Origin of the sequence: Streptomyces sp. NBC_01497 (assembly GCF_036250695.1) — a bacterium.
Lineage (GTDB): Bacteria > Actinomycetota > Actinomycetes > Streptomycetales > Streptomycetaceae > Streptomyces.
On the sequence record NZ_CP109427.1, the window covers coordinates 7,651,655 to 7,766,997 of the forward strand.

Genomic DNA, 115,343 nt, shown 5'->3' on the forward strand with positions numbered 1-115,343 from the left:
CGCGCTGCGATAGCAGGCCGCCGGCCGTCTCGTCAAGCGCGGACTCACCGCAGGGCCGGCCACGGCGCCGCGCCTGGAACTGCGGCCCGTGCTCGACGCGTACGCCGGCGCGAGGGCCCGGCGCGCACACCCGGCGCGAGGGGCCGAGGCGCTGAAGCGGTTCGACACGGCCGGGAGCGGCGTACGTGCGCGTAATTCGACGAGGTGTGCGAGTCCGTACGCGAGAGGCGGGCCGAACTCGTCGTGCTGGAAGGGGACTTCGACACGACGGTCCGAATGGACCACGGCCGTCTGCTGCCCGCCGAGGACTCGCCAGGCGCCCGGTCCGAGGCGCGCGACGACATCGTGGACGATCTCGTCGGGTCCGCACCCGACGGCGGCGCCCGGGTGGTCCTCCTCCCTGGTGACGCCTTCGTCCAGCGCGGCCGGATCGCCGCCGTCCTGCGCTGCTGGCGCCCGTCGTAGGTCCCCGCCCGCCCGCCGTCCGGTGACCGCGTAGGCGTGTGACCGCGTGGCCGCCACGCGGACGACCGGCCCGGCGGCCTCGTGCATCCCTGCCGGCGCCGCCGCCGGCAGGCGCGCTCAGCGGGTGCCGACGGCGGCGCGGACCGCGCGCCGGGCGAGGGCGCAGTCGTCGTGCAGCCGGCGCAGCAGCAGGCGCTGCTCCTCGCCCGGCGCCAGCCCGCTCTGTGTCTGCGCAGCCGCCGCGCCCGCCGCGGGCGCCTCGCGCAGCGTGCGCTGCACGGCCGTCTCGTACATCCGGATCTCGCGGGTCAGCACCAGCATCAGATTGACGAGGAAGGCGTCGCGCGCGGCGGGCCCCGCCTGCTGTGCCAGCTTGCTGACCTCGCGGCGGGTGGCCGGATCGTCGCCGAGGACGGTCCACAGGGTGGCGAGGTCGTAGCCCGGCAGGTACCAGCCGGCGTGCTCCCAGTCGACCAGGACGGGCCCGGTCGGCGACAGCAGGACGTTCGACAGGAGGGCGTCGCCGTGGCAGAACTGACGGGCGGTGTGCCGGTCGGTGGCGATGCCGTGCAGCAGTTTCTGCAGGTCGCCCAGGTCGCGGTCGGTGAAAAGACCCAGCTCGTGGTACCGGGAGATCCGCGACGCGTAGTCGAGCGGGGCGTCGAACCGGCCGGCCGGCGGCTGCCACGCGTTGAGCCGCGTGATCGCGCCGAGCACCGTACGGACGTCCGCGCGCGAGGGCGCCTGCAACGGGTGCCGGGACAGTGCGGCCGGACGGCCGGGAATCCTCTCCAGGACCAGCGCGCCGCCCGCCGGGTCGGCCGCCACCAGGCGCGGTACGCGCACCGGGGGACGGTTCCTGACGAACGCGCGGTACGACGTTATTTCGTGGCGGAACCGCTCCACCCACAGGGGTGACTGGTCCAGCAGGCACTTGGCGACGACCGTCGCCCGGCCGGCCGATCCCACCAGCAGGACGGACCGGCCGCTGCGCCGCAGGACCTGCGCCGGGTGGAACTCGGGGCAGATCCGGTGCACCGACGTGACCGCCATCCGCAGCTGCGCGCCCTGCGGGCCGGACAGGTCCAGCCTTCCGCTGACCGGGGCCGCGCCCGCGCCTGCCGGACGCCGCCCCTGGGCGGGGCCGGCGTACGGTCCACCACCGGGCATGATGGCGCGCGGCGAGCGGTACGGGGCGGACACGGCGGACGATGCTGTGTACATGGGCGGGCCAGATCCCTTCGTGTTCCGACGAGTTGTGTGCGCCCCCCGCCCGGTAAATCCCTCGGCACCCTGGGGAGTACGGAGGGCCACCGGGGCGGGAGGGCGCTTTCCTACCTGACACCGGTGCGCGGGTGGCACACCATCTGGCGCACCATGGCGAACCCTGGCGAATAGTCACGACGCATCTGCCAGGGGGCTACTGTCAAGTCAGCCGAGAACCTGGGGGCTTGAAAAGTGAGTGGAGAACCCAACACCCGCCTGTCGGACCTGTTCGGCCTGGCCGGCTGGTCCAAGGGCGAGCTCGCGAGGCTGGTGAACAAGCAGGCGGCGGCCATGGGCCACCCCCAACTGTCCACCGACACCTCGCGGGTGCGGCGATGGATCGACATGGGGGAGACCCCGAGGGATCCGGTGCCGCGGGTGCTCGCGGCTCTGTTCACCGAGCGGCTCGGTCGTGTCGTGACCATCGAGGACCTCGGGTTCGTACGCACCGGGCGCTCGGCGAAGCGGCGGGACGCCGGGAAGACGGAGAAGAACCCGGACGAACTGCCCTGGGCGCCGGAGCAGACGGCAGCGGTCCTCACCGAATTCACGGGAATGGACCTCATGCTCAACCGACGCGGCTTGATGGGCGCGGGCGCCGCGCTCACCGGTGGCGCGGCGCTCAGCGGCGCCCTGCACGACTGGCTCCACACCGACCCCGTACTGACCGCGGACGCTCCCGTGACGGACGACCCCCTGGGCGCCGAGTCCGCGGGTTTCGACCGCTACGAGGCCGCCCCCGTCGGCTCGCAGGAGATCGACGCGCTGGAACGCTCCGTCGAGGTGTTCCGGGCCTGGGACGCCGCACGCGGCGGCGGCCTCCAGCGCAAGGCCGTGGTCGGCCAGCTCAACGAGGTGGGCGGCATGCTCGCCTACCGTCATCCGGACTCGATCCAGCGGCGCTTGTGGGGCGTCGCCGCCAACCTGGCGGTACTGGCCGGGTGGATGTCCCACGACGTGGGCCTCGAACCCACCGCGCAGAAGTACTTCGTCATCGCGACCCACGCGGCGCGTGAGGGCGGCGACCGGCCGCGGGCCGGTGAGGCACTGTCGCGGGCGGCCCGGCAGATGGTCCACCTGGGCCGTCCCGACGAGGCACTCGACCTGATGAAACTGGCCTCCTCCGGTTCGGGGGCGGGAACCCTGCCGAGGGCGCGGGCCATGCTGCGGACCATCGAGGCGTGGGCCGAGGCGGCGATGGGGGATGGCCGGGCGATGCGGCGCACACTCGGCGAGGCGGAGGAGCTGTTCGTCTCCGACCGGGCCGACGAGGAGCCGCCGACGTGGATGGACATGTTCGACGAGGCGGACCTCCACGGTATGCAGGCCCTCGCCTTCCGTACGCTCGCCGACCACGAGCCCGCCGCCGCGACCACGGCACGCCGGCATGCGAGCGAGGCGCTCGACCTCCGGGCGAAGGAGCGCAAAAGGTCCACGATCTTCGACTACCTGTCGATGGCGTCGGCCTGCTTCATCGGGGACGACCCGGAGGAGGCGGACCGCTACGCGCGCCTCGCGCTGGTGTCGATGGGGGAGACGTCCTCGCACCGCACCTGGGACCGGTTGCGCGAGATGTACCGGCTCACCGGCAGGTACGCGGGGTACGGGTCGATCGACGAGCTGCGCGACGAGATCGAGACCGCCCTGCCGAAGGGGCCGCAGCACCGGCGCCGCGCGAGCGTGTAGGCCCAGCGCCTGAAGGGGCTGTCGCCGTCGTGATCCCGTCGCGCGCGAGGTCCGGGGGTCAGGTGGTCGTGGCCACCAGGAGGCAGGCGTCGTCCGTGCGGGGGCCGTCGAACTCCGCCGCCACGACGGCAGCGCAGTCCTCCGCGGAGCCGGCCGCCGTCAGTTGGGGGGCGAGCGCGAGCAGCCGCGCGACCGCCCCGGTGGCGAGCGCCTCTGTGTGCAGCACCAGGACATCGCCCGGCAGCAGCCGGACGTCGGCCTGCTCGTACGAGGCCCCCGGGGTCGCGCCGAGCAGCACGCCGTCCGGCTGCGTCAGCGCGCGTCCGGTGCCGTCGCGGAACAGCAGCGGTGCCGGGTGTCCTGCCTGCGCCCAGGAGAACGTCCTCGTGCCGGGGCGGTAGCGGGAGCAGAGCGCGCTGCTGAGCGTCGGCTGCTCCTGCGCGTCGATGAGGCGGTCGAGGTGGCCGAGGAGCGGGCCGGGTTCGATCCCGGCCACGGAGATGCCTCGCAGCGCACCGCGCACCATGGCGAGGGAGGAGGTCGCCGTCACGCCGTGGCCCGTGAGGTCGCCGACGGCCAGGAGCGTGTCACCGCCCGGCAGTTCGAACACGTCGTACCAGTCGCCGCCGAGCGGCGGGCCCCCCGCGCCCTGCGGGCAGTACGCCGCGACGTCGAGCGCGGCGGGGCCGCCGCGCCGCAGCCGTACGGTACGGCGGGCGACAGGCTGCGCACCGCCGAGGAACGGGCCGGCGGCGCGCGCGGGTTCGCGGGTCCGCGCGGTGCCGGCGACGCGGGAGACCGAGTCCCGGGACGCCCTGACCGCGCGCTCGCCGCGCCGCAGGTCGCTGACGTCCCGCACGACGGCCCACATGGACGCCGTGCAGCCGCTGCCGTCGAGGACGGGCTCACCCATCATGTGCACCGTACGGACCTGGCCCGCGTGCCGGACGACGCGGAACTCGCCGTCGACGGGGCGGCCGTCGATCAGGCAGCCCGTCACCATGGAGGCGAGCAGCGCCCGGTCCTCCGCGAACACGAGTGAGGGGAGCTCGTCCAGCGACATGGGGCCGCTGGCGCGTGGCCGGTCAAGGATGTCGAACAGCTCGTCGGACCAGCTGACCTCGTCGGTCAGGAGGTTCCACTCCGCGCTGCCGACCCGGCCGGTGAGCGCCCCCGAAGTCGGGGCTGTCGCGTCGTCGGCCTCAGCCCCGGCCGGCGCGTCACTCGGGCGCCCGGCCCGCAGTTGGTCCAATTGGCCGCCCAGATCGTCCAGTTGGTGCACGGCAAGGTCGCACAGGGCGTGCTGCCAGCGCCGTAGCGTGTCGTCCTCGTCGGACGTCGCGTCCTGCCGCACCGCGTCCATCTCGCCGCGCAGGCGCCGGGTCTGCGTGATGAGCGCCTCCACCGCGCCACGCTCGGGCGAGGCGGGGCGGTCCGCGAAGAGGGGGGACGGCATCTGGGGACTCCGATTGCGGGCGCGGTCGTCGCGTCTGGCTATGGACCGTAACGACTCTCGCACAGCCACCTGTGCCCCGTAAGCCATTTGGCAACACTCGGTACGTGCATGCGACTGGCATATGTCAAGGGCGGTGGGGCGCCGGGGCGGCCTGCGATCGGCCCCTCGCCCGGCCTCCGGGTCGGCCTTCCGGTCGGCCTCCGGCAGGGCGCCCCTCAGTTCCCGGGCGCCCGCTCCTGCTCAAACGGCCTCCAGCGCGGCCTTCAGGTTGCGCAGGGTCGTCGCGATGTTCCGGCGCTGGAACGCGGCGAAGGTGTGACCGCTCGTCGCGATCCGGTCGAACGCGTTCGCCACCGGGTCGGGCCAGCGCCGCCGGTCGTCCGTCCACGTCTCGGTCACGAGGGTGCCGCCCGGCACACTCTCGAAGCGGTATTCCCAGGTGGCGATGGGCCCTCGCAGCCGTGGTGTGCGCAGTCCTATCGCCCCCACCCGGAAGGCGAACCGCTCACCGGGGTCCGCGGCCGACACCGTGCAGCGGGTGGTCCACGAGGCCGGGCCGCGCCGGTTGCGGCCGTCGAACACCATCCCCACCTCGGCGTCCCGCTGCCCTCCCCGCACCCGCGCGCCCAGGTTCTCCGGGCTCCAGTTCCCCATCTGCCAGACCCTGCTGACCTGTTCGTAGACCGCGAGCGGCGGCCTGGCGACGACGACGCTGTCCGAGACGGTGAGGGTGCGCGGCATGGGGCTCCGATCATGCTACCGACGAGTAGGTATGTGGGACGACCGTATCGCGCCCGTCGCGGGGCCCCGGCGGCCGGGCGCCACCCGGTCAGGATCCGGCGGGCCACCGGGCGCGCGGGGCGGGCCGCGGTGCCGAGCTGGCCCGCCGGGGCCACCCCGCCCGCCTGGTCGACCGCACGGGTGAGGGCCCGGCGCCCTCGGGCGTCGAGCGGTTCGCCGCGGACGTCGCCACCGTGGACGGCGCGCGGGCCGCAGTCGCCGGGGCGGCCGTCGTCCACCACTGCGTCAACGTCGCCCACCACCTCCAGGTCGAGGTGACGCCCCGCATCCAGCGCGCCGTGCTCACGGCGGCCGAGGCGGCGGGCGCCCGGCTGGTGGTGCTCGACACCGCTCTACCCGTACGGGGAGGCGCACGGCGGGGTGATGACCGAGGCCACCGAGTGGCGCGCCACCACCCGCAAGGGCCGGATACGCGCCGAGCTGGACGAGGCCCGTCTCGCCGCACACCGCGCGGGCCGTGTGTCCAGCGTGCTCGGCAGGTCCGCGGACTTCGTCGGGCCCGGCGTACTCAACTCCACCTTGGGGCGGTCTTCGTGCCCGCGCTGAGCGGCGGGGAGGTCCCGGTGCTCGGGGACACCGACCTGCCGCACAGCTGCACGAACGTGGCTGACGTGGCGGCGGCTCTCGCGACCCTCGCAGAGCGCCCGGAAGTAGACGGCCGGGTCTGGCACCTGCCGACCGCGCCCGCCGTGTCCACCCGGGAGATCCACCGGATGATCGAGGAGCGCACCGGTGTGCCGCGGAGGACGGTCCCGCTCGCCGGGCCCCGGCCGTTCGGGCCCTTCCACCGGCAGTTCATGGACGAGTACGCCGAGATGTTCCATCAGCACACCGAGCCGCAGATCCTTGACTCGTCGGCCTTCGAGGACCGCTTCGGCCTCCTGCCCACCCCGCTGGCGCGACCTTGGACGCCACCGTCGAGTGGTACCGCGCCCTCGTGAGCGGTGCGGCCGCTTGAGAGGATGGCCGGGTGACCGATACCGCCGCTGTCCTCCATCACGACGTCGCGGGCCCACAGGACGGGCCCCCGCTGATCCTCGGCCCCTCACTCGGCACCTCACTCGACGTCTGGGTGCCGCAACTCGCCGCCCTCAGCAGGGCGCACCGGGTGCTCAGGTACGACCTCCCGGGGCACGGCGGCTCCCCGACGGCCCTCCTGCCGCACCCGGAGCCGGGCGGTACGACGGTCGCCGACCTGGCCGCGCTGGTGCTCGACCTGGCCGACCGGTACGGCATCGGGGCCTTCCACTACGCGGGCATCTCGCTCGGGGGCGCGGTCGGTACCCATCTGGCCACGCGTCACCCGGAGCGGGTGGCGTCGCTGGCACTGGTGTGCACTTCCGCGCACTTCGGCGGCGCGGCGCCCTGGCGTGAACGGGCCGCGCTGGTAAGGGAGAAGGGGATGGGGCCGGTGCTCGCCACGGCCCCGGCGCGCTGGTTCGCCGACCCGGAGACCGCCAGCACGCCGCGCGGTGCCGCCCTGCTCGGCGACCACGCGGCGGCCGACCCGGCCGGTTATGCGGCATGCTGCGACGCGCTCGCCGCGTTCGACGCGCGGGACGCGCTGGCCTCGATCGCCGCGCCCACGCAGGTGGTTGCCGGGGCGGGCGACGTCGCGACGCCGGTGTCGCACGGCCGTGAACTGGCGGACTCGGTGCCGGGCGGCCGTCTCGACGTGGTGGAGGGCGGCCATCTGGCGTCCGTCGAGCGGCCCGCAGAGGTCGCCGCGCTCCTGGTGGCCCATCTTGACCGGGTCGGGAATCCGTGACACTGGTCCATACCAACTCCTTGACGCGCACATGAGAGATGCCTTAAATCAAGGGATGAAATAAGCGCCCGATGGCCGGCGCCCCCGGGGTGCCGGCCATCGGATGACTTCAGCATTGTCATGCACATGTCTTGACTGTCCCGCCCCCCACCAGAAGCGATGTGATGACCTGTGCGAACCCCCTGGATGCGAAGACTCGCACTCTCCGCCGCCGCTCTCCTGTGCGCCGCGGTCGCGGCGGTGCCCGCAGCCGCGACCGCCGCCCCTCTCACCCCCCGGGCGGCGGCCGCCCCCGCGGCCGGCACGTTCAGCGACGACTTCGACGGTCCCGCCGGGCAGGGCCCCGACGGCAGCAAGTGGACCACCGAGACCGGCGACAACGTCAGCAACCACGAGCGCGAGTACTACACACCGGGCAACGCCAACGCGAAGCTGGACGGGCAGGGCCACCTGGTCATCGAGGCGCGCAAGGAGAACCCCGGCAACTACCAGTGCTGGTACGGCCGGTGCGAGTACACCTCGGCCCGGCTCAACACCTCAGGCAAGTTCACCGCACAGTACGGGCACGTCGAGACCCGGATGAAGATCCCGCGCGGCCAGGGCATGTGGCCCGCGTTCTGGATGCTCGGCAGCGACATCGGCAACGTCGGCTGGCCCGCCAGCGGCGAGGTCGACATCATGGAGAACGTCGGCTTCGAACCCGGCAGTGTGCACGGCACCATCCACGGTCCCGGCTACTCCGGATCGGACGGCATCGGCGCGGGCTACACCCTCCCCGGCGGCCAGGCGTTCGCGGACGGCTTCCACACCTTCGCCGTGGACTGGTCGCCGAACTCCATCACCTGGTCCGTGGACGGCAACACCTACGAGACCCGCACCCCCGCCGACCTCGGCGGGAAGAGCTGGGCGTTCAACAAGCCGTTCTTCCTCATCCTCAACCTCGCGGTCGGCGGCTACTGGCCCGGCGACCCCGACGGCTCCACGCCCTTCCCCTCCCAGCTCGTCGTGGACTACGTCCACGTCACCACCGGCAGCACCCCGCCCGGCGGGGGAGACGGCGGCACGCACACCGTCACCGGCATCGGCGGCAAGTGCATGGACGTGGCGGCCGCGAGCAACGCCAACGGGACGCCCGTACAGCTCTACGACTGCAACGGCTCCGGCGCGCAGCAGTGGACGGCCGGCTCCGACGGCAGCCTGCGGGCCCTCGGCAAGTGCCTCGACGCGAAGGACGGCGGCACGGCCGACGGCACCCAGCTCCAACTGTGGGACTGCTCCGGCGCGGCCAACCAGAAGTTCACCCCCAACGCGGCGCGCGACATCACCAACCCGCAGGCGAACAAGTGCGTGGACGCCACCGGCCAGAGTTCGGCCAACGGCACCCGCCTGCAGCTGTGGACCTGCACGGGAACCGCGAACCAGAAATGGACGGTGAACTGATGAGCGCATCCCTGCGCCGCCGGGCCCTCCCGGCGGACGGGCCCGGCCGCCGCGGACACGGACGGCATGTCCTGCTCACCGCACTCCTCGGTGTCCTCGCGCTCGGCGCGTCGGTGACCGCTCTGCCGCAGTGGACGGCCACGGCGGCGCCCGCGCAGGCGGCGGCCGTGCCCACCGGCTGGCTGAACGTCGTCGGCAAGGGCAGCGGCAAGTGTGTCGACGCGGCCGCCGCGGCCACCGCGAACGGCACCGCGGTCCAGCAGTACGCCTGCAACGGAACCACCGCCCAGAACTGGCAGTTCACCGCCACCAGCGGCGGCTACTACCAGGTCGGCAACCGCAACGCGGCCGCGCAGGTCTGGGACGTCACCGACGTCTCCACCGCCGACAACGCGGCCGTCCAGCTGTGGAACTACAGCGGTGGCAACAACCAGCAGTGGCAGCCGGTCGCCGAGTCCGGCGGCTCGTACCACTTCGTCAACCGCAACAGCGGCAAGTGCCTCGACGTGCCCTCCGCGTCCACGGCGGACGGCGCCCGGCTCGGTCAGTTCACCTGCAACGGCACGGCGGCGCAGTCCTTCACGCTCGCACCGTCCGACCCGCCACCGCCCGCCGGCACCCCGGACCTCGGCCCGAACGTCACGGTCTTCGACCCCTCGATGTCCGCCTCCAGCATCCAGTCCAAGCTGACCTCCGTCTTCAAGCAGCAGGAGACGAACCAGTTCGGCAGCCAGCGCCAGGCGTTCCTGTTCCGGCCGGGCAACTACAGCGCCGATGTCAACGTCGGTTTCTACACGCAGGTTTCGGGCCTCGGTCTGAGCCCTGACGACGTCAACATCAACGGCGCCGTGCACGCGGAGGCGGACTGGTTCCCGCCCAACAACGCGACGCAGAACTTCTGGCGGGACGCGGAGAACCTCTCCGTGACCCCCACCGGCGGCACCGACCGCTGGGCCGTCTCGCAGGCCGCCCCGTACCGCCGTATGCACGTACGCGGCAACCTGGCACTCGACGACGGCGGCTGGGCCAGTGGCGGCTTCATGGCCGACAGCAAGATCGACGGCCAGGTCAGGTCGGGCACCCAGCAGCAGTGGCTCTCCCGCAACGACACCTGGGGCAGCTGGACCGGGTCCAACTGGAACATGGTCTTCGTGGGTGACCGCAACGCGCCCGCCAACTCCTTCCCCAACCCGCCCTACACCACGGTGAACCAGACACCGCAGGTGGCGGAGAAGCCCTTCCTCTACGTGGACGACGCCGACAACTGGAACGTCTTCGTGCCGGCCCAGCGCCAGAACGCCACCGGCACCACCTGGGAGAACGGCAACCCGCCCGGGACGTCGCTCCCGCTGAGCCAGTTCTTCGTCGTCAAGCCCGGCGCCACCGCGGCCGACATGAACAACGCCCTGGCCCAGGGCAAGAACCTCCTCGTGACGCCCGGCGTCTACCACCTGAACCAGACGCTGAACATCACCCGGCCCGACACCGTCGTCCTCGGCATGGGCCTCGCCACCCTCGTCCCCGACAACGGCATCGAGGCCGTCAAGGTCGCTGACGTCGACGGGGTGAAACTGGCCGGCCTGCTCATCGACGCCGGCACCGTCAACTCCGCCCGGCTGATGGAGATCGGCCCCGACGGGTCGAACGCGAGCCATGTGTCCGACCCGACCGAGCTGAGCGACGTGTTCTTCCGCATCGGCGGTGCGGGCGTCGGCAAGGCGACGACCAGTCTCGTCGTCAACAGCCACAACGTCATCGGCGACCACATGTGGCTGTGGCGCGCCGACCACGGCAGCGGCGTCGGCTGGAACAGCAACACGGCCGACACCGGACTCGTCGTCAACGGCACCGACGTCACCATGTACGGGCTGTTCGTCGAGCACTACAAGAAGGATCAGGTCGTCTGGAACGCCAACGGCGGCCGGACGTACTTCTTCCAGAACGAGATGCCCTACGACCCGCCGGACCAGGCGTCCTGGATGGACGGCGGCCAGCAGGGCTACGCCGCGTACAAGGTGGCGGACAGCGTCACCAGCCACGAGGCGTGGGGGCTCGGCAGCTACTGCTTCTTCAGCGCCAACCCCTCGGTCGCCGCGGAGCACTCCTTCGAGGTGCCGAACACCCCCGGGGTGAAGTTCCACGACATGGTGTCGGTGTCCCTCGGCGGTACGGGCACCATCCGGCACGTCATCAACGACCGGGGCGGGCCCGCCAACTCCGCCTCCAACGTGGCGAACCTGGTCAGCTACCCCTGACCCGGCCGCGTCGCGCGCGTCACCGTGAGGACGCCGGGCCCCGCACCGCGGGCCCGGCGTCCGCCGCCTCCACCTCCAGATACCGGCGGCGCCGCGGCCCCCGGTACAGCAGCGCCTCCCAGCCGTGCCGCTCCAGCACCCGCGCGCACCGCTTCAAGGCGGCCTCCTCGCCGAGCGCCGCACCGGAGCGCTCCGGGCCGAGCCATTCGACGAGGACCGTCCCGGGCCGCTCCCCGTCCCGTACGGCGTAGCCCGTAGCCGTACGCGCCCCCGAGACATCCACGGCCGACGGGTCGATCCCAGCGGCCTCCAGCACCAGGGCCACAGCCCGCACCGGCTGCGACCGCTCCCAGGGGGCGGGCACGCCCGCCGGATCGCCCGGGCCCTGATGCGTCAGGCGCCGGATCTGGAGGAGCCCCTGGTGTGCCACCGACACCTCGGCGGCCCGGCCGTTCCCCTCGCCGCCGCCCCCGGGCGCGGGCCCGTGGCCGGTCGCCGCCGTGAATCCGCCCGTTTCCGTTCCGTCGTCCGCCACACCGCATCCAAGCACGGACGGCGGCCGGAGGTCATTGCGTGACCTTGTCCCCCGTGGGGCCGACCGCGAACCAGGTGCCGCCCACGCCCTGGCCCTTCAGGTCGCCGGGCGCCGCGTCGGCGGCGAACCGGTAGACGGGCATCCCGCCGACGGTGACCTGGACCTGGCCGTCCTGCCGGCGGATCGCGCCCACGTCCTTCGCGTCCACTCCCGCGAGGTAGACCTTGCCGCCGTCCGTGACGGTCACCGGCGGCCACTGGGTGGCGCACGTGTCGTTGCAGGCGGACTGGCCCGAGCCCGCGGTGTCCTTGTCGAAGCGGTAGAGCGCCGCCTGGTTGATGTTGATCAGGTGCGGCTGGGCGAGTGGCGCCGAGGTGACGGCGGACAACTGCACCCACTGCGGGGGCTGTTCCTGGACGGCGGTGCCCACCACTGTGCCACCGGTGCCGTTCAGACCCGCCTGGGCGGCTGTGGTGCCGACCACCTGGAGAGCGGCGTTGCCCGAGGCCTGCCCGGCGGACGGCGGAGCGGCCGCAGTGCCCGACGCGGCCGGCGCGGACGCCGAGGAGGACGCCGCGGGACCGGACGCGTCGCTGATGGTGATGTTCTTGCCGCAGGCCGACAGCGCGGCCACGCCGCCGAGCACGAGAGCGGAGGCGACGAGGGCCCGGCGGACCTGCCCGCGGGCGGGGTTGATGCTGTGGAGAGTCACATCCCCTATACGGGACCGGGATCGAAATGGTTCACCGCCTCCGGATCGTCCCCGGTGAACGATCCGCGGCCCGTTTCCGTGTCTTCCAGAGAAACCGCAGGGCGCACGCGAGAGGGGGAGACACCCGTGGCAACCGACGTGTCCATCCCGGGGGACGACCTGGAGCAGGCGTCGAGGTCCCTGGGCGTCATCCAGGATCACATCGACATCGGCACAGGAAACTTCAATTTCGATCTGGCATTCGGCGGCAACGGCAGGATGCGGGACGGCGCAGGCAACTTCGAACGTGCCTGGAAGGACGGCAGGACCCAGTTGAAGGACCAGATCGACCAGATCAAAGAGGCGATGGACAAGGTCGTCGCCCAGTTCGGCCAGATGGACACCGACGCGGGCAACCAGCTCGACGCGGGCAACGGCGGCGGCTCGTGAGCGGCCCCGAGCGCTTCGCCCTCGACATCCCGCGCAGCTGGAAGGAGGTCGACCTGGCGGGCGGTGACCTCGCCGCCTCCCGGGCGGCCTCCCTCGCCGCCACCGACGACCCCCGGGCCAAGGCGGCGGTCAACGACATGTACCGGCAGGGCCGCGAGATCCTCCGCTCCGCTCGCAAGCACGGCGCCCTGTACTGCGCGGGTACCGCGACCATGTACGACGAGGGCCTGTTCATGGGCTACGTCATGGTCTTCGCGGTGGCCACGCCCGAGGGGTACGAGCTGACGCTGCCCGTGCTCTCCCAGCAGCTCGGCGTGGGCGTGGGCGGGAAGGTCCCGGCGGACCGGGTCATCGCCTCCGCGGTGGTGCCGGGGGTCGGCCGGGTGCCCAGGGTCACCGGCACCGAGGAGACCGACGTGGTCGCCGACGTGCGGATGAAGCTGCTGGTGATGCACACGATGATGCCCGTGCCCGGGCGCGAGCGGCAGTACCTGGTGGTCACCTGCGCCAGCCCCAACCTGCCGCTGAAGGACGAGCTCCACGACCTCTTCGACGCCGTCACCGGATCCTTCCGGTTCCTGACCGCCGACGGTCTCCCCGTCGACCTGACGGCGGCCGGACAGCCCGCCGGCTGACGGCCCCGGGCGCGGCCGCCGTCCGGGCCCCGGCCGGCGGATCCGCGCGGTGTACGGCCCGCGGTCGTACGCGCGCACGAGCGTGGGCCGTACACCAGGAGCCACTGATGTCACGACCGCCGCAGGGGCGGCCCCGGAGTCCGGGGCCGCCCCTGCGGTCTGCGCGTTCCTCGCTACCGCGGCAGCGAAGACGGCACCTGCACGGCCCGCAGTGTGCCGTCGCCCGGGTGCAGGATGCCCCGCCCCGGCACCGGTGCCTGCCCGATCAGCCCGCGCGTCAGCTTGGTCCCGATGACCTCTCCGTCGCCCAGGTTCTGCGGCGACAGCAGCATGCCGGTCCGGTTGCGCTTGACCTGACCGATCCAGCCGGCGAGTCCCAGCGACAGCGACTCGGCGTTGCCCGCCGCGAGCACTCCCCAGCCGTTGCCCGCGCCACCGCGCGCGAGCAGCGCCAGATCGGAGTCGATCTCCGCGCCCATCAGCAGTTCGGCGTCGTCGACGACGATCACCGCGTTGTCCTGGGGCACATCGCCGAGCACCGCCCGGAAGGCGTCGACCGCGACGTCGGCGTCGGTGATGACCGCCGCCACGCCCGGCCGGCCCTCCAGGGAGCGCAGCGGGGAGCGGCGCGGAGCGATCACGATCACCCCGGTGCCCGCGTCGAGCAGCGAGTACGCCGCCGTCAGCAGCGCCGTACTGCGGCCCGTGCGCGGTGGGCCCGCGATCACGAACGTCGGTGTGTCCGAGAGGTCGGGGCCGATGACCGACAGGGTGTCGCCGCCCACCGCGACGACCGGACGCATGGCGCCCGACGTCCTGGGCAGGGCCACGGCCTCCTCGTAGGTGATGCGGTCCGGGAGCACGTCGAGCCGCAGCGCCCGGCGCCCGTCCGGCACACTCTCCTCACGGACCGTCAGTTCCGCTCCGAGCGCGGTCAGCGCCTCGGCCTGCGCGGTTCCCGACAGGTCGGGCCCGAGCACCGCGATCTGCGTCTCGCTGAGGTCCTGCGTCCGCAGGCCCCGGCCCGGGGTGGGCTCGGTGAGGGCGGAGCGCGTCGGGATGCCGACCATCGTGTAGTCCTGGCGGTCGTTCATCTTGAGGACGATCTTGTCCTCGGTGGTACCGCCGAACCGGCTGTTGCCGAGGACGCGGTCGCCGGCGAGCACGAGGTGGATGCCCACACCGGCGCCGTCGCGCAGCAGGCGGATCATGCGTTCCAGGTAGCTGCCGTTGTCGAACGAGGAGAACTCGCGCTCGAACACCTCGAACCGGTCGACCAGCACCACGAGGTGCGGCAGCCGTTCCGCCGGCGCCGCGAACCGCCGCAGCTCCGCCAGGTCGGCGGTGCCCTTTGCACCCAACAGTCCCTGTCGGTAGGTGAGTTCGGCGCTCAGTCGGTCGAGGAGGCGGCCCAGCCGCTCCGTCTGGTTGCGGTCCACCACCGCGCCCGTGTGCGGCAGCGACTGGAGCGCGTTGAGCGCACCGTTGCCGCAGTCGACGCCGTACAGGTGCACATCGTCGGCGCCGTGGGCCTGCGCGAGAGCCGCCGCGAGCGTCCGCAGCGCCTGGGACCTGCCCGTACGCGGCGACCCGATGACATGCAGGTGGCCGGCGCGGTCGATGTCGAACACCAGGTCCGTACGGCTCTGCTGGGCGGGCAGGTCGACCATCCCGTACGCGACGGCGGGCAGCGCCGCCTCCCGCTCCCCGGACGGCTTGGGGGCCGGTGGCGGGGTCCACTCCAGCACCTCGGGCAGGGCCGGCAGCCAGGGGCTCGGCTGTCTCGGCACCTCCGCGAGGCGCGCCGCCTGCGACACGGCCGCGGTCAGTACCGCCAGGTCCGTCACCGCCTCCGTCGTGGCCGCGCCCGAACCGCCGCGCGCGCCGGCCCACACCGGTCCGCCGAGCTCCTGCCAGGAGACCGCGGTGGCCCGTACCGGCACCTCCGTCGTCGTGTCGGCGGCGCCGCCCGGACGCCGTCCGCCGACGCGGCCCGACTGGAAGGGCAGCAGCGCGGAGGGACCCAGCCGCGCGTAGGCGCGGCCCGGTGTGGAGGGGGAGATGTCGCCGGAGTCCGGCGCGTCGATGATGTCCCGGCTCTCCGAGGTGTCGGTGGTGCGCAGCGCGATGCGCAGATTGGTGTTGGCACGGATGTCCGGCGTCACCGCGCCGCCCGGACGCTGGGTCGCGAGCACCAGGTGGATGCCGAGCGAACGGCCCCGCTGGGCGATGTTGACCAGGCCGGAGATGAAGTCGGGCAGCTCGCGCGCCATCGATGCGAACTCGTCGATGACCAGCAGCAGCCGGGGCAGCGCGGGGGCCGCGTCGCCGCCGCGCTGCCGCTTGTCGAGGTAGTCCTCGATGTCCTTCGCCGCGTACTGCGCCAGCAGGGTCTCCCGGCGGCGCAGCTCGGCGCCGAGCGAGACCAGCGCCCGCTCCACGAGGTGCGTGTCGAGGTCGGTGACGAGGCCCACCGTGTGCGGCAGGTCCTCGCACTCCGCGAAGGCGCTGCCGCCCTTGTAGTCGACGAGCACGAACGTCATCTCGTCCGGACGGTTGACCACGGCGAGCGTCGCGACCAGCGTCTGCAGCAGCTCCGACTTGCCGGAACCCGTCGTGCCCGCGATCAGGGCGTGCGGCCCGTCCCGTACGAGGTCCACCGAGAACGGGCCGTCGTAGCCCGACCCGAGGACCGCGCGGGTGCTGCGGCCGCCGAGCGACCAGCCGCCGACGACGGCCTCCGCCGTGGGCGGCTCGATCGCGAGCAGGTCGAGCAGGCGCACCGCGCCGGGCAGTGCGCTCTCATCGCTGTCGCCCACTCCGCGCAGCGGTGCGAGCGCCCGCCCCACCAGCTCGTACCAGCCGGCCTCCGGCGAGTCGAGCCGTACGGTGTCGAGCGCGACGCCGCCGCCCGTACGCACCTTGGGGCCGGTGCTCTGTCCACCGCGGGTGAGGGTGTCCGTGGTGACGACGGCGCCGCACTCCTCGGGCAGCAGCCGCTCCTCGCGGTCCACGCAGATCGTGTACACACCCACGGACGGGCCGTCGCGCAGCAGTGCGATCACACCAGGCAGCGAACGGGCGCGGCGCGCCTGGTCCAGGACCACCAGCACGTCGGGGTATCCGTTCGCGCCGCCCCGGACGAGATCCGGGCCCGCCTGGAGCCGGGCGGAGACCAACTGCCCGAGCTCGCCGATGCGGCGGGCCAGCGAGTCGGCCGTCGAACCGATCAGCGCGTACGTGTCCTCGCCCTGGGGCCGGCAGTGCGGCAGCCACCGCGTCCACGACCAGTCACGTTCGCCCTCGGGCCCCGCCAGCACGACCAGCCGCAGATCGGCGGGACTGTGCAGGGAGGCGGCCTGAGCGGCCATCCAGGCCGCCATCCGGCCGGCGTCCCCGCCCGCCACACCCGCCACACCGGCCCGGCGCATCGGCACGGACACCGGCACCTGATGCAGCCAGGGCACCGTGGTACGCCGGTGCTCGTCCTGCTTGGGGTCCTCCACCGACACACCGGAGGGCAGATCCGCCGTGCCGACCCGCACCGACAGGAAGTCCGGGTCCGTGAAACGGCGTTCCCACAGCCGTTCCGAAGGCTGCGAGACCAGTTGCAGCAGGGACGCCGGATCCGGCAGCGAGAGGCGCAGATTGAGCTGCTCCTCCAGGACGGCGGCGTCCGCGTCGGCCCGTACCCGGGCCATCTTCTCCTCGTACTCCTTCATCTGCTCCTGGTACTTGAGCATGCCCTGCTTGCGGCTGCCGAACTGCGTGACCAGCGCGGCGATCGGCGACAGCAGGGCGATGAAGACGAACGACCAGTTCTTGGTGACGAAGATGGAGATCGCCGCACTGCCCGCGGGCAGCAGCAGGATCGGCAGCAGCGGGACGGGCCGCTTCTCCGGCCTGACCGGTTCCTGCGGCAGCCGGAACGTCGCGTTCTTCACACCGGGCACGAAGCGCGGCGGGCGGTTGAACTCCAGGCCGAGGCCGTCGGCCGCCGGCGTCAGGGGCGCCTTCGCTGACTGCCGGGATGTGAGCTCCAACAGGTTGTCGCCGACCGCGAGTTGGCTGCCCTCCCGCCAGGGCGTGCCGTCCGCCGCGGGCTTGCTGTCGAGGCGCGCCTGGCCGGCGCTGAGCAGTTCGGCGGTGCCGTCGAGCCGGACTCGTACCCGTGCGGCGAATTCCGGCGCCCCGGGGGCCAGCCGGATGCGGCACAGGTCCCCGCCGCCGATGTCGTAGTCGCCCGGGACAAGGCGGAAGACGGTACCCGCCCCGGTCCCGGAGACCACCCGCAGTTCGGTGCGGCCCTCGGGCTCGGGGTCGGTGGGCACCGGCGATCCGAGCCCGAGGTCCATGCCGTCCCGCACCCCGGCCATGTGCAGGGTGGTGTCGGGACCGACGGCCTCGGACCCCACGAACAGTGCGGGCGGCCCGCCCCGTTCCCCACCGGAGGCGACGTGGCCGACGGCGCGCGCCAGCTCCGCCGCGAGACGGCCCGCCTGCGCGGAGGGCTCGGTGTCGACGACGACTGTGGTGGACACCCCCTCGACGAGCGGGTCACGGACGCTGACGTTCAATCGCACGGCTATCGACCGTCTCTCTCGGTGGTGGGGAAGGGCGGGGGCGCTGGTGCCCCGAGGGCGCCGGCGCGGCGTCGTATCAGCCGCCGATCTTCGAGCCGAGCTGGTCGTCGGTCTGGGAGAAGGCCTCACCGACGGACTTGACGTACTGCCCGATGCCCTGGAGCGACTGGTTCACCTGGTCGAAGCCCTTGGCGAACTCGTCGAAGAAGGGGGAGAACTTCTGCTGCGCGGCCGGCGTGGTGTAGCCGTTGGAGAGCAGCTGCTGGATCTTGCCCTTGACCTCGTTCAGCTTGTCCGTCAGTTGGGAGAAGTCGTTGAGCAGCGCCTGCGAGGTGGAGGCGGTCTCGTCCGAGTTGACCTTGTAGTCGGGCATGTCATGGCTCCTTGCCGGGTTCTCTGTGCTCTCCGCCCCAGGTCAGGGGCGGAAGTCTGTCGGGGGCGCGGTGGCCGGTGCGGCCGTCAGCCGGTGGGGGACGGCGGCAGCGGGACGTCGGCCGGGTTCACACCGGCCGAGCTGTCCTCGCCCGTACCGCCGCCGCCCGCCGACGGGGTGGTGGGCGAGGAGAACGGTGTGGCGGGCGCGGTCGGTGTGGTCGGCGCGGTCGGGCTGTCCGGCGAGGCCGACGTCTTCGTGGGGATGGTCAGCGGCGCCGGCGTGGGCCGGCCGCCGACGGTGGGGGAGGGCGGCAGCGGGATGTCGGCCGGGTCGGTGTTCGCGTGGCCGGAGGTCGGCGACGTGGGAGAGGTCGGCAGCGGGATGTCCGCCGGGTCGGTGTTCGCGTGCCCGGAGGCCGGCGACGTGGGTGAGGTCGGCGAGGGCGGCAGCGGTACGTCGGCGGGGTCGGTGTTCGCGTGGCCCGGCGTCGGGGACGAGGGGGTGGAGGACGCGCCCGAAGCGGAGGAGGACGAGGACGGGCCGGACGTCTTCGGCTGGAACAGGCCGTCGAGCTTTCCCGAGGCGATCTTGGTGCCGTGGGAGCCCGTCTTGGGGATCAGGTTGCGGCCCTCGTCGTTGAGGGTGGCCAGCGGGTCCTCACCGGTCGCAGCCGAGACACCGACCTTGGCGCCGATCGAGGCGACTTCGGGAGCCAGTTCGCCCGCCGACTCCTTCGCCCGGCTCCCGATCGTGGAGGGGACTTCCGTCTGGGGGCCCTTGACGGGCGTGAGAGTGCCCTTGCCCTTGATGATGTTGCCGAGGCCGCCCGCCGACTTGATGCCGGCGAGGCCGCCGGCGGCAAGCCCGCCCGCAGCGGCGCCCGCGAGGACCCCCGCCGGAGTGATCTGTTCGCCGTTCGCTGCCTTCACACCGACCTCGGTGACGGCACCCTCGCCGAACTTGCCGATGGTGGTGACCACACCCTTGCCGATGGAGCTGTTGACGGCCGGGTTGTTGATGATCCCCTGCACCGTCTTCGCGTTCTTGATGGTGTTTCCGACGTTGGTGATCGAGCCGCCGACCTTGTCGGCCACACCGGCCAGCTTGCCGGCGAAACCGCCCAGCGTCTCGGCGCCCGTCGCGAGGCCGCGGCCCGCGGCACCGATGGCGGCACCGATCGGGACGATCGACACCAGTCCCGCCAGGAAGTCACCCAGCTTGAAGTTGCCGCTCCCGATGGCCACGACTTGGTTGAAGACGAACAACCCCGCGGCCAGCAGCGCCCCCGCGACCGGGAAGACCACCGACACGATCGCCACCAGCGCCGCCAGGATGATCTGGACGAACGGGAACTTCTTGAAGAAGTCGGCGATCTTCTGGAAGATGTTCCGCTCCGGGATCGCGTCGCTCGCGGCCTCGTCGATCTGCTGCGCGTACTTCGAGGCGGCGTCGTCCCGCAGCGACTTCGCGTCCGCCGCCATCTGCCGGGCCGCGCTCAGCTTGCCCTGCGCGGCGTCCTTGGCGTCCTGCTGCTGCTTGTTCTGCGTCTTCTGGTCGTCGGTGGCGTCCTGCGGCAGCGGGGCCACACTCGCTCCGGCCGCGCCCGACACCTGGAGCGCCTGGTCCATCGCCTGGTCGACCTGGTCCTGAGCCTGCTTCAGGACCGGGGCGTACGCCTTGAAGGCGTCGGCGGCGGCCTCGTACGAATCGACGGTGCGCTGCAGCTTGTCGGGCAGGTTGCCGATGGCCTTGTTGAGGCTGTCCATCGTCGAGCCCTTGCCCTGGCTGAGGTCGCCGCCCTTCTTGGTCAGGGTCAGCGCGACCCCCGCGTTGTCACCGATCTCGCGGTAGCGCGCCTCCAGCCGGCCCATCTCGTCGACGTCCCCGGGCGTCGGGTCGCTGCCCTGCCCCACGATGTCGAAGCCACTGGTGTGACGTCGAGTACCGATGGGTGTGCCGGCGTCCGCCATGGAGTCTCCCGATCGAGTGCTGTGCCGTCGAGCGCGTATCGCCCTCTTACACGGAGTGGGTCCCGGCAGTGTTCAGCGGAACCCGGTCTTCTTTCGTCGAACCGGGCGGTGCTCTCGTACGTGTGGGAGGAAGAGATGCGCCGGGACCCCCGCGCGACGCCGGAGCGGGATGTCCGGAGTGATGTGATGTGAGTGGGAGAGCATGAGGAATGACGCCGGTGCCCGGGAAGGTGTCCGCGGGCGGCTCACGGCCGCTGCCGCACACCGCCGGGGACGCACCGCACTGCGGGCCCTGTCTGTCGTACTGCTCGGCCTCGTCGCGGTGTTCGGCGTCGGTTCCCCCGCCGGGGCGGCCGACGGCGGTGACCTCGTCAAGGTGTTCGTGGTGAAGGACCCGGCGCAGAGCGGGGAACCGCTCGCCGACCTCCCGTCGATCGCCGCGTCCACGCTCGGCGACGCGGCGAGGGCCGGCGAGATCCTCCAGCTCAACAAGGGACTCGCCCAGCCGGACGGCGGCGCGCTCAACACCGTGACGGACCAGCTGCACCCGGGCTGGATCCTGCGGCTGCCCCAGGACGCGAGCGGCCCCGACGTGCAGTTGGCCAAGGACACGGGAGCGCAGGCCGGTTCGGGGCAGGGGGGCCGGAGCGGAGCCGCCACGCCCCCCGCGGCGGCAGAGCAGGACACCGCCGGCGGGCAGCCGCCCACCGTGGCGAAGCCGGAGTACCTGACACTTCCTCTGCCCGCGGCTCTCGGAGCGGCCGGTGCCGTACTGGCCGCCCTGGTCACGGCGGCCATCCTGGGACGCCGTCAGATCGGGCGTATGTCATACGGGTTGGGCCGCGCGGTGCGCAGGCTCGGTGACCCGGCCCGGCGCAGGCGGCGCCTTCAGGCGCGCCGGGCGCTCGCCGAACGCTTCGCCGCCGACACGGAGTCCGTACGGCGTGCCTACGGCACCCTCGACGAGTTCGGCGCCGCGGCGCGGCAGCCGGCGGCGCCGATCCACGCCCTGCGGGTGGACAGCCGCGGGGTGACGGTGTGGGTGACCCCCACGGAGAGCGTTCCCGACCCCTGGCGCAAGGTGGACGAGACCCGCTGGCGGCGCTCCGCCGGCGGCTCCGCCCCGTTCGGTGCGGGCCCCGCCCGCACCACGGCGGCCCAGGCGTCCGGCGACGCCCCCTGCCTCGTACGGGTGGGCTCGGACGACGAGGGCGAGCAGGTCTTCGTCGACCTCAGCAGGCTCGACGGCGTCCTCTCCGTGACCGGTGAGCACGCCGTGGCCCGCGACGTCGTACGCACGGTGCTGGGTGAGATCGCCCGCAGCCGGCCCGGCACCCCCGTGACGGTGCTGCGAGGGACCGACGGAGCGCCGCCCATCGAGGTGCCGGAGGGCCTGGAACAGCGCACCCGGGTGGAGGAGGGCCGCGGTGGTCCGCTTGCGGCGCCCACCGCGGCACTGCGGGCGGCGGCGGCACGGCGGCCGGTGCGCGGCGTGGTGGTCATGGCGGGCACCCCCACCGCCCGTGAGGCGGCCGAGCTGGAGTCGCTGTGCGGCCCCGGCGGTGCCGGCTGGACGGGTCTCGTCTGCGGCGAGGCCGAGGGCGCGCACTGGCGGTGGCACACCGACGCGGACGGCGGGGTGGACATCCCGGTGCTGGGTGTGCGGCTGACCGTGCCCGCGTGAGGCCGGTGGGGCATGCGGGCCTCGGGGGTCAGCGGTGTGTCCGCCTGTCCCGGGTCATTGCGTCAGGTCCTGCGGCGCGGGCGGTGGCCCGGGAGGCAGGAGCCGGGTCCTTCGGCCGGTACGGGGGCCCGGGAGGTGCGCCGCCCGCACGGGCGGCGGCGGGCGTCCGGGGATTCTCCGCCGGCGCGGCGGCCCGAGGGCCGTGCGCGACCCGAAGGCCGTGCGGGTGGGGCCGGGGTCAGTGCCTGCCGCGTGCCCGCAGGTTGCCCAGGGCGTAGTGCTGCCGCGACTTGACCGTGCCCACCGGCACACCGAGGATGCCGGCCGTCTCCTGCACGGTCCTGCCGCAGAGGTAGGTGTGCACCAGCACCTCGCGGTGTTCGGCGGACAGTTGCCGCAGCAGCCCGACCGCCTCCACCGAGGCGAGGACCGCGTCGGCGTGGTCGCGCTGCGTGACGTCCTGGTTGTCCGCGCCGACGGTCTCGTAGCGCGAGGCGGCGCTGCGCAGCCGGTCGATGACCAGGTTGCGGGTCACGGTCAGCAGCCAGCCCCGGACGGATCCCTCCGTGCTGTACAGCCGTTCCGTGTGGTGCCAGGCGCGGATGAGGGTCTCCTGGACGATGTCCTCCGCGAGGTGGCGGTCGCTCAGCAGTCGCTCCGCGTAGGAGAGCAGCGCCTTGGTGTGGTCGGACATGAGGACGTGCAGGAGCTGTTCCTGGCGTGCCTTGGAGGATGCGTCAGGAGCGGCGATCATTGTCATTTCTCTGTTTCCTGGGGGGAGGCGGTGCTCGTGCCACGCGCTGGGAGCGGTATCCGGCTCCCGGCGGCGGGGCAGGCGGACACAGTGTTCCGAGGAGTCGAGCGTAGAGAGGGGCCGGTGCCGAACCAGTGACGGAATTCTGAGTTCCGGCTGGTCGGTACGGCACTGGGCACCCCGGCGGGGGCGCCGCTGCCTCAGCGGGCCCGGGCCTCCGGGGCACAGCGGCCACCCGCCGGGGCGTTCCAGCCCCGGCGGGTGACGATGACCGGTGCTCAGTAACCGGTGCCGCTGCCCGCGGCGGGAGTGCTCGTGCCGGTGCCGCTGGTGCTGCCGGCACCGTCCTGCGCGGTGGACGAGCCGTCGCCCTTGGCCGCGGGGATCGTCTTCCCCCGGTCAATGGCGGTGATGTCCTGCTTGACGGCGAACCAGACGCCCGCGACGTTCTGGCCGTTCGTCTGACCGGGCATCGTGTCGGCCTTGAAGGTGTATCCGGGCCAGCAGTTGAACGACTCCTGACGGGTGCCGTTCGGTGTGGTGAACGTGAAGAGCGCCTTCTCCGGCAGACCGGCGGCCTTCGCGTCGGCGGCGCCCACCACGGCGGTCGGAGTCCACTGCGCCAGACAGTCCGCACCGCAGGCCGTCTTCATCGGCCAGGGGTGGTCCTTCGTGAACAGGTAGAGCGTCCTGCCGTCCTTGTCCTGGAGGACCTTGCCCAGCTTGGGGTCGTCGAGCACACCGAGTGCCGGGCGGGTCACGCCCGCCTTCCAGCCGTCGGGAGCCGAGGCATACCACACGCCACCCACACCCTGGCCCTTGGTGTCACCGGGCTTGGTGTCCTTCGCGTAGTAGTACAGCGGTTTGCCGGCGAGGGTGAGCTGCTTGGTCCCGTCCGTGCGGGTGAGCGAGCCGAGCAGGTCCTGGTTGAGCCCCTGGGACACGGTGACGTTGTCCGCGGGGACCGGCGGCCACAGCGTGGCGCAGTCGCCCGTACAGGCGGACGTGCCCGGTGTGGTGTCCTTGTCGAACACGTAGAGGGTCATGCCCCTGCCGTCCGCCACCACCGACTTCAGCTGCGGATCGTCCCGCACCGCGAGCTGGTCGGCAGCCGCGGCGGAGGGCGACGGCGCCACCGACGCCGCACCCGCCACCACGGAGGCGGCCGGACTCGCGGCGGCCTGCGCGGACTTCGCACCGCTCGTGCCGGACCCGCAGGCCGAGACGGTGATCAGCGTGGTGACCGCGGCGCCCAGCAGCAGAGCGGTGCGGGATTTCTTCGTCATCGTATTCCTGTTCCGGGGGTTTGCCTGGCAGCCGCCCCTGGGCGGTGCCTCCACCCCTATATACGAAGACGCGATGGTGTGGCGTTCACCTCGAAGTTCCGCACTTTGTCACGGATTTGTCCCGCCTCCGGATGGCCGATGGCCTCCAGGATCTCCAGCGCCTGCCGCCATGCGAGCGCGGCGCGCTGCGCCTGGCCCGACGCCTCGTGCGTGTCGCCGATGTGCACCAGTGTGTCGGCCTCCAGGTAGCTGTCGCGGATCTCCCGGTACACGTCGAGCGCGTACCCGAAGCACGCCAGCGCCTGCTGGTACTCACCCAGGTGATGGTGTGCGTATCCCAGGCTGTCCCAGGCGGCGGCCTCACCGTTGCGGTCGCCGAGGAGCTGATGGGAGGCGAGTGAGCGGCGGCAGGCGTCGAGCGCCTCCTCGTACTCGGCCAGCAGGATGTACGTCCAGCCGACCTCGTTGAGTGTGCTCGCCTCGCCGCTGCGCAGCCCCGTCGTGCGGTAGAGCGCGCACGCCAGCCGGTAGTGGTCGAGTGCGTCGACGTGCCGGCCCAGTGTGTTTGCCAGGAACGCGAGATGCCGGTGGGTGCGCCCCTGTCCAGCGGTGTCATCCGTCTCACCGAACAACTCCAGTGAGCGCAGGAGGTGTTCGCGCGACTCGTCGGCCCGGCCCAGCCTGCACGCGACGAGCCCGAGCGCGCGGTGCGCGTAGGCCTGGCCGCGGACGTCACCGAGCCGCTGCGCCGTCACCGCCGCCGCCGTCTGCGCGGAATTCTGCTCCTGCCACCGGCCGTTGCGGTCCAGATACCTCTCCAGCGTCGACGCGAGACGCCAGCAGTACGCGGCCCTGCCCCGCCGTGCGGCCTGCTCCACCGCCGCGAGCAGTACGGGCCGTTCCGCGTCCAGCCACTGGGCCGCCGCGTGCTGGTCGGTGAACACGGCCGGCCCGGCTCCCGGCAACGGGCGTTCCAGCGCGACCCGTTCGCGGTGCGGTGACAGCAGCCGGTCAGCGGCGTGGGCGCTGTGCAGGTAGTGGTCGTAGACCCGGCGGCTCGCCGCGGCGAGGTGGTCCGGGGACTCCAGCTCCCGGCCGAGTTCACTCGCGTACGCCCGCACGAGTTCGTGCGCGCAGAACCTGCCCGGCACGGCCTCGGACATGAGATGGGCACGAACGAGCTCCGCGAGCAGCGGGCGCACCTCGCGCACCGTATGCGCGGCCAGGCTCGCGGCGGCCTGCACCGAGATGTCGGGGCCCGGGTGCTGGGACACCAGCCGGAACAGCCGTGCCGCGGCGGGGGACAGGGTCCGGTACGACCATGAGAAGACGCAGCGTGCGTCCGCCAGTGGTTCCCCGCCCGCGAACGCGTCCAGACTGCCGTGGTACTCCCGCAGTTCGGCGGCGATGGAGGCCAGCGAGAACCCGGGGTTGACGGCGGCCCGCGCGCTCACGATGGCGAGCGCGAGCGGCAGCCGTCCGCACAACGCGATGATCTCGTCCACCGCGCGCGGCTCCAGCGTCACCCGGTCGGGGCCGAGCCGCCTGCTCAGCAGCTCCCGCGCGTCCGCCTCGGTCGGGAGGTTCAGTGCCAGCGACCTCGCACCGTCGCCTGCGATCAGTCCGTGCAGCTGGTTGCGGGAGGTGACGATCGCGAGGCAGCCGGGAGCCCCCGGCAGCAGCGGCCGTATGTGCTCCGAGTCGCGGGCGTTGTCCAGCACGACCAGCACCCGCCGGTCCGCGAGCAGGCTCCGGTACAGCGCCGTCTGCGCGTCGAGCCCGGAGGGCACCCGCTGCGCGGGCACACCGAACGCCTCCAGGAAGGACAGGAGCGCCTCGCCCGGGGTCATGGCCGCGCCCGCCGGGTGGAACCCGCGCAGGTTGACGTAGAGCTGACCGTCGGGGAAGCGGTCGGCTATCTCGTGCGCCCAGTGCACGGCCAGTGTGGTCTTGCCGACCCCGGCCATACCGCCGATCGCGCTGATCACGACCGCGTTGGGCTGCCCGGCGTCCTCGGGCAGCAGCGACCTGGAGCGTTCGAGTTCGGCCCGGCGGCCACTGAACACGGCCAGATCCGGGGGGAGTTGCGCGGGGCGTACCCGGGTGTCCGGCCTCTCGTCGCCGTGCGCGGGCGCCTGCGTCGCGTTGTCCGCGGCCGGGCCCGTCAGCTGATCTGCGGTGCCCGTACCGGTATCCGCACACGTTCCGGTGTCCGCCGCGTGGGGGCCCACGGCGTCCGGAGCGCCCGGCTGTTCGGGGGCAGGCGGCGCGTGGGCCCCGGGTTCACGGGCGGCCTGCGCGGGCGCGGCCGGTGCGGGGGCCACGGTCTGCCGCAGCACCTGCTGCTGCGCGGCGCGCAACTCCGGGCCGGGGTCGAGGCCGAGGTCGTCCGCGAGCCGGGTGCGGACCGTGCGGTGGACCTCCAGCGCCTCGGCCTGGTGACCGGTCGCTGCCAGCACGAGCATCAGCCGCGCCTGGAGCACCTCGTCGAGCGGGTGGTGCGCCGCGGCCTGCTTCAGCGTGATCAGCACCCGCTCGGGAACCCCGGGGCCGGCGGCGAGTGCGCACTCCGACGCCTCCTTGAGCGCGAACAGGTGCTCACGGTCCACGGCCGTGAACACCGGATGGGACCGGGCCTGCGACGCGATCCCCGAGGCGGTGGGCCCCCGCCACAGCCCGAGGGCCTCGATCAGCAGCTCCGTCGCCTTGCCCGGCTCCCCGTCGCGCGCGAGACGCTCCGCCTCGGCGCGCATCGCGCGAAACCTCAGCAGGTCCAGCGACTGCGGCTCGACCTCCAGCCGGTACCCGCCGGAACCGCGTACCAGGCACCGGGACGTACCCCGCGCGGGCAGCTCCGGCTCCAGCAGCCTGCGCAGTGCGCCCACATGCCGGTGGACGACGTTCACGGCGCTGTCCGGCGGGTTCTGGCCCCAGAGCACGTCGAGGATCTCGTGCACGGCGACCGGATGACCCGCCTGGGTCAGCAGCAGCGCGAGCAGGGCACGCTGCTTCGGCGGACCCAGTTCGAGTTCCGTCCCGCCGCGCCATGCCCTGACCGGTCCCAACACTGTGAAGCGCACAGTCAGCGAGTCTATGACCTGCCCGCACCCGGCCCGAACTCCGAGGCCGCCTTGCTCACAGGTCCGTCATACCTCCGATGTCCGCCGCGCCCGCCGTGTCCCGCCGCCGTGACGTACCCGCGCGTCTGCCCGGACGTCCCGCACTCCCGCCCGGGCCCAGCGCGCGGGGCGTGCGGCAGGACGGCGCCGTTCCGCCTCTCAGGAGGGGAACTTGTCCGGCGGCACATCGCTCGCCGTGGCGTTGCCGAACGCCGTAAGGGCCAGCGAGAACGTGAGCACGTCGTACTGCGTCCCACCGCTCACGGACCGGGTGTGGAACGACGCCTTGTCGTCGAACTTCTGGAACTGGCAGTCCCGCGTGAACGACGTCCTGCCCGCGTTCCAGTCGCTGCCGGTCGTGAAGTAGACCGTGTACGAGCCGTTCCTGACGCCCCCCACCGTCGTCTTGCCGTGCCCTCGCACGTAGATCATGAAGGAGACGGACGACCCCTTGTTCACCGAGATGACGGCGTCGCTTGCGGTGTTGTTGTCGATGGTGAGCCGGCCGAGGCCGGAGCGGCGGGAGTCCTTGACGAAATGGCCGTTGGCGAGCCTGCGGTGCAGGGCCTTCTCCGTTCTCGGCAGCGTGAGCGGCACCTTGTAGCCGAGCGCGGTCAGCGCCGTGCGCGCGTCCGTGACCGACCCGAGATAGTCGCCCGTGCCCATCTCGACCCGGGGCGAGGTCGCACACCGTCCGCCGTCGCCGCGCGCGCCGGTCAGGCCGTCCCCGAGGTCGCGCAGCGACTGAGCCAGCTGCGTGTTCCCGGCCACCGCGTCGTCGGGCGTCGACGCGGCGCTGACCGACTCGGCCGCGGTGGCCGAGGCGGCGGAGGCCGCGGTCAGCGCGCGCCGGAGGGCGCTGTCCTCCTTCGCGCGGTCGACGGCGCGCAGTGCCTTGTCGAGCGGTGCGAGTGTGGTCGCCAGCGTCGCGTCGTACCGCGCCGCCGAGACCGTCGGCGTCGGGCTGGGTACGGGGGAGGAGACGGGCGCCGGGCTCCCGCCGTCCGCGTCGTCGTGCCCGCCGCCCCCGTCGCAGGCCGCGAGGGGGATGGCCAGCGCGCACACCACGCCGGCCGACAGGACTCCGAGGGCCGTCGCGCCGCGACGGCCGCCCCCTCGGGTGCCGCCGCCCGCGCCGAAGCCGCGGCCGGTGCCCGCCCCCGTGTACCCGCCCGTGCCGTTCCGGTTCTGCTCGTGCGCACGCGTGACAGCCATCGTGATGCCCCCCGCTCCCCCGTACGGGCACCCCCCGGTGCCCTGTGCCCAAGGTTCTCCGCTGTGATTCCGCTGTCAAGACACACGGGCCGCTCCCGCCGGATCGCGGCCCCGGCCCGTCCTGCTGGCGATACGCTCCGCACGGTCGTACGGTTGAGGTGCGAACGACTACGCGACGTGACCGGACAGATCGGACGGGCGGACCGCACCATGGCGGAGAACGAAGGACTCGCGGCGCAGATGACGATCTGCAGCCATCTCGCGGACGTGGAACCGGTGAGCGCGGACAGCGACGACACCTGCCCCGACTGCGTGGCGATCGGCGATTCCTGGGTGCACCTGCGGGAGTGCCAGAACTGCGGGCACGTGGGCTGCTGCGACTCCTCCAAGAACAAGCACGCCACCGCGCACCACAACGCGACAGGACATCCGCTGATCCGCAGCTACGAGCCCGGTGAGGGCTGGTGGTGGTGTTACGACGACGGTGTGGCCTTCGAGGTCGAGGGCATGGGGCCGGTCCGCCCCATCTGACCTGGGGGAGAGTTCCCCCGGACCGTCCGGTGCCCGGCCCCGGGCGGACCCGCACCGCGAGGCGAAGTGCGGTGTGGCCGGGCTGATCCGGGTGGCGCACCGGCGCGGTGTGTTCCGCGGGCCCGGAGAGTTCGGTGCGGGTGGAGTGTCTCCCGGCCGGTGACATGCTTTCCGTGCCGTCATGTGCCCCGCCGCTGCCGTACCGGGCCCTGGCGTTCGCGTGACGGGCCGTGTCGTTCGCGCCCGTGACACGAAGGGGACGCCGGACCCGGGGCCGGGCGTCCAAGAGCCGTGGCAGCCGCCGCCCGGGTCAGGCGCGTGTCACCGTGAACAGCGCGCCGTCCGGGTCACGCAGCGTAGCGTCGCGCTCCTGCGCACCCTCGGTGGCCGGTGGCACCAGCGCGCCGCCGGCCGCGATGGCCGCGGCGACCGACTCGGCGACGTCCGGCACCCGGAAGTACACCCGCCAGCGCGGTCTCGCCCCGGGGTCGGCGGAGGCGGGAACGGCTCCACCGCCGATCCTGGCCACCGTCCGCCCGTCCTGCCGCAGCACCGCGTCCCCGTCCTCGTACGCCGGCGACAGCGCACTGCCCTCGTCCTTGGACCAGCCGAGCACCTCGTCGTAGAAACGGGTGGCGTGGGCCGCGTCGCGGGTGCGCAGCTCCAGCCACGCGGGCGCCGAGCCCTTCCCCACCGTCCAGTCGGACCGTACGGCGCCCTCCCAGATCCCGAAGGCCGCGCCGTCCGGGTCGGTGGCGAGCGCCGCGCGGCCGGTGTGGAAAGCGAGCGGACCGACGGCGACCGTCGCACCGCGCTCCCGGATCCGGGAGGCTGCCACGTCCACGTCGCTGACCGCGAAGTACGGCGTCCAGGTGGCGGCGACCTGCAACGACGACGCCAGACCGCCGATGCCCGCGACGGGGGAGCCATGGGAGAGCGCGACACAGAAGCCGTCGCCGAGGCTGGTGTCCCGGTAGGTCCAGCCCAGTACGTCGGAGTAGAAGCGCTGGGCCGTCGACAGGTCGCGGGAGAGCAGGGTCACCCAGCACGGCGCCCCCGCGACCGTGTTCGAAGGCGCCTTCTGATCCTGCTCCATGCGGCTCACTCCATCCGGCTCGACGTCGTCCCGACGCCCTACTCTGCCAGGTACCGGCGGTCGGCCCGGCGGTCGGGTACCCGCTCAGCGCACCAGCAGCTCCACGCCGCCGAGCACGGTCGCGGCGATCACGAGGCGCTCGAAGAGGGACTGGTTGAACCGGTCCGCGCAGATCCTGCCGAGGTACGCGCCCGGGAGGACGAACAGCACCAGCGCGGCGTCCAGCAGCAGCGAGTGAGCGTCGATCAGTCCGAGGCCCGCGCTGAAGGGCACCTTCGTCACGTTGACGATGAGGAAGAACCACGCCGCCGTACCCAGGAACTGCCACTTCCGGAACCCGGCCGAGATCAGGTAGAGCGACATGACCGGACCGCCGGCGTTGGCGACCATCGTCGTGAAGCCGCCCAGCACACCGTAGGAACGCGCCCTGAGCCGACCGCCCTTGACGCCCTCGCTGCGCCCGCGGACCACGCCCCCACGAGGCTCCCGCTGTTCGGCGGCGGGCCCCGCGCCGGCCTCCGCCTCCGCACGCTGCACGGTTTCGCGTGACGCCGGTGACGACCGGGACGCTCGTGGTTCCGGGGCCTTCGGCGTTCCGCCCGCCTCCGCCGCCTCGGCTGCCGCCGCCTGCGCCGGCTGAGCCTTCCGCGGATCCCGCGCCTGCGCCGGCTGCGACCGGGCGGCGGTCCTGCGGCGCCACATCGTGACGCCCGCCATCAGCAGCAGGATCGCCCCGATCGAGGTCCGGACCACGGTGTCGTCAGCCCACAGCAGGAACACCGTGCCGACCACGACCCCCGCGGCAACGGCCGGGAACAGCCGCAGCAGGGTGGGCCAGTGGGCGTGCCGGCGGTAGCTCAGCACCGCGATCACGTCCCCGACGATGAGCAGCGGCAGCAGGACGCCCGTCGACACACGCGCCGGAAGGACGGCCGCGAAGACGGCGAGCGAGACCGTGTTGGCGCCGCTGACGGCGGTCTTCGAGAAGCCGACGAGCGCGGTCGCGGCGGCGAGCGCGAGGAACTCCCCGATCGATATACCCATGGCGGACACCGATGTTATGCCCTGCCTCCGTCCTCGCCGCCTCCTCGGGTCGCCAGGAGCCGTTCGACCCGCCCCAGCGCGTCGCGCACGTGGGGCTGTGAGGTGAGCGCGCGGGCCTCGGCGGGGGTCAGCCAGCGCAGTCGCGCGTCCGCGTTCTCGGCCCGTACGCCCTCGGGCTCGGCGGTCGCGAACACGAAGCGCAGGTCCGCGTGTTCGTGTGCGGGCTCGGCGCGCTGCGCCGCGCCGGCGACGCGCGCCGCCACGGGCACCACGGCGACCTGGAGGAGTGAGGCGTCGGGCCAGGGCGTGAGATCGCGCAGCCCGGTCTCCTCCCGGGCCTCCCGCAGCGCGATCGCGAGCGGCGCGCTCTCACCCGCCTCGCCGTGCCCGCCCATCTGGGGCCAGGCCCGTTCACGGGTATGACCGCGCAACAGCACGCGACCGGTCGGCGGGTGGACGATCAGTGCGGACGCGGTGGCGTGCAGCGGCGTGGAACGCAGCCAGGGATCCGCGGCCGCCCCGGCGAGCGCGCGCGCCCTGGACAGGTCGACGGCCTCCACCGCGGTACGGGGGTGGTGTCCTGCGAGCACCTCGGCGAGTGGCGCGTCGATCATCGGCATGGGGTGAGGCTACGGTCGCGCCGCAGCGCCGGTCGCCTCTTTTTCGTTTCGGGTGCGGGGCGGCGGACCCAGCAGGAAGCAGCCCGCCGCGACGGTGGTGAGCGCGGCGGCGAGCCCCACCACGCCGGCCGTCGTCACCCGCAGCAGCAGTGCGCCCGCGATGGCGCCCGCGAGCATCGTCAGCACGGACGCAGCCTTGCGCAGCTGGCTCGCCCCGGTGCCCTGGCCGACGGCGCTGCCCGCCGCGAACCCGGCGAGCGCCTGGGTGATGACCGTCGTGGTCAGATCACGTGCGCCCATGATCCGCACGACCGCGGTCTGAGTGCCGAGGCAGACGGCGAGCACCGCGATCAGCACATAGCGGGGGACACCGCGGGTCCCGAGCAGGCCCGAGCCGAGGAGCGCGGCGAGCGCCGTGAACACGACGGCCTCCCCGGCGAACGTCGCTCCGGGCCACCGCCGGCCGGCCCCCGTGTCCGCCCCCGCCCGGCCGATCCGCCCGCCCAGCAGCGAACCGGTGACGAACGCGGCGATCGCCACCAGCGGCCCGGCCACCGACAGACCCGAGCCCGGCGCCACGGAGAAACCCAGCAGCAGCACGTTGCCCGTCATGTTGCCGACGAAGGCCCGGCCCAGCTGGAGATAGCAGAACGCGTCCACCAGCCCCGTCGCGAAGGTCAGGAGCAGGAGCCCGGGAACGGCCCACCGCCCCGTGACGGGCAGTCGATCGGACATGGACCCACCTGCCTTCCAGCGGTCTTGACCCGGCGTGCCAGAGTTCTCGCAGTTCCCGCGTATTCGATCACGTTCGAGCGCCGACGCAGTGCGGTCGGCGAAGCGGGCCGCCGCCGGCCGGTTTCGAGCCCGGGCCTGCGGCGGCCCGCCGACTCGGCGAAGCCAGCCGAAGGAGACAGCCGTGCGCCGCACGACCGGAGCGACACCTGACCGGATCACCGCCAACTGGGCCGGAAACATCGTCTTCCACGCCGCACACCTGCATACTCCCGCCACGGTCGACGAACTGCGGGAGACGGTGGCCGCGAGCGGCTGCCTGCGCGCCCTCGGCAGTGGCCACTCCTTCAACGCGCTCGCCGACACCACGGGGGACCTGGTGTCCGTCGCTGGCCTGCCCGCGACCGTGGACATCGATCCCGACGCCCGTACCGCCACCGTCTCCGGCGGCCTGCGGTTCGCGGGCTTCACCGACGCGCTGCACCGCGCGGGGCTCGCGCTGCACAACCTGGGATCACTCCCGCACATCTCCCTCGCGGGGGCATGCGCCACCGGAACCCACGGCTCGGGCGTCGGCAACGGCTCGCTCGCCACGGCCGTGCGGGCCCTCGAACTGGTCACCGCGGACGGATCGCTGCTCACCCTCGAACGCGGCGACGCGGACTTCGCGGGCGCGGTCGTCTCCCTCGGCTCGCTGGGCATCGTCACCCGCGCGACCCTTGACCTGGTGCCCGCCTTCGCGATGCGGCAGTGGGTGTACGAGGGGCTGCCGGGCGCGGTGCTGCGCGAGCGGCTCGACGAGATCCTCACGGCGGCGTACAGCGTCAGTCTGTTCACCCGCTGGCGCGCCGACGAGATCGACCAGGTGTGGCTCAAGCAGCGCACCGGGGACCCGGTGCCCGGCGCGGCGGGCGGCGAGGGCGCGGCCCCCGCGAGCTGGCTCGGGGCGCGCCTCGCCGACGGTGCGCGCCACCCCGTGCCCGGCATGGACCCGGTGCACTGCACGGTGCAGGGCGGCGAGTCCGGGCCCTGGCACGAGCGGCTGCCGCACTTCAGGCCCGAGTTCACGCCGAGCAACGGGGACGAGCTGCAGAGCGAGTACTTCGTGGCGCGCCAGGACGCCCTCGCCGCGTACGAGGCCCTGCGCACGGTCGCCGACCGCATCGCCCCCGTCCTCCAGATCGGCGAGATCCGCACGGTGGCCGCCACCGATCTCTGGCTCGACCCGGCGCACGGCCGCGACTCGGTCGCCTTCCACTTCACCTGGATCAAGGACCTGGAAGCGGTGGCCCCCGTGCTGGCCGCGATCGAGGAAGTGCTCGCGCCGTTCGCGGTGCGTCCCCACTGGGGCAAGGTGTTCGTCATGGGCGGTGAGCGGCTGCGGGAGCTGTATCCGCGTTTTGAGGATTTCCGGTCGCTGGCCGGGCGACTCGATCCGTCCGGTACCTTCCGCAACGAGCTGACCAGCCAGTTCTTCGGATGGGACCGTTCTGAGTGACACTCCTGGCCAGGCCGGAGTGTCACTTCTGAATCCAAACGTGTGATCTATCGTTCACGCACAGGGGTGGTTTTTCTGCGGTCCGGGTTCTTACGCTCACTCGTATGTTCCGGCCGCCCTCGCTCGGGGACGGCGCCGCGCGACGGCGTCCCCTGCTGTACACGTCCGCCGCCGTCGCCCTGCTCATGGCGGGCTGGGCGGCGGCCGACGGCGGCGACGCGGCGGACGCCGCCGACGGTCCCGGGCCCGTCCGAGCGGCTGCGCGACCGGCGCCGTCGCCGTCGGTTCCCCGGCAGGCCGCCGCCCACGGCACGCTGCCGGCGTCGCCGTACCAGCGGGGGCCCGCGTCGGTACTGCCCTCGCCCGTGGTGCCCGCGAGCGACCTCCCCGGAGCCGCGGTACCGCGCCCCGCACCGGCCGTGGCGGTGCGCGCGTCACTGTCGACCGCCACCGCGACCGCCGCATCCGAGAAACCGGCAGGGTCCGTGAACGAGTTGCCCATCACCCTCCACAAGGGGTCCAAGGCCGCACTCTCCGTTGCCGCGCTCGACCTCACCGACGGCCGCCGGGCCGGCTACGGCACCTCGGGGGAGCCCGCCTTCGACACCGCGAGCATCGTGAAGGTCGACGTGCTGGCCGCCCTGCTGCTCCAGGCCCAGGACGCCGGGCACGCCCTCAGCGCCGGCCACCGGGCCCTCGCTTCGGACATGATCAAATCAAGCGACAACAAGGCGACGGACCAGCTCTGGAACGCCATCGGCGGCACCGCGGGCCTCACCCGCGCCAACCACCGCCTCGGCCTCACCCACACCACGGCAGGCGCCGGCGGACTGTGGGGGCTCACCCAGACCACCGCGCACGACCAGCTGACCCTGCTGTCCGCGGTGTACGGCGCAGGACATTCACCGCTGAGTGCCGGATCCCGCACCTACGTCCGTTCCCTGATGGCGCAGGTCGAGAAGGACCAGCGGTGGGGCGTGTCCGCGGGCGGGGCCCTGACCGGGCTCAAGAACGGCTGGCTGCCGCGCAGTGCCACCGGCACCTGGGACATCAACAGCATCGGCCTCATCACCGTCGGCGGCCACCATGTCCTGCTGGCGACGCTCTCATCCGGGAACACCGGCATGAACGCCGGGATCTCCCTGGTCGAGAAGGGCGCGCGGGCAGCGGTGGCGGCACTCGGGCCGCACGGCGCTGCCTGACACCGAGGGCGGCCCACACCGCCTGTCGCGCCCGCCCGGTCCGGGGGCGGCGCCCCCGGACGTACGGTGGAGTGTCCCAGCCCCCGCCAGCACAGGAGTCCCGGTGGATCCGCTCTCCGACATCCTCTCGTCGTTGAACGTCCGCACCGGGTCCCTGTCCGGCATCGACGCGGGCGGGGACTGGGCGCTCGGATTCGGGGTGCACGAACACATCAAGATCGGCGTGGTGCTCTCCGGTGCTCTCTGGCTCGCCGTGGACGACGCGGACTGGGTCGAACTGCACGCCGGCGACTGCTACCTCCAGTCGGCCCGGGCGTCGTTTCGCATCGCGTCCGGCCCCGGTCTCGCGACGCTGCCGGGCAAAGCGGTCTTCGACGCCTCGGACAGCAGGATCGTCCCGGTCGGCGACGCCGCCGTGGCCGACCGCACCCGCGTCCTCGGCGGCAGCGTCACCTTCCTGGACACCACGGTCGCGCTCCTGATGGAGGGGCTGCCGCCGGTCGTGACCATCGAGGCGGGCACGGCCGAGGCGCTCGCCATGCGCCCCCTGCTCGAACTGCTGATGGCGGAGGCCGAGGCGGACGGGCGGCTCGGGACCGCCCTCATGGCGGAACGTCTCACGGAACTCCTCTTCGTCCAGGCGATCAGAGCGGTGGCCACCGACGGCGGGGGCCACCGCCTGGACGGCTGGCTGGGAGCGCTCGGTGACGAACGGATCGGCGCCGCCCTGGTCCTGATGCACCAGAACCCGGCGCGCGGCTGGACCGTCGCCGAACTCGGCGCCAGGGCCGGCATGTCCCGCGCCGCCTTCGCGTCCCGTTTCCGGGCCCTCGTGGGCATGCCGCCGCTCGACTACCTCCAGCGGTGGCGCATGCTGGCCGCCGGGCGGGAACTGCGTACCGGCACCCGCACCGTGGCGGCCCTCGCCGGACGCTGGGGCTACGGCTCCGAGAGCTCCTTCAGCAACGCCTTCAAGCGGGTGACCGGCGTCTCGCCCGGCCGCTACCGCGACGGCGCGCACGCCCCGGGCGTGCTGCCCCCCGACCGGGTCCCGCCGCGGTTCCGGGTGGAGGCCACCGGGCCGTCCTGAGCGGGGCGGGCGTTCGCACGGCGGCGGGTCCGCACCGGGACGGACGGTGCCGCGACGGCCCGCCCGCACCGAGCCGGATCGTCGTGCGAAGGCCCGTTCGCCTCCGGGCGGACCCCCCGTCATCCGCCGACACGCGCAGCCATCCGCCCCGGCCGGCGGGCTGGACGCACGCGCAAGTTCTCTGGACCCGCCGTCATGGCCCGAGCCCGCCCCGGCTCCGTAGCGTCGACAGCCGTGAGCCCCCGCGATCCTCTGCGGGGGCGGAAGGCGGTAGGACCATGAAGTACGCGTTGCTCGGCAGTACCGGCATCTTCGTCTCCCGCGTGTCGTTGGGGACCATGACCTTCGGCGGCAAGGGCATCCAGCCCTGGGACCGGATGGGCGCCCTCGACCAGAAGGCCGCGGACGAACTCGTCGGCATCGCCCTCGACAGCGGCGTCAACCTCTTCGACACGGCCGACATCTACGCGGCCGGTGAGAGCGAGGAGATCCTCGGCAAGGCGCTCGGCGCCCGCCGAGACGACATCGTCCTGGCGACGAAGGCGTACGCGCCGATGGGCAGCGGTCCCAACGACCAGGGCCTGACCCGGCTGCACCTGACCCGTGCCCTCGACGCCAGTCTGCGGCGCCTGGGCACCGACCACATCGACCTCTACCAGGTGCACAGCTTCGACCCGGTCACCCCGCTGGAGGAGACCCTCGGGGCGCTGGACGACGCCGTGCGCCAGGGCAAGATCCGCTACATCGGCGCCTCCAACTTCGCGGCCTGGCAGCTGATGAAGGCGCTCGGTGTGTCCGACCTCGGATCCCGGACGCGGTTCGCGTCACTGCAGGCCTACTACTCGCTCGTCGGACGAGACCTGGAGGACGAACTGCTGCCCGTCGTACGGGACCAGGGGCTCGGACTGCTCGTGTGGAGCCCGCTGGCCGGCGGGTTCCTGTCCGGCAAGTACACCCGCGAGGGGTCGAGTGACGCGGACGCGCGGCGCCTCAAGGGCGGCCTGCCGCCGGTGGACCCGGAGCGCGGGCACGACATCGTGGACGTGCTGCGGACCGTGGCGGCCCGGCACGACGCGCAGGTCGCCGCGACGGCACTCGCCTGGGTGATGGCCCAGCGGGGAGTGAGCAGTGTGATCGTCGGGGCGAAGAGGCCCGACCAGTTGCGGGCGAACCTCGCGGCGGTCGACATCGAACTGACCGAGCGGGATCTGCGGGAGCTGGACGCCGTGTCGGCGCCCGAGCCGACATACCCGAGCTGGATCGTCGGCGACCCGGCGGCCCGCTACCCGCGTGGCTGAGGCACGGGCTCCCCGAGGGCCGGACGGCGCCCGCCGGTAAGGCCGGGAGCCGGCCCCCGGGGCCCGGTGCGAGGGACGGGCCCGCGCCCGCCGCCGGGGCCCGCGCCCGCCCCCGGCGGTGTCCGGGGTCTGTCCGGACTCAGCGCTCCATGCGGTCGATCTGCCGGATCTTGTTGGTCACGTCGAGAGCTGCCACCTTGTACGACTCGGCGAGCGTCGGGTAGTTGAAGACCGCGTCCACGAGATAGTCGACGGTGCCACCGCAGCCCATCACGGACTGGCCGATGTGCACCAGCTCCGTGGCGCCGGTGCCGAAGCAGTGGACGCCCAGCAGCGAACGGTCCTCGGGCGACACCAGCAGCTTCAGCATGCCGTGCGCGTCCCCGATGATCTGCCCGCGCGCCAGCTCCCGGTAGCGCGCCACCCCGACCTCGAAAGGAACGCAGGCGTTCGTGAGTTGGTCTTCCGTGCGGCCGATGAAACTGATCTCGGGGATCGTGTAGATGCCGATCGGCTGCAACTCGTCCATCTCGTGGACCGGCTCGTCGAAGGCGTGGTACGCGGCGACGCGGCCCTGCTCCATCGAGGTCGCGGCGAGGGCCGGGAAACCGATGACGTCACCGACGGCGAAGATGTGCGGCACGCCCGTTCGGTACTGCTTGTCGACGGTGATCCGTCCGCGTTTGTCGGCGGTGAGCCCCGCCCGGTCGAGACCGAGTTCGTCCGTGAGGCCCTGGCGGCCCGCGGAGTACATCACGGCGTCCGCGGCTATCTTCTTGCCGCTCGCGAGAACCGTCAGCGCGCCCTGCTCGTGGCGCTCCACGGCGGCGACGGTCTCGCCGAACCGGAAGGTGACGCCGAGGTCGCGCAGCTCGTACTTGAGCGACTCGATCACCTCGCCGTCGCAGAAGTCGAGCATCGACGCCCGCTGCTCGACCACGGTGATCTTGGTGCCGAGCGCCGCGAACATCGAGGCGTACTCCATGCCGATCACACCGGCGCCGACGACGACCATGGAGCGGGGAACCCGGTCCATGTTGAGGATGCCGTCCGAGTCGATGATCGTACGGTCGTCGAACTCCACGCTGGCGGGGCGCGCGGGCCTGGTGCCGGTGGCGATCACGATGTTGTCCGCGCTGACCAGTTTCTCCTGGCCCTGCGCATCCTTCACAGCGAGTGTGTTGGCGTCCTCGAACCGCGCCACCCCGGTGATCAGGGTGACCTGGTTGCGGGAGAGCTGGCTGCGCACGACGTCGACCTCGCGCCGCATCACATGGTCCGTGCGGGCGGTGAGGTCGCCCACGGTGATGTCGTCCTTGACGCGGTAGCTACTGCCGTACATATCGCGCTGGTTGAGCCCGGTGAGGTACAGCACCGCCTCGCGCAGCGTCTTGGAGGGGACGGTTCCGGTGTGGATGGAGACGCCGCCGACCATCTGGGGCCGGTCGACCACGGCGACCCGGTGGCCCAGCTTCGCTGCGGCGATGGCGGCCTTCTGACCGCCGGGGCCCGATCCGATGACGAGCAATTCGAAGTCACGCACGACCCGAAGTCTGACATTCCCCCCGCCGTCCCGTAACCCCGGGGTTGGAGCGGTCCGGGCCGGGGGCACGCCGGTACGCGCACCGGCGCGGACCCGGGCCTTGCCGGGCCCCGGTGGACCGGCGGCCGTCGGCGCCGCGGGGCCCCTTGGCCGGACCACGCGCTCCGGAACTCCCGCGATCCCGGATGCCGCCCTCCCGCGCTCGACGACTTCGCGGCGGGCCCTGAAGAAGCGCAAGGAGGCCTGAACCCGTGCCCCGGGCCGGGCGCGGAGCGGCCTCAGGGCCCCGGCCGGTCGCTCCCCGCGAAGTACGCGCCCGGGGTACGGCCCGTCTCCTGCCGGAACGCGGCCACGAACGAACTGGGCGTCGCGTAGCCGACCTGCCGCGCCACCGCGGCGAGCGGCCGGTTCGCCGCCATGTGTTCGAGCCCCGCGCGCAGCCGCACCCGGGTCCGCCACCTCCCGAAGGACAGCCCTGTCTCCGCGCTGAAGAGGCGGGCGAGCGTGCGGGCGCCGGCTCCCACCTCCCGTCCCCAGTCCGCGAGCGCCCGCGGATCGGCCGGCGTGGCGATCAGCGACCGTGCCACCCGGCGGGCCCGCTCGTCGGCCGGCATCGGGACCTCGATCGTCGTCACCCGGACCGGCCGCAGCAGGTCGAACAGCACGGCCTCGGCCCTGCGGCGCGGTTCCTGGCCGAGATCGGGGTCGCCGAGATGTGCTGTCAGCTCCCGCAGCAGGGGGCCGACCGCGACGACCGTCGGACTGGTCCACCGCACAGGGCACCGTTCGGGCAGCAGGTAGATGCTGCGCATCAGCGCCGGGCGGGTGGCCGTCGTCGTGTGCGGGACACCGGCCGGGATCCACAGGGCGAGCGTGGGCGGCAGCACCCACTCGTGCTCCGCCACCTCCACACTCAGCACCCCGGCCGGCGCCCACACCAGTTGATGGACGTCGTGTTCGTGCTCACCGAAGCGCAAGCCCTTCGGCATGTCGAAGTTGACGACGCGCAAGGCGTCGCCGGCGGCGTACCGGGCGTGCGGGGCGCCGCCGTGGCGGGCCCCGGCACCCCGGCCCGGGTCGGGGTCCCGCCGGGCGGTGCGCTGCCCCGGGGAGCCCGGCCCGGCCGAGTCCGCAGGGGTCCGCCCGAATTCCGCCGGACCGTTCTCCGGCCCGATCCGGGCGGCGTCCCGCGGCGCGTCCCGGCGGGAAGCCGAGGGGGCTTCCCCCTGGGCGTCCCGCCGTCCGGCCGGCCGGGGTTCCCGCCGCGTTCCGGCCGGAGTCTCGTGTCCGTTCAGCGACATGGAGCGGCACTGTATCGCCTGTTCGCCAGCCCGTGCCGCCGATACCTCAGGGAATCGTGCCGGAACCGGAACCGGAACCGGAACCGGAACCGGCGCGGGCGGGGGACACCGGGCCACGACCGGGGGCCGCGACGCGGGCCGAGCCCGAGGCGGCACCGGCCTCCGGGCGCCGGCCGTCCCTGCCGCGGCAGCGCCCCCCGGCAGGGACGGCAGGCCCGGACGGGGACGGTGTGCCGCCCCTCGGCGCCTGACGGCGGTGCGGTGGGCGCACCGGCCCCGCCCGGGCAGCCCGTGCGCCGCTGTGACAGCCCCCACCCCGGGCCCGTCGCGGACGGGGATGTCGCTGGGCCGTGCGGGTGGCGACCGGTGGGTAGGTGTTACCGCGCGCGGCAGTGGGGGACTCGAAGGTGACGACCGCTGTCCCCACGACGGAGGAACAAACGTGACCGAGGTACCGACCATCACCCTCAACAACGGTGTCGGCATCCCTCAACTGGGCTTCGGGGTGTTCCAGATTCCCCCGAAGGACACGCGCGCGGCGGTCCTGACCGCTCTCGAAGTCGGTTATCGCCATATCGACACGGCTGAGATGTACGGCAATGAGAAGGAAGTCGGGCAGGCGGTCCGGGACTCCGGCATCGACCGCACCGAGATCTTCGTGACCAGCAAGCTGAACAACGGCTTCCACGAGCCCGAGGCGGCCGAGCGAGCGTTCCGCACGACGCTTCGGACGCTGGACATCGGTTACCTGGACGCGTTCCTCATCCACTGGCCGCTGCCGAAGGTCTTCGACTTCGTCGAGACCTGGCACGCGATGGAGGAGATGTACCGCTCGGGCGACGTGAACGTGATCGGTGTGTCCAACTTCCAGCCGCACCACCTGCGCCGCCTGCTGGAAGGTTCCACGATCGTCCCGGCCCTCAACCAGATCGAGGTCCACCCCTACCTGACGCAGGACGACGTCCGCTCGTTCAACGCCGAGCACGAGATCGCGACCGAGGCGTGGTCGCCGATCGCGCAGGGTCTGGTCCTCGGCGACCCGGTGATCACCGCGATCGGCGAGCGGCTCGGGAAGACGCCCGCACAGGTGACGCTGCGCTGGCACATCGACCGGGGAGACATCGTCTTCCCGAAGTCGACGACCCCGTCCCGGATCAAGGAGAACTTCGACCTGTTCGACTTCGCCCTGAGCGAGGAGGACATGGCGCAGATCTCGGCGCTGAACAGGAACGAGCGGACGGGCTTCGACCCGGACAAGAACAACGCGACGTCCTGAGGGTACGTCCGGCCGCCCCGAGCAGGCTGTCACCGCAGGCAGGGCGGCTGGACGGCCGACGCGATCCGGGTCCGGCGCCGCCCGGCGCGAGCCCTGGCGGCGGTGGAGGCCGGCCAACCGGTCGGCCCTCCACCGGTTCTCCGCGCGAAAGCTGCGACAACGCCTCCATGGGGAAGCCCCGACAACGCCCCGATGGGGAAGGCGCGTTACTCCCGTGCACTTCTCTTGACACGTGCAAATCCCCGATGCGCCGTGAAGGTGGACGGGGGCGCAGGCGGGGACGGCCTTGATACCGCGGTGCGCTTCGCCGTGGTCGTCCCCGAGGTGCCTGACCGGTGAGGGCGTGCAGTCCTCCCGTCAGCCGTCCCAGGGACCTCTGTTCCGGCGGGCTCGACACCCTGGGAGGGGCGCGGCGGCCGCCCGCGTCACGGAGGGGGAACCCCGGCACCGGGGGAGCGGCGGGGGCACGCCGCACGCGCATTCTGCTTCGGATGACTTCCTTGGTGGCCGACTCCGGAAGTCCTTCGGGGGTTGACTTGAGCACGCGTCTTGTGGTGTCCGGTCAGCGGAGCGGACGCGCTACCGGTGTCGTTGCGCATGACGCCGTGCGTGGCCCATCCGTAGCCGGCTGGGAGATCCGGATCCGGACCCGGCCTGTGGCAGCGGACGTGCCCAGTTTCCGTCCACGGTTTGCGGGCTGGTGGGTCGCTGCGGTCAGCCGCGCACCGCAGCCAGGCACTCGTCGTACAGGTCCATGATGTCGCTCTTGCCGTCGTTGACGACCCATTCCATCGATGCGGCATCCAGGCAGGCGAACGACGTCGCGATCACCGCGCGGGCCTTCGCGCCTACGTTGCCGGTAGTCGCGTCCATGCGGGTCTCGATGAGCGGCAGCAGGTCCTCCTGGAACCGCAGTCGCTTTTCGAGCCAACCGGCGCGCAGCGAGGCGGTGTTGTGCAGGAGACGGAACCGCTCCAGGGTCTGTTCGCGGCTGTCGTGCAGGGTCAGTACGGCAGCAACCCCTGCGCGCAGGGCCTCCCAGACGCCGACCTCGGCCGGCAGTTCGCTGATCGTGTCTGTCAGGACCTGCCCGAAGCGGTCCTGGTTGTCGCCGAGAAGGTCCTCCTTGGCGCCGAAGTAGCGGAAGAGGGTGCGTTGGGAAACGCCGGCCTCTCGGGCGATCTGGGCGATGGTCGTCTCGTCGTAGCCCTGCTCGGTGAACAGGCGCAGGGCCGTCTCGAGGATCTCTCGGGAGGCCATCTGTCGTGTCCGGTCCCACAGCGTGGTGGGAGTCCTCGTCGCTGCCTTGGCGTCCTGGTGCATACCACCAGATTACCCAGCACTGCCAGACCGGCATGGACATCCCGTGTGGCAGTGACAGCCAATTTGGCATACGCTGCCAGAAGTTTCGCGGCACCGCCCACTGCCCCACGGACGGAGCTGCTCACCCCCCGCCGAGAAGTACGCAAAGGAGCGCATCATGTCCGCACCCACGGCTTTGATCACCGGTGGAACCAGCGGCATCGGCAAGGCGACCGCCGAACTACTCCACTCCCGCGGTTACCGCGTCATGGTCACCGGCCTCGGCAATGTCGCCGCCAACGGACTTCCCGAAGACGTCACGGCTGTCCGGGCCGACGCACGGTCCCTGCCGGACATCGACCAGGCGATGGACCAGGCGCGCCGGCAACTCGGCTCCCTCGACCTGCTCTTCCTCAACGCGGGCATCTCCCGTCCCGGCCCGATCGAGTCAACGGACGAAGACGCCTTCGACGCCTTGTTCGACATCAACGTCAAGGGAAACTTCTTCACCCTGCAAAAGGCGCTGCCGCTCCTCAACGAGGGCGCCTCAGTCGTGTTCACCGTGGGCGCCGCCGAAGGAATCGGGGCCGCGATGACAGCCGCCAAGGGCGCCCTGCTGCCCCTCATGCGGTCCCTCGCGCTCGAACTGGCCCCCCGCCGCATCCGCGTCAACGCGGTCAGCCCGGGAATGATCAACACGCCTGCCTACGGCAAGATGGGTGTCTCCCAGGAAATGATCGACTCTTGGGCCCGGGACGTCCCGCTCGGCCGCGTCGGCGCTCCCGCCGACATCGCCGAAGCCGTGGCCTTCCTCGCCTCGGACGCCGCCGGATACATCACTGGCGACAACCTCATCGTCTCCGGCGGCATCGGTGTTCACACCAACGCCTGACGAGTAATTTGGCTCTGAAGGGAAGGTTCGCCGGGTCCGACGCTCAGGCTGTGGCCCTGGCGAGCCGGCAGCCCGTGCGGCTGGAATCCTCCGCCGCACCGGCAACTTGATCAACCCCCGAAGGACCTACGACGCCGACCACTTGGTGTGAACTCCCAGCACGACAGGGGAAGGTGACGGAGCGTCAGGCATGCGGAGGCCCCGGCTCCGCCATCCGCCGGCCGGACTCCGCACCGCGCCGGCCGCCGTCTTCGCCCATGGCCGCCCGCGATCCGCCTTCCGCCCGCCCTCTTGACGGGTGCGGGTCAACGCTCGAAGAATGGGCGCGGCCTGTTCTGACAACGTTGTCTAGCGAGGTGGACATCTGCCCGCGGTGGCGGGGTCACCTCCTTGGAGGATTTCCGATGAGATGGACCCGACAACCGCGGCCGCGTTCACGCCCGCGACTGCGGCTGCGCGCGGCGGGAGCGGTGACAGCGGCGCTGCTGACCGCCGGCACGCTGGCCGCGTCCGGCGCGCAGGCCGCGCCGGGGAGCGCCGCCGGCCCGCACGGCCCGCTCACCGCCCTGGTGAACCCGTTCATCGGCAGTCAGGACGAGGGCAACACCTACCCCGGCGCCACGGTCCCGTTCGGCATGGTGCAGTTCTCCCCCGACACCGGCCACAACACCGGCTACGACTACACGCAGAACCAGATCCGGGGCTTCTCCCTCGTCCACCTCTCCGGAGTCGGCTGCGGGCTCGGCGGCGACCTGCCGGTGCTGCCCACCACCGGTGACGTCAGCGAGACGGACTACGCGAAGTACGCGGCCACCTTCAGCCATGACGACGAGAAGGCGAGCCCCGGTTACTACAAGGTGGGTCTTGACTCCGGCATCACGGCGGAGCTGACGGCCACCGGGCGTACGGGGGTGCAGCGCTACACCTTCCCCGCCACGGACAAGGCGAACGTCCTGCTGGACGCGGGCCAGTCACTGCACAAGAACCTCTCCACCAAGGTCGAGATCCTCGACGACCACACGGTGCGCACGGCGATCACCGGCAGCGGTTTCTGCCAGGACACCAAGCCGTACACCGTCTACACGGTGACCCACTTCAACCGGCCTTTCACGACCTCGGGCACGTGGAACGGCGAGACGGTGAGCGCGGGCTCCAGGACGTCGTCCGCGACCTCCGGGCTCAACGGCGCCTATGTACGCTTCGACACGCGCAAGAACCACAGCGTGGAGGCCACCACCGCGGTCTCCTATGTGGACGCGAAGGGTGCGGCGCTCAACCTCCGTGCCGAGGGCGGCCGTTCCTTCGACACCGTGGAGCGGGCCGCACAGTCGACCTGGGAGAAGCGACTGGAGAGCGTCCGCGTGCAGGGAGGCAGCGGCACACAGCGGAACACCTTCTACTCCTCGCTGTACCGGTCCTTCCTCGCACCGAACACGGGCAGTGACGTCGACGGCCGCTACACCGGCTGGGACCAGAAGATCCACCGGGCCAAAGACTTCACGTACTACCAGAACTTCTCCCTGTGGGACACCTACCGGACCCAGACCCAACTGCTGTCCCTGCTCGCGCCGCAGCAGGCGCGGGACATGGCGATCTCCGTACTGCAGATCGACAAGGACAGCGGCTGGCTGCCCAAGTGGGGCTACGGGACCGTCGAGACCAACATCATGACCGGCGACCCGGTCACCCCGTTCCTCACCAACGCCTTCCAGCAGGGACTGCTCAAGGGCTACGAGGAGCAGGCCTACCAAGCGCTGAAGAAGAACGCCGACGGTGTGCCGCCCACCGACTCGGCGCCCGTCGGGCGCGAGGGCAACACGGAGTACCTGGCGCACGGTTACGTCCCCTACATCGCGAACCACACGCACGCCAAGCCCGGTGACTCGGACTACGACTACGGCGGCTCCGCGACCCTGGAGTACGCGCTCGCCGACGGCATGCTCGCGCAGATGGCCGGCGACCTCGGCCACCGGGCCGACGCCGCCCGGTACGCGAAGCGCGCCGAGAACTACCGCAGTGTCTTCGACCCCACGACCGGCTTCTTCCGCGCCCGCGACACCGACGGCGCGTTCACCGGTCCCGACGACCCGGCGCAGAGCGTGGGCTTCCACGAGGGCACGTCCTGGCAGTACCAGTGGCTGGTGCCGCAGGACATCCCGGGCATGGTGAGCCTGATCGGCGGTGAGAAGGCGGCCAACGACCGGCTCGACTCCTTCTTCGCCTATGACCAGTTGGTGCAGGACCCGGCCGGGACCGCGAGCGAGGTCTGGGTCAACGGGCCGTACTCGTACTACAACGCGAACAAGTACAACCCGTCGAACGAGCCGGACCTCATCGCCCCGTACACCTACCTGTCCACGGGCCAGCCCTGGAAGACCACGGACGTGGTGCACGCGGCGCTGACCCTCTTCACCGACACGCCGACCGGTATGACCGGCAACGACGACCTGGGCACCATGTCCGCCTGGGACGTGCTGTCGTCCATCGGGATCTTCCCGGTGCAGCCGGGCACCAGCACCTGGGGGCTGTCGACCCCGGTCTTCGACCGCGTCGACCTCACCCTGGACCGGCACTACTACCCCGAGGGCCGGCTGAGCATCAAGGCCCCCGGTACGTCGGACACCGACCGGTACACGCAGTCCGTGTCGGCGGACGGTTCGTCCTACGGGAAGACGTACCTGACCACGGCGGCCCTGCGCCACACCCGCGATCTGACGTTCACGGTCGGCGCGCAGCCCTCGCAGTGGGGCACGTCCGCGGACGCCGCCCCGCCGGCCGTCGTCGGCTCCGCCGGCTGACGGACGGCGGACGCGCCGGGCCGGGCACCTCGGCGTCCGGCGCGTCCGCCCATCGCCACCTGCGGGAGGCCCGGGTCACGCACCGCGTGACCCGGGCCTCCCGCAGGTACGGCTAGACGACCATCCAGTCCAGTACCGGTGTCGACTGCAGGTACACCAGGACGCACATGAACAGCAGGAACGCCAGCGACCACACGATCACCCGGCGGAAGATGATCCCTTCCTTGCCCTGCATCCCCACCGCGGACGCCGCGATCGCCAGGTTCTGCGGCGAGATCATCTTGCCCAGGACCCCGCCCGAGGAGTTCGCCGCGGCCATCAGGGCCGGGGACAGGCCGGCCTGGTGCGCGGCGGTGATCTGGAGGGCGCCGAACAGCGAGTTGGACGAGGTGTCCGAGCCGGTCACCGCGACGCCGAGCCACCCGAGGATCGGCGAGAGGAACGCGAACAGCGCACCCGCGCCCGCCACCCACAGGCCGAGTGTGGTGGTCTGACCCGACTCGTTCATGATGAACCCGAGGCCCAGCACCAGCATCACCGTCAGGATCGCGAACTTCAGCTGGTCCAGGGTCCTTCCGTACGCCCTGGCGGCGCGGCCGGGACCGACCCCGAGCAGGAGCAGGGTGATGAGTCCCGAGATCAGCAGCAGACTGCCCGCCGCCGAGAGGAAGTTGAGCTTGAACGTGGTGGCGACCGGATCTCCGGCGCCGTTGGTGATGTGCAGGCCAGGCCAGTTGACGATGCGGGTCACCGATTCGAGGCCCGTGCCCGAGGCGCCGACCCCGGTGGGCGGCTTGCCCTGGATCGCCGGTACCCGGGTCGCCAGCACGAACACCACGATGATCACCAGGTAGGGAGCGTAGGCGCGGAAGACCTCCAGCGGTGTGTCGCGCGGCGCCCGCCCGGTCGCGGAGGCGGATGTCCGGCCGGCCCCGGGGCCCGCGGTCGTCGCGCCGGCCGGGGCCTTCGCGCCGAGGCCGTCGGTGCCGGCCTCGGCGTCCGCCCCGTCCCGCGCTCCGCGCGCAGCCTCGTGGTACGTCTCCTTCGGCTGCCACACCCGGGTCAGCAGGACCACCGCCAGCGCCGCCGCCAACGAGGCGACGATGTCCGCGAGTTGCACGGACCAGAAGTTCGCGGACAGGTACTGGAACACACCGAAGGTCACACCGGCCACCACCGCGGGCAGCCAGGTCTGGCGCAGTCCCCTGCGTCGGTCGACGATGAACACCAGTGCCAGGGGCACGAACACCGACAGGACGGGAGTCTGCCGTCCCACCATCGCGCCCAGCTGGTCCACCGGCAGGCCCGTCACCCCGGCGAGCGTGGTGACGGGCACGGCGATCGCGCCGAACGCCACCGGCGCGGTGTTGGCGACCAGTGTCACCGTCGCGGCTTTCAGCGGTTTGAAGCCCAGGGCGATGAGCATCACGGAACTGATGGCCACCGGTGTGCCGAATCCGGCCAGCGCCTCCATCAGGGCGCCGAAGCAGAACGCGATGATGATGGCCTGCACCCGCTGGTCGTCGCTGACGGAGGCGAACGACCGTCGGAGTACGTCGAAATGGCCCGTCTCAACCGTGATGTTGTACACCCAGATCGCGTTGATCACGATCCACATGATCGGGAAGAAGCCGGTCGCGGCGCCCAGGGCCCCGCTGTTGAAGGCGTCGCCGACCGGCATCGAGTACGCGGCGACGGCGACGATCACGGAGACGGCGGCGGATATCAGCGAGGCGAGCCAGGCCTGCATGCGCAGGACGCCCAGCAGGATGAACAGGACGAGCAGCGGGAGGATCGCGATCAGCGACGACCACCCGATCGAATCGGCTATCGGGTGGTAGTTCTGTTGGTATGCGGCAAGCAGCACGGTGCACCCCTTCTGGGACGGCGGGGAAACCTGCGGCCCCGGCGTCCGGACGCTCCGCCGGGGAGATCCTGGGGACAGTGCCGGGCCTACCCGGGGGCTCCGGTGGCCGGCGGGCGCGGGGAGGACGCGTCGGTGGGCCGCCGGGCGGCGGACGGCGCCGTGGCCGTGTGCGTTGCCGGCGACGTGGCGTCGCCGGCGGGGGGCAGGACCGTGCCCGGCCCGTCGAGTGCCCGGGCGAGCACCCGCTCCACCGGCACCCCGCGGATCGACGCGTCCAGCACCTGAACGGTGTGCGCGACGGGCATCCGCTCGCCCATGCGCGCGAGGGTCGTCGCGACCTGCATCCAGCACCCCGGATTGGCGGTCACCATGACGTCGGCGCCCGTCGCGAGGACCGCCTTCGCCTTGCGTTCGCCGAGTTCGCGGGCGGGTTCCGGGTGCAGCAGGTTGTACGTGCCGGCGCTGCCGCAGCAGATCTCCGCCTCCGTCAGTTCCTTCACCTGAACGCCCGGCACACCGCGCAGCAGCCGTCGCGGCTGCTCGCGTACGCCCTGGGCGTGCGCGAGGTGGCAGGCGTCCTGGTAGGCGACGGTCATCGGCAGCGGGTGGCGTTCGGCGACCGGGCCGAGTTCGTCCAGCAGTTCGGTGATGTCCCGGGCCTTCGCCGCGAGCGCCGCCGCCCGCCGCGACCAGTCGGGCTCGTCGCGCAGCAGGTGCGCGTATTCCTTGAGATGCGATCCGCAGCCCGCCGCGTTGACCACCACCCTCTCCACGTGGGCCGCCTCGAAGGTCTCGATGGCGCGCTTCGCGAAGTCCAGTGCCTCCGGCTCGCGTCCCGCGTGCGCCGACAGGGCGCCGCAGCATCCCTGCCGGGGCGGTACCACCACGTCACAGCCCTCGGCGGCCAGGACCCGTACCGTCGCCGCGTTCACGTCGGGGAAGAACGCGCCCTGCACGCAGCCCGTCATCAGGCCCACCGTGCTGCGCCGGGTGCCGCGCGCGGGCGTGCGCGGCGGCAGGGGCTTCGTACGGCCCAGCTTCGGCGCCAGCGCCTCCATGGCACGCAGCGGTTCCGGCAGCCGTGCCAGCAGTCCCGACCTGGCCAGCGCGCGCCCGAGTCCGGTCGCCTGGTAGGCCCGAAGCGGTCCGCGCAGCGCCCGCAGCCTGCGTGGATAGGGGAACACCGCGTAGACGGCCGCGCGCAGCAGCCGCTGCGCGCGGGGCCGTTCGACACGCCGCTCCAGTTGTGCCCGGGTCGCCTCGATCAGCCGGTCGTAGCGCACACCGGACGGGCAGGCCGTCACGCACGCCATGCAGCCCAGGCACTGGTCGAGGTGGCGGACGCTGCCCGCGTCGAACGCGTCGCCCTCCAGCGCGCCCTTCATGATGTCGATCCGGCCACGCGGGCTGTCCATCTCCTCGCCCCACAGCACGTACGTCGGGCAGGTCGGCAGGCAGAAGCCGCAGTGCACGCAGTCCCCGATCAGCGCGGCGTCCGGCGGCCGGTGCGCGTCGAACGCCCCGTCCGGCGGCGGGCCGCTGCCCGGCATGCCGAGGCCCACGGTGGCCGCCGCGGCGGTGGCGGCGATCGGGCCGCCCTGCCCCATGGAGAGCGGGTCACGCGCGCCCACCACCTCGGCGGCGGCCCGGTCGGCCGGGCGGACAGCTCCGCCTTCGGCCCGGGGGCCGCCCTGCGGGCCCGGGGCCTGGCCGGGAGTGCCGGGTTCTTCGGATCCGGGTGCCATCGCCATTCAGAGCCCTCCGAGCAAGCGTCCGGGCGACAGCCGTCGCGCCGGGTCGAACTGGTCCTTCACCCGTGTCATCAGGCCGAACGAGTCGGCCACCGGCCCCCAGTGGGCCGCCGCGTCCAGCGGACCGCGCGCGGCCAGCACCACCGCGGAACCGTCGTACGGTGTGATCGCGGCGCGCAGCGCGTCCAGGTCCGCCTCGCCCGGGAGCGCCGCGTACGCCACCCCTGTGCACGCGGACGCGGTGCCGGACGCGCCGTCCGGCAGGGCTGCCAGCACATCCGGCAGCGCGGCCGGCGCGTACGCCAGGCGCACCACCAGCGGCCCCTCGGGGCGCCGGCCGAACCAGTCAGGTACCTCGGCCCTCTCCTCGCCACCACCCAGCAGGGCGAGCGCCGTCGCCGACTGGGCCCGTACGGATGCTTCAATCGATTCGAAGAGCACCACGAGTTCGCCGCGACCACCCGCGACGAAGCTCAGTTCGACGGCGGTCGGCGTCAGCGTGGAGCGCGCCACCGCGGCGGCCAGCCGTCCCGCCGCCTCGGCGTCGCCGACCGGCAGCACCACGGCGCCTGCCGCCTTCGGCAGCGGATGCAGCCGCCAGCTGGTCGAGACGACGACGCCGAGACCCCCGTGCGCGCCGGTGTACAGCTTGCCGAGGTCGTATCCCGCGACGTTCTTGACGACCTTTCCGCCGGAACGCGCCGTCGTACCGTCCGCGAGGACGACCGTCACCCCGATCAGGAGGTCGCGAACGGTGCCGTAGCGCAGCCGGCGCGGCCCCGACGCGTTCGCGCCGACGATCCCGCCCAGCGTCGCGCCCTCCTCCGGCGGGTCCAGCGCCAGCATCTGGCCGTGCTCCGCCAGCCGCCGCTGGAAGGCGTCGAGCGTGACGCCCGCCTCCGCGACCGCGACGAGGTCGCCCGGCTCGTGCTCCACGATCCGGTCGAGACCCGTGGTGCGCAGCAGCACGTCGCAGGCCGACGGCGGGGCCGCCCAGCCCGTCTTCGTACCGGCACCGACCGGTACGACGCTGCCCCTCGTGGAGCGCAGCACCTCGGCGACCTCGTCCGCGGTCGCCGGCTCCACCACCTCGGCGGGCACCACGCCCCCGATCGCGTCCGGACGTGCCCCGCGTACCGACGCCACGTCAGAACACCTCGCCGAGCGACGGGTCGCGCCGGTCGTCGGCCGTCCGTACGCCCGGCCGCTCGCCGCACAGCCGGGGCGTGGGGAACAGCTTGCCCGGATTGGCGATCCCCGCCGGATCGAAGGCGCACCGCACGAGTTGCATCGTGTCCAGGTCCGCGTCCGTGAACTGCCGGGCCATCTTCGACTTCTTCTCCACGCCCACACCGTGCTCGCCGGTGATGGAACCCCCCAGATCCACACAGAGATCGAGGATCGCGAACCCCAGTTCCTCCGCCGCGGGGGCCGCGCCCGGCACCTTGTCGTCGAAGAGGATCAGCGGATGCAGATTGCCGTCACCCGCGTGGAAGACGTTCGCCACGCGGACCCCGGCCTCGTCGGCCAGCCGCCCGATCTCGGCGAGCACCTCCGGCAGTCGGGTCCGGGGGATGACGCCGTCCTGCACGTAGTACGCGGGGCTGATCCGGCCGACCGCGGCGAACGCGGACTTGCGGCCCCGCCACATCAGGGCCCGTTCGGCGTCGTCGCGGGCGATCCTCGTCTCGAACGCGTTCCGCGCACCCGCGATCTCCTCGACCAGCCGGAACTGCTCGTCGACCTCGGCGCGCGGCCCGTCCAGCTCGATCACCAGCACGGCGACCGCGCCGTGCGGATACCCGCACTGGACGGCGGCCTCCGCGGCCTCGATCGCGAGCGCGTCCATCATCTCGATCGCGGCGGGCAGGATGCCCGCCGCGATGACGTCGCTGACCGTCCCCGCGGCGTCGGCCACTTCGTGGAAGCCGACCAGCATCGTCCGTACGCTCTCGGGCGCCTGGATCGTGCGCAGGGTGACCTGGGTGGCCACGCCGAGCGTGCCCTCGCTGCCGACGAACGCGCCGAGCAGGTCGAGGCCCGGGTGCTCCGGGGCGGTGCCGCCGAGGTGCACGACCTCGCCGTCGGACAGGACGACCTCCGCGCCCATCACATGGTTGACGGTGAACCCGTACTTCAGGCAGTGCGCGCCCCCGGCGTTCTCCGCGACGTTGCCGCCGATGGAACAGACCTGCTGGGAGGACGGATCGGGCGCGTACGCCTGCCCGTAGAGGGCGGCCTCCCGCGTCACCCAGAGGTTGACGACACCCGGCTCGGCCACGACGCGCGCGTTGTCCGGGTCCACGGACACGATGGAGCGCAGTCTCGACAGCACGATCAGCACCCCGTCCGCGACGGGCATCGCACCGCCGGACAGGCCGGTGCCGCTGCCGCGCGCCACGAACGGCACACCGTCGCGGGCGCACATCCGCACCGTCTCCACCACGTCGTCGCGGTGCCCCGCGAGCACCACCACCGCGGGCCGCACCCGGAACGTCGCCAAACCGTCGCACTCGTACGTCCGCAACTGGGCGGGGTCGGTGAGCACCCTGTCGGCCCCGATGCGGGCCCGCAGGCGCTCCGCGAGGCGCAGCGCACGGGGTGCCGCTGCCCCGGGCGCCGTGCCGGCCACCTCCGCCAGGTGCTGACTCATCGTCTCTCCTCGTCGTCGTGGGTCCTCAGGGGCCTGCCCGCCCCTGCCGCGGTGCCTGCCGCGGCCTCGCGAGGTCCACTGTCCTGCGGCTCACTCCTCAGGTCAGGATGTCCGGGCCGTGGCGGCACCGGATCACCACATCGACGGAGCCCGCCGGTCGCGGGGGCGTCGCGCGCCCTGCCCCTACCCCGGAGGCAACTACCGAATGCCGGTAGATCTCTATCGAATGCCGGAAGAATGCAACCGCGACGGGGGAGTGTCAAGAGTCACGGCACCCTCTTGTTTCCCCGTCAACCACTTGCTGATGCCCCGTCACACCTCGGACCGGACAGGTCCCGTGCGCCGGGCAGCGGGACCGCGGGGCGCATGTCCCACTGTCACGACAGGGACGGGACGGTGCTCCCGCCGCGAGGGAACAGGGACGGGACGGTGCTCCCGCCGCGAGGGAACAGGGACGGGACGGTGCTCCCGCCGCGAGGGAACAGGGACGGGCGGTGCTCCCGCCGCGAGGGAAGCGAGGGCGCCGCGCGTCCCGCGCGAGGCGTTCACACACCGGCCAGGGCGACAGCACCTACCGCGGCGAACGTCGGCACCGACCACGCGACGGACCGTCCCCTGCGCCGGCGCACGCCACCCGGCCAGGACACCGCCCCTGAGCGGCCGTTCGCGGGGCCGGGTCCCGCGGTGGAGTGGACGGGTGTCATGACTTCACCCCACGACTTCCGGACCCGGCCCTCGACGGGCGGCAGACCCTCTCGGCGGATGTCGGAGGTCTGTCGGTGTGCTGTCGGCCGGGCCGCGCATCCTGAGCCGCATGACCGAACTTCTCGCGACACAAGACGACGGCACGTCCGTAACGGCTCTCGACGAAGGCAGCGGCCCGGCGCTGCTGTGTGTTCACCCCGGCAGCAACGACGAGACGTCCTGGGACGCCGTGGCCCCCTTGCTGACCGGCGCCTTCCGGGTCGTCAGGATCCGGCGCCGGATCTACGCCCCGGGCGCGGCCATCGCACCCTCCCACTCGATGGCGGACGAGGCGGCCGACATCCTGGCCGTCGCCCGGCTGCTGGACGGGCCGGTGTTCCTCGTCGGCCACTCCTCGGGCGCGGTCGCCGCCCTGGAAGCCGCACTCCTGTCCCCTTCCGCGTTCGCCGGCCTGTTCCTCTACGAACCGCCGATCCCCACCAGGACACTCCTGGCCGGGGAAGCGGGAGCGCGGGCCCGTGCGGCGCTCGACGCCGGCGACCCGGCGGAGGCGATGCGGATCCATATGCGCGACATCGTCGGCATGCCGGCACCCGAGGTCGACGCCATGTTCGACAACGCCTGGGTACGGGCCGCGTTCGCCGTCCGCGCGCCGGCGCAGATGGCCGACAACACGGCGATCGACGCGCTCGGTGTGGGCATCGACCGCTTCCGGACGCTCACTTTGCCCACGACGCTTCTCGAAGGGGACCTCAGCCCCGCACACCTGCGTGAGCGGGTCGCGGATCTCGCGGCCACCCTGCCGCGGACGCGGATCGTTCAACTCGCCGGCCAGGGACACATCGCGCAGCTCACCGCCCCCGATGTCCTCGCCGACGCCATCCGCGAGGCGGCGGTGCGCACACTGGGCCGGCCTGAGCGGCAGGTCTCCTGAGGGGTCCGGTTCGCCCGGTGGGTGCGGCCGAAGGTGCCGGAGCGGGCAAGGGGCCGCCGGCGGGGCGCCCGCCGTATCCCGGGAGCGCGGTGAGCGGCCCCGGCGGGGCGGGCGGGGCCGCGCTCCCGGGTGGCCCAACGCCCCTCTCGGCCCCGGGCGCCGGCGTCTCGCCCCGCGCGGCGGCCGCCCGCCGGCCGCCTCTCGGCCCTGCAGGCGCATCACGCGCCGGTGAACCGGGCCAGTCCTTCGATGAGCCGGTCCACGTCGCTCGCGTCGTTGTAGGGGGCGAGGCCGATCCGCAGGCCGCCCGCGTCGCCGAGTCCGATCCTGCGGGACGCCTCCAGCGCGTAGAAGGAGGCGGCCGGGGCCGCGATGTCGCGTTCGGCGAGGAACCGGTAGGCGTCCGCGGCGTCCCGGCCCTCGAAGGTCATCAGCAGCGTCGGCGTACGGTCCTTGGCACGCGAGTGCACCGTCAGGCCGGGGATCCCCGCGAGCCCGGACTCGATCCGCCCGCGCAGCACGTCCTCGTGGCCCTCCAGCGCTGCGAACGAGCGGACGAGCCGCTCCCGACGGGTCCCGGTCCCGGCGTCGTCGCCTGCGAGCCCGGCGAGGAAGTCCACCGCGGCCTCGGCTCCGGCGAGGAGTTCGTAGGGCAGCGTGCCGAGTTCGAACCGCTCGGGCACCGCGTTCGAGGAGGGCAGCAGCTTGTCCGGCCGCAGTTCCGCCAGCAGTTCGGGGCTGCCCGCGAGCACGCCCAGGTGCGGACCGAGGAACTTGTACGCGGAACAGACGTACGTGTCGGCGCCGAGCGGCCCGAGGTCGACGCACGCGTGCGCGGTGTGGTGCACGCCGTCCACGTGCAGCAGGGCCCCGGCCGCGTGGACCAGCTCCGCGATCCTCGCCACCGGCGGGCGTGTGCCGATCAGGTTGGACGCGGCGGTGACGGCCACCAGACGGGTCCGCTCCGTGAGGACGGCCGCGATGTCGGAGGGCGCCAGTTCACCGGTCTCCGGGTCGAAGTCCGCCCACCGCACGACGGCGCCCACGGCCTCCGCCGCCTGCGTCCAGGGCCGGATGTTCGCGTCGTGGTCCAGCCGGGTGACGACCACCTCGTCGCCCGGCGCCCAGGTCCTGGCGAGCGTGCGGGCCAGGTCGTACGTCAGCTGGGTGGCGCTGCGCCCGAACACGATGCCGCCGGGTGCCGCGCCCAGCAGGTCCCCGAGCGCCGTGCGGGCGCCGATGACGATCCGGTCGGAGTTGAGCTCGCCGGCCGTCAGCCGCCCCCTGTTGGACAGCGGGGCGGCCATGGCGGCGGCGACGGCGTCGATGACGGACCGGGGGGTCTGGGTCCCGCCGGGCCCGTCGAAGAAGGCGACCCCGCTGTCGAGGGCGGGGAACCGGGCGCGTATCGAGGCGATGTCATAGGTCACGGGCCCACCGTAGATCGGGAGGCGCACGGCGCGCCCGCGGGTCCGCCTCCCAAAGCGTCACCCGCCCCGCGCCGGGGAATCGCCGCCGTGCCCGCGGCGCGGCCGAACGCTCAGCGCACGTCGCGGGGGCGGAACTGGATGCTGATGCGCGGACCCACCGGACGGGCGGTCTTGAGGATGGCGTGCTCCCAGGTGCGCTGGCACGAGCCGCCCATCACCACCAGGTCCCCGTGGCCCAGGGGTACACGCCGCGCCGCGCCGCCGCCCCGGGGCCGCAGCGCGAGGTCGCGCGGTTCGCCCACCGACAGGATGGCCACCATGGTGTCCTCGCGTGAGCCGCGGCCGATGCGGTCGCCGTGCCAGGCGACGCTGTCGCGGCCGTCCCGGTAGAAGCAGAGACCGGCCGTCCGGAAGGGTTCACCGAGCTCGTCGCCGTAGTGCGTGCTCAGCGCGGACCTGGCGTCGTCCAGTACGGGGTCGGGCAGCTCGTCCTGCGCCCGGTAGAAGCAGAGGAGCCGCGGCACCGCCACCTCCCGCTCGTACATCCGGCGCCGCTCGGCCTGCCACGGCACCTCGACTGCCAGCGTCTCGAACAGCGTGTCGGCGCCGGTCAGCCAGCCGGGCAGCAGATCGATCCACGCCCCGTCGCCGAGGACCGTGCGCCGGGTCGCGCCGAGCGGCCCGAGCCGGGGCGTCGGTGCCTGGTCGAACAGCGAGCCTTGGAGTGATACGGACATACCGGCCAGCGTAGCGCGTCACCCGAACAGGTGTCCTATCGAATATATGTACGATTCATCACGTGGGGGTGGAGCACACGACGGCGGGCCGGACCGGTGGGCCGGAGGCGTCAATCCTTCGCGAGGGCGACCAGGCTGTTTCGTTCGGGCCAACCGGTCGTGGGCGCGCGGGTGCCGTCGACCGACGCTCAGCGGGCATCGGCCGGGCCGTGTCAGGCATCGAGACGTGTCGGCGACACCGGAGGGAGCGGGGACCCGACGGAGCGGACCGTCGTGGCGCCCGGCCGGCCGCGGGAGCGGGTGGCGCCCGGCCGTCGTGCGCGGATGCGGACCCGGGCCGTTCCGTCCTCGGCCGGCCCGTCGGCTGCTGCCCCGGGCCGAGCTGATCGGGTGACCCTCCGGCGCGCATGCCTCCCGTGCCGTTGCCCGAACGGGATGATCGCCGATGGCTGGACCGCTGCCCTCCGCGTGCCGGGCAGCCGGGAGGCAGCCGTGAGAATCCTGCTCGTCGTCAGCGCGTTCAACAGCCTGACCCAACGCGTGCTCGTCGAACTGCGGGACTGCGGGCATCAGTTGGCCGTGCAGATCGCTTTCGACGACGACGCGCTGAGGAAGGCCGTCCAGCGGCACAGACCGGAGCTGATCCTGGCGCCGATGCTGAAGAGCGCGATCCCCCACGACGTGTGGTCCGCGTACCGCTGCCTGATCGTGCACCCCGGGCCGGTCGGCGACCGCGGCCCCTCCTCCCTGGACTGGGCGCTGCAGGAGGGCACCCGGCAGTGGGGCGTGACGGTCCTGGAGGCGGGCGAGGTGATGGACGGCGGCGACGTCTGGGCCACCGTGCCCTTCTCCCTGACCGAGAAGGTCGCCAAGAGCGATCTCTACCGGGGCGAGGTCGCCGACGCCGCGATGGAGGCGGTCCAGCTCGCGGTCGAGCGCGTCGGCTCGGGTACGTACGTACCGACGTGCCAGTCGCGGATGGCGGCGCCGGGACGCACCCGGCCCTACTTCGATCAGAGGCGCAGACGGATCGACTGGCGGGCGGACAGTACGGCCACGGTGCTCCGGGCGCTGCGGGCCGCTGACTCCCAGCCGGGGGTCCTGGACGAACTGTGCGGCGCCGAGTGGTTCCTGCACGGCGGCCACCCCGAGGAACGGCTGCGGGGGCGCCCCGGCGAACTGCTGGCCACCCGGGCCGGCGCCGTCTGCCGCGCCACGGTCGACGGCGCGGTGTGGATCCCCGAACTGCGGGCCCGCAGGCGACCGGGCGGCCCGCCCCGCGTCAAGCTTCCGGCGGTGCTCGCCCTCGGCGCCTCGCTGCCGGATCTGGCGGTGGCCGAGGAGCCGGCGGAGGACGGCGAGACGTGGAAGGACATCCGCTACCGGGAGGACGGCCCGGTCGGCATGCTGGGCTTCTCCTTTCCCGGCGGGGCGATGAGCACCGGCCACTGCCGGCGGCTTCTCGCCGCGTACCGTCACGCCTGCGCACGGCCGACCTCGGTCCTGGTGCTCGGAGGCGGCCGGGACTTCTTCTCGAACGGGATCCACTTGGGCGTGATCGAGGCCGCCGACGACCCGGTCGCGGAGTCCTTCGCGAACATCCACGCGATGGACGACCTGGTCGAGGCGGTGCTGAGCACCACCGACCGGATCACCGTCGCGGCGCTGGGAGGCAACGCCGGAGCGGGCGGCGCGATGCTGGCGCTGGCGGCGGACGAGGTGTGGTGCCGCTCCGGCGTCGTCCTGAACCCCCACTACCGGCTGATGGGCCTGTACGGCTCCGAGTACTGGACGTACACCCTGCCGCGCCGGGTGGGCCCCGATGCCGCCCGGCGCCTGACCGGGGAAGCCCTGCCGGTGAGCACAGCCGCGGCCGAACGCCTGGGCCTCGTCGACCGGATCATCCACTGCGGGCCCTCGGACTTCACCGAGCGGGCGACGGCGCTCGCTGTGCGCACCGCCGCACAGCCGTCCACGCAACAGCGGATCGCCGAGAAGAAGGGACGGTTCGCGGACGAACAGTCCGTCAAACCGCTGGATGTGTACCGGCAGGAGGAGATCGCCCGGATGAGTGCCACCTTCCTCGACCCCCGGGCGCCCTACCACGCCCTGCGCCGCGCGTTCGTGCACAAGGAGCGCCCGACGGCCGACCCGGAGCAACTCCGTGCGCTGAACAGCGGCAGGACGGCCGGTCAGGCGGGCGGGCGGCCGTCCCGCTGACCCCTTCTCGATCCACGGTGCCGTGGCCGGTCCGCCGTGATGGCGGAGCACGAGCTGTGCGTCGGCCTGCCTCATCGTCCGCGAGCGCCGCGGTCAACGGGACCGGGCCCGGCGCCGCACCGCCCGCGGCTCGCGTCATGGCGCCGACACCGCCGATGCCGCCCTGTCCGGAGCGGCATCGCGAACCGGTGCCACCGGCTTCTCGTGGCGGTGGCGCCCCTGTCCGGCGGATGGCGTGGTCGTGCGGCTCGCCGGCCGGGGCCCCGTCGGCGGGCCCGGCCGCGCGCTGGTGCCCACCACCCCACGAACGTGTGCCCGCACGATCGTGGAGAGCACCGACACCGTCCGGCTCGGATCCCTCCGGGCTAAGCCCCCTCGGACGCCGTCACGTCGCCGTTGACCGTCCGCAGCGTCAGCGTCTCGGGGCCGCCCTGCCGGGTCGGTACATCGATACGGCTCTGCCCGTTGCGCGATGTGGCGCGCACCGCGTAGGAGGGCGCCCCGCGCGGCACGGTCAGGGCGACGGACCCGTTGGTGGTCACGGCGTTCACCGAGCCGGGCGCGTGCACACAGCCGAGGACCACGTCCCCGTTCACGGTCGACGCCGCGAGGCTCGCCGCAGCCAGCCCCGTGGTGCGCACGGAGCCGTTGCGGGTGGCCAGCGCGATGGAGGCGCGGGAGCTCCCGGCGCCGGTGCTCGTGACGTCACCGTTGACCGTCGAGAGGTTCAGACTCCCCTTCAGCCCGGCCACGTCGATGCCCGCGTTGTGCGCCGACACCGTCACCGGCGTCGTGGCGGGCACCTCGACGGTCGGCATCCGCGCGCAGGACCCGCTGCCCGGGCAGACCAGATCGAGCACCCGGACGCCGTCGTGGTGCGACCAGTGGCCCCGGGCCGCGCCGTGCACACGTGCCCGGCCGTCGTCGGCGGGCCGCAGCCGTACGCCGTTCTCGGTCGTGATGACGAGCCGGTCCTTCGGTCCGAGCGGCATCGAGGACGGGGAGGCGCCGGCCGCCGGGGAGGCGTCCCGGGCACCGCTCGCTGCCGTGCGGCCCGGGGCGGGCCACGCGCCACCCCCGGCGGGGCCGCCGCCGCTGTCGCAACCCGTCACCGTCACCGCGAGCGCCGCGCAGAGCGCGCCGAGCGCCACACCCGTTCCGTAGAGCCTTCGCATGCGCTCCGTCTGCCCCCGTTCACCGCCCTCAGCGCACCACGGGGCCCCTGGCCGCCGGCCGCGTTCCCCTCCGGCCGGCACCCCGCCGTCGTGGCGCCCGTCACAGGCACCACGCCGACCAGCGGCTGCGTGAGTGGGACTCACCTCATCTGCGCGTCTTCGGGAGGGGATCCCTCCTGGCGGGGGAAGGTGGGTGCCATGAAGAAACTCGGTCTGCCGGAACACATCCGGGCGTGTCTGTTCGACCTGGACGGCGTCATCACCAAGACCGCCGTCGTGCATGCCGCGGCCTGGAAGGAGATGTTCGACGAATTCCTCCGACGACGTGACGGCGACGGCTTCCGCCCGTTCACCCCGGACGACTACGACCGGTACGTCGACGGCCTGCCGCGCGCCGACGGCGTCCGCTCCTTCCTCGCCTCCCGCGACATCGAACTGCCGGAGGGCAAGGACAGCGACCCGGAGGACAAGGACACCGTCCACGGACTCGGCAACCGCAAGAACACCCTCGTCCTTGAGAAGATCCGCACCGACGGCGTCGAACCGTACGAGGGCACCCTGCGCTACGTCCGGGCCGCCCGCGAGCTCGGCCTGCGCACCGCAGTGGTCTCGTCCAGCGCCAACTGCCGGGACATCCTGCGGTCGGTGAACGCGGAAGACCTCTTCGAGGTCCGGATCGACGGTGTCGTGGCCGCCGAGCGGCGCCTGCCCGGCAAGCCGCGGCCGGACACCTTCCTCGCCGCCGCGCACGACCTCGACGTCGCGCCCGGGGACTGCGCCGTCTACGAGGACGCGCTCGCCGGCATGGACGCGGGCAAGTCGGGGCACTTCGGCTACGTCGTCGGGGTCGACCGGGTGGGCCAGTCCGACGCGCTGCGCGAACACGGCGCCGACATCGTGGTGAAGGACCTCGCGGAACTGGGGGCGGACGCGTGATCACGCACTCCAACTACACGGTCGAACCCTGGGTCCTGCGCGAGTCCGGGATCAACCTCGACGTCCTGCCGCAGAGCGAGTCCGTCTTCGCGCTCTCCAACGGCCACGTCGGCTGGCGCGGCAACCTGGACGAGGGGGAGCCGCACGGTCTGCCCGGCTCGTACCTCAACGGTGTCCACGAACTGCACCCCCTGCCGTACGCGGAAGCCGGGTACGGCTACCCCGAGTCGGGGCAGACGGTCATCAACGTCACCAACGGCAAGGTCTTCCGGCTCCTCGTCGACGACGAACCGTTCGACCTGCGCTACGGCGACGTCCGCTCCCACGAGCGCGTCCTCGACCTCAAGACCGGCCTGCTGCACCGGACCTGCGAGTGGGTCTCGCCCGCGGGCTGCGCCATCAGGGTCCGTTCGACCCGCCTCGTCTCCTTCAGCCAGCGCTCGATCGCCGCCGTGCGCTACGAGGTCGAGGCCGTCGACGCGGACGTACGCCTCGTCGTGCAGTCCGAGCTGATTGCCAACGAGCAACTCCCCGGCAGCGACGGCGATCCCCGCGCGGCCGTGGCCCTGGAGTCGCCCCTCGTCTCCGAGGAGCACTACGCCCACGAGGGCCGATTGCGGCTCGTGCACACCACGGCACGCAGCGGGCTGCGGGTCGCCGCCGCCGCCGACCACGGCATCACCGGCCCCGACTCGACCCGTACGAGCAGCGAGAGCGGCAAGGACGTCGGCCGGGTCACCATCACCACGCACCTCCAGCCGGGCGAGGTGCTCCGGGTGGACAAGGCCGTCGCCTACGGCTGGTCCTCCACCCGTTCCCTGCCCGGCGTGCGCGACCAGGTCGACGCGGCCCTCGCCCAGGCCGTCAGTACCGGGTGGGACGGGCTCGTGCGCGAACAGCGCTCCTACATGGACGACTTCTGGTCCCGCGCCGACGTCGAGGTCGAGGGCGACGAGGAGATCCAGCAGGCCGTGCGTTTCGCTCTCTTCCATGTTCTGCAGGCCGGTGCGCGCGCCGAACAGCGGGCCGTCCCGGCGAAGGGACTGACCGGCTCGGGTTACGACGGGCACAGCTTCTGGGACACCGAGATGTTCGTCCTCCCGCTGCTGACCTACACGGCCCCGCACGCGGTGGAGGAGGCGCTGCGCTGGCGTCACAGCACCCTGCCCGCCGCGCAGGACCGCGCCGAACAGCTCGGCCTGGAGGGCGCCGCGTTCCCCTGGCGCACCATCGAGGGCTCCGAATGCTCGGCCTACTGGCCGGCGGGCACGGCCGCGTTCCACGTCAACGCGGACATCGCGAGCGCGGCCGTACGGTACGTCAGCGCGACCGGCGACGAGCGGTTCGAACGGGAGATCGCGGTCGAACTCCTCGTGGAGACAGCCAGGTTGTGGCGTTCTCTCGGCCACCACGACCACCACGGTGTCTTCCACATCGACGGGGTCACGGGCCCGGACGAGTACAGCGCGGCGATGGACGACAACACGTACACGAACCTCATGGCGCGCGCCAACCTCCACGACGCGGCGGACGCGGCGGAACGCCATCCCCGGCGGGCCGCGGAACTGGGCGTGGACGACGAGGAGAGCGCCGCGTGGCGGGATGCCGCCGACGCGATGAACATGCCCTACAACAGTGAACTGGGCGTGCACGAACAGCACGCGGGCTTCACCGGCCACCAGGTGTGGGACTTCGCGGGCACCCGGCCCGACCAGTACCCGCTGCTGCTGCACTTCCCGTACTTCGACCTCTACCGCAAGCAGGTCGTCAAACAGGCGGACCTGGTCCTGGCGATGTACACGTGCGGTGAGCAGTTCGACGCGGACCAAAAGGCGCGCAACTTCGCCTACTACGAGCCGCTGACCGTTCGTGACTCGTCCCTCTCCGCCTGCGTGCAGTCGGTGATGGCCGCAGAGGTCGGCCATCTCAGGCTCGCCTACGACTACTTGGTCGAAGCGGCCCTGATGGACCTGGAGGACAAGGAGAACAACACCCGCGACGGCGTCCACATCGCGTCGCTCGCGGGCACCTGGATGGCGCTCGTCGCCGGCTTCGGCGGCATGCGGCACCGCGGCGACAAGCTGGAGTTCACCCCCAAGCTCCCGGAACGGCTGCGCAGGCTCGCGTTCAAGGTGCACATCTTCGGGCGCCGGCTCGCGGTGGAGATCAAGGCAACGGGCGCCACGTACACACTCCTGGAGGGCGAGCCGCTGACGCTGAAGCACTGCGGCGAGGAGATCACGGTCACCGTCTCCGCGCCGGTGGAGCGCAAGCTGCCGTCCTGGACGGTGCACCCGGCGCCGCTCCAGCCGCCGGGCCGCGCCCCGTCACGCGACCACGAGCACGATCACGAGCCGGCCTGAAGGACACGGGTGCCGCACGGCCCCGGACCGGTGGCGGCCGTCCGCCGGTCCGGGGCCGTCTTCCCGCACCACGCGCGCGGGCGGACCCTGCGGTCGGTCAGCGCGCGAGCGCCGCGCAGTTCGTCTGGTTCTTGCCCGCGACGGAGCCCGCGATCTCACCGCGCCAGCTGACGCACTGAGCCGGAGCGCTGAGGTACACGGGACCGGCGTACGTCGTGTAGTTGCCCTGGTCCACGACGTCCGCGGTGTGCGAGCCGAGGCCCAGCGACGCCGTCATGTGGACGGCGGTGCCCGGCTTCGTGCGGACCGTCACGACGCAGTTCTTCTTGGTCTTCGCGCTGTACGTCAGGTAGACCGTGCCCGTGGAGCCGATGGGCGCGGAGTTGACCACTCCGTAGCCGGTGCCGCAGGCGTTGTTGTACGCGGCGGCTGCCTTGGCGGTCTTCGCCGGCGCTGCCTTCGCGGGTGCCGCCTTCGCCGGGGCGGCGGAGGAGGCGGCGGCGGGCGTGGAGCCCGACGCCGGGGCGGCCCCGGCGACGGGTGCCAGGGCGACCGCGGTACACACCAGGCCCGCGACCGCTGTTGCCGCCACGACACCGCGCTGAGTGAACTTCATTGTTCTTCCCCCTGCTCTCGCAGTCATGACGTCGGTCAACGTCACGCACAGTCAGACAGGCCGGGCAGCGGGAGAGTTGTGCGGGCGGCGCGCTGTTACACACTCGGGACAAACGGTGATCGTTCTCGCGGGAGCGGACATACCTCCGCACGCGGACAGTGAGGGTGACGACGGCGGGGAAGGCCCGCCCGGACCCGGCCCGCCCGGACCGGTTCGGCCGGACCGGGACCCGACCCGACCGAGCCGGTCCCCCCGGGGCGTGTGTGCCCCGGGGGGACCGGCTCGGTCGCACACTCAGGCCGTGTCGCCCGCGAGCTCCAACTCCTCGCGCTCGGCCGCCTCCCGGTGCGCCCGCTCGTCCTCCCGGGCCTTGCGCGGGCTCCAGCGGCCCGCCATGACGAAGATGAACGGCACGAACACGACCTGGCCGCCCACCGTCACCCACCACCACGTCCGCCACTGTCCGGGGCCGTCCTCGCTCGCCTTCTGGACCTGTGGCCCGTAGTGCTGGAGAACGGCGAGCTGAGGCTGCGCCTTCTGCACGAGCGCCAGTCCCGCGGGGCCCACCTCGCGCACCGCCCGCGCCGTGACGTCCTGCGGTGCCTGTCCCGCCGGGTACTTCCCTAGCTGGGCGAACAGGCTCGCGTGCGCGTTCACCACCTTCAGCGCGGGCCCGGCCTCACGCTGCGCGGCGGCGACCGCCTCGCCGTGCTCCACCAGGGGTGACGCCGAGGTCACCACCAGCGGCAGCACCGCGCTCGACGCCGCGACCACGATCCGCAGGGTCCACCCCCACACGGCGAGACCGGTCGCGGTGGCCGCCGGGTTGTGCTTCTCCACCGTCTCGGTGAAACCCGCCATCCAGGGCGCGTACGCGACACCCGACAGCACACCGATCGCGACGAAGAGCCAGGCGAAGGTGTAGTACCCGGTGGAGTGGTGGGTCGCCAGCACCGCGAAGACGGACGTGGCGGCGATCGATCCCACCGCGCCCACCAGCATGAACGGCTTGCGCACCCGCACCCGGTCCGACAGCAGACCCACCGCGACGAGTGCGATGGCGTTGGCGCCCCAGTACCAGTTGGCGAGCGCGTTCGTACGCTGCTGGCTGTAGCCGAAGTTGGCCGAGAAGTACACCACGAAGTTGCCCACCGCGGCGAAGTACAGCAGCAGGAAGACACTGATCGCGGCGGCCGATCCCACCACGTCGAGCCGGAGCATCTGCCGCCAGCTCGCCCCGGTGCCGGCCCGGCCGGCCTCCGCGGGGCCGCTTCCGCCGCGCCGGGCCCTGGCCTCCACCAGCGCCCGGTCGCGCAGGCTCACCATCACCTGGCCGCGCAGCCCCGGCGACAGCTCGCGCAGGGCGAACAGTGCCGCCACGAACACGATCAGCCCGGCGAAGCCGGAGTACCTCAACTCGTCCTGCCACGAGGAGGAGTCGAGCGTGCTGCTGGTGACGACGGTGACGACGAGCGAGCCGAGGACCGGCCCCATGGTCCAGTACCCCATCGCCGTCGCCCGGCCGAGCTGCGGGGAGAAGTCCCGTATCAGCGCGGGCGTCGCCACCAGCACGATGCCCTCGACAAGTCCCACCAGGCAGAACACCACGGTGTACAGGGTCTTGTCCGGAGCCGAGGGCAGGGCGAACACCAGCAGCAGACCGGCCACCAGCAGCCCGTAGACGACCAGGTTCGCCCGGCCCCAGCGGTCGGCGAGGCCCGCGACGAGGGAGGTGAAGGCGCCGACGAGGTTGCCGAGGACGGACACCCAGACGAAGTAGGTGTAACTCATGCCGTAGTGCGTGATGATGGACGTCGCCACCGCGTACTGGACGTAGAGCATGTAGTACAGGACGACCGTGGTGATGACGACGATCGCGAGGTTCGCGTACCGGCGGCCCGGCGTCGGATAGTGCGGCAACTCCCGGTACCACAGCCGGGAGAGAACGCCGGGACCGCCTGGACGGATGGGCATGGGGCCTCCTGCGGATACCGGAGCACGGCGGCGCGGGCGCACTCCGCGCCCACGCCCCGCTCCAAGATTGAGCAGACATTAGTACCGACTGGTCGGTACGGCCTAGACGCGTGCAGCGGTCAATTGCGGGGGAGGGGCGGGCCGCCCGTGTTCCCCCGGTGCCGCCCCCGCGCTGGCCGCCCCACGCTCCGCGGCGGCAGCGCCCGCTTCAGCGCGTCCCGCGGGCCCTGCGCCGATGCTCGCCGCGCAACACCTGGGCCGGAGCATCGTCGTCGTACGCGCCGCAGCCCGTCGCCGACCACAGTGACGACTGCTGCGGCAGCGTGTAATAGGGGACGAACACCTTCGCCTTGCGGCGCTTCGAGACAGCCACCGCGTACAGCGCGGGCAGTACGTCCGGTGTCTCGCCCGCCAGGATGGCGAGCCTGCACGACGTGCAGGCGGGGCGCCGGTCGGCCGCCGCCTCCCGCGCCGAGACGCGCACCCGTCCGCCGCCCTTCTTCTTCCGGGGTGGTCGCACGGCACGTTCCGCGCGGCCGTGCAGCGGGTTGTAGAAGCAGCGCACCACCGTGGGCGCCGGAGGCCGGCCCGCATGGCGGGCGTGCGCGGCGGCGAACCGTTCCAGCGCCCGGTCCGCGAGCACCAGCGACGCGGCCAGGTCCGGCAGGTCGGCCGCCTCGTCGAGGATCTTGCCCGCCGCCTGGAACGCCTCCATCGCCCACTCGTAGTCGCGCCGCACGGCCGGCTCCGCCTCGCGCGGGGTGAACTCCAGCCGGGCGTCCGACAGCAGGTCGCCCACATCGGCGAGGCGCTTCGTCGCCAGCGAGGCCAGCCGGTCCCGCAGCACCTCCCACTCGCGCAGGATCCGCTGTTCGTCCTCGCGGCCGATGGCCCGTGCGGACCGTCGCTCACCCCCGGTGGCCCCGAACGTGGCCGCGGCGGATCCGACCACGGCGGCCCGCCGTCGCAGCCTGCCGAAGGACGGCAGGAACCGGTGCCCGCTCCCTGACCCCTCGTCGGCGCTCACCGAGGCACCCGAAATCCGGTCGTGAAAACAGCCGTTGCCTTCTCGCGCGGCAGCGTCACGCGCGTGCGGCCGACGGGGGACGCGGGACGCGAGAGGGGGAGGGAGGCGGGGGAGACGGGGACATCCGCGGCATCGGTCATCAAACCCGGAAGCCTAGCAAGTCCGCACGCGCCGCGGCACAGCGTCGGGCGGGACCGGTCGCGGCCCCGGGCCTGTCGCCGTGCCCGGCCGGCCGATGCGGTGCCGCCCCTTGGGCGCCGGCCTTCTTCAGGCGGTGGCCGCGACCTCCGCGAAGCGCCGGGCGACCTGTCGCCACACGGCGGCGGACGCCGCCTCGTCGCGCAGAGCGGCCCGGTGCAGGCGCGCGCGGTCGGCACCGTGGCGGCCGAGCCGCTCCTCGCTCCAGTGCCGGATCCGGTCGGCCGCCGCCTCCGGATGGAACTGGACGCCCCAGGCGCGCGAGCCGAGCCGGAACGCCTGGTACGGACAGTGCTCGCTGCGCGCCAACCACCGCGCGCCCGGGGGGAGCCGGGTGATCCGGTCGACATGGTTCTCGATCGCGGTCGGGTGTTCGGGCAGCCCCGCGAACAGCGGGTCGTCCGCCGCCTCCGCGCGCAGCGTGAGGGGAGTGCTGCCGAACTCCGGCTCCCCGTACGCGCCGCGCACCGTGCCGCCCGCGACCTGGGCCAGCATCTGGCCGCCCAGGCAGATGCCGAACACCGGCACGTCCCGCTCCAGGGCCTCGCGTACCAGCGTCCGCGTCGGCGCCAGCCACGGCGCGCGGGTGTCGTCGTCCGGCAGATAGGCGCCGCCGAGCACGATCAGTGCCCGGTGATCCAGGGACGCGGGAAGCGGAGCGCCGTCGTACGCCGCGACCACGTCGAGGCCGAGACCGCCCTCCGCGAGCCAGTCGGTCCACCGCCCGGGGCCGCCGTTCGGGCCGTGCTGCACCACCAGTGCCGTGGCCGTTGCCCTGACTGCCGTCATGCCTGTGACCTGCCTCTCCGCGTGCCGTACCGCGTGCTTCACCCTACGCGGAGGCCGCCGGTGGGCCGTGAGGGGGCCGTACCGGCGGGCGTACGCGCGGACGGAGCGTGCGTGGCCCGCCGGACGCATCGCCGGTACGGGCGGTGCGTCCGGCGGGGCCGGCCGGCGCGGTTCACTGGTCGGCGCTGAACGCCTTCGTGAAGTCCAGCGGCTGCTGCGTCAGCGAGCTGCAGGTCGGGTCGGCGTAACCCTGCGCACCGCCCGCGCACTGCTTGTCCCGGGCGGCCGACCACATGGACAGCCAGGCGAGATTCTTCGACTTCGCGAAGTCCGCCAGGTCCTTCGCGTCGGCCACGGTGAACTTCTCGCTGCTCACATCGTTGACACCGATCATCGGTGTGACGGCGACGGCCTCCCAGGCGGCCGTGTCGGAGAGCCCGAGCACGCCCTTGATCTGTGCCTGCGTGGCGGTGGCCGCCTGGATCGCGTACTGCCCCATGTCGCCGCTGTACGAGGAGCCGTAGTCCATCGCCATCACATTGACCGCGCCGACCTTGACCCCGTTCTGCTTCGCGTTCGCGACGAGGTCCACGCCGGGCTGTGTCAGTCCTTCCGGCATCACCGGCAGGGTGAACGACACGTCCAGGCCCGGGTGCGACTTCTGCAGCTGTGCGACGGCCTGCGCGCGCCGCGTGTTGGCCGCGGTGTCGGGCAGCGCGGCGCCCTCCACGTCGAAGTCGACCTTCGTCAGCTTGTACTGGTCGATCACCTTCCCGTACGCCGTGGCGAGATCGGACACCGACGAGCAGGCGCCCGCCAGTTCGGTGCCGGAGGCGCCGCCGAACGAGACCCGCACGTCACCGCCCTTCGCGCGCAGTGCGTCGAGCTGGCCGGCCACCCCGTCGTCGTTGATGTCGCTGACACCGCCCCACTTGGGTACGCACCCGCCGGCCGACGTGACGAAGGCCAGGTTGAACGTGGTCACTCCGGTCCTGGTCGCGGTGTCGAGCAGGTCGTAGGCGGGGTAGAGCGAGGTGTCCACGTACGGCGAGAAGGCGCCGCCCGCGGCGTCCGTGCCGCCGCTCGCGGGCGGGGGCGTGGACGCCGGGTCCGACGGCGCCGTGGCCGAGGCCGACGGGGAGGAGCCGGTGGTGGGGCTCGTGGTGGGAACGCCGGTGGGCTGCTGGGTGGGGCGCCCGCTGGGCTCCGGGGTCGCGCCGTCGTCCACCGAGCACTTGGTGGAGTTGATCAGACATGATGTCGGGTCGGCGGGCTTGCCGGCCGAGGAGGTCACGAAGCCGACCGTGACGGACGCGCCGGGCGCCAGATCCTTGTTCCAGCTCTCGGGCTTGACCGTGACGTGCTGCCCACTGATGGTGCGGGTGCCGTTCCACAGTGAGCTGACCGTGGTGCCGGCGGGCAGGTCGAACTCCAGGGTCCAGCCCGACACGGCCTTGTCCGTGGAGTTGGTGATGACGTACTGGCCGGTGTAACCGCCGTCCCAGGACGCTGTTTTGGTGTACGTGGCGCCCGTCGAGGCGGCCTGTGCGGTGCCGGCGATCGCGAAGCCCGCGGCGCCGATGACACCCGCCGCGACCACGGCTCCGATCGCCTTGGTCCTGCCGGTCGTCCTGCGGCGGTGTGTGGTGATGCCCATCGCGTGTCTGCCTCTGCGTAGCGGGGAGTGTGGGGAAGTGTGAGGTGTGGGGGGGTGCTCACGAGGCAGACGCTAGCCTGGTGGATCGCGTCAAAACTCCCGTAACGGGCAGGGTTTGAGGTTCTTAGGGCGCGCTTAAGGGACGCATCGGAGCGGGTTAAAGATCACCGGGGGTGGACCCGGAGTGCGTCGCGCGTCTCTGCGAATGCCGCTTGAGCGTACGAGCGGAAGACACCGAGGACCCTGACGACAGCCGTGTCCGCCCGGCCGGGGGCGCGTCATACGCGGGGATGTCACGAGCCGGTGGCCGGGTGACCCGCGCCGGCGAGCGACCGGACGACCTCCGGGGACGTCCCCGTGCTCGGGGTGGATCGCAGCCGGCCCACGCGGCGCGACGCGGCGCCTTCCCACGCCTGCAGCACCCCGCCGGCGCCCCGTCGCGGGCGGGAGTCCGGAGGGCGTTCTCCCGATCCCACCCGGCACGTCCCGCAAGGGCCCGGGCCACCGGCGGCCCGGGCCCGGGAGAACCGGTGGCCACCGGCCCCCGCGGGAGCCGGTGACGGCCGGTCCCCGCGTACACCGGTCCGTTCAGGCTTCGTCGCGGTAGCGCGGGGCGAGCGCCGCGCCGGCCGCCCGCCGGATGCCCCACTCCGCCGAAACCAGGCGGTCGAGCGCCGCCGGGTCGTCCAGGCCCGGCACACAGACACTCTCGTCGGTCCGCAGCGCGGCGAGCGACGCCGCCACGACGTCCCCCACCGGCATCCCGCCGATGGCGTGGACGCGCGGTGTGTCCCCGGACACCGGCTCCTCGCCCCGCGTGAGATGGAACTCGGTCGCTGTCAGCCCGGGGCACAGCAACTGCACGCGCAGCGGCGTGTCCGCGAGCTCCGCCGCGAGCAGCCGGGTGAAGGTGACGACGAACCCCTTCGTCCCGCCGTACACGGCGCGCTGCGGGAGACCTCCGGGCGAGGGCGGCAGACTCCCCGAGAACGCCAGCAGGGATGCCACGTTCACCAGGGCGCCCCGCCCGCGCTCCAGCATGCCGGGCAGTGCGGCCCGGCTCAGCGCGGTCAGGGCCGTCACATTGAGCGCGACGACCTTGGCGAGCAGTGCGGGATCCCCCTCGGCGAACGGCCCGTACCCGTTGATGGCCGCGCTGTTGACCACCAGATCCACATCGTCGCGTCCCGCCCGTTCACTCACCCGCGCGAGCGCGCCGGCATCGGAGAGGTCCGCGGGAAGCTCCTCCACCCGTATGCCGTGTTCCGCGCGCAGCCGCCCGGCCTGGAGGGCGAGCCGGTGCTCGCGCCGTGCGACGAGCACCAGGTCGTGACCCAGCGCGGCCAGCCGCTCCGCGTACGCGAAACCTATTCCGGACGACGCGCCCGTCACGAGCGCCGTCCCCGGACGGTCCGCCACCTTCGGCTCTTCGATGCCGCCACTCACGTCGGACTCCCTTTCGTACGCCGAAACCGGTGCGCCATCATGCCCGGTCGCCTTGTGCGCTCCGGCCGGGGCCCGTGCGCTCCGGCCTCGCGGCGCGCGGCGCGCGACGTCCGTTTCGTTCATGACGTGACGCGCGGGCAGACGGCAGACTCGGCGCCATGGACCAGCGCACGGATTTCCTCACCCTCTCCACCCGCGATCTCGACGCGGCCCGCCGCTTCTACCGCGACGGGCTCGGCTGGACGCCGCTTCTCGACGTGCCGGGCGAGATCGTCTTCTTCCAGGTCGGGTTCGGCTCGGTGCTCGGCTTCTTCGACGCGGCGAAGTTCGCGGACGATCTCGGCACCGGCGAGCAGCCCGTCTCCGGGGTCACGCTCGCGCACAACGTCGACAGCGCCGACGCCGTACGCGCCGTTGCGGCGCGTGCCGCCGCGGCCGGCGCCCTGGTGCTCAAGGAGCCGCAGGAGGCGGCGTTCGGCGGTTTTCACGCCCATGTCGCCGACCCGAACGGCGTCGTCTGGGAGATCGCGTACAACCCCGGCTGGAGCGTCGACGCGGACGGCACGGTGCGGCTGAGCACCGTCGACTGACAGGGTCGGGCGCGCGGCCGACCGGCCCGGTACCGGATGCCCCTCGGGCTGCCGGGACCGGCGCTCGCCGGACATTCGCGCGCCCACGATCGCCCCCGGCGCGCCCCCTACGATGTCGCGCATGTCGCGCACGTCCACGAGCAGTCCGCCCCTGCCCCGGCCCGCCGTGACACGTGCGGTCCTGATCCTGGTCCCGCTCACCGGGGTGCCTGTCCTGTACGGCCGCCCGCACCTCACCGACCGCGCCCGTCGACGCCCTCGACCCGGTCTCGTCCGGCAGCGTCAGCGACCCGCAGGACCCGTCCGGGGCGCTGGAGACGCCTACGGCCGGGCCGGAACCGCCCGGCGCGCGTACGAGCTGACCGGGACCGCCCAGCACATGTGCGGCCGCACCGGCGTTCTCCGCCCTGCGTACCGGCCGTCCGGCGGCCCGGCGCCCAGGACCGCCTCGTACGCGGTGCACCGCCGGACTCACGTGACGGCAGCGCACGAGCGCGCGGCGAGGCGTGGCGGCCCGAGGCACCTCCCAGGACCCGGCCCCGCGGCGGCGGGGCCTCCGGGAGCGGCGGCCACGCCATCACCCGGTGCCTGGCCGCCGGCATCGCGCCCGGCCAGGCAACGCCGTTCCTTGCCGCGGCTCTCGTGCCCGGCCCCGTTCAGCGCCGCCCCGGGCACGAACACACCCCCGGACGAGCCACGCCGGGCCCGCCCGGCGAACCGCTGCTCCTGCGCAGGGAGACCTCCGTCCGTCGCCGCCGCTCCGTCCACGGCGGCCGCTACCGGGACACCTCGTGCCCGCATCTCACTTTTCCGCACAAGGAGTCGCACCACCGTGACCACACGCCCTCGCATCCGCCCCGCCGCGGTGGCCACCGCCTTCGTGCTCGCCGCGCTCGCCCTCACCGCCTGCGCCGGTACCGGTGCCCCGGCTGCGGGCGGCAACAGCGGTGTCCCGCTGGACGGCGCTCCCTCGGCCTCCGCGAGCCCTGGCGCGCACAACGCCCAGGACGCCGCGTTCGCCCGGGCGATGATCCCGCACCACCGGCAGGCCGTCGCCATGGCGGCGCTCGCCCCCGGGCGGGCCGGATCCACGGCGGTACGGACACTGGCCGCACACGTCGCCCAGGCCCAGAGACCCGAGATCACCGCCATGGCCGGCTGGCTCACCGCGTGGGGTGCGGCCGCTCCGGCGGTCGAAGGCAGCGGGGACGACGGGATGGCCGGCATGGCGGCGACACCCTCGGCGTCGTCCGTGCCGCAGCGGCACGGCAGGGCCGCGGCCATGCCCGGCATGATGAGCGGCGAGGACATGACCGCGCTGCGTGGGCTGAGGGGCGCGGCGTTCGACTCCGCGTTCCTGCGGATGATGATCAGTCACCACCAGGGCGCCGTCACCATGGCCCGTACCGAGCGCAGCAGCGGCATGTACGGCCCGGCCAGGGAACTGGCCGCGTCGATCGTCGCCTCTCAGAGCGCCGAGATCGCGCGGATGAGGACGATGCCCGGCGGGCGGTGATCCGGCCGTGCCACGGGATCGCCCCGGTGATCGCGTGGCACCGCCGGCAGGCGTCAGCCGCCGAGTGCGCCGGTCCTCGTTCCCTGCGCGCCCACGAGCCGCCAGGGCCCTGCGTCAGCAGGGTGGACGAAGACGTGCGTGTAGCGGCTGTCGGCCGTCCATGATCCGCCGCGGAAACGTCCCGTCATCCGGGTGTGGCCCACGACGAGCGCCGTGGAGCCGAACAGCCGTACGGACGGCTCGCCCTCGTCGGCCGTGACCGTGTCGAACCCGAGCAGGCCCGAGGTGACGGCCTCCAGCAGGTCCGGCTTCGGGATCGCGGAGCCGCCCAGGACGTCGACGAGGACGAAGCGGTCGTCCAGCAACCGCGCGAGCCCGGCGCCGTCGGCCCGCACGAGCGAGGCGAAGAACAGCCTGTCGGCCGCGCGGACGTCTGCCTCGTCGCCGGGGGAGGAGGCGGGGTGGACGACGGACGCGGGCGGGGACGTGACGGCGTGCTGCTGTGCGGTCATGGAGCGGCTCCTTACGGACCGGGGGGACTGGGACCGGGCCGACGGTAGGCGTTGACGCCGACGTCAGGTCCAGGCCCGGCCCTGCCGGTGGCGAGCGCGCCCCAGCCCGGTCCGGCTCAGGCCCCGCACGGTGGGGCCCCGGTGGTGAAGCGCCACGCCGCTGGTGCCCACACGGCCCGGTCCGGGTCAGGCCCGGCCCGGCGCCCCGGTCAGACGAGTTCGAGTCCGCCGTCGACCGTCAGCACCTGGCCGGTGAGCCAGGCGCCCGCGCCGCTCCCGGCCAGCCGTACGGCCCACTCGGCGACCTCGTCCGGCTCACCGCGCCGTCCGAGCGGGATGCGGGCCGCCTCGTCGGCCTTGACCTGGTCGGCCACGTCGTCCGGCAGCCCGGCGGCGAGGAGAGCCCCGGACTCCGTGGGACCGGGTGCGACGGCGTTCACCCGTACGCCGCGCGGCGCGAGTTCGAGGGCCCAGCTGCGGGTCAGCTGCTCGATCGCGGCCTTGGCCGCCGCGTAGTGCCCCGCGCCCGCCAGCGGCCGGTGGCCGAACGTGCTCGACACGTTCACGATGGCTCCGCCCGCCGCCGCGAGGTGCGGCAATGCCGCCCGCGCCAGCAGGCTCGGCGCCGTGACGTGCACGGCGAACAGCCGCTCGACGCCCTCGGCCGTGACCGTGTCGAGCGGCATGGCCGCGAAGGCTCCCGCGTTGTTGACGAGGACGTCGAGGCGTCCCCATCGCCCGATGGCGGCGGCCACGATCTGCTCGGGCGCGTCCGCCGCGCAGATGTCCGCGGGGAAGGGGGTGATGCCCGGGTGGAGCGCGGCCGTCCCGTCGAGCGCGTCGGGCCGCCTGCCGACGCCGAGCACATGGGCGCCGGTCCGTGCGAAGGCCAGGGCGGTGGCGCGGCCGATGCCGGAGCCGGCGCCCGTGACGACGACGGTGCGGCCGGTGCGGTGGTCCTGGGGTGTGTCCGGCATGGTGCGCCGCCTTCGCTCGATGTTCGATGTTCGTGAAACGTCGAACGAAACTACCACGGGCACCCCGCCCCGGCGTCGGGCCCGGCTCCGGCTCCGGGCGGGCCGGTCAGTCCACCAGCGCCTGCCGCACCAGGCCCCGCAGGTACGAGCGGATCGGGTACGTGCTGGACGGCAGCAACTGGGTGAAGAAGGACACCGTGATGTCCTCGGCCGGGTCGACCCAGAAGGCGGTGCTCGCGGCGCCGCCCCAGCCGTACTCACCCTGCGACGCCAGGCCCCGCAGTGCCACCGGGTCGGTGACCACCGAGAATCCGAGGCCGAAGCCCGTGCCCTCGAACGGCGTCTCGCTGAACAGCCGCCGTCCGAAGCTCTCCAGATCCGCGCCACCCGGCAACTGGTTGCGGGTCATGTGATCCACCGTGCGCGAGCCGAGCAGCCGCACCCCGTCGGCGGCCCCGCGCCCACGCAGCATCTCCATCAGCCGGTGGTAGTCGGCGGCGGGACCGATGAGCCCGCCGCCGCCGGACAGGTGGCGCGGCGCCGTCGTGAGCGCCCGTCCCCCCGAGCCCGCTGGGCTGATGCCGCCACCCGGCACGGGCACGTAGAGCGAGGCGAGCCGGTCGGCCCCTTCCTCCGAGACGTGGAAACCCGTCCCGGTCATTTTGAGGGGTTCGAAGACACGGGTGCGGAAGAACGTGTCGAGGCTCTGCCCGGAGGCGACTTCGACGACCCGGCCCAGCACATCGGTGGCGACGGAGTAGTTCCATTCTGCGCCCGGCTGGAACAGCAGCGGTATGTCCGCCCACGCGTCGCACGAGTCGGCGAGTGTGAACTCTCCCGGCTGACCCCACTCGAAGCCGCGGGCGCGCAGGATCGCGTCGACCGGGTGCGCCCGCAGGAAGCCGTACGTCAGGCCGGAGGTGTGGGTGAGCAGGTTCCACACCGTCATCGGGCGGGTGAGCGGTTCGGTCGTCGGCCGGAGGTCGCTGCCGCCGGTGAAGACCCGCAGATCGGCGAAGGACGGGATGAACTTCTCTACTGGGTCCGTGAGTTGGAGAGCCCCCTCTTCGTAGAGCATCATCGCGGCGATGGAGGTCACGGGCTTGGTCATCGAGTACCAGCGCCACAGCGTGTCGGATTCCACCGGACGGCCGGACGCCACGTCGCGCAGTCCGTACGTGGACAGGTGGACGATCCGCCCGGCGCGACTGACCGTGATCAGCCAGCCGGGGAGCCGCCCGTCGTCCACGTACGGCCGGAAGTACCGGTCGATACGGGCCAGTCGCTCCGGGTCGAAACCGAGTTCACCGGCTTCCGCCTCCACACCGAAATCAGCCATGTGCCGCCTCCACGGGGGTTGAGAGTGTCTGCCGTGCCGCCTGCCGGGGTACGGGGTCATGACCCGCCGGCCTCCCGGTCCCCCGCCGCGGGGCCCGGGAGGCCGGCTCGTCCTCAGCAGAATTCCAGTCCGTCGAACGAGCCGGACGTGTGCCACCGTTCCAGAAGGGCGAAGAACACCGAAGGTCCGTCCGGATGGCCCACCGCGAGCCGCCCGGGGCCGGGGTCCCGGCCCTCGCTGTTGTAGTAGCCCGGTGTGCAGTCGGCGGCCCGCCCACGCCGGCCGGCCCCCGACGTGAGCAGGTCGAGACAGGACCCCACAGCTTCCCCGGTGGCCTCCACCTCGCGGTGACCGCCCTCCGGCAGGTGCCGTACGACAGCGGTGACCGCCCGGGCCGGCTCGCTCGGGTTGTGCGGGATGGTGGAGAGCAGGTACGCGTCCTGGCTGTGCTGGACCAGGAACAGGTTCGGGAAACCATGCACGTGGATGCCGTGCAAGGTGCGCGTCCCGTCGGCCCAGTGGTCGCCGAGCCGTATCCCGTCCCGGCCCGTCACGTCGACCCCGGGCCCTGCGGGTGCAGCCCGTACCCACTTCGAAGCCGGACGCGTGGATGACGCGGTCGACCTCGTGGGCGCGGCCGGCGGCCACCACCGACGTCTCGGTGATCCGCTCGACGCCCCTGCCGTCGGTGTCGACGAAGTGCACGCCCGGCCGGTTGAACGACTGAAGGTACGCGTCGTTGAAACAGGGACGTTTGCACTTCCTGCGGTCCCACACCTGCAGCCGCGCGGCCGGTCGGTGACGGACTCGCGCGCGGTCCTCGGTGTACGGGTCCCCGAGGTGGTGCGCGAGCCGGCCGGTGAGCCGCAGATACTGGTCGTTGCCGTCGGGCCGCAGCGGCTTGTCGCGCTCCGCGGGGTACTTCCGCAGGAGGGCTTCCCTCTCGCCGGCCGTGACGCCCATGCGCAGCTCCGGGGACGCGTGACGGGGACGCCGGACACCGGCGTCCCTGGACGATGTCAGCGTGTCACTCCTGAGTGACAGGCCGCAAGTGCCCTCGTACGATTGCTCCATGGTCGAACGCACCTCTCCCGTACGCCCGTTGGCCGACGAGGCGCGCGACGCCGCCAGGTCCCGCATCCTGCGCGCGGCCGGCACGGTGCTGTCCCGGCGCGGACTCGCGGCGACCGTGGACGACGTCGCCGACGTCGCATGTGTCAGCCGCCGTACGGTCTTCCGCCACTTCGCGACCCGCGAGGGCTTGTTCGCCGCCGCGATCCGCTCCGGTGTGCACCGCTACGCGGAGCAGTTGCCGCCACCGCCCGAGGACGGCGACCTGCGTGGCTGGCTGGTCGAGGTACTGACGGTGACCCACCGGCTCAACGCCCGCAACGGGCGCGTCTACTGGGAACTGGCGGCCCTGGAGCCCGAGGCCGCGCTCTCGCCGGAGCTGCTGGGGGCGGCGACCGAACGGCGCGAGAGTCGCCGCGCGTTCGCCGCGGAGGTCACCACCCGGCTGTGGCACGCCAGGGGCGGGGCGGACGCGGCGCCGCCCTGGCTGGTGGACGCGGTCGCGGTGCACCTGTCGGGGTTCACGACACAATCCCTGGCAGGGGACTTCGGCCGTACACCCGAGGAGGTGGCGGAGGTGTCCGCACGAGTGCTGGAGGCCTGTCTGCGCAGCGTGCTGGAGTGCTGACCGGGGCCTGGGCGCCCCGGCGTGATCCGAGCGGTGCGAACCCGGTGGAGCCTTCCGCGCCGTTCCGGCAGACTGGCGTGCCGTTGACGGCCAGGACGGCCAGGACGGCGAGGGGATCGGGGCGCGCATGACGGAGGACGACATCATCGGGTACGTACGGAGCCTGCCCGGCGCGGTGGCGGCGACGGCGGTGAAGAGCACCGGGGAGCCGGCGGTGACCCGGGGCGACGCGTTCCTCCCCCACGCGCCGGACGGTGACACACCGAAGGCGCGGCGGTTCCCGTTCGCGACCCTCGGCCATCCGGGGTTCGGCACCGCTTCCGGCCCCGCCCGACCCGGCGTCTTCCCGCTCGGCGCCGCCGTCGGCAGGAAACGCTCCGGGCGACTCCTCGGCCACGGGCCCGGGACCGCGGACACCCCCGACCACACCGGCGCCGGCCGCCTCCTGCCGCCGCCGGTGTATGCGGCGCAGGGCCGGGCGTCCGTGCTGAACCCGGCGGGTACGACATCCGCACGGGCACGTGCCCTGCCCGCCGCCGTCCACGACCGGGCCCGACGGGGGCGACGGTGAGTGCGGCCGGCGGGAGCCCCGCCGTGACCACGGAAGGCGAGGCGGAGATCGCGGCCGGCGAGGCGGAGATCCCCGGGACCGGCGGGCCCGGCATGGTGATCCTGCTGAACGGCACGTCGAGTTCGGGCAAGTCGAGCATCGCGGCCGAACTGCTTCCGATCCTCGACGACACCTACTTCCATTTCCCCGTCGACGCCTTCCACGCCCTGCGCGTCGACCGCGACATCGCCGACGAGGACCTCCAGGCGGAGATCGACCGGACGGTGAAGGGCTTCCACCGGGCCGTGGCGGGCATGGCGGCCGCCGGCAACAACCTGGTGGTGGACGTGCCGATGAGCCGTCGCTGGCGGCTGCTGGACTGCGTGAACCTGCTGGACCCGTGCCGCGTGGTGCTCGTCAAGGTCTACTGTCCGCTGCCCGAACTGCTCAGGCGCGAAGCGGCACGCGCAGACCGCACCCCAGGACTCGCGGCGGCGCAGTACCCGCGCGTGCACGCCCACGGGATCCACGATGTGGAGTGCGACACCGCGCGTGCCTCACCGCGCGCGTGCGCGGAGCGTGTCAAGGCCTACCTGGCGGCGCCGCGCCGTCCGACGGCCTTCGAGCAGCTCGGGGGCGGCCTCGGGCAGCGCGGGTGAACGCCGTTGACGCCGTGCGGGAGGGCACGCTTGGCTGTGCCCGTGTCCACGCTCCTGATCACCGACGTCACCGGGGGCGAAGCGCTGCGCGACTGGCGGTTCGTCCACAACGAGATCATCCCGACGGCTCCGCTCTCCCCTGACGAGGTGCGTGAGCGGGCCGGCCGCAACCTGCTGGACGTCGCCTACGCGGACGGCGTCCTGGTGGGCTGTACGACGGTGCGCCCGCCCACCGGTGGTACGGCGACGGCGACGGTGATCGCCCGCGTGCTCCCGGCCCACCGGCGCCGGGGTTTCGGCAGCCGGCTGTACGCCCATGGGCTGGAGCGGGCGCGCGCGGCGGGGGCGACGGGGATCGAGACGGTGGTGCTGGCGTCCAACACCGCGGGGTTGCGCTTCGCGCTCGCCCTCGGGTTCGTGGAGTTCGACCGCTATGTGCTGCACGGCGACACCATCGCCTTCGTCGAGCTGAGGCTGCCCTGACCGGCCGGCCGGCCGCGACCGTGCCGGGGGTGCGGCCGGCCGGCCTCCGCCGGCCGGTGCGCGGGCACCGGCCGGCCGGCGCCGTCAGCGCGACAGGACGACCGTCCGCGTGGTGCCCGGCAGCCCCTGCGTCAGATCCAGTGTGACCGTCACCCGGCCGCCGTGCCCGGCCCGTACGTCCACCCCCGCGTCGGCACTGGTGCCGTTGCGCAGGCCCGGCGCGTCGAGCATGACGGTCAGCGTGGTTCCCGCACAGGTCGGATCGCTCACCGCGAGCGTCAGCGTCTCGCCACCGTGGCCGTGCCCGCGCCGGTACAGCACCGAAGCGGGCCCGTCCACCCGGACGTCCGCGATGCCGCCCGCCGTGAAGAAGTTGGCGGCGGTCAGTCCGAGCCGGGCGGCGTGCACGGCCTGCAGGGCACCGGTGTTGGACAGCACCGCCACCGGGGGCAGCGCCGCCCACGTCGCGGTCCGCGCGGCGCTCGCGCCGGGCAGCAGCGCATAGACGTACCGGCCGTCGCGCGGGTCCACGCCGTGGTCCAGCCAGAGGGTGGCGTAGGTACGGGTGAACTTCTCGGCGGTGCCGCCCGTGCTCGGCCCGTTGTCCACGTCCGCCCACGCGCCCGTGCGTGCCGCGCGCAGCGCCCGCAGGACCGTGCCGCGTGAACCGCCGCGCGGCAGCACGTACCCGCCGACGCCCTCCAGGTGCGCCCAGCCGGCCGCCGGGAACCGGCCGCTCCAGCCGTCGTCCGAGGGCTGCGCACGGCCGTCCACGGTCAGCCGGGCCGCGGTCCCGGCGCGCAGGTTCCGGTTCTCCACGGTCGTCTCGACCGGATGGCCCGAACCGCCGGTGATACCGGCGCCGAGCGCGATCACGCAGTCGTCCAGGCAGAACCAGGACTTCCTGGCCCGCAGCGGTGACCCGTACGGGACGAGATCGAGTCCGACCGCACCGTAGGACCCCTCCAGAACGGCGCCGCCCGACCAGGTCGTCGGCGGTAGGGTGCCGTTTCCCGCGCTCGGCGCGAGCGGCAGGGTGTCCGCCGTGACGCCGGGCAGCCGGGTGCAGTCGACGGTGGGCCAGTACGCGTCGGTGTACTGGCCGTTGTCGCCGTCGTAGAGGTAGGTGGCCCCGTCGCCGGTGTGCCAGCCGCGCTGGTTCTCGCCGTTGATCGCCTCCAGGCGCGCGATCCGACTGCTGGAGAGGCCGACCGCCCAGGCCCAGCCGGGCCTGCGGTGCACGGCCCGCTCGATCGACGGCTGCTGGACGTGCGAGGAACCCGGCCGCGCCGGGTGCACTGACGCGTCATCCAGGACGGACTTCACGAGCGCCGTGCGTACGGGTGTGGCGCCCGCCGTGATCGTCGCGTACGTCTCGCGGGTGATCCACCCCTTGACCAGGGACTTCCACCGGTCCTGCTGGGCGGCGGAGCCCAGCGGGATCAGCCGCAGGACGGCTTCCGTGATGGCGTGGCCCGCGTCGTGGTCGCTCTCGCCCTGCCGGGACAGGAAACGTCCGCGCACCACGTCCATCACGAGCCCGTCGTACATGAACGGCGCGTAGGTCAGGTCGACGGCGTCCAGGATCACCGAGAAACCGGCGTCGGTGATGGGCCACTGCGAGTCCTTGAGCAGCAACGACAGCTGGCTGAGATCGGCCAGCAGCACATACGAGTAGTGCCCGTTGTAGGGCACGGTGCCGTGCTGGATGTAGCCGCCGTCGCGGTAGAAGCCGTCGGAGGAGGTGACGTACGGGAAGATGTCCGAGAGCCTGTCCCGGCCGAGCGCGATCAGGTCCCCGTCGTGCGCCAGGATGCCGCGCAGGATGGTGATCTGGCACATGTCCGCGCGATTGGCGCCGGTCGTCAGGACGGTGCCCTGTTGCTGGTGGGTCGGATCGGGCACGAAGTGCGCCACGGTCGCGAGGTGGCCGGCGAGGTCCGCCGCAGGCAGCGCGTCGCCGAGCAGGGCGCAGGTGTTGAGCAGCGGCTGCGGCGCCCCGATCTCCCAGTGGTACCAGTTGCCCACTTCGGGCGACGCGGGGTGGTAGTAGGCGTCGCCGATCAGCCGGAGCGCCGCCACGAGCCGGGAGGCGACCGCCGGGTCCTGGTGGTAGGTGGAACCCGGGGTGGCCCAGGCGAGCGCCGTGGCGAGGATCCGCGCGTAGGTGGCGCTGGCGTTCTCCACCTGGCTGAACGGCAGGTCGGTGTAGACGGACGCGGGGGAGGCCGAGGTGTCGTAGGCCGCGACGGCCGAGTCCGCCGCAGCGTCGACGGTCGCGATGGCGGCGGCGTAGTCCGGATCGGCCGGATCGACTGCGGCGCCGCCGGTGAGGATGTCGGACCAGGCGGCGCGCAGTGGGGCGAAGGCGTCCGCCGGGGCCCCGGCGCCGCCTGCCGCGGTCCTGGCCGCGGCCCCGGCGGGTGCCGCGGCCCCGATCCCGGCCACCGCCGCGGCGGCCACCGCGGCGCCGGTGCCGAGGAACCGGCGGCGGGACGTGAAGCACTCCGACACGGCCGACGGCTCCGACAGCTCCGACGACTTCGACGGCTCCGACAACTCCGGCGACTCCGGGACATGCGTCATGACATGCGTCCTCACGTGACGATGGACGGGCGGGGCGGGACGTGCGGGTGCGCGTCGAGCGCGGGGAGCGGAACGGAATGGCTGAGGACATGACACGTCCAACCCCCTGCGTGAGTCAAGGAGTTGGACATAGTTCATGTATGAGAACTTCGGTTTTGGTGATCACCGAACCTGCGGGCCCGTCGGACCGTTGGGAAAGCGGTGAGGACCCTCACGGGGCGAGGCGGGCAAGACCGGCCACGGACTGCCGGCCTCCGAACTACCGTGTCCCGAACCGCCGGTGCCTGACCGCCGGGTCCCGGCGTGATGGTGTCCGACCTCAGGCACCGGTGCGCGCCGGCCTCCGGGGCGCCTGCCCCCCGGATGGGCCAGGCCCTTGCCCCAGCGGTGTCAGCCGCAGTGACCGGGGTGCGCAGGAGGGACCGGGCGGGTGCTCGACGGCGGCGCCTGGCGCGGGTCGCTGCCCCACTCCTTGTTCGGTTCCGCCCCCATGACCAGCGTCAGCTTCCCACCCGACACGATCTCCTCGTGCGTGATCCAGGCGCGCTCCAGCGGGCGCCCGTGCAGGCGCGCGGAGCGGACGTACAGGTTCGCCGCCGAGTTGTGGACCGTCTCGACGGTGAACCGCGTGCCGCGGCTCGTGGTGAACACGCTCTCGTCGAACAGCGGGCTGCCGATCGCGTACACACCGCTCGCCGGGGCCACCGGATAGAAACCGGCCGCGGCCAGCACGTACCACGCCGACATCTGCCCGCAGTCGTCGTTGCCCGCGAGCCCCGCGGGCCCGGTGGCGTACGCGTACTCGCACACGTACCGGGACCACTTCTGCGTCAGCCACGGCGCGCCCGCGTGCACGAACATGAACGCCATCTGGTGGACCGGCTCATTGGAGTGGTTGTACTTGTCGTTCCACTTCATCATCGCGTCCGGCGGCGTCTGTTCGAACATGTCGTTGAGCCGGGTGGCGAACGCCTGCCGGCTGCCCAGCAGTTCGACGAGGCCCGGTACGTCGTGGGGAACGAACCAGCCCTGCTGATCGGGGTTGGACTCGACGCAGCCGTCCTGGTCGCCCATCCACGAGCCGTCCGCGTTGCGCCCGCGGAACCAACCGACGTCCTTTTTGAAGACGTTGCGGTAGTTCCGGGACGTGCCGTCGAGGCGCTCGGTGTCCGCGTGCCGGCCGCTCGCCTCGGCGAACCGCGCCAGCGCGTAGTCCGAGTAGCTGTTCTCCAGCGTCTTGGACAGGCTGGTGTCGACGCAGTAGCCGAGCGTCGTCCAGTTCTGGAAGTCGTTGCGGTTGGACTTGTCGGCGGGGCCCAGCGCCACGTCACGGCAGTACGCGTACGCCGTGTCCGCGTCGAAGCCGCGCACGCCCTTCACGTACCGCCGGGTCGCCGACCATGGTGTCCGTGTCCGTGCCCAGCAGCTCCCAGCGGGCCAGTCCCTTCACCGCGCCCGAATCCGTCAGCGCCAGCAGCGTGTTGATCTGGTCGCTCACCGTCTGCTCGTCGATGATCGTCAGCAGCGGGAACTCGCCGCGGAAGACGTCCCAGCCGCTGAAGACCGTGCGCTGGGTGAACGGATCGTGCCGGACGGGCCCTTCGCCGAAGCGCGAGGCGCCGTCCGCGTCACTGGAGATCCGCGGGTCGATCATGGTGTGGTAGAGAGCGGAGTAGAAGATCTCCCGCTGCGTGTCCGTGCCGCCCTTGACCGCGACCTTCCCCACGGCGTCCGCCCACGCGTCGCGCGCCGCCGCCTCCACCCGGTCGAAGTCCCAGCCGGGGAGGGAGTCCTGGAGGTTCGCACGGGCGCCCTCGGTGCTCGTGAACGACACCCCCGCTTTCAGCAGCACCTGCCGGCCCGCCGTCACCGGGAACTCCACGAAGAATCCGGCGCTCCCGCTCGCGCTCGTCTGCGCGGTGGCGTCCCGCGTGACCACCTCGCCGTCCCAGGTGCCGAGCGAGGCGATCGGCCGCTCGAAGCGCATCGAGAAGTACACGGTGTACGTCGGCCCGTTGCCGCAGATCCAGCCGCCGCCCGAACGGTCCGCCCTCATCGAGCCCTCGACGGTGTACCGGTCGACGAGCCGCAACTCCTGCGCCACCGAATGCGATCCGTCAAAACCGATGCGCCGCGCGAGGTCGACCTTCACCCGGCCCGTGCCCGTGTCCTGGAAGGTGAAACGCAGCATGCCGGCCCGCCGGGCGGCCGTCATCTCGGCCCCTATCCGGTAGCGGTCCAGGTCGACCGCGTAGTACCCGGCGCGCGCCACCTCCGTCTCCTTGCGGTACGGGCTGTTCGCCGCGACCCGGTCGGTGACCAGGTCCCCGGTCTGGGGCATCACCTGGAGGTTGCCGAGGTCCCCGTAGCATCCGATGCCGCCGAGGTGCAGGAAGCTGAACCCCTCGATCGTCGTCATGTCGGCGGAGTAACCGCTGCCGTTGTCGCCGCCGCTGACGGTGTCGGGACTCAACTGGACCATACCGAAAGGGGTGTCCGCACCGGGGAACGTCTTGCCGCAGGCTGTGTCGGGGGACGTCGTCAGCGCCCCGGTGAGCGGGTTGACGAGGTCGACGGGCGCGGTGGCCCTGCGTGCGGTGCCCGCCGCGGAGGTAGCTCTGCCCGCGACGGTGGCAGACACGGGCGATGCGTCCGCCGCCCGCGCCGTCCCGCCGGTACCGAGGGCGACGAGTGCGCCCGCTCCGGTCCCGGCGAGGAACGTGCGCCTGTTCAGCGGGCCTTCACGGTGATCCCGGTCCACGATCGGCGCATCCTCGGCTGACAACGTTGTCTATCCCGGGCCGACTTCCGTCATGGAGGCCGGGGTGTCAAGGGGACGGCCGGTGGTATCGCGACGCGTCCGTCGGCGGGCGACCCGTGCCGGGCCGTGGACGCACCGTGCGGGCTCAGACGTCGAAGAAGCCCACCGGTCCGTCGTCCAGGCCCTGTTCGGTCCAGATGGTCTTGCCCTTGCGGCCGTACCTGCTGCCCCACCGCTGGGCGCACTGCGCCACGATGTAGAGTCCGCGGCCGCCCTCGTCGGTGTCGCCGGCGCGCACCAGGCGCGGTTGCGTGTTGCTGGGATCGGACACCTCGCAGATGAGGACGGACGAGCGGATCAGACGCAGCCCGACAGGACCGCCCGCGTACCGGACCGCGTTCGTCACCAACTCGCTCACGATCAGCTCCGTCGTGAGACTGAACTGCTCCAACCCCCATTCGTCCAGCTGTTCGTCGGCCAGTTTCCGTGCCTGGGCGACCGCCTCCGGGTCGGCGGGAAGCTGCCAACTGGCGGTGTCCGAAGGGGGGACGACCCGGGTGCGCGCCATCAGCAGCGCGATGTCGTCCCGCGGCTGCTGGTCGCCGAGGGTTTCGAGGAGGCCGTCGCCGAAGTCACGCAGTCCGGCATCGGGCGACCACGAGGACGCGAGCCCGTCCCGCACCCGCTCCAGACCCACATCGGCGTCGAAGTCCGTGAGGCCGAGCAGGCCGTCGGTGAACAGTGCGAGGACGCTGCCGGGTTCGGGCTCCACCGTCACCGACTGGTACGGCACGCCGCCCACACCGAGAGGCGGCCCCGGCGGCGATTCCACGAAGGTCGCCCTGCCGTCGGGCGTGACCAGCACGGGCGGCGGCTGGCCCGCGTTCGCGAGGGTGCAGCGCCCCGCGACCGGGTCGTAGACCGCGTACAGGCAGGTGGCCCCCACGGCGTCCTTCTGCTCGGCCGGTGTCTCGGCGGCGAGGCGCTGGATGAGGTCGTCGAGGCGGGTGAGGACCTCGGCCGGGTCGAGTTCGAGGTCGGCGAGTGTGAGGATCGCCGTGCGCAGTCTGCCCATGGTGGCCGTCGCGGGCAGGCCGTGTCCGATCACGTCGCCGATCACCAGCGCGGCCCGCAGGGACGGCAGGGTGACGACGTCGAACCAGTCGCCGCTGATGTCCGCGCCGCCCGTGGCGGGCCGGTAGATCCCCTCCGCCTCGACGGCCGCGATGTCGGCCGCCGCACGCGGCAGCAGCCGCTCCTGGAGCGAGACCGCCGCCCGGTGCTCGCGCGTGTAGCGCCGTGCGTTGTCGATGCTGAGGGCGGCACGCGAGGAGATCTCGGTCAGCAGGACCAGTTCGTCGTCCTCCAGCGGCTCCGACTCGGCCGTGCGCCACACCGAGACGGTGCCGAGCCCGAACCCGCGCGCCAGTAGGGGTGTCACCGCCACCCAGTGGGCGTGCTCCGGTACGAACAGAGCCGCCAGCTCGGCGTCGTTCAGAGCGCTCACCACTTCGTCGCGGGTCATGGTGAGGGTCCGGCCCTTCTGCAGCATCCGCAGCTGGGGGCTGTCGGGCAGCAACGGGTACGCGCCGCCGGGGCCGAGCAGCTGGGGCGGCCACTCCTCGTCTTCCGTGGCCACCGCGACCCGCGTCAGGCGCGGGGCCCCCCAGCCGAGTATCTGCGGCGGGTTGTCGCCCGCGAGCACCCCTTCCGCGAGGTCGACCGTCACGCAGCTGCCGAGATCCGGTACCAGGACGTCGGCCAGGTCCTGGGCCGTGCTCTGGATGTCGAGGGACGGGCCGATGCGTGCCGCCGCCTTCTGCTGCAGCGCCAAGTGCCGCCGGTCCCGGACCTCCTGGGTGGCGTCGTAGCTCAGCACCGCGACTCCGTCCGGTGCGCCGTCCCCGTCGTCGAGCCGGAAGGCCGACACGGACGCGACCTGGGGCGGGCGGTTCGGCGCCTCGGCGAGGCGCATGGCCTGCACCTTGCCGAGGACGGGGGTCCCGGTCCGCATGACGTTCGCAATCAGGTCCCGCAGGACCCGGGCATCGGGGCCGTACAGCCGCGCGTCCCAGTGCTCCCCGGGCGGGGTGTTCACGGCGGACATGGTGGGGGCGGCGTTGGCGCGCAGCCGCCGCTGGGCGCCGTCGTGGATCGCCACGCCGATGCGGTCCTGCCCGAGCAGCGCCCGGAAGAACGAGATGCCCTGGGCCCATTCGGTGGCGGTCTCCGAGCGCGCCGCCAGCATGATCCGCTGCCCGTCGGGCGGCAGGGGCAGCACACCGAAGGCGACTTCCCCACCGGCCGACGTCCCGCGTCCCACACCGCCGGTGTCCGACAGTGCCAGGGCACGGCACTCCGGCCCCGGAGACAGCAGCTTCCACAGGGGGAGGCCCACTGCTTCGGAGGCGTCACACCCGAGAAGCCGGGCCGCCTCCGTCGACCAGGACACGATCGTGCCCTCCTGGTCCAGTACGGCTGCGGCGACGGCATCGAGCCGGAATCCCCCGTGAAGGTCGCTGCCCTCGTCTGAGTCCACGCTGGCTCCTCCCGCCACGCGAGAGAGTTTCGTCAACTTTAACCCGATATGCCCGGTCGACGAATCGTGAGCGGGGGATCTCGTCCGTCATGGGGGAAACCCGCCCCCGCAACGGACGGGAAAAGAAGACAAGGAACGAGATTCGGCGGCGGGTATCCGGGAACGGGCCGGACGGCGTCCGTTCCCGGCCCCGTTCCCGCGTTCGTCACCCTCGCCGGCCCGGACCTGTTCCTGCTCCCGGCCCGGACCTGGTCTCCCGGCGCGCCCCGCCGTGGCAGGGCCGGGACGCCTCCTCCCATTCACCCCGCCGCGCGCAGCGCCCCGTCGAGGTCGGCCCACAGATCCTCCACGTCCTCCAGCCCCACCGACATGCGCAGCAGCCCGTCCCCGATGCCGCCCGCCGCGCGGTCGGCCGGATCGACGATGTGATGGCTCAGTGACGCGGGGTGCTGGATCAGGGTGTCCACGCTTCCGAGGCTCACGGCGGGGGTGATCAGCCGGACCGCCCCGATCAGCCCGTGCGGATCGCCCGCCGTCTCGAACGAGAGGACCGCCCCACCGCCCGTCATCTGTCCCGAGGGGCGCCCGGCCGCGCGTCCGGGGTAGTGCACCCGCGTGACACCGGGGTGGCCCGCCAGCCGGTCCGCCAGTTCCGCGGCGGTCGCCGACGCCGCGGCGATGCGCAGCGGCAGCGTGGCGAGTCCGCGCAGCAGCAGATAGCCGGACAGCGGATGCAGGGTGGCGCCGGTCGCGAACCGGACCTGCCGCAGCCGGCGGGCGTACTCCTCGTCGCAGGCGACCACGCCCGCCAGGACGTCGCCGTGCCCGCCCAGGAACTTCGTCGCGCTGTGCAGTACGAGACGCGCGCCGTGCTCGGCGGGCCGCTGCAGGACCGGTGTGGCGAACGTGTTGTCGGCCAGCAGCGGCACGTCGCCGCAGGCCCGCGCGAGGGCGTCGAGCCCGCTCTCGGCGAGCGTGGGGTTGGCCGGAGTCTCCACGACGACCAGGCCGGTGTCCGGCCGGATCGCGGCGGCCACATCGTGCGGCGCCGCCCAGGTGACGCGGGTGCCGAGCAGTGCCGAGCCCAGCAGGTGGTCACTGGTCCCGTACAGCGGCCGGACCGCCACCACATGCGGGCGGCCCTCGGCCACCGCCGTGAGCAGGCACGCCGTGAGTGCCGCCATCCCGCTGGCGAAGGCCACACCGGCCGCGCACCCCTCCAGATCGGCGAGCGCGGCCTCGAAGCGGGCCACGGTCGGATTGCCGATCCGCGCGTACACCGGCGCCCCCGGCACGGCGGCGCCGGTGCCGAGCACGTCCAGCCGCTCGGCCTCGCCGCGGCTGTCCCGGGACGGATAGGTGGTGGACAGATCGATGGGTACCGCGTGCACGCCGAGGTCCACCAGGTCCTCGCGGCCCGCGTGCACCGCACGCGTACGGAACGCACCGGGCGAGGCTGCGTCCGGCCTCCCGGAGGTGGTCATGTGTCCGGGCGCGGGGCGCGCGGCACCCGCCCCTCCCGCGGTCGTCGCTTCGGTCGTCGTCATGCCCCTGACGCTCGCAGCCGCTTCGCCGCCGTGGACGCCCGGCCGCATGATGAACGGATGAGGGACGAAAACATGCGCCTGGATTCGGTGGACACGGCGATTCTCCGCCATCTCCAGACGGACGGCCGGATGGCCAACAAGGAACTCGCCGCCGCCGTCGGCATCGCGCCCTCCACGTGTGTGGACCGGCTGACCAGGCTGCGCAGGCTCGGTGTGATCGCGGGGTACACGGCCCAGGTACCGCCCGAGGCCGTGGGCCGGCCCATCCAGGCGCTGCTGGCCGCGCGCGTCCAGCCGCACGCCCGTCCCCTGGTCGACCCGTTCGTCACCCACGTGCTGGCGCTGCCGGAGACCCTGTCCGTGCACCACGTGGCGGGCGCCGACGACTTCGTCGTCCATGTCGCCTGCGGCAGTACGCAGGACCTCCAGCGGCTGGTACTCGACGAGTTCACCTCCCGGCCCGAGGTCGCACGGCTGCAGACCCATCTGATCTTCGCGACCTGGCACGGCGGTCCGCTGGCCCCCTACAGCGCCCCTGAGGGCCGCCGCACCTGAGATGGGCGGTGAACCTCGCCTTCCCGTACGCCGGTTGAGCGAGCGGCCCCTACGTGTGGGGGCGTTGGCGTTCACCCGTACGCCTGGGGGCGCGGCCCTACGGTCCTTCCGGCGGTGCCGTCCGGGACGGTGATCGCCACGATCCCGGGCTCCCCGGCCCGCACCCGTACGCCACCGATCTCGATGCCCCCGGTCGGGTGACCGCGAAGGCGCCCCTGACGATGAGCGGGACGCACCGCGTCAACTCCTCGTAGGCCGCCGGGATCAGCGCGGGGCCGTCCCCGAGCCGCTGCCACCGATCGGGGCGGCTGAGCGGTACGTACACGAAGGGGGGAGCCGGGAGGCGGTCGTGCCGTGGCAGGCGACGAGGATGCCGACACGGAGCGCCGCCGCCCGGGCAGGTGCTCCCGGGCGGCGACGGCACGGTCACGGCAGGGCGGGCGCCTTCCCCGCGCGGGCGAGGCGCCGGGCCGTCGACTCCTCCGGATCGAGTACCGGGACCGCCGCCAACAGGCCCTTCGTATAGGCGTGTTCCGGTGCCTCGTACACCCGCTCAGCCGGGCCCTGCTCCACTACGCGCCCGGCTCGCATCACGAGGACCCGGTCGCTCACCTGGCGCACCACGGCCAGATCGTGCGCCACGAAGACCAGGGACAGCCCCAGTTCGCGCTGGAGTTCGCCGAGCAGTTCGACGATGTGCGCCTGGGTCGTGACGTCGAGCGCCGAGACCGGCTCGTCGCACACGATCAGCTTCGGCCGGGGGGCCAACGCCCTTGCGATGCCGACGCGTTGCCGCTGGCCGCCGGAGAACTCGTGCGGATAGCGGTCGTACCATGCCGGATCGAGGCCGACCCGGTCCAGCAGATCCCGCACCCGTGCCCGCACGGCCCGGTCGTCCAGGTCGCCCGCCGACCGCAGCGGATCCGCGATCGACTCGCCGATGCTGCGACGCGGATTGAGGGACGACACGGGGTCCTGGAAGACCATCTGAAGCTCGCGTCGCACCGGCCGCAGCTGTCGCTCGGACAGGTGCCCGATCTCCTGTCCCTCGTAGCGCAGCGCGCCGGCGGACGGTTCGAGCAGCCGCACCAGCATGCGGCCCAGCGTGGTCTTCCCGCTGCCGGACTCGCCGACCACGCCGAGCGTCTCGCCCCGGCCGACCCTCAGCGACACGCCGTCGACCGCGCGGACGAGATCGCCACCGCGTCCGAACTCCCGCCGCAGGTCCACCGCTTCGAGCAGTACGTCGCCCCCGTCGGGCAGCCCGTCGGCCTGCGTGTCGCGCACCCTTGGCTCCGTACGGGCAGCTCGCTCCGTCGGCGCGTCGGCCCGCGGCACCGCGGAGATCAGCTCCCGCGTGTACGTCTCGCGCGGCGCGCCCAGCACCTCCCGCACCGTGGAGTGCTCCACCGCACGGCCGTCCCGCATCACGAGCACGTCGTCGACGGTGCCCGCCACCACGCCCAGGTCGTGCGTGACGAGGAGCAGCCCCGCGCCGGTCTCGGCGCGCAACTCGTGGAGCAGGTCCAGGATCTGGGCCTGCACCGTCACATCGAGCGCCGTCGTCGGCTCGTCCGCGACCAGCAGCCGGGGACGGCAGGCCAGCGCCATCGCGATGACGGCGCGCTGCCGCATCCCGCCACTGAACTCGTGCGGTCTGGCGCGGGAGCGGCGCGGCGCGTCCGGGATGCCGACCCGGTCGAGCACCTCCACGGCGCGGGCCCGCGCGGCCCGGCGGGTCGCCGTGTGGTGCACCCGGTAGACCTCGGCGATCTGGTCCCCGATCGCGTAGTAGGGGTCGAGGGCGGAGAGCGGGTCCTGGAACACCATCGCGGCCAGGCCGCCCCGCAGCCTGCGCAGGTCGTCGCGGTCCGCGGTGAGCGCGTCCACGCCGGCCACGGTGGCCGAGCCGCTGACCCGCGCGCCGGTGTCCCGGTGCAGCCCGAGCAGTCCGAAGGCGACCGTGCTCTTGCCGGAGCCGGACTCGCCGACGATCCCGAGGGCCCGGCCCGCGCCGAGGGTGAAGGACAGCCCGTCCACGGCCCGTACGGAGCCTTCCGCGGTCGGGAAGTCCACCACCAGGTCGCGCACGTCCACCAGCGGCTCGGTGCCGTCCTGCCCGGCCGCGGCGGGACCGGCGGGCCCGCGCGAACCGGCGGACCCCGTCGTGCCGGGCCGTCCTTCGCCCCGTCCGCTGTCGCCGGCCCGGGGGCCGGAAGCACTGTCGGTCACTGGAGCACCACCCGTCGGTCGATCACGGCATACAGCAGGTCGGCGCCCGCGTTCGCCACCACCACACAGAACCCGGTCACCATCACGAGGCCCACCACGACCGGCAGGTCGATCTGCGACACGGACTCCACGAGCAGCCGGCCGAGGCCCGGCAGCCCGAACAGCGACTCCGTCAGTACGGCGGACCCGAACATCGTGCCCAGATCCAGTGCGCTGAGGGCGATCACCGGGGTGAGGGCGCCCCGCAGCGCGTGCCGGGTCACGAGGCGCCGCTCGCTCACCCCGTACGCGCGAAACGTCCTGATGTGGTCCTCCGCCAGCGTCTCCAGCATCGAGGAGCGGGTCAGTCGGGCGTACTTCGCGGACTCGATCAGCGCCAGCGACACCCAGGGCAGCAGCAGCCCCCAGAACCACTGCTGCGGATCCGTCGTCAGGGACACGTAGTCCGGGAACGGCAGCCACTGGAGCGTCGAGCAGAACAGCACGAGCAGCAGCAGGCCGATCACGAACACCGGCATGGCGTTGCCCGCCAGCGTCAGTCCCGTCAGGGCCCGCTCGGTGAACCGGCCGCGCCGTAGGGCGGACATCAGCCCCGTGCCGACGCCGAGCGCCAGCCACAGCACCATCGCGCCGAGCGCCAGCGAGGCCGTCACCGGGAGCCGCGTGCCGATCATGGACGTGACCTGCTCGCCCGTGCGGTACGAGACGCCCAGGCACGGTGCGTGGCAGTGCAGCACGCCGGTACCGGTGGAGAAGTCGCGCCCGGCGACGATGCCCTGCAGGAGGTGCGCGTACTGCAGGTAGACGGGGGCGTCCACCCCGAGCCGCTGCCTGACCTGCTCCACCTGTGCGGGGCTGCACTTGATCCCGCACGAGAGCCGGGCGGGATCGCCCGGGGCGACGTAGAACGCCGCGTAGATCACGATCGACAGCACGATCAGGACGACGAGCGCCCCGATCACCCGCCGGATCAGATAGCGCGTCATACGGCTGCCTCCCGACCGCTGTCCGCGGCTTCCTGGCCGGCCGACCGCGCGGCCTTCCTGTCACGGCGTCCGCCGCCGATCCGCAGACGTGAGGCCGCTCTCGGGTCGAGCGCCGTGCGGACCGCGTCACCGAGCAGCGCGAACGACAGTGTCGTCACGAAGATCATCAAAGACGGCAGCAGCACGTACATCGGATCGGCCTGGAACCAGGTCGTCGCCGACGTGAGCATCTGCCCCCACGACGACGTCGGGGGCCTGACCCCGACGCCGAGGAACGACAGGCCCGCCTCGCTGACCACGTTGGACGGCAGCAGCAGCGCCGCGTACGTCACCACAGGAGCGGCCAGCGGAGGCAGCAGTTCCCGGCGGGCCACACGCCAGCCGCCCGACCCGCCGAGCCGGGCCGCCGCCACGTAGTCCAGCGACTTCAGACTCAGCGTCTGGGCACGCACCACCCGGGCCGTGCCACCCCAGCCCAGCAGACCGATGACGAGCATCAGCAGCAGTGGGCGCGGGAAGCCGGCCGGTACGACCGCCATCAGCGCGATGGCGAACACCAGCGTCGGCAGCGCGAGCATCACGTCCGTGGTGTGCGCGAGCACCTGGTCGAGCAGCCGGTTGCCGAGGCCCGCGGCCAGCCCGACGACCAGGCCGATCGCGACCTGGACGACGGTCGCGCCGACCGACACCAGCAGCGACACCTGCGCCCCGTAGACGAGGCGGGCGAACAGGTCCCGGCCGGTGCCGGGTTCGACACCGAGCCAGTGCGTGCCACTGACCCCGCCGAACGGACCGATCGGTACGCCGCCGGACGCGGAGTTCACCAGTGCGTCGTGGTACGTCGTCGGGTCCTGGCCCTCGACGCTCGCGAGCAGCGGCGCCGCGATCGCGACGACGAGCAGCAGGACGAGGACGGCACCGCCGGCGAGCGCGGCCGGCTGCGCGCGCAGCCGGCCCCAGACCTGCCGGGCGCCGGCGGCGGGGGTCGCCGCCGCCGGATCACCCGTGAGGAGTTGTTCTGTGCTCATGATGAGGAGGTCCGCGTCACTTGACCGCGACCTGGGAGACGTCCAGCACCCCGGTCCAGTCGCTGATCACCACGTTGCGCACGTCCTTGCCCACGAGCCGCTTGTAGACCGGGTGCACCAGCGGCACGGTCAGTGCCTTCTGGCCGATCCGCTGGTCCAGCGCCCCCCACTGCTTCGCGGCGGCCGCGTGGTCGGTGAGCTTGTTGATGCTGTCGACGCTCTTGTTCACCGACGGGTCGTTCAGCTGCGAGGAGTTGAAGTTGTAGCCGTCCTTGACGATCTGCCGGCCGTCGAAGATCGGGGCGAGGAACGGGCCGCCCGACGGCCAGTCCGCTCCCCACGTGGTGAAGAACAGACCGGGCTCGGTGGAGGTCGAAAAGACGGTCTGGCTGTACTTGTTCTGCTCCAGGCCGTCCAGCTTCACCGTGATGCCGGCAGCCTTCAGGGCGCCCTGTACGGCCGAGGCCATCTGCGGGCCGGAGTTGTTGGCGTCGCTCTCGGAGTGGGTGAGGGTGATCGTCAGGCCGTGGGGGTAGCCGGCCTGCTTCAGCAGTTCCTTGGCCTTCGCCGGGTCGCCGCTCTTGCCGGCCGGGAACGGGTCGTACGGCGTGTAGCCGAAGGCCGCCTGGTTCGGCAGGAAGGTGGTCGCGGGCTCGGCGAGCGAGGAACCGCCGGCCGCGTTGACCACCGAGGTGCGGTTGATCGCGTAGGCGACCGCCTCCCGCACCTTCGGGTTGTCGAACGGCTTCACCTTCGGGTTGAAGGCCAGGTAGTCCGTCTCGCCGAAGTGGCCGGTGCCGACGCGCGAGGCGAGTTCCTTGTCGCCGGTGACCTTGGCGAGTTCGGCCGGGCCCAGGTTGGTGTCCGTGGTGACGGCCGCGGCGTCCGGGCCGGTGCCCGTGGAGAGCCGCTGGTTGATCACGGCCGTGTCGAGGCCGCCCTGGACGTCGATGGTGTCCGGGTAGTTCTTGCGCTGGCTGTCGGTCGACGCCGACCAGTGGGGGTTGCGCTTGAAGGTCAGGTCGAGACCGTTGTTCTCGTTCTTGACCACCTCGTACGGACCCGATGATATCGGGTGGTTCGCGTACTTTGTCCCCGTGTCCTTCGCCTGCGGCACCGGCGTGAACTGCGTCTGCGTCGCCAGGTAGGGGAAGTCGCCCTCGGGCTTGTTCAGGTGGAAGACGATCGTCGACGCGTCCGGGGTCTCGATCGACGCGAGGCCCTTCTTGTCCTTGTAGGGCCCCTGGTAGCCGGCGGCCCCGACCAGCCAGTCCCGCAGGTACGGCGCCCCGCCCGACAGCTCCGCCGCGAACGACCGCTCGATGCCGTACTTGATGTCCGCGGTCGTGATCGGCGTGCCGTCCTCGAACTTCAGCCCGCTCTTGAGGTGGTACGTCCAGACCGTCGCGCTCTTCGACGGCTCGCCGGTGTTCGTGGCGAGGTCCGGCACGACCTTGTTGCCGGCCGCGCCGTTGGCCCTGTTGCGCGTGGTGAGCGTACGGAAGACGAGGGAGGGGATGTTGCCGCCGCCGGAGGTGTACTCACGCGCCGGGTCGAAGTTCGTCATCGGCGACTGGTTGAGGACGAGGAGCTTCCCGCCCCGCTGCGGCTTGGAGCTGCCGCCGTCCGCGCTCGCCCCTCCCTTGCCGGGCCCGCACGCGCAGGCGGCGACGGCCAGCGTCGCGGTGACGGCCACGGCGGCCGCCGTACGGCGGGAGAAATGAGGTGAACGGGACATCGGCTACGGCCTTTCACTGCCAGGAAGGGGGAGTAGTGCCGCAGGCAGCGGGGGACCGACCGGAAAACACCGGTGAAACACCGGAGAAGGAGGAGAGCACCGCGCCCGCAGGGAGGGCCCAGCACGCAGACGCACGTCCCCCACGAAAGCGCGGAGGTACGGGACTACGGGAAGGGACCGGTCAGCGACAGAGAATGTCGGCGACGCAGTGCTCGGTCACCCCGATGAGCGCCAGCCCGTAGGCGGCGCGCGCGAGGGGGCAACGAGCGGTCATGCCGAGAAGAGTGAACGACTGTCCGAAAAAAGTCAAAACGATGCAGGTCAGAGCGGGTGGAAAGTGACGGCGCTCACGCCGGGAACCCGGTGCCGGGCGCATGGCGGCCCCCTGATGCCCCGTAACCCGCCGGGGCGACGGCTCCGGGTGCGCTGCCGGGCGGGGCGCGCACCCCGCACCGGGACTCGGGCAGGCGGTGGTGTTTCGGCCACCGGGCGGCCGGGCCCCTCCCGCGCCCGGGTGGTCCGGGCCGGGGCCCGCCCCGGCCCGCTGCCCCCGCCACCTGCTCCGGACACCTGCCCCCGTCGCCGGCCACTGGTCCCGTCCCACCGGGCCCCTCGCGGCGGACCCCGAGGGGATGCGGCCGCCGCGCCCCGGCCGACATGATGGCCGCCATGTCTCCCACCGAACCGGTCGCCAGGGCGTCTTCGGCGCCGCCGCTCGCGCCACGTTCCGTCTCCGGCACCCTCTGGCGCTGCGCGGCGACCCTGCTCGTCTCGTGCGCGGCCGTCGGCGCGGCAGCGGCCCTGGACGCGCGCCTCCACATCGACGGCGCGACGGCATCCCTGCCGACCACCGTCGTAGCGCTCCTCGCGGCCGTGCTCGTCGGGGCCTGGCTGCGCGCGGGGCAGGCATGGCTCTTCGCCACGTTGGCGGGTGCGGATGTCTGCGGCCTGTCGACGGCGAACCTCCTCGCGCGCGGGCTCCTGCGCGGTGGCCACCCGCACCCCGCCGTCCTTACCGGGAACGTCTGGAGCGAGACCCTGGCCGCGTCGGCGGCGATCGCCCTGGCCGTCCTGGTCGTCTGCGTCGTCGGGGGAGGCGTACGCGGCCACCGCCACCCGGCCTCCCTCCCGCACGACGACACCAAGGACATGAAGAACCCGAGGGCATGAAGGAACCCCAGGACATGAAGGAACCCGAGGGAACGAAGGACGCCAAGGCCCCGGGCGCCGAGGAGGCGTGACTCCCCGCCCCGCGCCCCACGCGCCGGGACAGGCACGCGCGGGGCGGGCGGTCGCTGCCCGGCCCGTCGCATTCGGCGGCCCGTATCGAGAGGTCCCGATCGCGATCGAGAGGTCCGCGCGACCCGCACCGGACGGCGTCGTACGGGACGCCCTCACACCGGGGCGGTCGCCTCGCGCGAGGGCACCGGGCGGTCGGCACGGCGGGACCCGCACCGGGCGCCCCATCGCCCGGTCCGTGCCGCGCGACCCGCACCGGGCGCCCCCGCACCGGGCGGAAGGGTTGTCCCCGGCCGTGCCCCTCCGTGTCGGAGCGGAACGGCCCTGGCGGATGCCTACACTCGGCCTCCCCCCGGCGTCCCGAGCGCTGGGGGAGGCATCCCCCCGCCGCCCACCCCGCTGTGAGGAGCCGCCCCGTGCTTCAGGCCTGTGACCTCGTGCCCGACGCCGTCGCACGATGCCTCGTCTCCGCGACGGCGTCCGCGGTGTCACCCGGGGACCTGGCCGCGGCACGGGCGCAGATGGGCTTCTCCCTGGCGTGGCACATCGTGCTGGCCTGCCTCGGGGTGGGACTGCCCCTCCTGACCCTCGGCGTCGAGTGGTACGGCATCCGCAGCGGCAGGCCCGAGTACCAGTTGCTTGCCCGGCGCTGGGCGCGCGCCATGGGCGTGCTGTTCGCCGTGGGAGCGGTCTCCGGCACCATCCTCAGCTTCGAACTCGGCATCCTGTGGCCCGGGTTGATGGGCAAGTTCGGCCAGGTCATCGGTCTGCCCTTCGCCCTGGAGGGCTTCGCCTTCTTCATCGAGGCGATCTTCCTCGGCATCTACCTCTACGCCTGGGACCGGCTGCCGCCCCGCAAGCACCTGCTGACCGGAGTGCCCATCGTCGTCGCGGGTGTCGCGTCCGCCTTCTTCGTCGTCTGCGCGAACGCGTGGATGAACCAGCCGCGCGGTTTCACCCTGGACCACGGGAAGCTCACGCACGTCGACCCCTGGGCCGCGATGATCAACCCGGCGGCCCCGCCGGAGTCGGTGCACATGATCCTGGCCGCGCTGATGGTGACCGCCTTCCTCACCGCTTCCGTCTACGCGGTCGCGATGCTGCGGGGCCGCCGGGACGCGTACCACCGAGCCGGGTTCTTCGTGCCGTTCGGATTCGGGGCGGTCGTGGCGCCGTTCCAGATCGCCGCGGGTGACTGGGCCGCCCGCTTCCTGTCCCACTACCAGCCGATGAAGCTGGCCGGCATCGAGGGTGTCTACCACACCGGCTCGCACGTCCCCCTCACCATCCTGGGCTACCCGGACCGCGGTGAGCTGCGCTACGGCCTGAAGATCCCGGACGGCCTCTCGCTCCTGGTCGGCTACCACCCCGGCACCGTCGTCCGCGGGCTGCACGACGTGCCGCGCGACCAGTGGCCGCCCGTCGGCGGCGTTCATCTCGCCTTCGACGTGATGGTCGGCACCGGCACGTTCCTGCTGGCCATGGGGGTGTGGCTGCTGCTCCTGCGGTGGTGGTCGCGGCGCACCGGCACGGCGATGCTGACCCCGCGCGGCACACGCCCGTTCCTGCTGCTCGCCGCACTCGCCGGTCCCGGGGCGGTCGTGGCACTCGAATGCGGATGGTCCGTCACCGAACTGGGCCGCCAGCCGTGGATCGTCTGGGGCGTGATGCGGGTGAGCGACGCGGTCAACCCGGCGCCGGGTCTGATGGCCGGGCTGTGGGTGGTGCTGGTCGTCTACGCGGCGATGACCTTCGCCACCGTGTACGTGCTGCGCCGCCTGACCCGCGTGACACCCGTGCCCGTCGCACCGCAGGAGAGCGACGTCCTGGACTACCCCGTCGTCTGACCCGACACCGGGCCCCGTCCCTCGGGTCCCCGCAGCAGGAGGCGAACGTGATCGCAGACGTGATGCTGGCCGTGATGTGGGTGGGCCTCACCTGCTACGCCCTGTTCGGCGGGGCCGATTTCGGCGCCGGGTTCTGGGACCTCCTCGCCGGCCGGGGCCGCCGGGGCGGGCGGCGCCGCAAACTCATCGAGCACAGCATCGGCCCGGTGTGGGAGGCCAACCACGTCTGGCTGATCTTCGTTCTGGTGATGCTGTGGGCCTGCTTCTCGCCGGTGTTCGCGGCCGTCCTGTCCACCCTCTACATCCCGCTCACCCTGACGGCGCTCGGCATCATCGCCCGGGGCGCCGCCTTCGCCTTCCGCAAGGCCAGCACGGAGATGTGGCAGCAGCGCCTGTTCGGCGGCTGCTTCGCGCTGTCCTCCGTGATCACCCCGCTGTTCCTCGGCGCGGTCGCGGGCGGCGTGGCCTCGGGCCGGGTGCCCCCCGGTATCGCCGAGGGCGACACGGTGACGAGCTGGATCAACCCGACGTCGGCGCTCGGCGGCGTCATCGCCGTACTGACCTGCGCCCACCTCGCCGCGGTCTACCTGTGCGCGGACGCCGTGCGCGCAGGCGACGACGTGGAGGCGGCCGACTTCCGCCGCAGAGCGGTGGCCAGCGGACTCGCCTGCGGAATCGTCGCCCTGGCCGGTATCGCCGTGCTCGACCAGGACGCGCCCGTCCTCTTCCACGGCCTCACCCACCGTGCCCTGGCGCTCGTCGTCGTCGGCGCCGTGGCGGGCCTCGCGGACGTGGCGCTGCTGGTGCGTGGCCGGTACGTCCTGGCGCGGGGAGCGGCGGCGCTCGCGGTGGCGGCGATCCTGTGGGCCTGGGGCGTGGCGCAGTACCCGAACATGCTCGTTCCGTCGACCACCGTCTCCGACACCGCCTCGCACACGTCGGTGCTCATCGCGTCCCTGATCTCCGTCGGTGTGGGCCTCCTGGTCCTCACCCCGTCGCTGTGGCTGCTCTACGCGACGTTCCAGCGCACCCCGGAGCGCGGTGGCCCGGGCGGTGGGCGTCCCGGCGCCGGCGGTGAGCCGGGCCGCGCCGTCTGACGTCCCGGTACCGCTCGTCTCCTGGGACCGGACGCCGTCACCGCCCGTCGACCCGCACCGCAGGCCCACCCCGCACCGCAGGCCCCCCGCACCGCCACCGCCACCGCCACCGCCGTCGACCCGTACCGCCCGGGACGCGCGCGACGGGCCTGGTACCGCCGTCGGCGCGGCCGTACGAGGGCCCGCTACCGACGGGTCGCGCCGGTCGGGCAACCGAACCCCCTTCCCAACCGGTTGACCGTGTGTGAAGGACACTGGCTCGACAGGGACACGATGGCGAGGGCACGGTGGTGACGGGCACTACACCGGACTTCGAGGAGTTCGTCGCCGCGCGCGGACCGCAACTGCTGCGTGCGGCCTGGATGCTGACCGGCGACGCCCATCTCGCCGAGGATCTCCTGCAGACCGCGCTGGCGAAGATCTGGCCCCGGTGGCACCGCGTCGCCACGCAGAACCCCGAGGCGTACGCCCGCAAGGTGCTCGTGAACACCTTCTCGTCATGGTGGCAGCGCCGGTGGCGCAGCGAGGTGCCGCACGGGGAGGTCCCCGACTCCGTCACCGCCGACGTCTTCCCCGCGGTCGATCTGGAGCACTCCCTGGCCCACCTGGTCCATTCCCTGCCCGGGCGCCAACGCGCTGTCGTCTTCCTGCGGTTCTTCGAGGACCTGAGCGTCGAGGAGACTGCCGCGATACTCGGCTGCCGCCCCGGCACGGTCAAGAGCCAGACGTCCAAGGCCCTGAGCGTCCTGCGCGAGCAACTGGTGGCTGTACGGAACCGAGAGGAGGACGCTCCCTGTGCCGGGCACCGATGACGAACTGGAACGGCAACTGCGTGCGGTCCTGAGGCGCGGTGTGCCCCCGCTCACCGCGCCCGGTGACCGGATGCGGCAGATCCGCCACCGGGTCGGCCTGCGCCGCCTGCGCCGTCTGCTGCTGGCGGCCGCCGTCACGGCGGCCGCCGCCGTCGCCCTCGGGGGGTACGTGCTCGGGCCGGGACCGCTGCCCGGCTCCGGCGCCCAGGGCCCGGGGGCCGTGACCCCCGCCGCGCCGCCCCGCGCCGTCCCGCCCGGCGCCGTGCCGGGGCTGGTGCCGCGCACGGTCGACGTCCTCGGCGTGACCATCACGCTCCCCGGGGGCTGGCACCCCGTCTCGGCCGTCGACGAGCGGGGGATCCCGCACGAGTTCGTCGGCAACCGGGTGGTCGCCGACACGGCGACGTGCGTACGCGCCGGTGTCGCCCACTACGCGTGCCTTCCCCTGCTCAAGCTCACCGGCGGCCAGGTACTGATCTCCTTCGAGCACACCGAAGCGGCCAGGACGCCGTACGGCACGGAGCCGTTCACCGTGAAGGCAGTGCACGCGCCCGGTGCCGGGTGCCTGGCGCTCGGCGGCGACCGGGAGCTGACCGGCCGGGGCGAGGCGCCGGCGGGCAAGGGCTGGACGATCACGGCGCACGCCTGCCTGTCCCACGCCTCGGACGCGACGCTCGCGGTGGCCAGGAAGGTGCTGGAGAGCGCCGTCCTCACCGACCCCGCCCCCACCCCGACCGATGCGACCGCGCCCGCCTCCACCCCGACCGATGGCACCGCGCCCGCCACCACCTCGCCCGCCGGTTGACGACGGGCCGCCGACCCCGCCGGCGGTGAGCGCGGCGCCGGCGGCGTCCACCGCACCCGCCCGCTGGGGCCAGGTCCACGTCCGTCCCCTCGTCCTTCGTCCGTGACCCCTCGCCGGCCGGACTCCGTCCCCACCTCGTGTTCCTCGACAAGCCGCCGGGCCACCGCTTGAACAGGCCCCCGCTCCGCCGCTCAGAAAGGTCCCCCCATGTCACCCCTGCACCGCAAGGAGCGACCCGCTTGCGTCCAGCGGCTCGTCCGGCATGCCGGACCCGTCCTCGTGACGGCCGCGCTCGGCGCGCTCTGCGCGTGCGGCGGCCCCGCCGCCGCACGGGAGCACGCGGCCACTCTCACCACCCAGGACGACCGCGGCGGCGCCCCGGCCCGGGCCACGAGTCCGGCCGCGCCCCCGGCTGCCACGCCGCCCGCGCCCGCCCTCCCGCGGCAGTTGCCCGGCCTGGGGGCGAGCACGCTCGCCGAGGTTCCGGCGAACGCCCGGCAGGCCCTCGTCGTCACCGGCCGGAGCGCCGACTCGCCCGAGTCGTCCGCGGTGCTGTACCGGCGTACCACCGACGGCTGGCAGGCAGGGGCGACCTGGGCGGCACACAACGCGCTGCACGGCTGGAGCGGGCACCACCTCGCGGGTGACCTGCGCTCACCCGTGGGCGTCTTCGCCCTGACCGACGCCGGCGGGCTGCTGAGGGATCCTGGTACGAAGCTCCCTTACTCCCACTCCGGCGGCTTCACGGTCGGAGGCACCGGCTTCGAGGGCGAGAACCTGGCCGGTTCGTTCGACTATGTCGTCGCGATCAACTACAACCGCGAGCCCGGCACGTCCCCGCTGGACTGGACCCGGCCACTGGGGGCGGGCAGGGGTGGCGGCATCTGGCTCCACGTGGACCACGGCGGGCCGACGCACGGCTGCGTCAGCCTCTCCGAGAGGCACATGCGGGACCTGCTGCGGACGCTCGACCCGTCGCTGCACCCGGTGGTGGTGATGGGTGACGCGCGGGCGCTGCGGCGCTGAGGAGACGGGTCCGGGGCCGAGCCGCTCGCTCCGGTCTGCCTGCCCCTCCGGACAGACAGGCAGGCAGGTAGTTGGGCAGACAGGTAGCTAGGCAGGCAGGTATAGCTTTGCCCGCCGAAAGCAGGAAAACTCGTGAGGCTTTTTTCACGATTTCGCAGTGTTATGCTGGAAAAAGGCCTACGGGACGAGCGAGGGAGTTCGACCGGAGTAGCCGACTTTGACGGAGAGCTACGGTTTTCCGCCGGGGCCGACGTCGACGGTCGGGCTGAGAGGCCAGAAGGTCGAAAGACCGGATGGCGACCCTTCGAACCTGATCCGGGTCATGCCGGCGCAGGGAGACCCGCCTCGTAGGTCGTCATGGGCCGCCCACCGGGGCGGCCTTCGCGTGTCTTTGGCCGACCGCGGGACCGAGGGGCCGGTCCGGCCTCACAGGGGGAACTGCCCCTTCTGCTGACCGCTGACCTTGATCCACGCGTCGGGGCCGTAGACGACATCGACGGTGGGCTCCTCGTCGCCTTTGGTGATCCAGAGGGTCAGAGCGCCGCTGTTGTGAACCCCGTACGAGTAGTGATGAGCGTCGCTGTCGTCGAGTCGATGTTCCACACCGCCCTCGACGGACATCGCGCCGCTCGCGCCAGGCAACCAAAAGATGACGGACATACTTCGATTTTACGCCTGAAACAGGATGATTCGGGCGCTTCTTCCGATGTGGCCGGGCACCGCAGCTCGCTTCCCCTTCGGTGCGCCGGCCAACCCGCCGTCCTGATCTTTCCCGGTCGGCTCCTCCGGAACCGCTGTCACGGGGCCGAGCGCCCATCGGGGAGAGCCGCGAGGTGCGTGGCGTAGCGGCCCTGCTCGGGCCGGAGCAATGCGCATTCCGCCTCGCCCACGGCTCATGGCGGCCAACTGCTCGAAGCAGCTGAACCGTTGGACGCCGGGGCTGAGCAGGACGACCCCGTCGGCCACCTCACCGTCTGCCGCCTCGAAGGCGTGGGCCCGTTCCGGTGGAATGACGACGAGCCCCCCTGCCCACCGAGGCCGGCGTGTCGCCGGGGCGGAAAGGCATCGTCCCGTCCCGCACCGGCGTGTCGCCGGGGCGGAAAGGCATCGTCCCGTCCCGCACGGAGAAAACCTCGTGGGACGGCTTGTGAGGAGGAGACAGCGTTCCCACCCCGCCGCCGGTCTGTTTCCGGGCACGGGGAGCGACTACGGCGATTCCTCCGGATTCGCGTTCCAGTGGTGCGCGTGCCCGCCGCGCCACTCCACCCAGGCCGGATTGTCGAGCAGCGGCCACGCGTCGTCGAGACCCGCCCGCCGCAACAGCTCCACCAGATCGAAGTCGTCATGCGCGAGACCCAGGCTCGCGCCATGCGCCGTGACGCGCCGGCCGCCCTGGTCCGACGGCCGCTGCACGACGATCGGCGCACCCGGCATACGTACAGGATGCGCCGATCGGAACGCTCCGGCATCCGCGGGCGGCGGCCCCGGCCCGGGCAGGACAGGACAGGGCGCCACCGCCCCCGCCGCTAACCCGCCCGGTGCACGACCACGTCGGCGGCCTTCACGAACGCGACACGCTCGCCGAACTGGATCTCGTAGTACTGCTCCGAACCCTTGACCCACGCCTGGCCCGACGTGTCGAAGGTCGTCGAGTAGAAGTACTCACCGGGCGTACGGCCGCCCACCACGTAGCTCTGCCCCGCGGGCAGGGTGTACTGCAGCGGTGTCTGCGCCTGTACGGGCACCCCGGCCGGGTACGCGGACGCCTCCGGGTACGCGCGGCCGTACACGGGGACCGAGGCGAGGCCGGGACGCGGCGTGATGACGGTGCCGCGCGCGGGCAGCGTCGTGGGGCGGTTGCGCGGATCGTGGAACCACGCCTTCTGCCCGAGGTACCAGATCGCGGTCCAGTCGCCCCGGCGGTCCGCCACCGCGTACTGCTGGCCCGTCGAGGCACGTGCCCCCGTGTCGTTCACGTCCAGGGTCGTGTCGCCCGTCGGATGCAGACCGATGTCCTTGACGAGCGGTGCGCTCTCGTTCGGGGCCGTGCGCAGCTCGATCGCGCTGGATCCGTGCGCGGCGCAGGGTGCCCCGGCGGTGACGCACCCGGTCAGGGCCGGCTTGTTGTCACGGTAGGCCGGGTCGATGGTCACCACGTCCGCGTTGCGGCCCGCGGTGGCGTGCAGCGGCGCGCCGATCAGCTGGAAGTAGTGTGCCCAGTCCCAGTAGGGGCCCGGGTCGGTGTGCATCCCGGCCACCGTCGAGGGTGTGGTGCCCGGCACGTTGTCGTGGCCGATGATGTGCTGCCGGTCCACCGGAATGTGGTAACGGTTCGTCAGGTAGCGCACCAGGCTCGCCGACGACTCGTACATCGACTCCGTGAACCACGCGTCCGGGTCGGCGAGGAAGCCCTCGTTCTCGATACCGATGGACTTCGAGTTGATGTACCAGTTGCCCGCGTGCCAGCCCACGTCCTTGGTCGCCATGTGCTGCGCGACCGCGCCGTCCGAGGAGCGCACGGTGTAGTGCCACCCCAGGTACGTCGGGTCCTGGACGAGACCCAGGGTGCTGTCCCAGGTCTCCTCGGTGTCGTGGATGACGATGTAGTCGACCGAGGAGTCCTTCGGGCGGTCGGCGAGGTCGTGGTTGCCGTAGTCGCCCGGGTCGGGTCCGTACTGCTCGTAGGGAGCGGGCACCCACGAGCACGCGACGGTCGGCGGGCACTCGGTCTTCGACGGTCCGCCGGCGGGTGCGCGCAGCGCGGCGACCTGTGCCGCCCGGGGGGTGAGCCCCGGCTGTGCCGCGAGGGTCACGTGCCCGCCGTCGTCGGTCGTCCGGCTCTGGCCTGTGCGCAGCGTCCGGTAGACGTTGTCGGCGAACGACGCGGCGGCCGAGGACGAGTCCGAGCCGGCGTAGCGGGCCACCGCCCCGTACCAGTCGGCCGGGTCGGAGCCGAGCGGATTGCCGAGCGCCTTCTGGTCGGCGGCGAGCAGCGCCGCGCCCGCCGCCACGTTGGCGGCCGGGTCGGTACGGACCCGGTCCTCGGACAGCCCGGTCAGCGCGGCGGCACGCACCGCCGTACGCGACGACGCCGGAAGGGCGGCCGTGGCGGGGAGCGCGGTCCGGGCCGCGGGGGCCGGGGCGTCCTTCATCGGCCGGGCGTCGTCGCCCCGAGGGTCGCTCTCGCCGACCGGCGCGGTCCGCGACTGCGCCAGGGCGGTATGGGCGTCGGTCAGGTGCATGGGCCCGTAGCCGCCGTCCACACTGGGCCGTCCCGCGTGGGTGTCCCAGCGGGACTCCATGTAGCCCACCGCGAGCAGGACACTCGCCGGTACGTGGTACTGGCGGGCGGCGTCGGTGAACGCCCGCTGGAGGGACGCGGGTGCCTGCGGTCCCGCCGCGGTCGCGGGCTGGGTGACGCCGAGGACCGGCAGCAGCGCGGCGGCCGCGCCGGCCGCCAGGGCCGTTCGCAGGACGGGCGGCCTGGGCCTCAGTCTCGAACGCGACGGGATGTGACCTCGCATGGGGCAGCTCCTGGGGGGATCGAGTGTGCGTGCGGCGCCGGCCCCAGGAGTACCCCGCCGGCAACTGATCGTCAACTACCCGGGGGCGAGGGCGATTGCGCACGTCAGCGCGGTAACTTCAGGTCTTCGGGGCGGCGGTGGCGTGGCCTGCGCGGCGTCAGTGGGCCATACCTGTGGCGCCGTTCCGGCGGCCCTGGATGGTTACCCGCCCGAAACGCGGCGCGCCCGGTCCCGGCGGTCCGACGGGCCGGGTGGGCGCGGAGCACGGGCCGGGCGCCGGGCTCGGTGGGGGCGGCGGCCCGCACGGTCCTGGCTCGATCCGCGGCCCGCCGCCCTGGCGCGGGCACCGGGCCGCACCGGGGTGCGGCCCGGCGGACACGCCTGGCGGCCCGGCAGCGAGCGGGGCTGCCGGACCGCGGGGGGAGTGGATGCGCGGATGCGCCCTGCTCAGGACTGGGTCAGCGGGCGGAAGGACTGCAGGGTGCTGCCATTGCAGGTCCGCTGGACGAGCTGCACGCTGTCACCGGTCGAATTGCTCGCCGCAGAAAGGCACTTGCCGCTGTTGCGGTTGACGAAGTGGTACGTCCAGCCGCTCTCCGCGACAGGCTGCCACTGCTGGTTGGCGCCGCCCGAGTAGGACCACAGTTGGATCGGCGCGCCGTCGGCCGTCGAGACGTCCGTGACGTCCAGGGACTCCGCGGTGTTGGCGCGGTTGTTGATCCGTACGTATCCGTCGCTGGTCGGCTGGATCTGGTACTGCTGCGCCGTCGTGCTGTTGCACGCGTACTGCTGGACCGCCGTGCCGTTGGCGGTCGAGGCGGCGCGCGCGTCCACGCACTTCTGGCTCGCGGCCGGCGACAGCGCGTACCAGTTGCTGCTGGAGAGGGCGGGCAGGGGCGCGGGAGCCGTGGTGACCCCGCCGAGGGAGAGCAGTCCCTGGAGGACCAGCTTGGTCTGCTGCGCGCTGCCGAAGGTGAGGGACAGAGTGGTGTTGTTCCCGTAGTCCATGGCGTTGTGGCCGAAGTTCGCGTAGAGCATGCGGTACTTCGTGTTGGTCCACACGATGGGGTAGTACCCGCTGGTCCAGGTGTTGCCCGCCTGGTTGCCGACCGGGAAGCTCGACGGGTCGATCGAGGCCAGGACGTCGATGTCCGGGTTCTTGCGCAGGTCGTTGCTCCAGCTGTACCACTCGCTGGTGGACGAGGTGATGGTGGACGGCAGGCCCGCCGTGGCGGGCTTCGTGGTGTCCTCGACCTTCAGCGTCTCGCTCGTGGGCGCCCAGGAGTTCGTCTGGAACGAGCCGGTGCCGAGGAACGTGTTGTGGTACCACGGCCAGGTGCTGGGGTCGGTGTTGAACGCCGACACGTGGAAGCCCATCCAGGCGCCGCCGCCCCCCATGTACGAGGCGAAGGCGGCCTGTCCTGCCGCGTCATGCGGGAAGTCATCCAGGAACATGACCACTTGGTACTGCGAGAGCGTCGCGGTGTTGACCTTCGACCAGTCGGACGTGGCGGTCCACGAGAAGTTGTTGGCGGCCGCCACCTGGGGGAAGAACTGTTTGGCCTCGGCGTCGAAGCTGGCGTGTGCCGCGTCGTTCTCGTCGGCGTTGTAGAAGGCGAGGACCTTGAAGGCGGGCGTGGCGGCGGCCTGCGAGGCCTGCTCGGCGGAGCCCGGCGCGGCGGCCCGGGCCGGAGCGGCGAGACACAGGGCCCCGAGAGCGGAGGCCGCGATCAGCCGCACCGTCCGGGCGAGGCGGCCGGATCTGCGGGGACGGGGTGCGGGGGGTGCGGGAGGCGTGCCGTGGGGAGTCAAGGAAGTCCCTTCCGTTCAGGAGGGTGAAGCGGTGACGTATCCCTGAATGCGCTGGCATGATTACGCAGCAATCCGCATGTCCGCGTCAAGGTCTGTACCAAAGGCGATCGCGGTTCGCGGCGGCGAGTTCCCCGCGGCGCCCCGGCCCGCCCGCGCGCTGCGGCCCGAGCCGCTCCCGCCGCCCCACCCCACACCGGTGGCGGCATCTCGGGACCGCCGCCGAACCACCCGGTGGGCGCTCGCACCGCCCCGGGGCCGTACACCCGATTGGCGGACGCGGCGTGGGATCCGCCCCGCGCGGGGCGTCGCGCGCCCGTTCCCGGGTACCCGGATGCCCGGTCGCCCCGACACGGTGGGTGGCGACACCTCCCCGGCCCGAGAGGACAGATGACCCATGGTGCACGTAGTGCGCTCCATCACCGTCGGCAGGCCCCTGGACGCCGTGGTCGCCTACCTCGCCGACTTCTCGAACGCCGTCGAGTGGGATCCGGGCACGCGCGTGTGCGAGCGCGCCGACCCGGGCCCGGTGTACGAGGGCGCGCATTGGCACAACGTCTCGGAGATCCGGGGCCACCGCACCGAGCTGACCTACCGGCTCGCGCGCATGGAGCCGGACCGTCTGACGTTCGTGGGGTGCAACGAGACGGCCACTTCCACCGACGACCTGACATTCGAGGCCCGGGGCGGCGGGACCCGGGTGGTGTACGACGCGAGGGTCAGGTTCAACGGGCTCGCGAAGCTCGCCGACGCCTTCCTGCGGCGCGAGTTCGACCGCCTCGGTGACGCGGTCGTGCGCACCATGCCCGCTGCCGTCGAGGCCGCGATCCCGCTGGACGGCGCGCCCCGCGGCTGACCGCCGGGCGCTGCGCCGTGCCGACCTGTGGTGCGGCCCGGGGTGAGGGCCGAGGCCCCGGCTACCGGCCCAGGGGGCGGGCGCCCACGCCGACGCCCGTGTGCACCACCACGAAGGTCGCGGGCCCGAGGATGAGGACCCCGTCGCCGAGCGGCCGGCAGCGCACGCCCCCCTTGTCGCGCAGGGCGCGCCGCGCCCCGGGGCCGATCGTCGTGTCCATCCAGGCGCAGGGCCGCGCGGCCCGGTTCAGCTGCAGGGTGACGGGCCCGTGCCCGGAGTCCAGGACCACGGTCGAGCCGATGTACGCGTCGATGTCGACGCCCCGCAGGAGGACGTTGCGCCGTGTCTGGCGCAGGTCCACCGCCGGATCGAGTCCGACGGGCAGGTTCTCCGCCGACATGAGTGTGACGGAGGCGTTGCGGTGGGCAGGGTGCGCGAAGTAGCGGTCGCCGACGATGCCCAGGTCGCGGCGGACCTCGATCCGCTCGGCCAGGTCACTGTCCGGCGTCGGCGCGGGCCCGTCCGCGGGGCGTCCCTCGTAACGGTGCACCGGCGACACGAGCAGCTGAACGATCTCCACGGCGGCCACCGTGACCAGCGTACGCGGGCCGCCGCCGGCCCGTGCGCGCCTCGCGAACGGCGTCTCCCCGGGTCGCGAACGACGGCTCCCGGTCGCGGAGGGTGACGGCGACGGGGGCTGAAACCGCTGTCGTACGGCGCCCGTTGCCGCGGGCGACCGTGCGCGGCCCATTGTCACGGCGACCGTGATCTCCTACCCTCAGGCAGTCCGATGCATGAACACCATTCACATACGTGATCGGAGTTGCTTCATGGCAGGGAGAGCTCGAATCCGTCCCGGTGTCCTCGTGGGCGCGATCGTCGCCCTCGTCCTCACCGGTACCTCGGCGGCCTCGGCCGCCTCGCCGGCCGGTGGGCACGACCGCCCGGGGCGGGGGCGCGAGGCCGCTCCCGCGACGGTGGTGATCGACGGGTCCCGGATGCTGGAGAACCGCCTGCGCCTCGACCGCGGCGACCCCGCCCTGCGCGCCCAGGTCCGCTCGCTCACCCGGCAGGCCGACGCGTGGCTCGGCAAGGGACCGTGGACGGTCACCGACAAGCCGCAGCCCGCGCCCGGCGGCGACCCGCACGACTACCTCAGCCAGGCGCCCTACTGGTGGCCCTCGCAGCCCAGGACCGCCGACAACCCGTGGGGCTGCCCGTACGTGCAGCGCGACGGCGAACGCAACCCCGAGGTGGACACCGGAACCGACCGCCCCGATGTCGGCAACGTCTTCAACTCCAGCACCACCCTGGCCCTCGCCTGGTACTACACGGGCGACGCGAAGTACGCCGAACACGCAGCCGACATCCTGCGGACGTGGTTCCTGGACCCGGCCACCCGGATGAACCCCAACCTGAACCACGGCCAGTTCATCCCCTGCAAGTACGACGGCAGGTCGATCGGCATCATCGACTTCTCGCAGCAGTACAGCTCGGTCCTGGACGCCGTGGCGATCCTGAACACCGGCGCCCCCGGGTGGAACCGGAGCGAGCGCGCGGGGATGCTCGCCTGGAACAAGGACTTCCTGCACTGGCTGACCGACTCGGACTTCGGCAAGGAGGAGTCCGCGGCCGACAACAACCACGGCACGTTCATGGACCTGCAGATCGCCTCGCTCGCCCTCGCCACGGGCGACCGCGCCCTCGCCCGCAGGACCGTGCTCGGTGCCCGGGCCGGACGCATCGACGCGCAGGTGGCCGGCGACGGCAGCCAGCCGCAGGAACTGGCCCGTACCCGCAGCTTCCACTACTCGACGTTCGACCTCGTCGCCTACACACGGCTGGCCGCGGTGGGCCGGCACGTCGGAGTCGACCTCTGGGCGTACCGGGGTCCGGACGGGCAGAGCCTGTTCAAGGCCGTGGACTTCCTGCTCCCCGCGGCGACCGGCGCCGCGCCCTGGCCCTACCCCGAACTGGAGTTCACCCGGTACGCGGCGAGCGACATCGTGCACGCGGCGGCCGACGCGGGCGACCGCGCGGCCCGGGCCGCCGTGCCGAAGCTCCAGACGCCGCCGAACGGGGACCTGTGGCAGCTGCGCCCCGCCGCGGAACAGCTCGACTCCATCGCGGGCTGACGCGGGGCTCCGGCCGGCGCCCGGGCCGGTGCTCAGCCGCGCGCGTCCCGCCCCACGTTGAGGGCCCAGACGACCAGGGGCGCCTGGAGCGGGATGCGGGCGTAGGCCGCGGCCCGCAGTGGCGTCGGGCGGTTGTCCCAGTCCCTCGCCATCTGGATGTTGGCGGGCAGTACGGCCGCGAAGAAGCCGGCGGCCAGCAGGGCGCCGGTCCGCCGGGTGCGTGGCGCGGCCACCGCGGCGGCGAGCCCGAGTTCGACGGCGCCGCTCAGGTACGTCCACGCGCGGGGCTTTCCCGGCAGGACGCGCGGCACGATCGCGTCGAACGGACGCGGCCGGGTGAAGTGCAGCAGCGCCGAGCCGCCGAGCAGGCCGGCGAGGAGACGGGGTGAGCGCGGGGAGAGCGGCATGGCGGTACCTCCGGTGCGTGGGGGGCGGCCCTGCGGGCCGGTGCGTGGGGGCGTGCGGTCGTCGCGGGTGCGCCCCGGACCGGACCGGCTTCCACGTTACCCACCGGTACCCAGGCGTCACCAGCACGGTGCGGTATCGGCGGGCACCCCGGATCCCCTCGTCGCGCCCGGCGCGGCCGCGGGTGCCTGACCTGCCGGACACGGGGTACCCGCCGGTAACTGGATCACCGGGAAGGACGGACGTACCCATGGCGGAGCGGCAGCACGAGATAGATCCCGCGGCGGTCGAGGGCGACTTCTACCACGTCAAGGACCTGCTGGAAGGCGACGAGCGGAAGAAGCTCGACCGGGTCCGCACGTTCCTGGTGGACCGGGTCGCCCCCCGGGCCAACGAGCTCTGGGAGGCCGGCGAGAGTCCGCTGTACCTGCGTGATGAGATCCGGGACCTCGACATCACCGGGACCTACGCGGACGACCACAGCATCGCGCCGCGCAGTTACCTGCTGACCGGTCTCCTCGGTATGGAGATGTCCCGCGTCGATCCGTCGTTCGCCACCTTCTTCGGTGTGCACGCGGGTCTCGCGATGGGCGCGATCCGGGAGTGCGGATCCGAGGAGCAGAAGCAGCGGTGGCTGCCGCCCATGGTCCGCTGGGAGAAGATCGGCGCATTCGGCCTGACCGAGCCGCTCGTGGGCTCCGGCGCCGCCCTCGGGCTGCTCACCACCGCGCGCCGCGACGGCGACGACTGGGTGCTCGACGGCGAGAAGAAGTGGATCGGCAACGCCACCTTCGCCGACCTCGTCGTCATCTGGGCCAGGGACGTCGACGACGACGAGGTCAAGGCCTTCGTGGTGGAGAAGGGCACGCCGGGCCTCACGGCACGGGCGCTGGAGGGCAAGATCGCGCTCCGGGGCGTGCAGAACGCGCACATCGTCCTTGACGGCGTCCGCGTGCCCGAGGAGAACCGGCTGCGGCACGCGGAATCGTTCCGCGACACCGCACGGGTGTTGAAGGTGACGCGCGGCGGTGTGGCGTGGAGCGCGACGGGCTGCGCCGTCGGGGCCTACGAGGCGGCCCGCGCCTATGCGGTGGAGCGCGAGCAGTTCGGCCGGCCGATCGCCGGTTTCCAGCTGGTCCAGGACCTGTTGGCGCGCATGCTCGCGAACATCACCGCCTGCCAGGGCATGGTCGTGCGGATGGCCGCGCTGCACGAGCAGGACCGTCTCGGTGACGCCCAGGCCGCGCTCGCGAAGATGTTCTGCACCACGCGCATGCGCGAGACGGTCGCCTGGGCGCGGGAAGTGCTCGGCGGCAACGGCATCCTGCTGGAACACGACGCGGCCCGCTTCTTCGCGGACGCGGAGGCCCTCTACTCGTACGAGGGGACGCGGGACATGAACTCCCTCATCGTCGGGCGGGCGGTGACCGGCTACAGCGCCTTCGTGTGAGCCGGGTGCGACCTGCCGCGTGACCCGGTCGCCGCCGGGTGACGTGGCGGCGGGCCCCTCACGGGGTGGGTACCGTGCGCGACGCCGCCGGAAGCCGTGGTTCGTCCGGCGCGCCGCCGTGTCGCGCGGTGGACCCGCGCCGGTGTGCCACGCGGCGAAGGACGCCGGTGCGCACGCCGGGTCCGCGGGGCATCGCCCGGGTGCGCGCTCAGCGGTGCGCCAGCACGTTCACCACCCGCCCGTCGGGATCGCGTACGAGGAACCTGCGCACGCCCCACTCCTCGTCCTGCAGCGGGTGGACGATCTCGGCCCCGCTGCCGCGCACCGCCGCGTAGGCCGCGTCCACGTCGTCGACCTCCACGCTGATGTCGGGATCGACCGGGGCGCTACGGTCGCGGCCGAGGAGACTGATCTGCGCGGCGGGTGCGGTGGGGGACGCGAGCGTCATGATCCAGCCGTGGTCCATGACCTCCTCCAGGCCGAGGAGCCCGTAGAACTCCCGGCTCTGCCGGGGGTCCTCGGCATGCACGACGGGTACGACGCGGTGAACGGTCATGGGTGGCTCCCCGGTAGTGGTGTGTCCGGCCCCCGGCATCCTTCCCGATCGGGCCCGTGCTGCGCCGGTGATCCGGTGTCAGCGCCCGGAGGACCGCCCCGGCACGCTGCTGGGACCGGCCGCTCGGAGGCGCCGGCCGTGCCGGGCTCCCCGTCACCGGTCGGTGTGTTGTCGTCCTCGCCGCGGCCCGGTGCGGAAGGCGCCGGCGCCATCGATACCCCGGCTCCTGGCTGCCGCTGGCGTCCGGCATGCCAGCGGGCGTCGCGCCGTCCCTATTATCGTCTGCTTGACGAAAATGAGGATCCCGAGTTAACGTCAGTATGACGAAAATAGGAAAGGGGTTCTCATGGCTGACATCATCAGGCGCCTGGGCCTGCGCCACCTCCGCTCCGCACCCACCGCGCACATCCGCCACCACGACCGCGGACGCCTCATCCACGACGGCGCCGCCACGAGCTTCTGGTTCCGCGCCCTGCACGCCGCGATCTCCGAAGTCCCCGTCGACGACCGCGAACTGGCCATGTCCTTCCACGCCCGCACGGCCGACCACCAGGACGTGTCCGTGCAGGCGACCGTCACGTACCGGATCGCGGAACCCGCCACCGCCGCGAGCTGCCTCGACTTCTCCCTCGACCCGGACACCGGCGCCTGGCGCGGCGCCCCGCTGGAGCAGATCTCCACGCTCCTGACGGAGACCGCCCAGCAGCACGCGCTCGACGCACTCGTCCGCATGCCGCTCCCCGAGGTCCTGGCGACCGGAGTGCCCCTCACCCGCGACCGGATCACCCAGGGGCTCCGCGCCGATCCCCGCCTGCCGGCGACCGGGCTCCAGGCGGTCGCCGTACGCGTGGTCGCCGTACGTCCCGAGCCGGAGATCGAACGGGCGCTGCGCACCCCCGCACGGGAACGGATCCAGCAGGACGCGGACCGGGCGACCTACGAACGCCGGGCCGTCGCGGTCGAACGGGAACGCGCCATCGCGGAGAACGAACTCGCGAGTCGCATCGAACTCGCCCGCCGGGAGGAACAACTGGTGGACCAGCGGGGCATCAACGCCCGCCGTGCGGCCGAGGAGGAGGCGGCGGCCGACGCCGTAGTGGCCGAGGCCGAGGCGGCCCGCGCGGTCCGGCTCGCCACGGCGGAGGCCGACTCGCTGCGCGGGCTCGGCGAGGCCCGCGCGCAGGCGCAGGCGGCCTGGCTGCGGGTGCACGCGGACGTCGACCCCGCGGTGCTGCGGGCGCCCGGTCTGGCCAAGTTCGCCGAGAACCTGCCGAGGATCGACAGTGTCACCCTGTCGCCCGACGTTCTCACCGGTGCGCTGGCGCGCCTCGGTGCTGTGCCGGAGCGCGGCGCATGAGCCTCGGCCCCCGCGCGGTCGTCGTCCACCGCACCAGCGAGTACGAGGAGTTGCTCGCCCGGCACGGGACCCGCGGCCAGGCCGCGTTCTTCCTCGCCTCGCACGGCCGGGACATCGCGGAACCAGCCGGCCGTCACCACCGGGCCGCACAGGTCCGCGCCGCGGTGGCGGCCGCGGTGCCGCCGGGGTGGCGGCGGGCGCGGGTCGAACGTGCCGACCTCGACCGCTTCCTGTTCGCACCCGAGGACGTCGTGGTCGTCGTGGGCCAGGACGGCCTGGTCGCCAACGCGGCGAAGTACCTGAAGGACCAGCCGGTGATCGGTATCGACACCGATCCGGGCCGCAACCCCGGTGTGCTCGTGCGCCATCGGGGCGAGGACGCGGCACGGCTGCTGCGTGCGGCGGGCGCGGGCCGGGGGGCGTACGACGAGCGGACGATGGTCGAGGCGGTCACGGACGACGGGCAGCGGCTACTGGCGCTCAACGAGATCTATCTGGGCCACCGGGGTCATCAGAGCGCGCGTTACCGCATTGGCGGCGAGGCACAGGCGTCGTCCGGCATCCTCGTCGGCACCGGCACCGGAGCGACGGGCTGGCTGCGGTCCCTGTGGCAGGAGCGCGGAGGGACACTGCCCCTGCCGGACCCGTGCCTGCGCCGGCTGCTGTGGTTCGTGCGGGAGGCGTGGCCGTCCCCCGTCACCGGCACCACGGCGTCCGGCGGCGTCATCGCCGACGGGGAGCGCCTCGCTGTCACCGTGGAGTCGGAGCGTCTCGTCGCCTTCGGGGACGGCATGGAGGCCGACGCGCTGGACCTCACCTGGGGACAGACGGTCCACCTGGGCTGCGCGGAGCGCACCCTGCGTCTGCTGGTGTGACCGCTCCGACGCGCCCCTGGCCCCGAAACCTGAGGCCCCTGGAAACCCGACCCCCGAAGCCCGAGCGCCGGAACCCGAACCCCGAAACCCCGAGCCCGGAACCGGAACCCCGGGGAC

Annotated in this window: 89 protein-coding genes and 2 pseudogenes; 39 read left to right on the forward strand and 52 right to left on the reverse strand. The window is 72.8% G+C overall.

Features of this window, described 5'->3' with window-relative positions:
• Positions 1-204: 204 nt before the first annotated feature.
• Positions 205-465: a hypothetical protein gene (locus OG310_RS32440; protein ID WP_329459406.1), complete on the forward strand. Its 261-nt coding sequence runs from the start codon at positions 205-207 to the stop codon at positions 463-465.
• A gap of 117 nt (positions 466-582) precedes the next feature.
• On the opposite strand, the gene OG310_RS32445 is transcribed toward OG310_RS32440, so the two are convergent.
• Positions 583-1,689, reverse strand: a complete 1,107-nt coding sequence (locus tag OG310_RS32445; RefSeq protein ID WP_329459407.1) for an aminoglycoside phosphotransferase family protein — start codon at positions 1,687-1,689, stop codon at positions 583-585.
• 234 nt (positions 1,690-1,923) lie between these two features.
• On the opposite strand from OG310_RS32445, the gene OG310_RS32450 reads away from it, so the two are divergent.
• Positions 1,924-3,417, forward strand: a complete 1,494-nt coding sequence (locus tag OG310_RS32450) for a DNA-binding protein NsdB (protein WP_329459408.1) — start codon at positions 1,924-1,926, stop codon at positions 3,415-3,417.
• Between the two features lie 58 nt (positions 3,418-3,475).
• Here the strand turns inward: OG310_RS32450 and OG310_RS32455 are convergent, their stop codons facing one another.
• Together OG310_RS32455 and OG310_RS32460 are read right to left on the reverse strand one after the other, a co-directional pair.
• Entirely contained in the window at positions 3,476-4,873 is a 1,398-nt protein-coding gene (locus OG310_RS32455) for a SpoIIE family protein phosphatase (RefSeq protein ID WP_329459409.1), read from the reverse strand.
• 240 nt (positions 4,874-5,113) lie between these two features.
• Positions 5,114-5,614 (reverse strand): SRPBCC family protein, encoded by a 501-nt coding sequence (locus OG310_RS32460; RefSeq protein ID WP_329459410.1) that lies wholly within the window; start codon positions 5,612-5,614, stop codon positions 5,114-5,116.
• A 137-nt stretch (positions 5,615-5,751) separates the two neighbouring features.
• On the opposite strand from OG310_RS32460, the pseudogene OG310_RS32465 reads away from it, so the two are divergent.
• The 4 genes and pseudogenes from OG310_RS32465 to OG310_RS32480 all read left to right on the forward strand — a co-directional run bounded on the left by OG310_RS32465 (position 5,752) and on the right by OG310_RS32480 (position 11,137).
• Positions 5,752-6,632: pseudogene (locus tag OG310_RS32465) on the forward strand (NAD-dependent epimerase/dehydratase family protein).
• 12 nt (positions 6,633-6,644) lie between these two features.
• On the forward strand, positions 6,645-7,442 hold the full coding sequence (locus OG310_RS32470; RefSeq protein ID WP_329459411.1) for an alpha/beta fold hydrolase: 798 nt from the start codon (positions 6,645-6,647) through the stop codon (positions 7,440-7,442).
• Positions 7,443-7,628: 186 nt separating this feature from the next.
• A complete protein-coding gene (locus OG310_RS32475) occupies positions 7,629-8,882 on the forward strand; it encodes a family 16 glycosylhydrolase (RefSeq protein ID WP_329459412.1) in 1,254 nt (417 codons plus the stop codon).
• Positions 8,882-11,137, forward strand: coding sequence for an RICIN domain-containing protein (locus tag OG310_RS32480; protein WP_329459413.1), 2,256 nt, complete (start codon positions 8,882-8,884; stop codon positions 11,135-11,137). Before OG310_RS32475 ends, OG310_RS32480 begins: the two co-directional genes overlap by 1 nt.
• Positions 11,138-11,156: 19 nt before the next feature.
• Here OG310_RS32480 and OG310_RS32485 read toward each other — a convergent pair whose 3' ends face one another.
• Complete coding sequence (locus OG310_RS32485) at positions 11,157-11,672, reverse strand: hypothetical protein (RefSeq protein WP_329459414.1); 516 nt, start codon at positions 11,670-11,672, stop codon at positions 11,157-11,159.
• Between the two features lie 31 nt (positions 11,673-11,703).
• Complete coding sequence (locus tag OG310_RS32490) at positions 11,704-12,384, reverse strand: hypothetical protein (RefSeq protein ID WP_329459415.1); 681 nt, start codon at positions 12,382-12,384, stop codon at positions 11,704-11,706.
• A gap of 126 nt (positions 12,385-12,510) precedes the next feature.
• On the opposite strand from OG310_RS32490, the gene OG310_RS32495 reads away from it, so the two are divergent.
• Both OG310_RS32495 and OG310_RS32500 read left to right on the forward strand, forming a co-directional pair.
• Positions 12,511-12,813: a hypothetical protein gene (locus OG310_RS32495; protein WP_329459416.1), complete on the forward strand. Its 303-nt coding sequence runs from the start codon at positions 12,511-12,513 to the stop codon at positions 12,811-12,813.
• Positions 12,810-13,448, forward strand: coding sequence for a hypothetical protein (locus tag OG310_RS32500; protein WP_329459417.1), 639 nt, complete (start codon positions 12,810-12,812; stop codon positions 13,446-13,448). The genes OG310_RS32495 and OG310_RS32500 overlap by 4 nt, the downstream gene beginning before the upstream one ends.
• 173 nt (positions 13,449-13,621) lie before the next feature.
• On the opposite strand, the gene OG310_RS32505 is transcribed toward OG310_RS32500, so the two are convergent.
• The 3 genes from OG310_RS32505 to OG310_RS32515 all read right to left on the reverse strand — a co-directional run bounded on the left by OG310_RS32505 (position 13,622) and on the right by OG310_RS32515 (position 20,377).
• A complete protein-coding gene (locus OG310_RS32505) occupies positions 13,622-18,031 on the reverse strand; it encodes an FtsK/SpoIIIE domain-containing protein (protein ID WP_329459418.1) in 4,410 nt (1,469 codons plus the stop codon).
• Between the two features lie 76 nt (positions 18,032-18,107).
• A complete protein-coding gene (locus tag OG310_RS32510) occupies positions 18,108-18,404 on the reverse strand; it encodes a WXG100 family type VII secretion target (RefSeq protein WP_329459419.1) in 297 nt (98 codons plus the stop codon).
• Positions 18,405-18,490: 86 nt separating this feature from the next.
• Positions 18,491-20,377: a putative T7SS-secreted protein gene (locus OG310_RS32515; protein WP_329459420.1), complete on the reverse strand. Its 1,887-nt coding sequence runs from the start codon at positions 20,375-20,377 to the stop codon at positions 18,491-18,493.
• Between the two features lie 202 nt (positions 20,378-20,579).
• Here OG310_RS32515 and OG310_RS32520 point away from each other — a divergent pair, with 202 nt between their 5' ends.
• Positions 20,580-22,061, forward strand: a complete 1,482-nt coding sequence (locus OG310_RS32520; RefSeq protein ID WP_329459421.1) for a hypothetical protein — start codon at positions 20,580-20,582, stop codon at positions 22,059-22,061.
• 238 nt (positions 22,062-22,299) lie between these two features.
• Here the strand turns inward: OG310_RS32520 and OG310_RS32525 are convergent, their stop codons facing one another.
• The 4 genes from OG310_RS32525 to OG310_RS32540 all read right to left on the reverse strand — a co-directional run bounded on the left by OG310_RS32525 (position 22,300) and on the right by OG310_RS32540 (position 28,435).
• Positions 22,300-22,821 (reverse strand): sigma-70 family RNA polymerase sigma factor, encoded by a 522-nt coding sequence (locus tag OG310_RS32525; RefSeq protein WP_329459422.1) that lies wholly within the window; start codon positions 22,819-22,821, stop codon positions 22,300-22,302.
• Between the two features lie 272 nt (positions 22,822-23,093).
• Complete coding sequence (locus OG310_RS32530; RefSeq protein ID WP_329459423.1) at positions 23,094-24,101, reverse strand: SCO0930 family lipoprotein; 1,008 nt, start codon at positions 24,099-24,101, stop codon at positions 23,094-23,096.
• A gap of 56 nt (positions 24,102-24,157) precedes the next feature.
• Positions 24,158-27,181 carry an AfsR/SARP family transcriptional regulator gene (locus OG310_RS32535; RefSeq protein WP_329459424.1) on the reverse strand — a complete coding sequence of 1,008 codons (3,024 nt, stop codon included), beginning with the start codon at positions 27,179-27,181 and terminating at the stop codon, positions 24,158-24,160.
• 198 nt (positions 27,182-27,379) lie between these two features.
• On the reverse strand, positions 27,380-28,435 hold the full coding sequence (locus tag OG310_RS32540; protein ID WP_329459425.1) for a hypothetical protein: 1,056 nt from the start codon (positions 28,433-28,435) through the stop codon (positions 27,380-27,382).
• A 240-nt stretch (positions 28,436-28,675) separates the two neighbouring features.
• Between OG310_RS32540 and OG310_RS32545 the strand changes: the two genes are divergently transcribed.
• Positions 28,676-28,966 (forward strand): UBP-type zinc finger domain-containing protein, encoded by a 291-nt coding sequence (locus tag OG310_RS32545; RefSeq protein ID WP_329460491.1) that lies wholly within the window; start codon positions 28,676-28,678, stop codon positions 28,964-28,966.
• 310 nt (positions 28,967-29,276) lie between these two features.
• Here OG310_RS32545 and OG310_RS32550 read toward each other — a convergent pair whose 3' ends face one another.
• The 4 genes from OG310_RS32550 to OG310_RS32565 all read right to left on the reverse strand — a co-directional run bounded on the left by OG310_RS32550 (position 29,277) and on the right by OG310_RS32565 (position 32,461).
• Positions 29,277-30,062 (reverse strand): VOC family protein, encoded by a 786-nt coding sequence (locus OG310_RS32550; protein ID WP_329459426.1) that lies wholly within the window; start codon positions 30,060-30,062, stop codon positions 29,277-29,279.
• 84 nt (positions 30,063-30,146) lie between these two features.
• Positions 30,147-31,106: a sulfite exporter TauE/SafE family protein gene (locus OG310_RS32555; protein WP_329459427.1), complete on the reverse strand. Its 960-nt coding sequence runs from the start codon at positions 31,104-31,106 to the stop codon at positions 30,147-30,149.
• Between the two features lie 14 nt (positions 31,107-31,120).
• Positions 31,121-31,726: an NUDIX domain-containing protein gene (locus tag OG310_RS32560; RefSeq protein WP_329459428.1), complete on the reverse strand. Its 606-nt coding sequence runs from the start codon at positions 31,724-31,726 to the stop codon at positions 31,121-31,123.
• A 9-nt stretch (positions 31,727-31,735) separates the two neighbouring features.
• On the reverse strand, positions 31,736-32,461 hold the full coding sequence (locus OG310_RS32565; protein ID WP_329459429.1) for a YoaK family protein: 726 nt from the start codon (positions 32,459-32,461) through the stop codon (positions 31,736-31,738).
• A gap of 181 nt (positions 32,462-32,642) precedes the next feature.
• On the opposite strand from OG310_RS32565, the gene OG310_RS32570 reads away from it, so the two are divergent.
• The 4 genes from OG310_RS32570 (at position 32,643) to OG310_RS32585 (ending at position 37,546) form a co-directional block, all read left to right on the forward strand.
• On the forward strand, positions 32,643-33,956 hold the full coding sequence (locus OG310_RS32570) for a D-arabinono-1,4-lactone oxidase (protein ID WP_329459430.1): 1,314 nt from the start codon (positions 32,643-32,645) through the stop codon (positions 33,954-33,956).
• A gap of 104 nt (positions 33,957-34,060) precedes the next feature.
• Entirely contained in the window at positions 34,061-35,158 is a 1,098-nt protein-coding gene (locus OG310_RS32575) for a serine hydrolase (protein ID WP_329459431.1), read from the forward strand.
• A 103-nt stretch (positions 35,159-35,261) separates the two neighbouring features.
• The gene (locus tag OG310_RS32580; RefSeq protein ID WP_329459432.1) at positions 35,262-36,248 is read left to right on the forward strand and encodes an AraC family transcriptional regulator; all 987 of its coding nucleotides are present in this window, start codon (positions 35,262-35,264) and stop codon (positions 36,246-36,248) included.
• A gap of 278 nt (positions 36,249-36,526) precedes the next feature.
• Positions 36,527-37,546, forward strand: a complete 1,020-nt coding sequence (locus OG310_RS32585; protein WP_329459433.1) for an aldo/keto reductase — start codon at positions 36,527-36,529, stop codon at positions 37,544-37,546.
• A gap of 139 nt (positions 37,547-37,685) precedes the next feature.
• Here OG310_RS32585 and sthA read toward each other — a convergent pair whose 3' ends face one another.
• Both sthA and OG310_RS32595 read right to left on the reverse strand, forming a co-directional pair.
• Positions 37,686-39,089 (reverse strand): Si-specific NAD(P)(+) transhydrogenase, encoded by a 1,404-nt coding sequence (sthA, locus tag OG310_RS32590; protein WP_329459434.1) that lies wholly within the window; start codon positions 39,087-39,089, stop codon positions 37,686-37,688.
• A 278-nt stretch (positions 39,090-39,367) separates the two neighbouring features.
• Positions 39,368-40,078 (reverse strand): AraC family transcriptional regulator, encoded by a 711-nt coding sequence (locus OG310_RS32595; protein WP_443078915.1) that lies wholly within the window; start codon positions 40,076-40,078, stop codon positions 39,368-39,370.
• A gap of 754 nt (positions 40,079-40,832) precedes the next feature.
• On the opposite strand from OG310_RS32595, the gene OG310_RS32600 reads away from it, so the two are divergent.
• A complete protein-coding gene (locus OG310_RS32600) occupies positions 40,833-41,666 on the forward strand; it encodes an aldo/keto reductase (RefSeq protein ID WP_329459436.1) in 834 nt (277 codons plus the stop codon).
• 714 nt (positions 41,667-42,380) lie between these two features.
• Here OG310_RS32600 and OG310_RS32605 read toward each other — a convergent pair.
• Positions 42,381-42,989 carry a TetR/AcrR family transcriptional regulator gene (locus OG310_RS32605; RefSeq protein ID WP_329459437.1) on the reverse strand — a complete coding sequence of 203 codons (609 nt, stop codon included), beginning with the start codon at positions 42,987-42,989 and terminating at the stop codon, positions 42,381-42,383.
• Positions 42,990-43,146: 157 nt separating this feature from the next.
• On the opposite strand from OG310_RS32605, the gene OG310_RS32610 reads away from it, so the two are divergent.
• On the forward strand, positions 43,147-43,860 hold the full coding sequence (locus OG310_RS32610; protein ID WP_329459438.1) for an SDR family NAD(P)-dependent oxidoreductase: 714 nt from the start codon (positions 43,147-43,149) through the stop codon (positions 43,858-43,860).
• Between the two features lie 404 nt (positions 43,861-44,264).
• Complete coding sequence (locus OG310_RS32615) at positions 44,265-46,658, forward strand: GH92 family glycosyl hydrolase (RefSeq protein WP_329459439.1); 2,394 nt, start codon at positions 44,265-44,267, stop codon at positions 46,656-46,658.
• A gap of 112 nt (positions 46,659-46,770) precedes the next feature.
• On the opposite strand, the gene OG310_RS32620 is transcribed toward OG310_RS32615, so the two are convergent.
• The 4 genes from OG310_RS32620 to OG310_RS32635 all read right to left on the reverse strand — a co-directional run bounded on the left by OG310_RS32620 (position 46,771) and on the right by OG310_RS32635 (position 52,929).
• Positions 46,771-48,525, reverse strand: coding sequence for an L-lactate permease (locus tag OG310_RS32620; protein WP_329459440.1), 1,755 nt, complete (start codon positions 48,523-48,525; stop codon positions 46,771-46,773).
• Between the two features lie 86 nt (positions 48,526-48,611).
• Positions 48,612-50,276: a (Fe-S)-binding protein gene (locus OG310_RS32625; protein WP_329459441.1), complete on the reverse strand. Its 1,665-nt coding sequence runs from the start codon at positions 50,274-50,276 to the stop codon at positions 48,612-48,614.
• Positions 50,277-51,422, reverse strand: coding sequence for an FAD-binding oxidoreductase (locus OG310_RS32630; RefSeq protein ID WP_329459442.1), 1,146 nt, complete (start codon positions 51,420-51,422; stop codon positions 50,277-50,279). It lies immediately after the preceding gene.
• Position 51,423: 1 nt separating this feature from the next.
• The gene (locus OG310_RS32635; protein WP_329459443.1) at positions 51,424-52,929 is read right to left on the reverse strand and encodes an FAD-linked oxidase C-terminal domain-containing protein; all 1,506 of its coding nucleotides are present in this window, start codon (positions 52,927-52,929) and stop codon (positions 51,424-51,426) included.
• A gap of 814 nt (positions 52,930-53,743) precedes the next feature.
• On the opposite strand from OG310_RS32635, the gene OG310_RS32640 reads away from it, so the two are divergent.
• On the forward strand, positions 53,744-54,568 hold the full coding sequence (locus OG310_RS32640; RefSeq protein ID WP_329459444.1) for an alpha/beta fold hydrolase: 825 nt from the start codon (positions 53,744-53,746) through the stop codon (positions 54,566-54,568).
• Positions 54,569-54,786: 218 nt separating this feature from the next.
• Here OG310_RS32640 and OG310_RS32645 read toward each other — a convergent pair whose 3' ends face one another.
• Both OG310_RS32645 and OG310_RS32650 read right to left on the reverse strand, forming a co-directional pair.
• Entirely contained in the window at positions 54,787-55,998 is a 1,212-nt protein-coding gene (locus tag OG310_RS32645; RefSeq protein WP_329459445.1) for a cysteine desulfurase-like protein, read from the reverse strand.
• Positions 55,999-56,108: 110 nt separating this feature from the next.
• Entirely contained in the window at positions 56,109-56,735 is a 627-nt protein-coding gene (locus OG310_RS32650) for an alpha-ketoglutarate-dependent dioxygenase AlkB (protein WP_329459446.1), read from the reverse strand.
• 492 nt (positions 56,736-57,227) lie between these two features.
• Here OG310_RS32650 and OG310_RS32655 point away from each other — a divergent pair, with 492 nt between their 5' ends.
• Positions 57,228-58,955: a hydrogenase maturation protein gene (locus tag OG310_RS32655; RefSeq protein ID WP_329459447.1), complete on the forward strand. Its 1,728-nt coding sequence runs from the start codon at positions 57,228-57,230 to the stop codon at positions 58,953-58,955.
• Positions 58,956-59,320: 365 nt separating this feature from the next.
• On the opposite strand, the gene OG310_RS32660 is transcribed toward OG310_RS32655, so the two are convergent.
• A complete protein-coding gene (locus tag OG310_RS32660) occupies positions 59,321-60,130 on the reverse strand; it encodes a DUF4097 family beta strand repeat-containing protein (protein WP_329459448.1) in 810 nt (269 codons plus the stop codon).
• Positions 60,131-60,328: 198 nt separating this feature from the next.
• Here OG310_RS32660 and OG310_RS32665 point away from each other — a divergent pair, with 198 nt between their 5' ends.
• Both OG310_RS32665 and OG310_RS32670 read left to right on the forward strand, forming a co-directional pair.
• A complete protein-coding gene (locus tag OG310_RS32665) occupies positions 60,329-61,066 on the forward strand; it encodes an HAD family hydrolase (protein WP_329459449.1) in 738 nt (245 codons plus the stop codon).
• Positions 61,063-63,429, forward strand: coding sequence for a glycoside hydrolase family 65 protein (locus OG310_RS32670; RefSeq protein ID WP_329459450.1), 2,367 nt, complete (start codon positions 61,063-61,065; stop codon positions 63,427-63,429). Before OG310_RS32665 ends, OG310_RS32670 begins: the two co-directional genes overlap by 4 nt.
• A 97-nt stretch (positions 63,430-63,526) precedes the next feature.
• Here OG310_RS32670 and OG310_RS32675 read toward each other — a convergent pair whose 3' ends face one another.
• The 6 genes from OG310_RS32675 to OG310_RS32700 all read right to left on the reverse strand — a co-directional run bounded on the left by OG310_RS32675 (position 63,527) and on the right by OG310_RS32700 (position 71,136).
• Entirely contained in the window at positions 63,527-64,045 is a 519-nt protein-coding gene (locus OG310_RS32675) for a spore-associated protein A (RefSeq protein ID WP_329459451.1), read from the reverse strand.
• A gap of 294 nt (positions 64,046-64,339) precedes the next feature.
• Positions 64,340-66,019, reverse strand: a complete 1,680-nt coding sequence (locus OG310_RS32680; RefSeq protein WP_329459452.1) for an MFS transporter — start codon at positions 66,017-66,019, stop codon at positions 64,340-64,342.
• 208 nt (positions 66,020-66,227) lie between these two features.
• Positions 66,228-67,046, reverse strand: a complete 819-nt coding sequence (locus tag OG310_RS32685; protein WP_329459453.1) for a hypothetical protein — start codon at positions 67,044-67,046, stop codon at positions 66,228-66,230.
• Positions 67,047-67,313: 267 nt separating this feature from the next.
• Complete coding sequence (locus OG310_RS32690; RefSeq protein ID WP_329459454.1) at positions 67,314-68,033, reverse strand: type 1 glutamine amidotransferase; 720 nt, start codon at positions 68,031-68,033, stop codon at positions 67,314-67,316.
• 172 nt (positions 68,034-68,205) lie between these two features.
• Positions 68,206-69,690, reverse strand: a complete 1,485-nt coding sequence (locus tag OG310_RS32695; RefSeq protein ID WP_329459455.1) for a cellulose binding domain-containing protein — start codon at positions 69,688-69,690, stop codon at positions 68,206-68,208.
• Between the two features lie 588 nt (positions 69,691-70,278).
• Entirely contained in the window at positions 70,279-71,136 is an 858-nt protein-coding gene (locus OG310_RS32700) for an SDR family NAD(P)-dependent oxidoreductase (RefSeq protein ID WP_329459456.1), read from the reverse strand.
• A gap of 158 nt (positions 71,137-71,294) precedes the next feature.
• Between OG310_RS32700 and OG310_RS32705 the strand changes: the two genes are divergently transcribed.
• Positions 71,295-71,726 carry a VOC family protein gene (locus OG310_RS32705; RefSeq protein ID WP_329459457.1) on the forward strand — a complete coding sequence of 144 codons (432 nt, stop codon included), beginning with the start codon at positions 71,295-71,297 and terminating at the stop codon, positions 71,724-71,726.
• Between the two features lie 832 nt (positions 71,727-72,558).
• Positions 72,559-73,242 carry a DUF305 domain-containing protein gene (locus OG310_RS32710; protein WP_329459458.1) on the forward strand — a complete coding sequence of 228 codons (684 nt, stop codon included), beginning with the start codon at positions 72,559-72,561 and terminating at the stop codon, positions 73,240-73,242.
• A gap of 53 nt (positions 73,243-73,295) precedes the next feature.
• On the opposite strand, the gene OG310_RS32715 is transcribed toward OG310_RS32710, so the two are convergent.
• The 4 genes from OG310_RS32715 to OG310_RS32730 all read right to left on the reverse strand — a co-directional run bounded on the left by OG310_RS32715 (position 73,296) and on the right by OG310_RS32730 (position 76,624).
• Positions 73,296-73,754 (reverse strand): nuclear transport factor 2 family protein, encoded by a 459-nt coding sequence (locus OG310_RS32715; RefSeq protein ID WP_329459459.1) that lies wholly within the window; start codon positions 73,752-73,754, stop codon positions 73,296-73,298.
• Between the two features lie 209 nt (positions 73,755-73,963).
• Positions 73,964-74,731: an SDR family NAD(P)-dependent oxidoreductase gene (locus tag OG310_RS32720; protein ID WP_329459460.1), complete on the reverse strand. Its 768-nt coding sequence runs from the start codon at positions 74,729-74,731 to the stop codon at positions 73,964-73,966.
• 106 nt (positions 74,732-74,837) lie between these two features.
• On the reverse strand, positions 74,838-76,070 hold the full coding sequence (locus OG310_RS32725; protein ID WP_329459461.1) for a serine hydrolase domain-containing protein: 1,233 nt from the start codon (positions 76,068-76,070) through the stop codon (positions 74,838-74,840).
• Between the two features lie 113 nt (positions 76,071-76,183).
• Positions 76,184-76,624 carry a hypothetical protein gene (locus tag OG310_RS32730; protein WP_329459462.1) on the reverse strand — a complete coding sequence of 147 codons (441 nt, stop codon included), beginning with the start codon at positions 76,622-76,624 and terminating at the stop codon, positions 76,184-76,186.
• A 518-nt stretch (positions 76,625-77,142) separates the two neighbouring features.
• Between OG310_RS32730 and OG310_RS32735 the strand changes: the two genes are divergently transcribed.
• The 4 genes from OG310_RS32735 to OG310_RS32750 all read left to right on the forward strand — a co-directional run bounded on the left by OG310_RS32735 (position 77,143) and on the right by OG310_RS32750 (position 79,461).
• A complete protein-coding gene (locus OG310_RS32735) occupies positions 77,143-77,769 on the forward strand; it encodes a TetR/AcrR family transcriptional regulator (RefSeq protein ID WP_329459463.1) in 627 nt (208 codons plus the stop codon).
• A 127-nt stretch (positions 77,770-77,896) separates the two neighbouring features.
• Complete coding sequence (locus tag OG310_RS32740) at positions 77,897-78,340, forward strand: DUF6194 family protein (RefSeq protein WP_329459464.1); 444 nt, start codon at positions 77,897-77,899, stop codon at positions 78,338-78,340.
• Positions 78,341-78,363: 23 nt separating this feature from the next.
• The gene (locus tag OG310_RS32745; protein WP_329459465.1) at positions 78,364-78,978 is read left to right on the forward strand and encodes a chloramphenicol phosphotransferase CPT family protein; all 615 of its coding nucleotides are present in this window, start codon (positions 78,364-78,366) and stop codon (positions 78,976-78,978) included.
• A 42-nt stretch (positions 78,979-79,020) separates the two neighbouring features.
• Positions 79,021-79,461, forward strand: coding sequence for a GNAT family N-acetyltransferase (locus OG310_RS32750; RefSeq protein WP_329459466.1), 441 nt, complete (start codon positions 79,021-79,023; stop codon positions 79,459-79,461).
• Between the two features lie 84 nt (positions 79,462-79,545).
• Here the strand turns inward: OG310_RS32750 and OG310_RS32755 are convergent, their stop codons facing one another.
• The 4 genes and pseudogenes from OG310_RS32755 to OG310_RS32770 all read right to left on the reverse strand — a co-directional run bounded on the left by OG310_RS32755 (position 79,546) and on the right by OG310_RS32770 (position 88,831).
• Positions 79,546-82,047, reverse strand: a complete 2,502-nt coding sequence (locus tag OG310_RS32755; protein ID WP_329459467.1) for a polysaccharide lyase 8 family protein — start codon at positions 82,045-82,047, stop codon at positions 79,546-79,548.
• 390 nt (positions 82,048-82,437) lie between these two features.
• Positions 82,438-84,808: pseudogene (locus OG310_RS32760) on the reverse strand (GH92 family glycosyl hydrolase).
• 145 nt (positions 84,809-84,953) lie between these two features.
• Entirely contained in the window at positions 84,954-87,347 is a 2,394-nt protein-coding gene (locus tag OG310_RS32765) for an ATP-binding SpoIIE family protein phosphatase (RefSeq protein WP_329459468.1), read from the reverse strand.
• 299 nt (positions 87,348-87,646) lie between these two features.
• Positions 87,647-88,831, reverse strand: coding sequence for a trans-sulfuration enzyme family protein (locus OG310_RS32770; RefSeq protein WP_329460492.1), 1,185 nt, complete (start codon positions 88,829-88,831; stop codon positions 87,647-87,649).
• Positions 88,832-88,951: 120 nt separating this feature from the next.
• Here OG310_RS32770 and OG310_RS32775 point away from each other — a divergent pair, with 120 nt between their 5' ends.
• Positions 88,952-89,449 carry an Lrp/AsnC family transcriptional regulator gene (locus OG310_RS32775; protein ID WP_329459469.1) on the forward strand — a complete coding sequence of 166 codons (498 nt, stop codon included), beginning with the start codon at positions 88,952-88,954 and terminating at the stop codon, positions 89,447-89,449.
• A 426-nt stretch (positions 89,450-89,875) separates the two neighbouring features.
• On the opposite strand, the gene OG310_RS32780 is transcribed toward OG310_RS32775, so the two are convergent.
• From OG310_RS32780 to OG310_RS32800, 5 genes are all read right to left on the reverse strand, one after another.
• A complete protein-coding gene (locus tag OG310_RS32780) occupies positions 89,876-91,546 on the reverse strand; it encodes an ABC transporter ATP-binding protein (RefSeq protein ID WP_329460493.1) in 1,671 nt (556 codons plus the stop codon).
• A gap of 131 nt (positions 91,547-91,677) precedes the next feature.
• The gene (locus OG310_RS32785) at positions 91,678-92,667 is read right to left on the reverse strand and encodes an ABC transporter permease (protein ID WP_329459470.1); all 990 of its coding nucleotides are present in this window, start codon (positions 92,665-92,667) and stop codon (positions 91,678-91,680) included.
• Entirely contained in the window at positions 92,664-93,695 is a 1,032-nt protein-coding gene (locus OG310_RS32790; protein ID WP_329459471.1) for an ABC transporter permease, read from the reverse strand. The genes OG310_RS32785 and OG310_RS32790 overlap by 4 nt, the downstream gene beginning before the upstream one ends.
• Before the next feature lie 16 nt (positions 93,696-93,711).
• Positions 93,712-95,433 (reverse strand): ABC transporter substrate-binding protein, encoded by a 1,722-nt coding sequence (locus OG310_RS32795; protein ID WP_329459472.1) that lies wholly within the window; start codon positions 95,431-95,433, stop codon positions 93,712-93,714.
• 181 nt (positions 95,434-95,614) lie between these two features.
• On the reverse strand, positions 95,615-95,707 hold the full coding sequence (locus tag OG310_RS32800) for an Ms4533A family Cys-rich leader peptide (RefSeq protein ID WP_329459473.1): 93 nt from the start codon (positions 95,705-95,707) through the stop codon (positions 95,615-95,617).
• A 395-nt stretch (positions 95,708-96,102) separates the two neighbouring features.
• Between OG310_RS32800 and OG310_RS32805 the strand changes: the two genes are divergently transcribed.
• The 6 genes from OG310_RS32805 (at position 96,103) to OG310_RS32830 (ending at position 102,259) form a co-directional block, all read left to right on the forward strand.
• Positions 96,103-96,603 carry a hypothetical protein gene (locus OG310_RS32805; protein WP_329459474.1) on the forward strand — a complete coding sequence of 167 codons (501 nt, stop codon included), beginning with the start codon at positions 96,103-96,105 and terminating at the stop codon, positions 96,601-96,603.
• A 506-nt stretch (positions 96,604-97,109) separates the two neighbouring features.
• On the forward strand, positions 97,110-98,519 hold the full coding sequence (locus tag OG310_RS32810; protein ID WP_329460494.1) for a cytochrome ubiquinol oxidase subunit I: 1,410 nt from the start codon (positions 97,110-97,112) through the stop codon (positions 98,517-98,519).
• 47 nt (positions 98,520-98,566) lie between these two features.
• The gene (locus tag OG310_RS32815) at positions 98,567-99,616 is read left to right on the forward strand and encodes a cytochrome d ubiquinol oxidase subunit II (RefSeq protein WP_329459475.1); all 1,050 of its coding nucleotides are present in this window, start codon (positions 98,567-98,569) and stop codon (positions 99,614-99,616) included.
• Between the two features lie 290 nt (positions 99,617-99,906).
• Complete coding sequence (locus tag OG310_RS32820; RefSeq protein ID WP_329459476.1) at positions 99,907-100,428, forward strand: SigE family RNA polymerase sigma factor; 522 nt, start codon at positions 99,907-99,909, stop codon at positions 100,426-100,428.
• Positions 100,412-101,233: a hypothetical protein gene (locus OG310_RS32825; protein WP_329459477.1), complete on the forward strand. Its 822-nt coding sequence runs from the start codon at positions 100,412-100,414 to the stop codon at positions 101,231-101,233. The genes OG310_RS32820 and OG310_RS32825 overlap by 17 nt, the downstream gene beginning before the upstream one ends.
• Positions 101,234-101,440: 207 nt before the next feature.
• Positions 101,441-102,259 carry a L,D-transpeptidase family protein gene (locus OG310_RS32830; RefSeq protein WP_329459478.1) on the forward strand — a complete coding sequence of 273 codons (819 nt, stop codon included), beginning with the start codon at positions 101,441-101,443 and terminating at the stop codon, positions 102,257-102,259.
• Between the two features lie 426 nt (positions 102,260-102,685).
• Here OG310_RS32830 and OG310_RS32835 read toward each other — a convergent pair whose 3' ends face one another.
• The 4 genes from OG310_RS32835 to OG310_RS32850 form a co-directional block, all read right to left on the reverse strand.
• Positions 102,686-102,919, reverse strand: a complete 234-nt coding sequence (locus OG310_RS32835; protein WP_329459479.1) for a hypothetical protein — start codon at positions 102,917-102,919, stop codon at positions 102,686-102,688.
• Between the two features lie 546 nt (positions 102,920-103,465).
• Positions 103,466-103,693: a hypothetical protein gene (locus OG310_RS32840; RefSeq protein WP_329459480.1), complete on the reverse strand. Its 228-nt coding sequence runs from the start codon at positions 103,691-103,693 to the stop codon at positions 103,466-103,468.
• A 92-nt stretch (positions 103,694-103,785) separates the two neighbouring features.
• Positions 103,786-105,783 (reverse strand): N-acetylmuramoyl-L-alanine amidase, encoded by a 1,998-nt coding sequence (locus tag OG310_RS32845; protein ID WP_329459481.1) that lies wholly within the window; start codon positions 105,781-105,783, stop codon positions 103,786-103,788.
• Positions 105,784-106,230: 447 nt separating this feature from the next.
• The gene (locus OG310_RS32850; protein WP_329459482.1) at positions 106,231-107,595 is read right to left on the reverse strand and encodes a ThuA domain-containing protein; all 1,365 of its coding nucleotides are present in this window, start codon (positions 107,593-107,595) and stop codon (positions 106,231-106,233) included.
• 394 nt (positions 107,596-107,989) lie between these two features.
• On the opposite strand from OG310_RS32850, the gene OG310_RS32855 reads away from it, so the two are divergent.
• Positions 107,990-108,448, forward strand: a complete 459-nt coding sequence (locus OG310_RS32855) for an SRPBCC family protein (RefSeq protein WP_329459483.1) — start codon at positions 107,990-107,992, stop codon at positions 108,446-108,448.
• Positions 108,449-108,509: 61 nt separating this feature from the next.
• Here the strand turns inward: OG310_RS32855 and OG310_RS32860 are convergent, their stop codons facing one another.
• Positions 108,510-109,037: a molybdenum cofactor biosysynthesis protein gene (locus OG310_RS32860; protein WP_329459484.1), complete on the reverse strand. Its 528-nt coding sequence runs from the start codon at positions 109,035-109,037 to the stop codon at positions 108,510-108,512.
• A gap of 241 nt (positions 109,038-109,278) precedes the next feature.
• Between OG310_RS32860 and OG310_RS32865 the strand changes: the two genes are divergently transcribed.
• Positions 109,279-110,583, forward strand: a complete 1,305-nt coding sequence (locus OG310_RS32865) for an alginate lyase family protein (protein ID WP_329459485.1) — start codon at positions 109,279-109,281, stop codon at positions 110,581-110,583.
• A 32-nt stretch (positions 110,584-110,615) separates the two neighbouring features.
• On the opposite strand, the gene OG310_RS32870 is transcribed toward OG310_RS32865, so the two are convergent.
• Positions 110,616-110,990 (reverse strand): DoxX family protein, encoded by a 375-nt coding sequence (locus OG310_RS32870; RefSeq protein ID WP_329459486.1) that lies wholly within the window; start codon positions 110,988-110,990, stop codon positions 110,616-110,618.
• Positions 110,991-111,238: 248 nt separating this feature from the next.
• Here OG310_RS32870 and OG310_RS32875 point away from each other — a divergent pair, with 248 nt between their 5' ends.
• On the forward strand, positions 111,239-112,438 hold the full coding sequence (locus tag OG310_RS32875; protein ID WP_329459487.1) for an acyl-CoA dehydrogenase family protein: 1,200 nt from the start codon (positions 111,239-111,241) through the stop codon (positions 112,436-112,438).
• 208 nt (positions 112,439-112,646) lie between these two features.
• Here the strand turns inward: OG310_RS32875 and OG310_RS32880 are convergent, their stop codons facing one another.
• Positions 112,647-112,994 carry a VOC family protein gene (locus OG310_RS32880; protein ID WP_329459488.1) on the reverse strand — a complete coding sequence of 116 codons (348 nt, stop codon included), beginning with the start codon at positions 112,992-112,994 and terminating at the stop codon, positions 112,647-112,649.
• Between the two features lie 346 nt (positions 112,995-113,340).
• Here OG310_RS32880 and OG310_RS32885 point away from each other — a divergent pair, with 346 nt between their 5' ends.
• Together OG310_RS32885 and OG310_RS32890 are read left to right on the forward strand one after the other, a co-directional pair.
• Positions 113,341-114,351, forward strand: a complete 1,011-nt coding sequence (locus tag OG310_RS32885) for an SPFH domain-containing protein (RefSeq protein ID WP_329459489.1) — start codon at positions 113,341-113,343, stop codon at positions 114,349-114,351.
• Positions 114,348-115,226, forward strand: coding sequence for a hypothetical protein (locus OG310_RS32890; RefSeq protein ID WP_329459490.1), 879 nt, complete (start codon positions 114,348-114,350; stop codon positions 115,224-115,226). The genes OG310_RS32885 and OG310_RS32890 overlap by 4 nt, the downstream gene beginning before the upstream one ends.
• The last annotated feature ends 117 nt before the right edge of the window (positions 115,227-115,343 follow it).

What these genes read in the sequence shown, in the direction of transcription:
- OG310_RS32445 (WP_329459407.1), bottom strand. Translation starts at nt 1,689, where the DNA reads ATGTACACAGCATCGTCCGCCGTGTCCGCCCCGTACCGCTCGCCGCGC.
- OG310_RS32455 (WP_329459409.1), bottom strand. Translation starts at nt 4,873, where the DNA reads ATGCCGTCCCCCCTCTTCGCGGACCGCCCCGCCTCGCCCGAGCGTGGC.
- OG310_RS32460 (WP_329459410.1), bottom strand. Translation starts at nt 5,614, where the DNA reads ATGCCGCGCACCCTCACCGTCTCGGACAGCGTCGTCGTCGCCAGGCCG.
- OG310_RS32475 (WP_329459412.1), top strand. Translation starts at nt 7,629, where the DNA reads ATGCGAAGACTCGCACTCTCCGCCGCCGCTCTCCTGTGCGCCGCGGTC.
- OG310_RS32480 (WP_329459413.1), top strand. Translation starts at nt 8,882, where the DNA reads ATGAGCGCATCCCTGCGCCGCCGGGCCCTCCCGGCGGACGGGCCCGGC.
- OG310_RS32510 (WP_329459419.1), bottom strand. Translation starts at nt 18,404, where the DNA reads ATGCCCGACTACAAGGTCAACTCGGACGAGACCGCCTCCACCTCGCAG.
- OG310_RS32515 (WP_329459420.1), bottom strand. Translation starts at nt 20,377, where the DNA reads ATGGCGGACGCCGGCACACCCATCGGTACTCGACGTCACACCAGTGGC.
- OG310_RS32520 (WP_329459421.1), top strand. Translation starts at nt 20,580, where the DNA reads ATGAGGAATGACGCCGGTGCCCGGGAAGGTGTCCGCGGGCGGCTCACG.
- OG310_RS32525 (WP_329459422.1), bottom strand. Translation starts at nt 22,821, where the DNA reads ATGACAATGATCGCCGCTCCTGACGCATCCTCCAAGGCACGCCAGGAA.
- OG310_RS32530 (WP_329459423.1), bottom strand. Translation starts at nt 24,101, where the DNA reads ATGACGAAGAAATCCCGCACCGCTCTGCTGCTGGGCGCCGCGGTCACC.
- OG310_RS32540 (WP_329459425.1), bottom strand. Translation starts at nt 28,435, where the DNA reads ATGGCTGTCACGCGTGCGCACGAGCAGAACCGGAACGGCACGGGCGGG.
- OG310_RS32545 (WP_329460491.1), top strand. Translation starts at nt 28,676, where the DNA reads ATGACGATCTGCAGCCATCTCGCGGACGTGGAACCGGTGAGCGCGGAC.
- OG310_RS32550 (WP_329459426.1), bottom strand. Translation starts at nt 30,062, where the DNA reads ATGGAGCAGGATCAGAAGGCGCCTTCGAACACGGTCGCGGGGGCGCCG.
- OG310_RS32555 (WP_329459427.1), bottom strand. Translation starts at nt 31,106, where the DNA reads ATGGGTATATCGATCGGGGAGTTCCTCGCGCTCGCCGCCGCGACCGCG.
- OG310_RS32560 (WP_329459428.1), bottom strand. Translation starts at nt 31,726, where the DNA reads ATGCCGATGATCGACGCGCCACTCGCCGAGGTGCTCGCAGGACACCAC.
- OG310_RS32565 (WP_329459429.1), bottom strand. Translation starts at nt 32,461, where the DNA reads ATGTCCGATCGACTGCCCGTCACGGGGCGGTGGGCCGTTCCCGGGCTC.
- OG310_RS32575 (WP_329459431.1), top strand. Translation starts at nt 34,061, where the DNA reads ATGTTCCGGCCGCCCTCGCTCGGGGACGGCGCCGCGCGACGGCGTCCC.
- OG310_RS32585 (WP_329459433.1), top strand. Translation starts at nt 36,527, where the DNA reads ATGAAGTACGCGTTGCTCGGCAGTACCGGCATCTTCGTCTCCCGCGTG.
- OG310_RS32595 (WP_443078915.1), bottom strand. Translation starts at nt 40,078, where the DNA reads ATGCCGAAGGGCTTGCGCTTCGGTGAGCACGAACACGACGTCCATCAA.
- OG310_RS32605 (WP_329459437.1), bottom strand. Translation starts at nt 42,989, where the DNA reads ATGCACCAGGACGCCAAGGCAGCGACGAGGACTCCCACCACGCTGTGG.
- OG310_RS32610 (WP_329459438.1), top strand. Translation starts at nt 43,147, where the DNA reads ATGTCCGCACCCACGGCTTTGATCACCGGTGGAACCAGCGGCATCGGC.
- OG310_RS32615 (WP_329459439.1), top strand. Translation starts at nt 44,265, where the DNA reads ATGAGATGGACCCGACAACCGCGGCCGCGTTCACGCCCGCGACTGCGG.
- OG310_RS32625 (WP_329459441.1), bottom strand. Translation starts at nt 50,276, where the DNA reads ATGGCGATGGCACCCGGATCCGAAGAACCCGGCACTCCCGGCCAGGCC.
- OG310_RS32635 (WP_329459443.1), bottom strand. Translation starts at nt 52,929, where the DNA reads ATGAGTCAGCACCTGGCGGAGGTGGCCGGCACGGCGCCCGGGGCAGCG.
- OG310_RS32640 (WP_329459444.1), top strand. Translation starts at nt 53,744, where the DNA reads ATGACCGAACTTCTCGCGACACAAGACGACGGCACGTCCGTAACGGCT.
- OG310_RS32650 (WP_329459446.1), bottom strand. Translation starts at nt 56,735, where the DNA reads ATGTCCGTATCACTCCAAGGCTCGCTGTTCGACCAGGCACCGACGCCC.
- OG310_RS32660 (WP_329459448.1), bottom strand. Translation starts at nt 60,130, where the DNA reads ATGCGAAGGCTCTACGGAACGGGTGTGGCGCTCGGCGCGCTCTGCGCG.
- OG310_RS32665 (WP_329459449.1), top strand. Translation starts at nt 60,329, where the DNA reads ATGAAGAAACTCGGTCTGCCGGAACACATCCGGGCGTGTCTGTTCGAC.
- OG310_RS32675 (WP_329459451.1), bottom strand. Translation starts at nt 64,045, where the DNA reads ATGAAGTTCACTCAGCGCGGTGTCGTGGCGGCAACAGCGGTCGCGGGC.
- OG310_RS32680 (WP_329459452.1), bottom strand. Translation starts at nt 66,019, where the DNA reads ATGCCCATCCGTCCAGGCGGTCCCGGCGTTCTCTCCCGGCTGTGGTAC.
- OG310_RS32690 (WP_329459454.1), bottom strand. Translation starts at nt 68,033, where the DNA reads ATGACGGCAGTCAGGGCAACGGCCACGGCACTGGTGGTGCAGCACGGC.
- OG310_RS32695 (WP_329459455.1), bottom strand. Translation starts at nt 69,690, where the DNA reads ATGGGCATCACCACACACCGCCGCAGGACGACCGGCAGGACCAAGGCG.
- OG310_RS32705 (WP_329459457.1), top strand. Translation starts at nt 71,295, where the DNA reads ATGGACCAGCGCACGGATTTCCTCACCCTCTCCACCCGCGATCTCGAC.
- OG310_RS32715 (WP_329459459.1), bottom strand. Translation starts at nt 73,754, where the DNA reads ATGACCGCACAGCAGCACGCCGTCACGTCCCCGCCCGCGTCCGTCGTC.
- OG310_RS32720 (WP_329459460.1), bottom strand. Translation starts at nt 74,731, where the DNA reads ATGCCGGACACACCCCAGGACCACCGCACCGGCCGCACCGTCGTCGTC.
- OG310_RS32725 (WP_329459461.1), bottom strand. Translation starts at nt 76,070, where the DNA reads ATGGCTGATTTCGGTGTGGAGGCGGAAGCCGGTGAACTCGGTTTCGAC.
- OG310_RS32735 (WP_329459463.1), top strand. Translation starts at nt 77,143, where the DNA reads ATGGTCGAACGCACCTCTCCCGTACGCCCGTTGGCCGACGAGGCGCGC.
- OG310_RS32740 (WP_329459464.1), top strand. Translation starts at nt 77,897, where the DNA reads ATGACGGAGGACGACATCATCGGGTACGTACGGAGCCTGCCCGGCGCG.
- OG310_RS32755 (WP_329459467.1), bottom strand. Translation starts at nt 82,047, where the DNA reads ATGACGCATGTCCCGGAGTCGCCGGAGTTGTCGGAGCCGTCGAAGTCG.
- OG310_RS32770 (WP_329460492.1), bottom strand. Translation starts at nt 88,831, where the DNA reads ATGACCACCTCCGGGAGGCCGGACGCAGCCTCGCCCGGTGCGTTCCGT.
- OG310_RS32775 (WP_329459469.1), top strand. Translation starts at nt 88,952, where the DNA reads ATGAGGGACGAAAACATGCGCCTGGATTCGGTGGACACGGCGATTCTC.
- OG310_RS32785 (WP_329459470.1), bottom strand. Translation starts at nt 92,667, where the DNA reads ATGACGCGCTATCTGATCCGGCGGGTGATCGGGGCGCTCGTCGTCCTG.
- OG310_RS32790 (WP_329459471.1), bottom strand. Translation starts at nt 93,695, where the DNA reads ATGAGCACAGAACAACTCCTCACGGGTGATCCGGCGGCGGCGACCCCC.
- OG310_RS32795 (WP_329459472.1), bottom strand. Translation starts at nt 95,433, where the DNA reads ATGTCCCGTTCACCTCATTTCTCCCGCCGTACGGCGGCCGCCGTGGCC.
- OG310_RS32800 (WP_329459473.1), bottom strand. Translation starts at nt 95,707, where the DNA reads ATGACCGCTCGTTGCCCCCTCGCGCGCGCCGCCTACGGGCTGGCGCTC.
- OG310_RS32805 (WP_329459474.1), top strand. Translation starts at nt 96,103, where the DNA reads ATGTCTCCCACCGAACCGGTCGCCAGGGCGTCTTCGGCGCCGCCGCTC.
- OG310_RS32830 (WP_329459478.1), top strand. Translation starts at nt 101,441, where the DNA reads ATGTCACCCCTGCACCGCAAGGAGCGACCCGCTTGCGTCCAGCGGCTC.
- OG310_RS32835 (WP_329459479.1), bottom strand. Translation starts at nt 102,919, where the DNA reads ATGTCCGTCATCTTTTGGTTGCCTGGCGCGAGCGGCGCGATGTCCGTC.
- OG310_RS32840 (WP_329459480.1), bottom strand. Translation starts at nt 103,693, where the DNA reads ATGCCGGGTGCGCCGATCGTCGTGCAGCGGCCGTCGGACCAGGGCGGC.
- OG310_RS32845 (WP_329459481.1), bottom strand. Translation starts at nt 105,783, where the DNA reads ATGCGAGGTCACATCCCGTCGCGTTCGAGACTGAGGCCCAGGCCGCCC.
- OG310_RS32855 (WP_329459483.1), top strand. Translation starts at nt 107,990, where the DNA reads ATGGTGCACGTAGTGCGCTCCATCACCGTCGGCAGGCCCCTGGACGCC.
- OG310_RS32865 (WP_329459485.1), top strand. Translation starts at nt 109,279, where the DNA reads ATGGCAGGGAGAGCTCGAATCCGTCCCGGTGTCCTCGTGGGCGCGATC.
- OG310_RS32870 (WP_329459486.1), bottom strand. Translation starts at nt 110,990, where the DNA reads ATGCCGCTCTCCCCGCGCTCACCCCGTCTCCTCGCCGGCCTGCTCGGC.
- OG310_RS32875 (WP_329459487.1), top strand. Translation starts at nt 111,239, where the DNA reads ATGGCGGAGCGGCAGCACGAGATAGATCCCGCGGCGGTCGAGGGCGAC.
- OG310_RS32880 (WP_329459488.1), bottom strand. Translation starts at nt 112,994, where the DNA reads ATGACCGTTCACCGCGTCGTACCCGTCGTGCATGCCGAGGACCCCCGG.
- OG310_RS32885 (WP_329459489.1), top strand. Translation starts at nt 113,341, where the DNA reads ATGGCTGACATCATCAGGCGCCTGGGCCTGCGCCACCTCCGCTCCGCA.
- OG310_RS32890 (WP_329459490.1), top strand. Translation starts at nt 114,348, where the DNA reads ATGAGCCTCGGCCCCCGCGCGGTCGTCGTCCACCGCACCAGCGAGTAC.